This is a genomic window from Cryobacterium sp. M25, assembly GCF_002929635.1.
Taxonomy (GTDB): Bacteria; Actinomycetota; Actinomycetes; order Actinomycetales; family Microbacteriaceae; genus Cryobacterium; species Cryobacterium sandaracinum.
In genome coordinates this window covers 1-113012 of the sequence record NZ_PJJU01000053.1, presented here as the reverse complement: position 1 = coordinate 113012, position 113012 = coordinate 1, and the positions used below count along the sequence as shown (strand labels likewise).

The window sequence follows — 113012 nt, the reverse complement described above, 5'->3', positions numbered from 1 at the left end:
TGCGCTTCCTTCACATTGGGCACGATGAGCCCACGGGGGGTGGCCGCGGCGATGCCCAGGTTCACGTAGTGCTTGATCACGATTTCCTCGTCGGTGAAAACCGAGTTGACCGTGGGGTTGCGCCGCACGGCCCAGATCATGGCTTTGGCCATGATCAGCATCGGGGACACGCGCACGCCCGCGAAGTCGGTGGACGCCTTGAGCCGCTTGACGAACTCCATGGTGCGGGTGGCGTCCACGTCGACAAAGAGGCTCACGTGCGGTGCGGTGAAGGCGCTGGAGGCCATGGCCTGGGCGATGGCCTTGCGCACGCCTTTGACCGGGACGCGCTCCTCACGGTCGCTGGGCCATTCCGGCGTCTGGATGTTGCGGAACACGCTGGCCTGGGTGGCCTCCCGCAGCACGTCCTCGCGGGTGACGTCGCCGACCGGGCCGGTCGCCTCGACCAGGGACAAGTCCACACCGAGGTCCTTGGCCAGCTTGCGGATCGGCGGCTTGGCGACGACGGGGCCCGCGGATGCCGCGCGCGGCAGCTGCGGGAGCTGCGAAGTGGCCGGGCGCGTGGGGTGCACGGGCGGCGGCGCGATCGACTCGTGGGCGACGGGGGTGACCCCGTGGCGCTTGCGCCGGGTGGGCATGGTCGCCGCGGCGCCGCGCCCGACCAGGACCGCGCCCGGCGTCTCGGCCGGCTCGTCCGTGATGGTGGAGCCGGCATCCGCTGCCGCGCTGGCCAGCTCGCCCGCGCCGTTCGCGATCGCACTGCTCGACGCAGACGCGACGGCGACGGTCTCGGCCACGATGGTGATGATGACCGTTCCGACGTCGACGGTCGTGCCGGGTTTCACCAGGATCTCCCCGACCACGCCGACGTACGGCGACGGCAGCTCGACGAGCGACTTCGCGGTCTCGATCTCGACCAGCACCTGGTTGATCGACACGGTGTCGCCGGGCGCCACCTTCCACTCCACGATTTCGGCCTCGGTGAGACCCTCGCCGACGTCGGGCAGTGTGAATTTCGACACGCTCATCGAGTACGCTCCTTGCGATTGGTGAGGCGAGAAGCCCTGGTGCGACTCATATCAGTAGGAGAGGGCGCGGTCGACGGCCTCGAGCACGCGGTCCGGGCTGGGCAGGAAGTGCGTCTCGACGGCGGCCGGCGGGAACGGGGTGTCGAAACCGGAGACGCGCAGCACGGGAGCCTCGAGCAGGTAGAAGGCCTTCTCCGTGACGGTCGCGGCGATCTCCGATCCGACGCTGACGAAGCCGTGGGCCTCCTGGGCGACGACCAGATGCCCGGTCTTCTCGACCGACGCGAGGATGGGACCGTAGTCGATCGGCGAGATTGAACGCAGGTCGATGACCTCGACGCTGGTTCCCTCCGCCGCCGCGAGATCCGCCGCCTGCAGCAGGACGCTGACCATGGCGCCGTGGCCGACGACCGTCGCATCCGTGCCGCTGCGTACCACGCGGCTGGCGTGCAGGGGCGTGCCGCTCTCAGCAAGGTTCACCTCACCCTTGGGCCAGTAGCGGCTCTTGGGCTCGAAGAAGATGACCGGGTCGTCGGAGGCGATGGCCTCCTGCAACATCCAGTAGGCGTCGTGCGGGTTCGACGGGCTGACCACGCGCAGGCCCGGCGTGTGCGCGAAGTACGTCTCCGGGCTCTCCTGGTGGTGCTCGATCGACCCGATGTGGCCGCCGTAGGGGATGCGGATCACGACGGGCATGGAGACCTCACCCTCGTGCCGGTTGCGCATCCGCGCCAGCTGGCTGGTGATCTGGTCAAAGCCGGGGAAGACGAACCCGTCGAACTGGATCTCGCAGACCGGGCGGTAGCCGCGCAGGGCCAGGCCGATGGCCGTACCGATGATGCCGGACTCGGCCAGCGGGGTGTCGAGCACGCGCTTGTCGCCGAATTCGGCGATCAGACCCTCGGTGACGCGGAAGACCCCGCCCAGCGGGCCGATGTCCTCGCCCATCATCAGCACCCGGGGGTTGTCGCGCATGGCCTGGCGCAGGCCCGCGTTGAGGGCCTTCGTCATGGGCAGGTTCGCCGTTCCGGTTCCGGGAATAGCCCGCTTGGCGGCGGCCGGGTGTCCCGGGGTCGGCATCGCGGTGGTCGGTGTGGCGAGGCCGGTGGTGCTCGTCACGATCGTGTCGCTCACGCGTCGCCTCCTTCGAAGGATGCCTCGTAGTGGTCGAGCCAGGCCTTCTGTTCCTGGATCAGCGGGTGGGGTTCGGCGTAGACGTTGTCGAAGATGACGGCCTTCTCCGGGGAGTGGATGTCGAGGGCCCGGCGGCGCACATCCGCGGCGTAGTCGTCGGCCTCCTCGTCGACGGCGTCGAGGAACTCCTGCTCGACGCCCAGTCCCTGCAGGTAGCTGCGGAAGCGCACGATCGGGTCGCGGGCCACCCAGTATGCCAGCTGCTCCGGGTCGCGGTACTTGGTGGGGTCGTCGGCCGTGGTGTGGGCACCGACTCGGTAGGTCAGGGCCTCGATCAGGGCGGGGCCGTGGCCGGCGCGGGCGTCGTCGAGGTGCTTGGCCGTCACCGCGAAACTGGCGAGCACGTCGTTGCCGTCGATCTGGGTGCCGGGCATGCCGAAGCCGGCGGCACGCAGGTAGAGCGGAGTGCGGGACTGCCGGGTCACGGGAACCGAGATGGCCCAGTGGTTGTTCTGCAGGAAGAAGACCTGCGGGGTCTGGTAGCTGGCGGCGAAGACGAGCGCCTCGTTGGCGTCGCCCTGCGACGAAGCTCCATCGCCGTAGTACACGATGACGGCCTGGTCGGTCTCGGGATTGCCGGTCGCGGTCGCGCCGTCGAGCTGCATGCCCATCGCGTAGCCCGTGGCGTGCAGGGTCTGCGAGGCCAGCACCAGGGTGTACAGGTGGAAGTTGCCGTGGTCCTCGGGGGTCCAGCCGCCGAGGGTGACGCCGCGCAGCATCCGCAGGATATCGACGGGGTCGAGTCCGCGGATCATGCCGACGACGTGCTCGCGATAGGACGGGAACACGTGGTCCTGCGGCCGGGTTGCGTAGGCGGAGCCGACCTGGGCGGCCTCCTGGCCGTGGCTGGGCACCCAGAGGGCCAGCTGGCCCTGCCGCTGCAGGTTCGCAGCCTCGGTGTCGAACCGGCGCACCACCACCATGTCGCGGTAGAACCGCCGATGGTCGGCCTCGGTCAGTCGATCGAGGTAGGGCAGGAACTCGGCCGCGGAATCGCTCGGGGCGAAGACACCCTCCGGGGAGAGCATTCGCACCGTGGGAGAGGCACTCGGGGTCGCTGACACCGTACTAACCTAGCTTCCGGGCTGGGTGCCCCGTTGGTAGATCGTCAACAATGTCGGCGCAAATACCCAGGAGCTTCTCCACGGATTCTTCCTCACCGATCGAAATTCGGATGCCCTCGGGGAACGGGCGCACGATCAGGCCGACGGCCGACAGGACATCGGCGATGTCGGCGGTGTCCTCGGCGGTGGGCAGCCAGATGAAGTTTCCCTGAGGCACCGGAATGTTCCAGCCCTGCTCGCTCAGCAGGCGCCAGATCCGGTCGCGCCGCTCGGTCAGGGCACGCACCCGCCGCAGCAGCTGGTCGGCGGCGTCGAGAGAGGCGATCGCGGCCGCACCGGCAACACCTGTGACCGAGAGCGGGATCGCGGTGGACCTCGCCGCATCGAGCACGGCGACGGGACCGAGGGCGTAGCCGACGCGCAGGCCGGCCAGGCCGTAGGCCTTGGAGAAAGTGCGCAGCACGACCAGGTTCGGGAACCGGGACAGCAGTGGCAGGCCGGTGACCGCCTCGGGGTCGGTGACGAACTCGCAGTAGGCCTCATCGAGGATGACGAGGAGGTCCGGCGGGACGACGGCCATGAACGATTCGAACTCGTCGCCCGTGACGGCGGTCCCGGTCGGATTGTTCGGACTGCAGATGATGACGACGCGGGTATGGTCCGTGATGCGGGTGGCCATCTCGGGCAGGTCGTGGCCATGGTCGGCCCGGTTCGGAACCTGCACGCTCGTGGCACCGGCGACGGTGACCAGGCCGGGGTAGGCCTCGAAGGAGCGCCACGAGTAGAGCACCTCGTCACCCGGTCCCGCGGCGGCGAGGATGAGCTGGGCCAGGAGGGCCACGGAGCCGGCACCGATGTGCACCTCGTCGACGCTCAGGCCGAACTGCGTGGCCAGCCGTTCGCGCAGGGCCAGCGCCGAGGCATCCGGGTACCGGTTGTACGCGGTCTCGGCGTTCACGGCGGCGATGACGCCGGGCAGCGGATCGAAGGGGTTCTCGTTGCTCGAGAGTTTGAACGCACTGGCTGCGGCAGCTTGACCCTGCCGATAGGCCGGGAGGGCGACAATCTCGGGGCGCAGGCGGACCGAGGGCGGGTCTGATGGGCTCACTCGGCGATTCTACGCCGCGGCATATTCACGTGGCCGCATGGTTAGGCCCCGGGCTGGCCCATCCGTGCGACCAGTCACCGGCGATGCCATAGTGGAGTCATGGCCAGATTCCTGATCAAGCTGATCCTCAACTCCGTCGCCCTGTGGCTCACGACCCTGCTCGTCAGCGGGGTGCGGGTCGATCCGTTCGCCGAGGGCACGACCGCCCTGATCGCCACCTATCTGTTGGTCGCGCTGGTCTTCGGCCTCGTCAACAGTGTGATCGGCGGCTTCGTGCGGGTTGTCGCGTTCCCGGTCTACATCCTCACGCTCGGCCTGATTTCCTTGATCGTGAATGGTTTCCTGCTGATGATCGTGGCCTGGTTCTCGGGCCTGGTCGGCTTCGGGCTCGTGGTGGACGATTTCTGGTGGGGTGTGCTCGGCGCACTCGTGCTGGGCATCATCAGCTGGATTCTCGGCGTGCTGATCCGACCGGTCACCCCCCGCTCGTAGCGATCTCCAGCCGTCGGGTCAGCCGTCGGGTCAGCCGTCGGGTCAGCCGTCGGCCAGGCGGAAGCCCCGCCACCGGGAGGACTCGCCGGCTTCCGTGCCGAGGATCTTCCCGAGGGTCTCCCGGAACTCCTGCAATCGTGGTTCCTCGGAGCCGTCCATGAGCCGCCCGGTGTCCCGGTAGGCGGTGAGGGCGTGAGCCGGCAGCGGCCGGTCGACCGGCACCTCCGCCTCAGCGAACACCTCGCGGCGCACCACCAGGCGCTCATCGTCGCCGGTGGCCGTTCCCCCCAGGGCAGGGACAAGGTCGTCGGTGTGCTCGACCATGACGGCCTCCACGTCTGCGGGCAGGGCCACTTGGGCGGTGAGTCCCCCAAAGGTCGCCACCGCGACGGTGTTGAAGTCCCCGGACGCCGCTAGCTGCGCCGCGATCAACCCGCCCTGCGAGTGACCCACCGGAACCACCGGGTCGCCCGGCGCCACCCCGGCCTCCCGCATGGCATCGACGACCGCCCGATAGGAGCCGGAGCCCTGGTCGGCGAGGGCGACGAGGTTGGAGGTGAGGTCCCACGGTTGTTCCCCGGCGACCGGGCTCCACGCCGCGGTGCCGCCGATGTAGACCACCCAGGATGCGTCGTCCGGACCGCCATAACGCTCGATGCGCACCTGCGGGGCGTCCTCCGACACCGAGGGGATGCGGGCAGCCAGGTCCTCGAAGCCGGCCGGCGGAGCGACGGGCCGGCCGGGGAGAGCGGCGCCGGGCCGCACGGCACCCGCAGGCGGCGTGCCGAGGGGGCGGGTCCCACCGTCGAGCCGCTCCACCGACACGGGAGTCTCGCGCAGCAGGCCGAGGGGGCGGGCGAGCCCGACCAGGCCCGCCGCGGTCGTCGTGACACCGAGCAGGCCGAGGCCCTCGTCGCCGAGGGCCAGTGACACCGGGAACGGCACCCCGGCACGACCGGTGGCCGCGTCGTCGGCCGAGGAGACGATCACCCGCACCGCCTCGACCAGGACCGGGTTGGTCAGGGCCCGCGGATGCGCGTGGACCCAGGCGCCGATCTCGGCGGGCGCGTCTCCCGGACGCCGGCCGGTGAGCAGACCGCCGAGCACCAACCCCACCACGCCGACCGTGAGTCCGGGCACGGCCGCCAGGGCCAAAAGAGGTGCCAGCAGCCCGAGGGCGGAGCCCAGCCAGGCCCCGGAGAGGCTTGCTCCCCAGTCCCGCACGCGCTCGGCCCTGCCGTAGCCCTCCGCCGCCGCGATAAGAGCGTCGGCGAGGGTCTGGCTGCGCTCCGCGACTCGCTCCAGGGCGGAGCGGGCCGCGAACACGTTCATCCCGGCGTTGGGCAGGCTCATCACCGGACCGAGGGGCTGGTCGGAATCCAGTGCCTGGATGCGCGCCACCCGCACCAGCCAGTCCTCGGCGTCACCCTGAAGCAGCCGCAGCCGCGCCGCCTCGGCCAGCAGCGTGTCGGTGGCGACGAGCGTGCTCCCGCCGCCGGACACGATCAGGGTGTCGCCGGGGCCGCCAGGCTGCTCCCCCGTCATCGCACCGCCCGGGCTGGAGCCGGGCCGGGTGCCAGGGCCGGGACCGGCGCCCGGGCCTCGGCCAGAGCAGCCCCGCCCTGATCGATCGCAGCCACCACCTCGGTGAGGGCGGCGTCGAGGAGCCCGGCGGCTCGGCGGAGCTCGCCGGCGAGGTCGCTGCGCTGACGGTCGTAGCTCCGCTGGGCCTCTGAGCGCCACGAGCCGGTCAGGTCGCCGGCCGTGAGCCGGCCCGCCGCCATGTCGACGTCGTCGCGCAGCAGGCGCAGCAGCATCCGTCGCTGCCGAAGTTCGTCGAGGCGCGCCTCCAGCGCGTAATGAGTCACGATCGTGCAAGTCGAGCTGGTGCCGCCCGGAATCTCCATCTCCGCCCTTCTGCGCGCTGCGGATTCGCTGCCAGTGAGCGTGCCACCCCCGGCAGACGTGGTCGCTGCGAATCCGAGAGTTCACGGAACATGCCGCACGACGGCGGCTGGGGAGGGGGCCGGGTGCAACACAATGGGGAGATGGACATTGTGTCGATCACACCCGATGAGTCGACACCGTTCCGCATTATTTTCGTCTGCACCGGAAACATCTGCCGTTCGCCGATGGCCGAAGTCATGCTTCGCGACCTGATCACGCGCTCCGGCCTGGGTCGTTTGATCACCACCAGCTCCGCCGGCACCGGCGACTGGCATGTCGGCGAGCAGGCGGATCAGCGCACGATCGCCGCCCTGGCCACCCGCGGCTACGACGGCAGGCATCATCGGGCCCGCCAGTTCGACCCCGAGTGGTTTGCCGACCTCGACCTCGTCGTGGTGCTCGACCGCGCGCAGGAACGCATCCTGCGCAACTGGGCCACGACCGAGCGTGACCGCAGCAAGGTACGCCTGCTGCTCAGTTTCGATGCGGCCCAGGCTGCCCTGCTGGACGTTCCCGACCCCTACTATTCCGACGATGCTTTCTTTGACACGGTTCTTGGCATGATTGAAAGCGCAAATGAAGCGCTCTTCGCGCAACTTGCACCCGCAATCCGACAGGGAGTCCGATGAGTCCGTTACCGCCCCAGGTCCTCAGCCCACTCGATGGCCGCTACCGCGCCGCCGTCACCGAACTGGGCGAGTACCTATCCGAGGCAGGCCTCAATCGGGCCCGGGTGCAGGTCGAGGTGGAGTGGCTGATCACCCTCACCGACCGCAGCCTGTTCGGCTCCGTACCGCTGAACGCGGAGCAGAAGCTCGGCCTGCGCGCTCTGGTCACCGACTTCGGCCAGACCGAGATCGACGAGTTGGCCGTGCTGGAAGCCACCACCCGGCACGACGTGAAAGCCGTCGAGTACCTCGTGCGCCGCCGCCTGAGCACGCTGGGCCTCGACCACATCAGCGAGCTCACCCACTTCGCCGCCACCAGCGAGGACATAAACAACCTGTCCTACGCGCTGACCGTGAGCGACGCTGTGCGCGAGGTCTGGCTGCCCAAATTCCGCGCCGTCATCGGCGCCCTGCGCCTGCGCGCCCTCGAATACCGCGCCGACTCCATGCTGGCCCGCACACACGGCCAGCCGGCGACACCCACCACGGTGGGCAAGGAGCTCGCGGTCTTCGTCTACCGGCTCGAGCGCCTGGCCCAGCAGGTCGAGGACAGCGAGTACCTGGGCAAATTCAGCGGTGCCACCGGCACCTTCGCCGCCCACGTCGCGGCCGATCCCTCCGTCGACTGGCCGGCCGTGTCGCGCGGCTTCGTCGAGGGCCTCGGGCTCACCTGGAACCCGCTGACCACCCAGATCGAGCCCCACGACTGGCAGGCCGAGCTCTACTCGCGCGTCTCTCATACGAACCGGGTGCTGCACAACCTGGCGACGGATGTCTGGACCTACATCTCGCTCGGCTACTTCCGCCAGATCCCGCAGGTCGGGGCCACCGGCTCATCGACCATGCCGCACAAGATCAACCCCATCCGTTTCGAGAACGCGGAGGCCAACCTCGAGCTGTCCAGCGCGATCCTCGACTCGCTCGCGGCGACACTGGTGACCTCGCGGCTGCAGCGCGACCTGACCGACTCCACCACGCAGCGCAACATCGGCGTGGGCTTCGGGCACTCCCTGCTCGCCCTCGACAACATCCTGCGCGGCCTCGGCGAAATCGACATCGACCGCGCCATGCTCGCCCGCGACCTCGACGCCAACTGGGAGATCCTCGGCGAGGCGATCCAGACCGTGATCCGCGCCGAGGTGTCTTCGAGGCGCTCTACGATCGAGGACCCCTACGCCCTGCTCAAGGAACTCACCCGGGGCAAGCGGATCAACCGGGACGATCTGGTGGCCTTCGTCACCGAACTGGAGATCGGCGACGCCGCCAAGGCGCGGCTGCTCGAGCTGACCCCGGGCAGCTACGTGGGTCTCGCGGACCCGCTTCTCGACTACCTGACCTAGCGGCTGCGCGGGTGCTGCGCCGTTCCGCTGGTGGCGTGCCACTTGCGCAGCGGCGCACCCCACGCGCGGCGTCAGAATGCTCGTGGCGTCGGAGTACGCGCGGCGCCTCAGTTCAGAGGCCGCGGTCCTGCTCGTCGAGGTCGGACCTCTCGGCCGGGTTCGGCTTCATGCCGAGCACGAGCATCGCGATCACGACGAGCACGAGGATGAACGTGCCGCCGAAGCCGATCAACGCCAGCACCACGTCCCGAGTGCTCATCAGCACGACCAGGCCGAGGAACACGGCCATCGCGGCCGAGAAGCCGACGAGCTCGATCGGCTTGAGCTTCTCGGAACGGCTGGGTGTGCGCGGGGTGTTCTGGGTCACAGGGTGTCCGAATCGTTGGGTGAGGCCGTGAGGGCGAGGGCGGCATCCGTGCCGGACCACTTGAGGGAGAACCCGGCGATGGCGAGGTAGACGCCGAGCATCACGAGGTAGGCGCCGAACAGGCCGACCGACACCACTGCGTTGGGCGGCAGCAGCAGGAAGATCACGGCCAGCAGGGCGGTGACGGCGCCGACCAGCAGCCAGTCACGGTCGGCCGGGTCGCGCCGACGCGCACGGATGCCGCTGTACAGCTCGAGAAAACCGGTCACCACCGCCCAGACCGAGACCAGGAAGAGGAAGAAACCGAGCCCGCCCGCGTGGAAGAGCAGCGCGAGGAGGCCGGCGGCGACACCTACTGCGCCCTGCACCACAAAGAGGGACCGCTCCCGCGGATCGGCCAGCGTGCGCCGGCTGAGCAGACCCACCGTGAGGCCGCTGAGTAGCGCGAAGGCGCCGAACACGAGAAGGCCGAATTCCGCCGAATGATCGGCGTTGAAGGTAATCGCGGCCGCCGGCACAAGGGTGAGGGCGGCTCGCAGCACCGGCACCGGCCAGTACCGGCCGGTGGTGGAGTGTGGAGCCTGGGCGTTCGCCACGCGGCGACCTCTTTCATTGCGGGTTGAGACGGATACAGTCTACGCGGGCGGCCCTGGCCGCCCGCTGGGCCCCGGTGCGCAGATCGGTCAGAACAGGGTGTCGCCGATGTAGCCGTCCGTCGCGCATCCCGGCGGAATCGCGAACACCGCGGAACCGATCGGGGTGGTCCACTGGTTGAGCAGGTCTAGGGTGTCGAGGCGCTGCTGGATGGGCACGAACTGCGCGTCGACATCCGCCTGGAAACACGCGAACAGCAGTCCGGAGTTGGAGACGCCGGAACCCTGAGGCGCGTCGTCATAGTTGTAGCCGCGGCGGTGGATGCGCTGGGACCGGTCCTCCGACCGGGCGCGACGCAGGTGGGAGTACTCGGGGATGACCGGGAACCCGAGCGCGTTCGTCGCCGTGAAGTCGGGCTCGTCGCGCTCCTTCGTGCCCGTGAGCGGCGCCCCGACGGCGAGAGTGCGTCCGACCGCGGACTCGCGGCCCGAGCGGTCGAGCCCATCCCACGTGTCGAGGTTCATGCTGATCCGGCGTAGGACGAGGCTGGTTCCACCCACCAGCCAGCCGGGACCGGAGGCCGTGCCCCAGACCAGGGCATTGAAGTCGGCCGTTCCGGCGGCCGGGTTCGCGGTGCCGTCCACCTGGCCGAACAGGTTGCGCATGGTGGTGCCGGGCTTCTCCGAACCGGCCGCTCGGCGGAAGCCGGACTGAACCCACCGCACCGACGCGAAGGAGCGCAGGTCCTTCAGAAGCATCCGGGTGGCATGGGCGACCGTCATCGGGTCGTCGGCGGCGATCTGCAGCAGCAGGTCACCGTCGTTCCACTCCGGCTGGAGCCGGTCGATCGTGAACGCGGGCAGCGGCCTCAGCCAGCCGGGAGCCTCTCCCCCGGCGACGGCGACGAGGCCGGGCCCGAAGCCGAAGGTGACCGTCAGCCGGGCCGGCACGACGGCCAGCTCGGGTTCCGAATCGGCCAGGGCGCCCTCGCCCTGGGTGAGCCGGGCGGCATCGTCGGTCAGGATGCGCATCATCCGCCGCAGCGCGGCCCGGTCGATCTGCGCGAGCAGGTTGAGCGCCACGAACGTGACCCGGGCCTGCGGGTCGGTGTCCACCCCTGCCTGGTGCACCCCGAAGAAGGGAACGGCGTCGGTGCCGCGAAAGAGCGGTACCGATGGAGCGGCAGAGCCGCCGATCCCGGCCTTGGCCACGAGGTCGATGCCCATGGCTCCGGCCGCACCGATCCCGGCGGCGGCACCACCCAGAAGAAGGTGGCGCCGGCTGAGCCGGCGGCCCGACTGCACGGACGGTTCGGGCGGTCCACTCCGTTCATTCTCTGTGAGGGAACTCACTGGCTGTCGGTATCCATGTCCATTTCGGTGTCGCCCTCGTATGTTTCGTCGGCCCCGGTGTAGTCCTTCACCGGGGCCGAGAAGTCCAGGCTCGACCCGTCGGCGAGGTCGAGGGTGAAGGCGGCTGCATCGCCGGCGGCGAGCGGGACGGTGAGCCCCATCAGCATGATGTGGCGGCCGCCAGGGACGAGTTCGATGGAGCCGCCGGCCGGCACCACGAAGCCATCCGGATTCTCCTGCATGACCATGTCGCCGGCGTCGTTGGCCACGGTTTCGTGAAGTTCGATCATCGAGGCTGCGGATGTCTCGGCTGAGACGACCGTGATGTCGTCGGGTCCGGAGTTCTCGAGCAGGCCGAAGGCGCCGGTCATGCCGGACTCGCTCGCCTTGACCCAGGCATCCGTCATGGCCAGGGTGTCGGCCGAGGTGGGGCTGTCGGTCGTCGCCGCGGGTGCCTCGGTCGCGCCGGCGCAGCCCGAGAGGGCCAGAATCAGAGCGGCGGCGGCAACGACGAATCGGGTGGGAACGGTGTTGAGCTTCATGAGGGGTTCTCCTGGTGTGGTGCGTTGGGTGCTCGGGAAACGATGCGGTGTGTCAGGTGCTTCAGGTGCTTCAGGTGCTTCAGGTTTTTCACGGGTTGCCGCGGCGCCTGGCTCGCCAGGCAATGAACAGGGCGACGGCGGCCAGTCCACCGAGGGCACCGAGGAGACCCACCGCGACCACAGAGAGTCCCGTTCCGTCGGCGGTCTCTTCCGAGGCGGCGGATGTCGCGGCGCCGGACGGGTCCGGCGCCGCGGTCGCACCCGCAGTCGACTGTGACCGGGGCTGGGCCGCGGCGCCCACGGTGAAGGCGAAGGCGCCAGAGACCGGGTGACCGTCGGCGGACACGACCCGCCAGCGCACGTCGTAGGCACCGTCGGGCAGGTCGGCCGCCACCGGCTGGGTGGCCTGCGGCCCGTCGAGCCGCATATCGCCCTCTGCCCAGTTCTTCTCCTCGGTATCGACAACCATGACGATGGCGCCGACCTCGAGGATGTCGTCCGTGAACGTGATGGCGATCTCGGCGGGAGCGAGGTCGACGTTCTCACCGTCGGCCGGAACGGTCAACGCCACCTGGTCGTGCGCGTCGGCCGCCGGAGCCACCGGGCTGAATATGGACAGAGCGATCACGGCCAGGGTCAGGAAAACGGCTGCTGCCGGGCGTCGCGGTAGGGCAAAAATCATTGAAATCTCCGATTCGTGGAGGGAAGAGATGGGGCGGTGCGACGGCAGATTCACCGGGCACAGACGTGCCGGTGGCCGGGTGCGCAGACGCCGGCGACCTCACCGAGGTCGAACGGAATCGTTCGGGCCAGGTGTCAGCGGCTCTGCGGGTCAGCGGGTCGCGCGTAGGGTGCAGCGCATCGGGATCAGAGCGCACGGGTGAGAAGGTCAGAGCCTCACGGTGCCAGGGCGCGCAGGGGCGGACCGCGGCGGAGCACACTGGAGAGCAGTACGCCGAGATCGGCCGGAACGAAGACCCGGCGGAAAGCAGGGCGCACCGTCGCCGCATCCGTTCCGATCTGCGCCGGAGCGAGGCGTTCGATCAGGACCGCGATGAGACGGATCGTCGTCTCCTCGAGCAGCGCCCAGAACGTCTTCTCGCCGCGGTACAGGGCGGCGATGGTGACGAGGGCGGCCAGGGCGTGTGCCACCCACATCCAGCCACCAGGCAGGGCGCCGACCGCGTGCATCAGGTGGGGGGTCGCGTCGGCCAGGGTGACGGCTCCGTGATGGGAGGTGCTCGTCATCGTCGCGCTCGAGGCCCCGCCGAGGCCGAACAGAACGTGCAGCAGAAGCTGGCTGACCCCGACGGAGAGGGAGAGACGCAATAGCGACAAGCTTGTGCCGGCCAACAGTACGGACGCGATCCCCGCGAAGGCGAGGGCCAGACCCACGCTGAGCCAGCCGGGAGCGTTGCCGCCGCCGGCGATGTGCGAGAGGGCGGCGACGAAGACGGCGACGGATGCGGTCAGCCAGCCGCGACCGAATCGCGCCCACCTGCTCGTCATGGCTCTCCCTCGCACCGGAACCGCCCCGATCGGGGTCAGGGTCGGGTCCCTGACTGAACCCTACCGCCCTGACCTGTGCGCCGGGGCCGGGGCCGGGCGGGCACCGAACTCAGAGCGCGTTGACCGCGCCGAGCACCTTCGTCAGAGAGTCCTTGGCGTCGCCGAACAGCAGCGTCGTCTTCGGGTCGTAGAGCAGCTCGTTCTCGATGCCGGCGAAACCGGGACGCATCGACCGTTTGAGGAACACCACCTGCCGGGCATCACCGACGTCGAGGATCGGCATGCCGTAGATCGGCGAGCCGGGCGACGTCTTCGCGGCCGGGTTGACCACGTCGTTGGCGCCGACGACGAGGGCGACATCCGTGTTCTTGAATTCGGGGTTGACCTCGGCCATCTCCTTGAGCGCCTCATAGGGCACATTCGCCTCGGCGAGAAGCACGTTCATGTGCCCGGGCATGCGCCCGGCCACCGGGTGGATGGCGAAGACGACCTCGACGCCGCGCGCCTCGAGGGTGGTGGCGAGTTCGGCGATGGTGTGCTGGCCCTGCGCCACGGCGAGGCCGTAGCCGGGCACGATGACCACGCGCTGGGCGTAGTTGAGCAGCACGGCGACGTCTTCCGCATTGGAGCTGCGCACGGGCCGGTCGCTCTGGGCGGTCGACCCGGCGGTGGAACCGCCCTTGAACGCCCCGAACAGGATTCCGTTCACGCCGCGACCCATGGCGGATGCCATCGCCCGGGTCAGGATCGTGCCGCTGGCGCCCACGAGGGTGCCGGCCACCACAAGGAGCAGGTTGCCGAGAACGATGCCGGAGGCCGCGACGGCCAGACCGGTGAAGGCGTTGAGCAGGGAAATCACGATCGGCACGTCGGCCCCGCCGACGGGGAGCACGAGCAGCGCCCCGACGAGCAGTCCCAGCACGAGCAGGCCGATAGCCCAACCGGCCGCACCGGTGGCGACGACAAAGCCTCCGGCCACAAGGGCGGCCAGCACGATGCCGCCCATCACGATCGCGAGGCCCGGGAAGATGAGCGGCCTGGAGCTGATCAGGCCCTGCAGCTTGCCGACGGTGACCGCGGAGCCGGATAACGAGACGGCGCCGATGAGCATCGTGAAGACCACGGCCACCTTGCTCCACGGGCTGTCGGTGCTGCCGAGCTCCAGCATGGCGACCAGTGCCGCGGCACCGCCGCCGACGCCGTTGAACAGCGCGACGAGCTGGGGCATCTGCGTCATCTCCACGCGCCGCGAGATGGGAGCGGCGATCGCCGATCCCACCGCGATGGCGATGAGGATGGCCGGGATGTTCTCGATCCGGGCGGAGAGGAAGACGGTGATCACGGCCAGCAGCGCGCCGGCGGCCCCGATCAGGTTGCCGCGGCGGGCGGTCTTCGGCGAGGAGAGCCCGCGCAGGGCCAGGATGAAACAGACCGCGGCGATCAGGTAGAGCAGGCTGGTCCACTCGGGGCTGAGCAGGCTCATTTCGTCGCGTCCTTCGGATCGGTCTTCGGGCCGGCGCCGGCCGGTTTGCGGGGGGCGAACATTTTGAGCATCCGGTCGGTCACGACGAAGCCGCCGACGAGATTCGCGGTGGCCATCACCACGGCGAGCAGGGCGACCGCGAGCAGCCACGGCTCCAGGGTCTGCCCGGCGACGATGATGGCGCCGATCAGGATGATGCCGTGGATGGCGTTCGCCCCGCTCATCAGTGGGGTGTGCAGGGTGCTCGAGACCTTCGAGACGACCTCGAAGCCAACGAAGACCGCCAGCACGACGACGGTCAGCAGGGTGATTGGATCCATCAGTGTTCTCCTGTCACGGCGGCGGCCACGGCGGCGGCCACGGCGGCGGCCGTGGGTTCGTGCCGGATGGTGCCGTCATGCGTCAGGCACGCCCCGGCGACGACCTCGTCCGTGAAGTCGGGCGTCACCGTGCCGTCGACGGTCATCAAAGCGAGCAGGTTGGCCACGTTCTTTGCGAAAAGCCGCGAGGCGTCCGCCGGCATCGTGGAGGGGGCGTCCTTCATGCCCACGAGCGTGACGGAGCCGTCACCGGCCTGGGTGGGCACCAGGGTGTCCACACCGGCGAGAACACCCTCGACGTTCCCGCCGGTCTCGGCGGCCAGGTCGATCACGACCGAGCCTGGACGCATCGCGGCCACCATCTCGTGCGTGACGAGCAGCGGGGCCGCGCGACCGGGGATGGCCGCCGTGGTGATCATGACGTCGGCTGCGGCCACGTAGGGTGCGAGCAGTTCGCGCTGGCGCACGGCACGATCTACGCTCAGTTCCCGGGCGTAGCCACCCGTACCCTCGACGGCGTCCAGGTCGAGGTCGACGAAGGTGCCACCCATGGAGATGACCTCATCGGCCGAGGCCGGGCGCACGTCGTAGGCCGAGACCCGGGCACCAAGGCGCTTGGCCGTGGCGATTGCCTGCAGTCCGGCCACGCCGGCCCCGAGCACGAGCACTCGAGCCGGCGGAATCGTACCGGCCGCGGTCATGTAGAGCGGGAAGAAGCGGGGGAATCGGATGGCCGCCTCGAGCACCACGCGATAGCCGGAGACCAGCGATTGGCTAGTGAGCGCGTCCATCGACTGGGCGCGCGAGATGCGCGGAACCAGCTCGAGGGCAAAGGCCGTCGCGCCGGCCGCGGCCAGGGCGGCGACGGTGGCCAGCTCGGAGGCCGGCGACGCCAGACCGACCGTAATCGTGCCGGGGCGGAAAGCAGCCGCGAACTCCGGGGCGAGGGGGCGCACGTGGCAGTAGACATCGAGGTCGCCCGGGGTGAGGTGCGGCACAACGGCGGCACCGGCATCCGTGTAGGCGGCGTCGCCGTGACCGGAAGGGGCGCCCGCACCGGACTCAACCAGGACCTCGAGTCCAAGGGTTGTGAGCTGGGTCACTGTCTCGGGGGTCGCCGCGACGCGGCGCTCACCTTGCAGGCGTTCTCGTCCGATGCCGACTCTCACGCGCGTCTCCTTCGTGGCGAACGGCCACGAGCGAGAACGGACCGATCCGAACACTTGCGCGGCACTTTCGTCCCCGTTCGTAGCGTAGTGGGATTCGCGTGCCGCCCGGAGAATATGACCGCGCTGCGGCGGGTGTGTAGGTTCCTGACTCAGTTGTCATTGGCTACTGCCGAAATCACGGCGAATCCTGTACACCTGTCACCGCGCCAATCCCCGTCTACCCGTCACTATCCTCGACCGTGTCTCAACCTTGTCGTGCAGGTGGTCAAGGGGTGAGATCACCCGGCAATACCCTTATGGCATGTCAGCAGTTGAGGAAATTCCGAGCATCGTGGCTTCAATCACAGCCGCCGTCGCGATAGGCGTCTCAGTCAGTGGCGCCTTCATGCCGAACGTCGGTCTAGGTCGAATTTAACGACTCACGTCTGCGATTGAGAAGCTCTCTGGTACAGACTAAGTCGCCCTCAGCGAAGTGAGATCGCAGCTGATCAGAAACTATGTCAAAGCATCTTCTTCATGGACATTAACTGCTGACCGGATTCAAGTTGGCGTGCTAACGGCCGGTGGAACTCTGATGTTCGTTTCGCTGGGCGCAAGCTTCATCGCGGCTGCGTCAACTTCACCGGGATCGGAGGACCGGTCGAGCGCCTGGTGGATCCCTGACTATGTCATTGGCCTGGGCACGGTGGTTGTCAACTCAATCATCTTGTTGTGTCGGAGAGCTCGCGCCAAGAAGGATCCGGAAGGACACACAACTCGATCCATCGTGACCGTTCCACAGCCACCAGTCGGAACACCGGCTAATGCAACATCCACTGCAGCAGAAACTTGTAAGACGCTAGACCCGCTGCATCGTTAGCGCTTGGACGCTCCATGCCTGCTACGAAATGCCCCGTCTCTCGATGTCAAAATCGAGAGTGGGGCGTGTCACGACCAACACGTCGGCGGAAGGCGAGTCCACCCGTGAGTCCGAAGCACGAAGTTGAACTGGTATGAGCCTCGCGCCGCCTCTTGGACGCGTTTGGATGCCTTCCCGACGGAGTCTACGGAGGACAGCACTCGGGCTCATCCCGAGGATCGCTGCAATTTCCCGGGCGGACTCACCCTGGTCGACGTAGTGCCGCACGGGAAACTCCCGTGAAATGTCTTTCGGGCGACGACCACAAGAAGGTGGCTGGATTCCATGTTCCTTAAATTGCCGAGAAAGCGTGGTTCTTCCGAATCCGGCGTCCTGTGCAATCCGGGTAAGAGTGTTCCCGGCGGCGGTCTCTGCGACGAAAGCACTCACCGTGAAAACTTCCCTCGCTGCGAGGTTGCGGTGCCAATTCGAAGGGCGTTATTTCGGATCTCTGAAGCCGACGGCCGGTGGTTCGAGTTCAAGCCCAATACCGTTCATTTAAGCGGTTGAGTGGTGATTTCTGGCTCGTGGAGGGGTTGTGGCCAGTGCGCGTGGTGAAAGCGTTTGGCGGGCCATTTTGAGACCTTGCGTTTGATGACGCGAGGGTTCGAACGCCGTCGTCGCGCGGGGTTCAGCCGTCGGATCAGGGCGGTTACCGCATGGCGCCAGACCGGTGTGGCGTAGTCAGGGCGCGGAGGCAGGAAAAGCGCCCTGAGCCACGGAACGGCGGGCGATGCGGAGTGCGGCGATGAAGGAGACCCGGTCAGGGTCGCGGTGAGCATGCTGGGCGGCCTCGACCACGAGGGTGCGGATCGCGTAGTGGCAGCAGAGGTGGCCCCAGATTTCCTGCTTGACCAGGTCGGGGGATTTGAACCGCATCACCATGCGCGGCCCGCGTTGGTGAGTCTTCAGCTCGTCGGACACGGACTCGATCTCCCATCGTTCGGAGTACATGGTCGCGAGTTCTTCCGCGGAGGCCTCCGCCGGATCAAGGATCGTGGTCAGCAGCCGGTAGGCGTCAGGGTTGTCGCGTCCGTCGTCGATCGTGTAGTCCACGACCCGCACGGTCAGTGGTGGTGTCGATTGCCGCCCCGGGCCCGAGGTCGGGATGATCGTGGTCTTGGCCGAGCCGGTCCAGCTTTTGAACCAGGAGCGTGTCACCATGACGCAGCGCCTTCAGGCAGGCCGCCAGGTGTGGCCGTCCGTTCTTCTTGCCGGATGCCCGGTCCTCGTAGAGATCCCCTGCAGGGACGCCGGCGGCCAGGAGTGCGTCTCGTTGTAGATCAGTGCTCTGCGAACCATTAGCTTTTGACACGCGCATGCATCCGACGTGCATGCTCGACCCCTGTCATCTAAACGTTCGATTACGTGACATCACGTCCGTATCGCCCAGAAACCCAAAATTCTTCACATAATCCGTCACATATTTCGACGTGTTGCAAAGGATCAGCGCGCAAGCCAATCGACGAGAATTGGTCACGTCCCGCAGAGTGGTGGAGTTTCTCGACACCGTGCGGGTCAGCTGTTCTAGCTTAGGCGGCGGCGAGTTCGGGGAGTATCACCGCCTCGTCGATGACCTCGATGGGGTTGTTCATGGTGGCCAGCTCGAGCATGGATGCTTCGGAGAAGTAACGGCGTTCGCCGGCTTCCCACTCGTCATGCTGCTCGATCAGGACCGACCCGGCCAGGCGCAGCAGGGCCGCGGAATTAGGGAACACTCCGACGACGTCGGTGCGGCGTTTGATCTCCTTGTTGACCCGTTCCAGCGGGTTCGTGGACCAGATCTGGCGCCAGTGTCGCCGTGGGAACGCGGCGAACGCGAGGAGGTCGGGTTGTGCGTCGACGAGCATGGCAGCGACCTTGGGGTGCGAGCGGCCGAGCATGGTCGTGACTTCTCGGAACTGCTTCTCGATGTGTTCGCGGTCCGGTTGGGCGAAGATGGTGCGGATGATCGAGGCGACCATGTCCTGGGATCCTTTCGGGATCACTGCGAGGACGTTGCGCATAAAGTGAACCCGGCAGCGCTGCCAGCCGGCGCCCTGGAACACGGTCCCGATGGCCTTCTTCAGGCCGGTGTGCGCGTCAGACATAACCAGCTTGACCCCGTCGAGGCCGCGGGTCTTCAGCGACCGAAGGAAGCTGGTCCAAAAGCCCTCGTTCTCGCTGTCACCAACGTCGAAGCCGAGGACTTCCCGGCGCCCGTCGGCAGCCACGCCGACCGCGACGACAATGGCCTGGGACACGATCCGGTGCCCGACGCGGGCTTTGCAGTAGGTCGCGTCGAGGAACACGTACGGGAAGTCTTGGGCGGCGAGGGTGCGGTCGCGAAACTCGGCCACCTCAGCGTCCAGGCCCGCGCAGATCCGGGACACCTCCGACTTCGAGATCCCCGTGTCCGCTCCGAGGGCCTTGACCAGGTCGTCGACTTTGCGGGTCGAGACGCCGTGGACATAAGCCTCCATCACGACAGCGAACAACGCCTGGTCGACCCGACGGCGACGCTCCAGGAGCGCGGGGAAGAACGACCCGGCGCGCAGCTTCGGGATCTTCAGATCGAGGCCCCCGGCTGTGGTCGTCAGGGTGCGCGCTCGGGTGCCGTTGCGGTAAGTGGTGCGGTCGCCAGAGCGCTCGAACGGGGCTGCACCGATGAACGCGGTCGCCTCCGCATCGATCAATTCTTGACACAAGGTTTCGGTCGCGACGCGGATGCGGTCGGTGACATCGGTGAGTTTGAGTTCTCCCAGCAGGTCGAGCACGGCAGACTGGTCTAGAGCCATCGTGTGGTGTCCTTTGTAAGTTGCTTTAGTCGGTACTCACTGACCATCCCACGGTGGCTCTTAACGTTGACGAAGCAACGCTCAAGAGCGGGAAACCACACCACTCACGGGGACGTAACCACCCTGTCAGCGGATTCACTCACCACATCCAGGGAGTGCCTTCTCTACACTCGTCATTCGATCGTCCGGGACCGCACCATGACCACCGCCGAGACGAAGCCGCGTCCCCCCCGGGACGGTGCCGGCGACCATTTGCTACTCGAACAGGTAGCCGCCGGTGACGCACTCGCCTTCGGCTCCTTGTATGACGCCTCCGTCACCGAAACCTGTGCAATCTGCATGTACAAGTTTGCAGTGCCGTCGTCGGCCGACACAGCCATGGTCAGAATATGGATCTTCCTATGGAGCCACGCCGCCGCACTCAACGAACTGGCGGGTACAACAAAATCCATCGTGCTCTGTCCACTGCCTGAGCCGTCACCTCGCAGCGCCGCAGAAGCCTCCGTCAGCTGATTACCCGTAAGATCCGCTAGGTCAGCTCGTCCTCATAAGACCAACAAAACGCGCGGCAAAACGATACGCGCAATGTTGGTAGCGGCAACGAATTTACGAGCCACCCCTACCTACGCGCCAGCGTTGACGGGTCGGAGGCGCTCCCAGGCACACCAGTACAGTTCTGCCTGCGTGCCCAGTGCGCGATCAAGGCCGTCTAGCGTCATGAAACATAGTCAAATAAGCGTCCTCCGCCCTACTCCTTCTGATTAGGAACGCCAGTTATCGCAGGTTACGGTGCCAGACCAAGTTGTTGGAGCATGCCCTGTTCGTCGCTGCTACCCCAACGCTCGACAAGTTTCCCGTTCTCGAACCGGCTGATTTGCATGCCACGAACAGACATCGTTTTCCCGCTAGCCGGGTGGCCCATGAGAGGGCCCTGGTGGGTGCCGGTGAGAGTGTACGCGAATGCGACGTCGGTGTCGTTTGCGACGAGGCGCTCGACTTCAATGTGCAGGTCGGGGAAAGCGGCAATCATCTCGCCGAAGAACGCTTTGTAGCCTGCGTGTCCCGGGCCCTGGCCAGGGGCCGGGTCGTTGTCGACTGCGTCTTCGGCCACGAGGTCATTGAGAAGGTCGAGTTCTCCGCTGTTCACGGCGTCACCAAACTTCTGCTGTGCAGCAATATTCACTTCTTGACTCATGTGCTCGCTCTCTTCCTAAAAATTACCATGGGTGGGTTTGTATGTGCCACGAGGTGACCATACCGCCGTTGACGTTCAACGTTGAGAGTCGTGAACGAATTTGAGCATGAATCCGATGCCGATGAGGACGGCCTGCGTCGCAATTCCTGGCAGTGTCGTTGTCTCGACGACGGCCGAGAGCACAGCGGTGCGAACCGTCGCCTCGACGCCGTTGAAGGCGAAGTATCGGGCAAATCGGATACATCCGGATGCGGCAGGTCCTCGGAGGTCTCGGAAGTCGAATCGTTCTTGGAGGAGGAAATTGCCGACGATTGTGACGGCTGCAGAGATGATTGCAGCAGCGATGTACCACACGCCGAGAGCCTGCAGTCCTGCCATGATGAGCAGGTTCGTTACCGCGCCAGCTGCGCCGATGGTGACGAAGCCGGAAAGGTGACCGAATCGGAGTGCGGCAAGTTGCGTGACGAAGCGGACCCCTTGCTGGAAGTCGGCTCTGGATAGACCGGCTTGTCGTTCGTCGAAAACGAACGGTTCCTCCACCACGGTGACCGTATTCCGGGCCAGAATCTCGAGCAGTATTTTGACTCCTCGTGGCTGCAACGCTGCTATATCTATGGTGGCGCGGCGTACGGCGAACAAGCCTGTCATCGGGTCGGTGCAGTTCTGCAGCCTGACGGGGAGCATTGCGCGTGCCAGGAGGTTTGCTGCGGTGGAGACGATATGGCGGGATGCGCCTGCGAGCCCGCCGGATGAACCGTCGTCAAGGTTCCGGGAGGCGACAACCACATCTTCGTGTTCGCTAGCGGTTGCGGCTAGCAGAATCGGAATCATCTCGGGAGGGTGCCGCAGATCGCCGTCCATCACGATGCACCACTTCCCGCCACTGGCGGCAATGCCCTCGAGGACCGCGCCCGCTAAGCCGCCGGTGGGTGTACTTCGGTGGATGATGCGGACGGGGAGGCGGGCGGTGTTGCCGACGTGAACTATTACCTGCGGTGTGTCGTCCGAAGAGACGAAGATGATTTCCGCGTCGTAATTGGTTGTGGCGTCACTAATCCGTGCGGCGAGCTCGGCGATGCTCGGTGCCACATTGTAGGTGGGTATCACGATCGAAACGGCCATCAGCGGGTCATTCCTTTCCTGTCCGGGGCGAGGCGAGCGTTCTTGTTCGCCACTGGCGGGAGGCGAGGTAGAGCCGGTGGGCGGTGATGATTATCGCGAGCTACGCCAGTCCGACGTGGTCTTGCCCGCCCCGTTGTGCCCGAGCAACCCGAATATTTCTCCCATCGGCACCTCGAGAGCGAGGTCGGCTAACGCCGCCGGGAACCGAAGGACCGCAACAGGCCCCTGATAGTTATTGCCATCTTTGTCATAAAACTGACGCTATTGACACCACCGTGAGAAGAAAGTGAGAGAGCCAACGCTCACCGAGAGAGCCATCGACGCCCGTGTCAAGGGCGGGCTCCCCAGCGGTCGGCTCGACAAACGCCAAGCAGCACCGGGTGGGACACACTCGAGTCGGTACAACTGGTGGACCCCATCTCGGTTCACAGCAATAACCGCCAAGGCCGACGAGGAAGTGGGTGATAGTCGGTTGGAATGCGATTGGAGTTGGAATACTTTGCTGCGACGAACGCTAAGACGCTCGTGGTTTTCGTCACGGGGGGCGTGAATGATGACTGAATGGTGGCAGTTCGCGCTAGCGCCCTGGGAAGCCTCGCACTCTTCTGGCTCGCGCTCGTGCTTTTCCTCTGGATTGAATCCACGCGTCACCTAAGAGGTGCATCGCTCAAGGACTTGTTGCGGCTCGTGCCCGATACTTCGCATCTCCTTCGGCGGCTCGCGAGCGATCATTCAGTGTCCATGGGCGTGCGAATATGGCTCCACATTCTTCTCTTTCACCTTCTATTTCCCATTGATGTGATCCCTGACTTCATCCCGGTTCTGGGATATGCTGACGGCGCCCTTATTGTCGCGATCGCGCTGCAGTTCGCGACCCAACAAGCAGGTAGCGTCGCGATCAAACGCCACTGGCCTAATGCGCCGGAAGGACTAGCCGCGGTACTGCGACTAGCTGGCCTGCACCAATGGGAGGCACTGATCATCATGGGGTTTGAGGCGCCGAAGGTACGATGCATCCGCACCGATAGTTGCGCTGGACAGTTTGTTGGACATTACCTAGGTCCTCGTCCATGGTCGAACGATGACGACTTGCCAGTGAATATTGGGAGGAAGATCTATCAGTAGTAGCGGGCAAGACGACGGTGGGACCAACGAGAAAAAATTCCTATCGACGGGAGCGCGCGTCCGTGCTGGCTTCCACGGGGGCCGCTCCGTGTCCCTCGACGCTGTGCGCGTGTTCGCAATGCTCGCAATCGTGGCCGGCCACATCTGGGTAGACGGTCCAGCACGACCATTTCTTTACAGTTGGCATGTACCGATCTTTTTTTTGCTCTCCGGTTATCTCTGGAAGGTCGGTCGGTCGTTTAACCGGGAGGTTAGGAACCGGGTCAGGTCCCTCCTCATCCCTTACGCGGTCTGGCTCGTGCTGCTTGGAACGGTCACCTTAGGGACCGAAAGTGTGGAGGGCGGCTTCGATCCGATCAGGCTCGCGCACCTTCTCTGGGGCGGCCAGTTCGCGACCGGTGGGCCCTTTTGGGCGATGTGGTTTGTGACAGCGTTGTTCTTCGCCGCTGTCATCTACTGGCCTGTGTCACGGTTGCCGTTACCCGGGCAGTGGGCCATCGCCGCGATACTTTTCATCGCGGCGGCGTACATCCCGGGACATCCTGCACGATTCCTGCCGTTGAGCCTGGGGCTCGCCCTCGCGTGCATCGTCTTCATCGTTGCCGGGCGTTCGATGCGGCGGGCCCGGGGCATGGTGCGGCACCCGATTGTCACTGGTGTCGTGTTGCTTGCGGTTTCCTTTACCCTCATCGTTCTGGGATGGTCGCAGCCGCTTGATTTGAAGCGGCTCGATGTGGGTACCCCGGTCGTGAGCATAGTGGTGGCCGTCGCACTTTCCTTCGGCTTCATTCTCATTACAGAGGGTTTGCTGGGCGGCGATTCTGTTGGGGAGGATGCCAAACAAGGTGTCAGACGAAAGAGCCGAGTCGACGGCATTGGCCAGCTCTCGCGAGTGGTCACTCAACTTGCCCAGGCGTCATTAACGGTGCTCTTTATCCACCCTGCGGTGATCACAGGCCTCTACTCATTGGGTCTACCGAAACCCGTGGTCTACCTGCTCACGATCGGAATCGCTTGGCCGGTGGGACTGCTGTTGCTGCGCCTCCCCCACAGCCGCGCTATCACCGGCCTCAAGCCAGCACACTGACCAGAGGTGAATGGCGTAAACATGCGAGCTCGGAACGCTGCGCCGCGGACGCCGCAACGACTTTCAATCCGAGTGCCGAACTGAACGTAAAACCTCGAAGCCGAACCGTTCCATATCCTTGGAAGTGGAACGCCTCCTACGGCGGAGTTTAGAATTTCGACACGCCGTGGAAATTCGTTCCAAAAGTTAGGTTCGAAAAGGTGTTTCGTTTCTCTCGTACAAAACCGACTTCCGGTACGGTCGCTGTGGATATTAGCTACGCTCGCGTCTCGACTGCCAAGCAGCCCTCGACCGGCAGCTCGACGCGCTCGGCGCCGTCGGGATCCCCGCCGATCAGGTCTACGTCGACAAGAAATCAGGCTCGACGACAAACCGACCGGGGCTAACGGAGGCTCTCAAAGTCGCTCGATACGCGATGTAATCGTGGTGCACACCCTGGACCGTCTCGGCCGAACTGTTCGAGACACGCTAAACATGATCCACGACCTGCGCGAACGTGGCGTCGGGGTACGAAACCTAGCCGATCCGATTCGGGTCGACTCCGCCAATCCGGTTGATCCGATGTCGCAGCTAGCCGTAGTCATGCTCGCCTTATTTGGACAGATGGAGCGCATCTATTCGCTCGAACGTGCCGCCCATGCCCGTGCAGTTGCGATGAGCAAGGGCCGGCGCATCGGGCGCCCCAGCGTCGTGGATCCCACAAAATTCGCCTATGCTGATCACCTGCGCAACGCGGGGCACACAATCCCCGACATTGTTTCTAAGACCGGCATCACGAAATCGAGCCTGTACCGCATTCTGCCTCCACGACGGCCTGAGCCTGCTCCAGGTGCAGACGAGTAGAACGCAAGATCGACGAACCTGATGCAAAAGATTTGCCCATGATCCCGAATGAAATAGCCGACGCCTTTAGCAAAATCGGCGTTCCCGTGCTCGTCGCTCTCATCACGACTCTCGTCGTAGAGTACTTTGCTAAGCCCCGATTGGAGGCCAGAAAATCACGGCTCATCCGTGATCGCCAGCAGATCGATGAGGTCATCTTCGCATTTCAGAAGGCAGCGATGCTCGCTCCGGCATTGCTTCCCGACGAATACATAACTCATCACCCAAACACGAGCGCGGTGAAACGTCGCCAAATTGAAAGGCTCGCGCCAGCGGTCGACGCGCTTTTCGACGCGACAGCGCGGGTGCCCTCGTAATTCATAGCCAGACATTCCTGGCAGGTGGGAGCGGCGAGCTTCTTCGTGGCCTACTTTGCTGGCTTAGTTTGGTCAGAGCTGGAGTCTGAACGGCCCAACGGCGATCACCTCCGCGCAGCTGGAAGTGACATCAGCGAGTTCGACGCGTATTTCGCGGCACACGCGAGTTCTGTGGAGTTTGGAGATAAATGACCGCGCCCTGTGAAGCTCGATGTCGCATTACCGGGCTTCGAGTCGTCTTACATCTCATGTGTTTCGACACACTGAGGTTACGAGACACCCCACACATGAATCTGACTGCAATTGGCGAATTGGGCGGTGCCTAGTGTCTCAAGGCTTACCGGACGCAATCTCACCGCTGCCCTCATCACCTTGGTGAGCAGCAACGCTGCCGCGTCATGACCGCATCACCAGCCCTAACGGCGTGTGATTTCCGACCCCCGTTGTTGCTACCGCTCCGTGTCACCCGATGGGTAGGCTCGGCTCATGACCTCTGGAGCAGTAGTCAACGCGTCGTCGCTCGGCAATGCCGTGCGGTTCGTCGACGTGCCCACCTCGCTGCCAATGAAGATCGGGATCTGGGGCCTTGCAATCATCGCGATCGGGTTCATCGCCGTGGTCCTCAGCGACCTGTTGGTTAGCGCAGATGGCCAGTTCGCCGATCGAATGTCGTTCCAACAAACAGGCCGGATCGGGCTGGTGGGGCTTGGAGTGCTTGTCGCCCTGATTTTCTTGGGCACCGCCGTATTCCAGCGCGCCAAGTTGCGAGCGGCAAAGGCGGTTCGACCCGACGCCTTTGTCTTCATGACGCAGCGCACCCCGGCACTCATCGACGCCCTGAAGACGATTGGGACCGACCGACCGCGACTGCGCCAGCACTTCGTGGTCACGCTCGGACCGAAAGGAATCGAGCTTTGGGGCCGCGGACGAACCGATGTCCCTCGAATGGCCCTGCCCTGGAACGACATTGATTACGCCCATCCCGGCCGACACACGGTCGAAATAGGAAATATCAGCGTCGCGGTTCTGGCCCTCCGCATTTTTCAGACTGTCGATGGGCGCCGGCTAGATCTACCGTTTCCGATTTTCGGTCCGCAAGGCCTCAATCGCGCAGGAACTCATGATGCCAACAAGGTGCTCGATGCCTGCTCCCGCTATACGAGCATCGCCTGACCGACCGCAGCGACCTGAATCAGTCGCGGTTCCCGATAACAAATTCGGTAAACGAAAACATCAGCCAGTGCCCCGCTAGACGTTCCTTCGTGACACCCAACCTGGCAGGCCGAAATCGTTGAGTTTTCGACCCGAAGCCGCGGCGTTTCTGGTCTGCTGGAGACTAAGCGCTCGGATTGCCGATGCGTACCATCGGCAGGCTCCTAGAACGCGTCGGGTGCGACCGTCTTCGCGCCGACTTGCAGGGCCAGCGCCTCGAGTACGTGCGCCGGGGTCGTGGCGGCCTGGAGGGCGTCGCGGAAGGTGGGCTTTATCAGGGCGCGGGATAGCTGGGCGAGTACCTTCAGGTGCTCGGTTCCGGCCTCCGCCTCCGGGACGGCGATCATGAAGATCAGCGTGGCCTTGGAGCCGTCGGCTGAGTTCCAGTCGATGCCTTGCGTGCTGCGGGCGAAGGCGAGTACCGGGGCGGTTACACCGTCCGACTTTGCGTGGGGGATCGCGATGCCGTCGCCGATGCCCGTCGTGCCGTGCTTCTCGCGGGCGAGGGCGGCCTGGGTCACCAGGGTCTCGTCGGTGACGCGGCCGGTCTTGCTCATCAGGCCGGCGAGGGTGCTGATCATCGCATCCCGGTCGGTCTCGTCGACGTCGAGCACGATCGTGCGTTCGTCGATATAGTCGAGCACCGTCTTCTTCGCCGGGGGCATAGGCGACGATTCGGACTCGGACGCTACCGAGCCGACCGTGCCGGCATCCGCGTCCGATGGGCCCGTGGGCGCGGGGACAGGACCGGAAGCCCCGGCGGCGGTGCCCGTGGCCGCACCCGTCGCTGCAGCGTGGCGGGTCGACTTGCGCGCGGTAATGCCGAGCAGCAGCACCGAAACGAGGGCGGTGACGACGGCGCCGGTGATCAAGGCCGCGAAGTACATCGGCACCCCGGAGACCGCACCGAAGACGGCGACGATTGGGCCACCGTGCGGTACGGAGTTGGTGACCCCGAACAGGGCGGCAATGCCTCCGGCCATGGCGCCACCGATCATGTTCGCCGGGATGACCTGCAGCGGCTTGGCCGCGGCGAGCGGAATCGCGCCCTCGGTGATGCCGAAGAATCCCAAGAACAGTGCGGCGATGCCGGCTTCACGCTCTGGTTTGGAAAAGTAGCGGCCGCGGATCAGGGTGGCCAAGCCCATCCCGAGCGGCGGGACGGCGATCGCGGCGGCGACCATGCCCATCGGGGCTGAGTTCCCCTCCGCGATCAATGCTCCACCAAAGAGGAATGCGGTCTTGTTGATCGGGCCGCCCATGTCGAAGGCGACCATGGCGCCGAGAATCAGGCCAAGCACGATCGCGCTGCCACCCTGCAGGCCGGTGAGGAACGTGGTCATGCTGGAGAAGACCCAGCTGATCGGCTGGCCGAGGGCGAGCACGAAGGCGCCGCCGACGATCACGGTGGTGAGCACGGGGATCACGAGGATCGGCATGATCGGCTTGATAAAGCGGTGCACGGGGATTTTCTTGATGCCGAGGGCGACGAAGCCGACCAGGAAACCGGTGATGATGCCGCCAATAAAGCCGGCGCCTGATTCGGAATTGTAGAAGGCCCCGGTCGTGGCGATCCAGCCACAGATCATGCCCGGTGCGAGCCCGGGCCGGTCGGCGATGGCGTAGGCGATGAAGCCAGAGAGGATCGGCACCATCAGGGTGAAACCGAGTCCGCCGATCTGGTTGAGCGTCAGCCAGAAACTGCCCTCCGGGATGACGAGCCCATTCGGGGTCGCCTCGCCGCCGAAGGAGAGCGAGATGGCGATCAGGAGCCCGCCGACCACAACGAACGGGATCATGTACGACACGCCGTTCATCAGTGCGCGGTACAGGGTGCTTCCGAAGTCGGCCTTGCCGCTGCTCGAGGGCGTGGCGTCCCGGCTGGAACTGTCACCGACGGTGGACGGCTCGGCGGCGAGGGCGTCCCGGATCAGGGCGGCGGGGCGGTGAATGCCGTCGGCGACCCCGACGGAGACGATCCGCTTGCCCGCGAAGCGCGAGGCATCGATCTTGGTGTCGGCCGCGATCACGATTGCGTCCGAACGGTCGATGTCGTCCTGGCTGAAGGTGCCTTCGACGCCGACCGAGCCGTGCGTCTCGACCTTCATCTCGTAGCCCAACTCAGCCGCTGCGCTCTCGAGCTTCTCGGCCGCCATGTAGGTGTGCGCTATGCCGGTGGGGCAGGCGGTGATCCCGAGAATCAGGAGTCTCGGTGGCACCGTGCTCGCTTCGAAGAGAGGTTGGGACATGGCTAAATAGTCCTTCCGGGGCGAGGCCGACCGGAACTTCCGCGGACACCACAGCCCAAGTTCATAAGTTTAGCTAAGTTTATCACTGCCCCGAAAGTGGGTGCGTGCCTTAGCCCTTTGACCTGATGGAGCCCCTGAGGGCGAGTGCGTCCGTCGTAATCCGGGCCATCGACACGACGTCGCGCATCCATTGGCCCTGACCCCGCTGGCAGGCTTCACGCCGGGGGTCAGGGTGGAGTAGTCAGGCGATTATCGATCGCGTGCGGGCGTCTCCAACTCGGCCGGTTCCGGCGTTACCCGCAGGCCGCCTGGTGTGTTTGACAGACGCACCAATTCCTCGACCCAAGCACGGTTTAGGAGAGGTTCCTTATTGCCGAAAAAGTCGAATTGAAGCGGAATCGTTGGGTGGATCCAAATGGTGCTGTGACCGTGTCCTGATGCCGCCGAGTATTCCCACGAAAACGTGAAACTTTCCCCTCTGCGTACCTTGGACAAAATGACGATCTTGAGGTGAGCGAGCACCCGGTCGTCGAAGTCGACGGTGATCGACGGAGTCCCGTAGATAAATTTACCCATGAATGCTCCCAAGTCCGTTGTCGATTTCGTTAGCGACAAGGTTAAAGTCCTTGGCCGTCCGACCAGCGTCGCCTGTGGTTTCGACGGTGCCGGTAATACCGATCATCGGCATTTCAGGTAACGGGAAACGCGTCGCCTCATCTTCCTCCGTCATCCCTTCGACGTCGACATCGACGACGTCGAATTGACTGGTTGGGCTGAGAATTAGCGTGTGCACGGATGTCTCGTCGTTCTCGTCGAGCACGGTGACATCCACAGCCACACTATTGTCGCTATCGGCCACTGAGGTGACGTAGTCGAGAAGCGTTGTTGTGATGCTGTTGCTCGTGACAATGGAGCCGCCGATATATGTTATGCGCTTCATGCGGTGATGCTAGCTGATTGTTGTGCCCCGCGCACGCCGATGGTCCACCGGCGCAGGCCAGCGGGAGAAGGCTGGCCTCGCGAAAGGCTGCCCCGACGCCGACGGGCCCTGGCGATCCCCGCGAGTGAAGGTTGGAGCCGTGCGGCGCTCCAGTCCATCCGCAGGGCCGCTACTGACTGACGCGGTGGGCGAGTCACGCCAAGCTGTTTCGACTTTCGAGGATTGCTAGTTGTCATCACTGACAAGCGATGGACAACAAGATCAGGATTATGACATGTAGATCAGGAACCTACAGGGTGTCAGGCGCCCGGCACCATATCGGCGAAGCGGGAGTAGTGGCCGTGGAACGCGACCGTGACGGTGCGCGTGGGGCCGTTACGGTGCTTGGCGACGATCAGGTCCGCCTCGCCGGCGCGCGGATTGTCCTTCTCGTACGCGCTCTCGCGGTGCAGCAGGATGACCATGTCGGCGTCCTGCTCGAGCGAACCGGACTCGCGCAGGTCTGAGATGGCCGGCATCTTGTCCGCGCGCTGTTCGGGACCACGGTTGAGCTGGGAGAGGGCGATAACGGGAACCTGTAGCTCCTTGGCCATCAACTTGAGCGCGCGGGAGAACTCACTGACCTCCTGCTGGCGCGACTCGACTTTCTTGCCCGACGTCATCAGCTGCAGGTAGTCGATGATGACCATCTTGAGGCCGACCCGTTGCTTCAGCCGGCGGCACTTGGCCCGGATCTCGACCAGGGTCATGTTGGGGCTGTCGTCGATGTAGAGCGGGGCGTCGTTGATGCGACCGCGGGTGGCGGCAATGGTGGTCCAGTCGCGCGCGTCGACGGCGCCCTTGCGCATGCTCTGCAAGGGTACGGATGCTTCGGCCGCGAGCAGACGCATCGCGATTTCGCTGCGGCCCATTTCCAGGGAGAAGAAAATGCTGGGCATGTCGTGCTTGATGGAGGCTGCCCGGGCGAAGTCGAGGGCGAGCGTGGACTTACCCAGCGCCGGACGCGCCGCCACGATGATCAGCTGGCCGGGATGGAAGCCGTTGGTGAGCTCGTCCATATCGGCGAAGCCGGTGGGAACACCGGTCATCTGACCGTCTTTGAGCTTGGCAGCCTCGATCTCCTCGATCGCGGCTGTGACCGCGTCGGTCAGCGGCACATAGTCTTCGGTTTCGCTGCCACCCGTGACGGCATAGACCTCGGCCTGGGCGGTATTGACCAGATCCAGCACCTCGCCCTCACCGGAGTAACCCATCTGGGCGATGCGGGTGCCGACCTCGACGAGGCGCCGGAGGAGAGCGCGTTCGGCGACGATCGAAGAGTAGAAACCGGCGTTGGCCGCGGTCGGCACGAGGCTCGTGAGCGTGTGCAGGTAGTCCGCGCCGCCGGCCCGGGACAGCTCGCCGAGCTTGGTGAGCTCGTCGGTGACGGCGATAACGTCGGTCGGCTCGCCCTGCGCGTAGAGCGACAGAATCGCGTCGAAGATGATCTCGTGCTTGGGGATGTAAAAGTCTGCGGCGCGCACGGTCTCGACGACGTCGGCGACGGCATCCTTGCTCAGCATCATGCCGCCGAGCGCGCTCTGCTCGGCCAGGAGATCGTGCGGGAGCGTGCGCTCGGTATGCCGGGCTTCCAGTCCGCCGCGTGAGTCTGCCCCGCGCTTGTCCGCCAGACCCAAGTGAGAGATCGACACTCGTGCCTCCTTTACTCGTGGTGCAGTTCTATCAGGGCCCACCGACATCGCTGCCGGGCACTGTGCACACCTCGATTGCGGCCGCGTGCCCACCATACGGACCCGGCTCGGCAGAGAACAAACCGCCCTGTGGATAAGCCTGTGGACAATCTGGGCGAAACGCCGCGTGTCTTGTGCAAAAGCTGTGGAATCAACTGTGGACAACTTAAGTTTTTCATCGCATAAATACAGTTTGATCAGGCATTAATTCTATTCACAGTGTCGTGTTGAAAACCTGTCTAAAGTACGTGTTGAATCTTGTCGAGGTGTGAGAAAACCTGTGTACAGCGCCTCATGTTCTGGGACTAAAATCACCCCCGATTGGGTGTGTGGCATCGCTTAAACAGGTGTGGCAGTGGGTTCCTTTCGGAACCCACCGCCACACGGGTGTAAAGCTGTAGAGCTTACTTGGCAGCTACCACCAGCAGTGTGATGGTCGCACTCAGTTCGTCACGAAGACGAACCGTTGCCTGGTGTTCACCCGTCATCTTGATCGGGCTGAGCTCGATTTTGCGCCTGTCGAGGGCACCGAGACCCGCTGCGGCAACTGCATCCGCAACATCCGTGGTCTTGACGGAGCCGAAAAGGCGTCCGCCTTCGCCGGCCTTGACGACCAGCTTGACCTTGGCGTTCTCGAGTGCAGCCTTGAGAGCCTGCGCCTCTTCGAGAGTGGCGTGCTCGCGGGCTACGCGAGCGGCCTTGATCTGCTGAATCTGCTTCTCGCCACCGCGAGTCCAGGAAACAGCAAATCCCTGCGGGTAGAGGTAGTTGCGGGCGTACCCGTTCTTGACCTCGACGATGTCACCGGGTGCACCGAGGCCGGAGACCTCGTGCGTCAGAATGATTTTTGACATGAGGTGTCCTACCTGCCTGAACCGGCGTAGGGCAGCAGCGCCATTTCGCGAGCGTTCTTGACGGCGCGGGCGATAAGACGCTGCTCCTGAACGGAAACACCGGTGATACGACGGGCGCGGATCTTTCCACGCTCGGAGATGAACTTGCGGAGGGTGGGGACATCTTTGTAATCGATGACACCAACCCGGATCGACTTCGCGGGAGCGGCATTCTTGCCACCCTTAGCACCGCGGAGCGGCTTGCGGCGGTCGCCGCTCGACTTTCCAGCCATGATTTCCTTACTTTCTCAAAGAAGTGTTTTTCAGCCAACAGCCTGTAAGGCTCGGCTTAGAAGGGTGTCTCGTCGCTGAAGTTTCCCGGAGTGTTCCAGACATCTCCACCGGTGTTCGCGGCGGGGGCGCTGGCAGCCCAGGGCTCGTCGTTCGAGGCAACGGCAGGTGAGCCACCGCCTCGAGGAGAAGACGATGACTGCGCGCGAGTGAGCTGAGCGGTGGCGTATTTCAGCGAAGGACCGATTTCATCGATCTCGAGCTCCATGCTCGTTCGCTTCTCGCCTTCCTTCGTCTCATACGAACGCTGCTTGAGACGCCCGGAAGCGATGACACGGGTACCCTTAGTCAGTGAACCAGCTACGTGCTCGGCGAATTCACGCCAAACGCTCGCGCGCAGGAAGAGCGACTCGCCATCTTTCCACTCACTGGTCGCGCGATCGAAATTGCGCGGAGTGGATGCGATGGTGAAGTTGGCAACCGCCAGCCCGTTCTGCGTGTACCGCAGCTCCGGATCGCTGGTCAGGTTGCCCACCACGGTAATTACGGTCTCGCCGGCCACGGGCTACTTGTCGCTTGCCTTGTCGGCGGACGCGGCCGGCGCGGGAGCAACAGCTTCTGCCGTGGCAGGAGCGTCGACAACCGGGGCTTCGACCTCGGCCGGAGCAGCCTTGACCGCGGCGGCAGCAGCTGCCGATGCGGGCTTCACGGACGCGGCGACCTTGGCGGTCGGGGCGGCAGCAGCGGCTTCAGCCTTCGCAGCGATTACCTTCGGGTTGGCTGCCTTGCGGGCGGCCTTCTCGGCGGCGAGCTTGCTCGCGACGGCGACCTGGGCAATGCCTTCTTCTGCGCGAAGCACTTTGGTGCGCATGACGGCTTCCGACAGCTTCAGCTGGCGGTCGAGCTCGGCCGTGGCAGAAGCGTTGGCGGTGAAGTCGACAACGGCGTAGATGCCTTCGGACTTCTTGTTGATCTCGTAAGCGAGACGGCGGCGACCCCAAACGTCAACCTTGTCAATGGTTCCACCATCGTTGCGAACAACGTTGAGGAACTTGTCAAGGCTGGGAGCTACGGTGCGCTCATCGATCTCGGGATCGAGGATAACCATCAACTCGTACTGATGCATGACTAACCCACCTCCTTCGGACTAAACGGCTGCAGAATCTCTGCAACAGGAGGGTTGTGCATGTGTTGTAAGCGGAGGCCGGGAATCCGGCACACAGACAACCTGCCAAGGCTACCGGAAACGGCGGCCCTCCGCCACCGCCTCCGCCCGTTCACCCGTTTGGCGCCCTCGTCGCCGCCGAGTCCGTCACCGCTGTCGCGAGAATCGCCAACTGTGCCGACCATCGCCGTTCTATCGGAGATTCTGGGCACGAACGGCGACGGTCGCTTCACCTGTTGGGGTATTTCCCTGGTTCGGGACGCAGTCCGGCGGCGAGCAGGAGCCGTTTCAGGCTCTCCCGGCGCAGCGCTACCGCCCAGATCCAACGCGCCATTCCGTGCCCCGTCCCGCGAAGCCGGTCTTCGCGAAGCTTTTCTGACCACACGACTTCTTCACTGGTACGCCCGTTCATGAAGGCGTCCCGCGTGTACTTGACTTTGCCGTCAAATTCGCCGAGGAGGCGAAGTGTGCGGTTCTCCTGTTTCTGAACCCACCGGAAGTCCGTGATGTCTTCCTGCCCGTCCTCGTGCACGAAGGACACCTGCAATTCGGGGGGCGGGAATCCGCACAGGTGAATCTGTCCCCGGCTGAGGGACTCGCCCACCGAACCGGATCGACTGTCGCAGAAGACAATGGCGATCCGAGCGGCTCGTGCCCCACGGGTTGGTCCATCGGAGTCGAGTCGATCAAGCAGGATGTCGCGGTCGATCCCGAGCGCAGCCATGCCGTTCGGTACGATGCATTTAGGTTTCGTTCCGTAATCGAGCGTGGCGACTGCCGACAGGAATCCTGCCGTTCGTGCAACATCGATCAGCGTACGCAGCAGACCCGTGACCAGCATCCCTTCGATCTCCACGACGTCTTCGTCGGGCAATCGGTCGTGATGCCAGGTGACCCCGTTCTTCGAATGCACGCCGGTTTTACTGGCCGCCATGAGGTGGACCTCGTCGGGCCATCTGCCGACGATGGGCAGTCCCCACAAAACAGCAGCCGATGCATAAGAGTAGACGGGCTGGGACTTTCTGGTGGCCTCCACGGCGCGCATACGCAAGAAGTACCGATCACGATCGCTGATGGTGTCCCAACCGGTCGCGTCAACGGCAGCGCCACGTCGTAGGCGAACGGCTTGACCGGACCCGACCAGCCGTTGAACAGGACGCCCCTCGCTGCCGAGAAACCGAGCGTCACGGCCGAGATACAGTGGCCGCCAGTCATGCGGGGAGTGGGGATTCATAGCGCCATGCTGGTGGTGCGGCCTACTGGCACCGATCGCAAGGGCGGCTCCTGTGGCCAAGATCGGCGGCGGAGGTCCTGTGGAGGGATAGTCACACATCCGCTCGCGAAGTGCCACCGGGTCTCGACTCTCGCCGTTTGTGCCGAGAGTCGTCACCCGTGCGGCGACTCTCGGCACAAACGGCGAGCCTCGGCGAATAGACGGCCCCGGAAGGCGCCGGGAGGGCCTACTGTGCGCGCTCGGCCCACCAGGCGATCAGGCGGCGGGTGGCCTCGTCTTCGCCGAGCGGCCCGTCATCCAGCCGCTGCTCGAGCAGGTACCGGTAGGCCTCGCCGACGTCACGGCCCGGACCCACTCCGAGGACGGCCATGATCTGCTCACCGTCGAGATCGGGGCGCACCGCCGCCATCTCTTCCTGTTCGTTCAGCTCCTCGATGCGCTGTTCCAGGTCGTCGTAGGCGAAGCCGAGCCGGTCCGCCTTGCGGCGGTTACGGGTGGTGACGTCCGCACGGGTCAGGATGTGCAGTCGTTCGAGCTGGTCGCCGGCGTCCCGCACGTAGCGCCGCACCGCGGAGTCCGTCCAGGCACCCTCGGTGTAGCCGAAAAAACGCAGGTGCAGTTCGATCAGGCGTGCCACGGCGGCGGTCGTGTCGTTGTCGAAACGGAGGGCCCGTAGCCGCTTCTTCGCCAGCTTCGCGCCGACCAGGTCGTGGTGGTGGAAACTGACCACGCCGCCCGGCTCGAGCTTGCGGGTCGCGGGCTTGCCGATGTCGTGCAGCAGCGCCGCCAGGCGCACAATCAGGTCGGGGCCGTCGAAGCTGCCGCGGGACTTCTCGTAGCCGATGGCCTGGTCCAGCACCGTCAGGGTGTGCTGGTAGACATCCTTGTGGTGGTGGTGCTCGTCGACTTCGAGGCGCAGGGCGGGGATCTCCGGCAGCACCCGGCTGCAGAGCCCGGAGTCCACCAGCAGCTCGAGCCCGGCACGCGGGTTGTCCGCACACAGCAGCTTCGAGAGCTCGTCGCCGATGCGTTCGGCCGAGATATTACGGATGCGGTCCGCCATCGCTTCCATCGCTTCCGCGGTGTCGGCGTGGAGGGCGAATCCGAGCTGGGCGGCGAACCGGGCCGCCCGCATCATGCGCAGCGGGTCGTCGCCGAACGAGATCTCCGGGGAAATCGGCGTGCGCAGAACGCCGGCCAGGAGGTCGTCGATGCCGTTCGCGGGGTCGACCAGAGTCAGCCCCGGAAGGCGCAGAGCCAGTGCATTCACCGTGAAATCGCGGCGTAGCAGGTCGTCCTCCAGGCGGTGGCCGAAAACCACCTCGGGCTTGCGCGTCTGGCCGTCGTAGCTGTCCGACCGGTAGGTCGTGATCTCCACCTTTTCGCCGGCGATTTGGGCGCCGATCGTTCCGAAGGCGCGGCCGATATCCCAGTGGGCATCCGAGATTGGCTTCACGAGGTGCAGGATTTGGTCCGGCGTGGCATCCGTCGTGAAATCGAGGTCGTTTAACGGCCGGTCGAGGAAGGCGTCGCGGACCGGTCCGCCGACGAGGGCCAGTTCGTGTCCAGCCGTCTGGAACGCGGTCGCCAATCGGGAAACGGTCGGGGTAGCAGCCAGGTCGCCCAGCCGCTTGAGAGCTGTCGCAACGCTTTGCATGACCCCCATGCTAGTTGCTGGAGCTACGCCGGCTGCCCCGGTGCGGCGTTACCCCCGCGTCGAAGCCGTAGAATCCCCTACATGGTGGCCGAGTCTGTTCTCAAGCGTCGGCCCGCGCTCCCCGGAGCGATGCGCGGCCTCTGGTCACGCACGAAGAGGCCGATCGGCGCCGTTCTGATCGGCCTGCTGGCCGGGGTTCTGCCGGTCGCCTCCGCCGGTCTGCCCGCATCCGCAACCGCGTCTGAAATCACATCTGCATCTGCCCCAGCGGCCCCGACATCGAAGACCCCCACCGCCGTAACGGCCAATGCGGTGAACCTGAGCGTGGCGCCCGCGACACTGGCGCCCCTCCAGGCCGGCCAGGACCTCACGGTCACTGTCACCGTCGAGAACGCGACCCTTGACACCATCTCACCGGGCACCATCGACCTCTTCCTCGCGGAACGGGCACTGATCAACCGCAACGCCCTCAACAGCTGGCTGGATCCGGAGAAGAACAGCAAACCCGGCGATCTCATGTTGAGCGAGCCCACGATGGCGTCCATTCAGCCGGACAGCACCGAGATCTTCACCTTGACCGTGGCGGCCGGCTCCGTGGGCCTCACCAGCGGCAACGCATGGGGTGCCCGCGGCATTGCCGCCACCCTGAGTACAGATGACAGGGTGCGGGCAGAGGGCCGAGGCACCTTCGTCTGGTATTCCGACGAAGAGGTCACCCCCGTCAACATGTCGGTGATCATGCCGATCACCGTCCCCGCGCAGTCGACGGGCCTGATTACGTCAAAGGCACTGGAAACGTTTACGGCGCCGACCGGTGTTCTGAGCCGCCAGCTCGACGGCGTCGTCGGCCGCCCGGTCACCATTGCCATCGACCCGCTGATCATTGTTTCCATCCGAATCCTCGGTTCGGCGGCACCGCCCAGCGCAATCGCGTGGCTGAACCGGCTGGACGAGGCTCCGAACGATATATTCCCGCTCAGCTATGCTGATGCCGACCTTGCCCTGCAGGCTCAAGCCGGCGCCGGGCCGCTGCTGACGCCCACCACGTTCGACCAGGCGATCGACCCTGCCTTGTTCGCCGCGACGGACCAGCCCGCGACGCCGAACTCCGACCCTGCCCTCCCGCCTGGCACCGAGACACCGGCGCCGTCAACGGACCAGCCCGCACCCCCCAGCGATGGCACACCACCCACCACGGAAGAGTTGCTTGCTTGGGAATATAGCGCCACTGACATCGGCTGGCCGGCCGAGGGTGACGTTGCGAGTGCAGACCTGGACGTTTTCGCGGCCAGTGGCCTCAACACAACCATTTTGGGCGGATCGAACGCATCCGGGGCCGCCGGCGACTTCACCCCGAATGCATCCCTTGATCTCGGCACCGGCCACGGTTTGGGTCTGGTCGTCGATGATTCGTTGGCCGCCGCCCTGCGCACCGCCGCGGCCGCGACAACGGATGACGCGTGGCGCGAAGCCATGTCCCAGGTCAGCTCGCAGCTGGCGGTCGTCTCGGCCGAGCGCCCCGGAACCGCGCGCACCCTCCTGGCCACTTTCGACCGCGGGTGGCCGCCCAGCGCGGACCGACTCACCGAGACCATCGACGCGCTGGCCGGGTTGCGGTGGTACGCGCCGTCCACCCTGCCGGAGGTGCGGGCATCCGTCCCATCCGAAGAGGTCGAGTTTGACAGCCAGGCCGAGCCGGAGGATCGCGTGGCCCTGGCCGCCGAGCTCTTCGAGGCCGAGAAGACGGTCACCGACTTTTCCTCCGTACTGTCCGACCCGGCGATCGTCACAGGCACGCAGCGCCTGGACCTGATGGCTCTGCTATCCAATTCCTGGGCATCCCAGGAGGCCAGTTGGGCGGATGCCGTCGGCACCAGCCTCGCGAACTCCTCGGCGCTTGTGGGCTCCATCACGGTCGCGACCAAGGGCCCCATCAACGTGGTCGGCAGCCAGGTCGACATTCCGGTGACCCTGGACAACGCCCTGAGCCAGGCCGTGACGGTGATGGTGCAGGTCGTTCCCTCCAACGGGCGCCTCCTGGTCGGCGAGGCGGTGGAGTCCACCATCGAAGCCCAATCCGCCCGCACCGTGACCATCCCGGTGACGGCCGCAGTGGGAAACGGCGCCGTCACCCTGCGCGTGACCCTGCTCACTCCGGCGGGAACGGTCATCTCGCAGCCCGCCCTCATCCCGATCAACGTGCGCGCGGACTGGGAAGGCCTCGGATCCCTCCTGTTCGCCGCGTTCGTGGTGCTGTTCTTCGGGTTCGGGGTGTGGCGCAACATTCTGCGACGCCGACGGGAACGTGCCGAAACTGAGACTGCGGACGCCCCTGAGCCAGAGGCAGAACCGGCCACAGTCCCTGAAGCCGAAGCACCCCCAGAAGAAGATCCCGAATCCGGGGCCGCCGGCGCTGCGCCCGGCCCGCTGACCCCCGCCAGCGCGGCCGATGCCCCGACGGAGCCCCGTGCCTAAGACCGACAGCGTCGGCCGGGCGAGCGCGTTCCTCGCCTCCGGAACCATTGTTTCTCGCATCCTCGGCTTCGTGAAGCTGATTGTGCTGGCGGGGGTGATCGGCCAGGTCGGTCAGAGCACCAACGCCTTCGCCGTGGCGAATCAGCTTCCGAACACGGTCTACGTCATCGTGGCCGGTGGGGTGCTGACGGCCGTCCTGGTGCCGCAGATCGTGCGCGCCAGCCTGCACGCCGACGGTGGCACGGCGTACATCAACAAACTCCTCACGCTGGCCCTGGTCATCCTCGCCGCGACCACCATCGCAGCCACCGCGCTTGCTCCGCTGTTGACCCTGCTCTACGGGTCCAACATGAAGCCGGAATCGCTGGCCCTCGCCACGGCGTTCGCCTTCTGGTGCCTGCCACAAATCTTTTTCTACGGCCTGTATACGGTCCTCGGAGAGGTTCTGAACGCCCGCAAGTCCTTCGGCCCGTTCACCTGGGTTCCCGTGCTCAACAACGTCGTGGCCATCGCGGGCCTGCTCACCTTCTCGGCGCTCTACGGAGCCGACCCGAACGGGACCCGGCTGGCCACCGAGTTCACGCCCGCGATGATCGCCGTCCTCGCCGGGAGCGCCACGCTCGGCGTCGTGCTGCAGGCCGTCGTGCTGTTCTATTTCTGGCACCGCATCGGTCTGCGCTTCCGCCCCGACTTCCGCTTCCGCGGCGTCGGACTCGGCGTGGCCGGCCGGATGGCGAGCTGGACCTTCGGGATGCTCCTGCTGACCACCCTGGCCGGCGTCGTCGAAACCCGGGTGGTCACCCTCGCCGGCGACTCCGACGCCTCGGTGGCCGCACTCAACACGGCCTGGCTCATCTTCATGCTCCCGCATTCGGTGATCACCGTCTCAGTCACCACCGCCTACTTCACCCGGATGAGCGAGCACGCCTCGGTGGGCAAGCTGGCTCTGGTCAGAAGGGATGCCTCCTCCGCCATCCGCGGCACCACCCTGATCATCGTGCTCGCCTCCGCCGTCATCGCGGTCTGCGCCTACCCGTTCGCCCGGGTCTTCGTCGCCCCCTACGAACAGGTGCAGAGCATCGGCAACGTCATCGTCGCCTACGTGCTCGGCCTCGTTGCGTTCTGCGTCCTGTTCGTCGTACAACGCACCTTCTACGCGCTCGGCGACACCCGTACGCCGTTCTACTTCACCCTGTTCCAGGTGACGCTGGTCATCATCGGCGTCCTTGCCTGCTCGCTCCTGCCCAGCGCCTGGATCGCCGCGGGCGTCGCACTCACGGTCACCGTGTCCGGCATTGCGCAGGCCCTGCTGGCGGCAGGGCTGCTCCGTGGGCGCCTCGGCGGCATCGACGGGCGGCGCATCCTGCGCAGCCTCGTGGAGTACTTCGTCGCCGCCGTGCCCGCGATCACGGCCGGCGTTCTCCTCCTGCTCGTGCTTGGCGGCACCCAGGAGGCTGGATTCGCCCTGTCCGGGACGCTCCAGGCCGTTCTCACCATGATCGTCATCGGCCTCGCCATGTCAGGCGTCTACTTCGGCCTGCTGCTGCTCATGCGCACCGCTGAGCTGCGCGGCTTCATCGACCCGGTGATCGACCGCATCCGTCGTCGTTGACCGGTCCCCAGCCCGCGTGGAATAGCATCCGATTAGGATGTGTTATATCCGGAAGCGAGGCAATCGAGATCGCTGCCCCCATAATCTGAAGGAGTCTACGCGTGCGTCAGATCATCATCATCGGCTCCGGACCGGCCGGTTTCACGGCCGCGATCTATGCCGCCCGGGCGAACCTGAAGCCGCTTCTGATCGCCAGTTCGGTCGAGGCCGGCGGCGAACTGATGAACACAACCGAGGTGGAGAACTACCCGGGCTTCCCCGACGGCATCCAGGGACCGGAACTGATGTCCAAGATGCAGGAGCAGGCCGAGCGGTTCGGCACCGAGGTCGTCTATGACGACGTCAGCGAGCTCGAGCTTTCCGGCGACACCAAGACCATCACGCTGGGCAGCGGCGAGAAGCACGAAGCCCTCGCCGTGATTTATGCCACGGGTTCCGCCTACCGCAAGCTGGGCCTGGACGACGAAGAGCGCCTGTCCGGCCGCGGCGTGTCCTGGTGCGCCACCTGCGACGGCTTCTTCTTCAAGGAGAAGACGATCGCCGTGATCGGAGGCGGCGATTCCGCGATGGAAGAGGCCACCTTCCTCACCCGCTTCGCCAGCAAGGTCTACGTCGTGCACCGCAAGGACACCCTGCGGGCCTCCAAAATCATGCAGGAGCGTGCGTTCGCCAACCCCAAGATTGAATTCCTCTGGAATTCCCAGGTCGTCGGCATCACCGGCACGGATGCCGTCGACGGCTTGGTCCTGCGCAACACCGTCTCGGGTGATGAAACCTTGCTCCCCCTCGGCGGAATCTTCGTGGCCATCGGCAACGACCCGCGCACGCACCTCGTGCATACCAAGCTCGATTTGACCGCGGAGGGCACCATCGCCGTCGCCGGTCGCAGCTCGAAAACCAGCCAGACCGGTGTTTTCGCCGCCGGGGACGTGATCGACCCGACCTATCGCCAGGCGGTGACCGCAGCGGCATCCGGAACCGTCGCCGCACTCGACGCGGAGCACTATCTGGCCTCGCTTCCCGAGAACCTGCTGGCCAGCGCCGGCGAACCCGCACTCGCGTAACCCCTCACCGAAGTCACATAACCCTCAATCAAGGAGTAACCACATGTCTGCACGCGCCGTCACCGACGTCACCTTCGACCAGGAAGTCATCAACAACGAAAAAACCGTTCTGGTGGACTTCTGGGCGGAATGGTGTGGCCCGTGTCGCGCCGTCAGCCCGATCCTCGACCAGATTGCCAGCGAGAACGCTGACAAGCTCGACATCGTCAAGCTGAACGTCGACGACTTCCCGGCGCTGGCCGCCAAGTACCAGATCACCTCCATCCCGGCGATGAAGGTGTTCCAGAAGGGCGAGGTCGTCAAGACCGTCATCGGCGCCAAGCCGAAGGTCGCCCTTGAGAAGGATTTGGCCGCCTACCTGGCCTAACCGTCCCTGCCTCTACCGAGGCCCTGACCCGTCCGGCTCACGCCGGGCGGGTTTTTTGGGATTCGGGCCGGATGGTACCGACCGCATACGATTGAAGCCTCACCAGATCGGAAGTGACGTGACAGCGAAGCGCTCCCCCCAGACCGGCAACAACCTCGACCCGTGGTACCACCACTACGCCGAGCGAGCCGCGGGGTTGCGCGCCTCCGAGGTCAGGGCTCTCTTCGCGGTGGCCTCCCGCCCCGAGGTCGTCTCACTGGCCGGCGGCATGCCCTTCGTGGCCGCCCTACCGCCCGACCTGGTTATCAACGCCATGGACCGGGTCATGCGCCAGCAGGGCCCCGTCGCTCTCCAATACGGCTCTGGTCAGGGCGTTCCCGTTCTGAGGGAGCAGATACTCGAGGTGATGGGGCTTGAAGGCATCCGTGCGCACGCCGACGATGTCGTCGTGACAACGGGGTCGCAGCATGCCCTCGAATTGGTCAGTAAACTTTTTCTCGACCCGGGCGACGTGGTGCTCTCGGAGGGCCCCAGCTACGTCACGGCCATGGTCATCTTCAAGTCGTATCAGGCCGAGGTAGAACACGTGCCCATGGACGAGCACGGCCTGATCCCTGAAGCGCTCCGCCAGCACATTCAGCGCCTCAAGGCCGCCGGCAAGACCATCAAGTTCCTGTATACGATCCCGAACTTCCACAACCCGGCCGGAGTGACCCTCAGCTGGGCCCGTCGCCTCGAGATCCTCGAGATCGCCCGGGCGGACGACATCCTGGTGTTGGAAGACAACCCCTACGGACTGCTCTACTTCGACCAGCCGGCACCGGATGCGATGCGCTCGCTCGAAGAGGACGGAGTCATCTACCTAGGCACGTTTTCCAAGACCCTCGCCCCGGGCTTCCGGGTCGGTTGGGCGCTGGCCCCGCACGCCATCCGGGAGAAGCTGGTGCTTGCCAACGAGGCCGCGGTGCTCTCCCCCAGCTCGTTCAGCCAGCTGGTGATTTCCGAGTACCTGGCGACGTCCGATTGGAAGGGCCAGATCAACACCTTCCGCGGGGTCTACCACGAGCGCAAGAACGCACTGCTGGACGCCCTGGAAGAGTACCTGCCCGGCCTCACCTGGACCAATCCGAACGGAGGGTTCTACGTCTGGGTCACTCTTCCAGAGGGACTGGACTCCAAGGCCATGCTGCCGCGGGCGGTCAAGGAACTCGTGGCGTACACGCCCGGCACCGCCTTCTTCGCCGACGGCGACGGGCGGCGCAACATGCGCCTCTCGTTCTGCTACCCGACGCCGGATCACATCCGGGTCGGAATCCGTCGCCTCGCATCCGTCCTCCGTGATGAGCTCGACCTGCTCGAGACCTTCGCCGGCACCGGTTCCCTGAACCCGTTGCGCGCAGAAGGCCGCTTCAACTCCCCGCCCCCCGACATTTCGTAGTTCGTCTCCGTCGGTATCCACACCAGCCAAAGCAAGGAAAAACCCTGACCATGAGCGATTTTTTGCCACTTGACATCGTTGTTCTCGCGGGCGGTATCTCGCACGAGCGGGACATCTCACTACGCTCGGGTCGCCGGGTCGCGGATGCACTGACGAGCTTGGGCCACACCATCACCGTTCTGGACCCGCAGGCCGGCCTGCTCGCCGATCTGACCATCCGGAATCCCGATGTGATCTGGCCGGTCGTGCACGGCGCCACCGGTGAGGACGGTGCACTCCTGGCCCTGCTGGAGACCACCGGGATACCGCACGTGGGCTCGCTAGCTGGACCGGCCCGTCTGGCCTGGTCGAAGCCGATCGCCAAGGAGCTCGTGCGCCGGGCCGGCTACGCCACCCCCGACGCAATCGCCCTGTCCACCGAGACCTTCCGGGATCTCGGTGCCGCCAGCGTCCTCGAGCACCTCCTGACGGCCCTGCCCACGCCGCTCGTGGTGAAACCGGCCGAGGGTGGCTCGGCCCAGGGGGTCAACATCATCCACTCCCCCGCCGGACTGCCGCGTGCCATGGTCGACGCCTACACCTACGCCACCGTTGCCCTGGTGGAAGAGAAGGTCGAGGGTACCGAACTGGCGGTCACCGTCATCGACATCGGAGACGGCCCCGTTGCACTGCCCGCCGTGGAGATCGTGCCCATTGACGGCGTCTACAGCTTCGAGGCCCGCTACAACGCGGGTGAGACGCTGTTCTACACACCGGCCCGGATCCGCGCGGAGATTGCGGAACTGGTGGCACAAACCGCGGTCGCCATCCACGAACTGCTCGGTCTGCGCCACATCTCCCGCATCGACCTGATCGTGGACTCGGATGGCGTTCCCTGGTTCCTGGAAGCGAACGTGCTTCCGGGTCTGACCGAGACGTCCCTGGTGCCCCAGTGCATCGAGGCTTCCGGTCAGTCTCTCGGCGCCGTCTACGACGCCCTCGCCCGAGCCGCCATCGCCGGCTCGTAGTCCGCGCCGTGGGCCGTGTTTCACGTGAAACATGGTTCTGTCGCCACTCGAGCCCGTCGGTGGACGTGCTCATCGAGACCGCGCCGACCAGGCGCCCCCTCACGCTGGTGGAGGTTGTCGAGCACCCACCCCGCACCCACACCGCCCGCCCTGCCGGCATGGACGCCATGCCCCCCGTACCTGCCCGAATGCCCGGACGGGACCGACGTCGTTGGCAGCACCTGGAAGTTAGGTCGCAGACTCTTTCACTACACCGCCGGACATGCTGACGAGTAGACACGCACCCGACGCCCGGTGTCGCTCCTCTGCGTCGAGAAGCATTACTTGATCGACGATGCTCTCGCGAGGGACAGCCCCGGCCACACTCGGCACCATCCGCTCACCGACCGTGATCTGCGGGATCCCACGTTTCACGTGAAACGCCCACGACACATCCACTCGCTGACCTCAGTAGACGCCAAACCACCGAGTCTCCACGTACGAACCGGCCCGAGAACAACCACGGGCGAACAAGCTCGGACTGACTGGCCCTCTCCTCTACCCACCCCTTTGGCAGTGTGGCGCCTTCGCGGATTCGACGGCCGTGACGCGAGCTGGCGGAATGAGACCAGACCGCAGACGAACTGCCGTGCCTCCACGGAGTCGGCACGCCGCGCGCAAGGCAGGACATTCTCACCGTTCCTCCGCACCGTGTGCCCGGGATTAGGTGCAATCCAGACAGGCGACGGAGAGCATGCCGGCGCGGGTGGCGGATCGAACTCGCAACTGTGACAGATGCCATGCCGTGGGCGGATGCATCCGCTGACGATCCCCGATCTCACGAACACACACATTTCGGCGGTCGATCCTGTCGAGACCGGAATGGGCACCGGCACAGGTGCGCGGAGGTGTCGACGCTGCGGAACTGCTCCAGTGTCGAACTTTTAGGGACCAGATCCGAACCCGGAGTGTGTTTCACGTGAAACATGACCATGTCGGGACGGGGAGACAATATTCTTCGCCCACGCAGTGCCCTGGAACCCGTTCGCATGGCGACCCGCCCGGTCTGGACGTCGTATCCTTGGGTCCGCCTGTCGCGATTCTTGCACTCGACACGGTTGGATTTCGGCAATGTCGATCAGGGACGAAGGGATGCCGATACGGCCTCACCCAGGTCCTGGTGGGTTCGCGCCGCGCGCGGGGCAGGCAACTCCCCGTCGTGTTTCACAAACGGCGGGACCAAAATCCACGAGCCGTGGGGAACAAGTCATCAGTTGACGGGGGCCGCGGGTGGCTCCATTGACTGACCTCACCCGCGAAACACTCATGATTCACCAGGTTGGCCCGCGTCATGCTCGGTCACGCGGAAGGACCCGAGGGGCCCGGCACGTGACGAACTCGACCACCGAAACGGATCGACGGGGAACCAGTCTCGCCACGCTTGACCACCGGAACAGGACGGGGGCGACGGTGATCGAGCCTGTCGCAACCTGTGCACACTGGATCGCTCCATTCTCTGCAGGCCAGACTCTGACGGCGGATGCCGGCTGCTCACTCAAAATGAGCGTCGTGACTCAAACCGTGAATCCGGGGTGGGCTGGTCAGTGCGCTTCTCGAGTGCCCGATCTCTGATACGCAGAATTTAGGCCTCATAAGGGCCGTAATGCGGATTTCTGTTCTGCCACCTGAGCGCTTAGGTTGCTTCCTGATGACGTCTAATGTGTAGTTCATGACTGATTTGATCGCCCCGGAGACTCAGCTAGCGATGACCGGAGGTCGGTTTGACGAATCGCAGGCCCGTTTGAGTGGGAGGACCAGCGTATCTGGATGGACGTGCAGCCAAGGTGTCGGGTCTCGGGCCTCGGGTCTCGACAGGCTCCACCACCGGAAAGGGTGAGGGGACAGAGTCTGGACAGGCTCGAACACCGCGGCCCGGTTCGACGCACGGGTGAGGGCCGATGCTCATGTTTCACGTGAAACACTAACGGGGCGGGGCGGGTCTCGACTCACTCGACCACGGGGTGATCGATCACCGGCTGGTCAACCACCGGCTGGTCAACCACCGGCTGGTCAACCACCGGCTGGTCGACCACCGAGAGGTCGAGCAGCGGGGCGCTCGACACTGGGGTGGGGCTAGCTGGCTCCGAAACCGGGTTCGCCGAGAACGTCGAGAATGCGATTGAGATCACCGATCGTGGCAAAATCGACTGTGATCTGGCCTTTTCTTGCGCCTAAATGGATCTTTACGCGGGTGTCCAGTCGGTCACCGAGGCGTTCCGCGATCTCGTCGAGGTGTCCCTGACGACGTCCGCCCGTTGGCTTGACGGAATCGACACGTGGCTGCATCGCGGCCGCGGCCTCCGCTGCCCGCACGGAGAGATCCTCGTTGACGATTTTGTCGGCCAGCTTGACCATGCCCGCCGGATCCCCGACGGAGAGGATCGCTCGCGCGTGCCCGGCAGACAGAACACCGGCGGCAACGCGCATCTGCACGGCCTCGGGGAGCTTCAGCAAACGGATGGTGTTGGTGATCTGCGGCCGCGACCGACCGATCTTCTGTGCGAGCTCCTCCTGGGTGATGCCGAAATCGGCCAGTAGCTGCTGGTAGGCAGACGCCTCCTCGAGCGGGTTCAGCTGTGCGCGATGCAGGTTCTCCAGCAGCGCGTCACGCAACATGTCGACATCCGCCGTCTCACGGATGATCGCCGGAATGGTGGTCAGTCCGGCCACCTTCGTGGCGCGAAGCCGACGCTCCCCCATCACCAGTTCGTATTTGCCGGGCTGCTCCACGATGGAACGAACCACGATGGGCTGCAGCACGCCGACTTCCTGGATGCTGTGTACCAGCTCGGCCAGCTCGGACTCATCGAAGGTGCTCCGCGGCTGGACGTGGTTCGGCACGATATCGCTGGGATTGAGGTGCGCGAGCCGCGCACCCGGAACCGGGAGAAGTCCCTCGGTCTCGTTCGGGCGCACCGTATCGGCGTAGGGGAAGAACACATCGACTGGACGCGCCTGCGTCGGGTCGTCCTGAATGGGGATGAGTGCACCGATCCCCCGGCCAAGCCCAGTCCTTTTAGCCATTAAAGTGCGACTCCTGTCTTGGGGGCGCCCCGATGGGCGATCTCTGCTGCTGCTTCGAGGTATGAGAGTGATCCGGCAGAATTGAGGTCGTAACTGATAACGCTCTGACCGTAGCTCGGCGCCTCAGAGACACGCACGGAACGCGGTATAAGGGTGTTCAGAACCTGCTTGGGGAAGTGTTCACGCACATCCTGGGCCACGTGGTTCGCCAGGTTGGTGCGGCTGTCGTACATCGTGAGCAGAATCGTGGACACCCCGAGGTCCGGGTTCAAGTGCTTCTCGATCAATTCGATATTCTTGAGCAGCTGGCTGAGACCTTCGAGCGCGTAGTACTCACACTGAATCGGGATCAGCACCTCGCGGGCCGCGACAAACGCGTTGATCGTCAAGAGTCCCAGAGACGGGGGGCAGTCGATGAAAACGTAGTCGTAGGGGTCATCCATCGTTTTCAGGTGCGATTCGAGGGCACGGTTGAGACGCTGCTCACGGGCGACCAGGGAGACGAGCTCTATTTCTGCACCCGCGAGGTGGATAGTGGCCGGCACACAGAACAGCGAGCCGAACTCCGGGCTGGTCTGAACGACTGCAGCCATTTCCTCGTCGTTGACGATGACGTCGTAGACGCTGGGGGTTTCCGCGCGATGTTCGACGCCCAAGGCTGTGGACGCGTTGCCCTGGGGGTCCAAGTCGATCACCAGAACGCGCGCGCCCTGACGGGCCAGAGCGGCCGACAAGTTGACCGCGGTCGTGGTCTTGCCGACGCCACCCTTCTGGTTCGAGATGGTGATGACGCGCGTCTTCTCCGGCCTCGGCAGCGTCTCGGAGGCAATCCGCTGTCGGCGCCGCGTCAGGTCAGAAATCTCACGCGCAAGCGGGGTCGTATCGTCAAACACCGCGGCCGCCTTGCTTGATTGCTGGTCTTCACCAGGTTGTTTCACGTGAAACCTTCGCGTTCGACGATTAATGAGCCACCCCCGCAGGGACTCCGGTTGCGCCTCAGCACTGACAAGAGCAGACACTAGGGACTAATCCACTGTAGCCCTTATGACTCGAGTCACATCCTGCAGCACGCCCTCGCCGAGGGTGATCACCTCGACATTGCTGAGCCGGAACTTACGGATGGCCTTCGCCGCGGCTTCGACCTCCGCCGCGGCGCCCGTGCCCTTCATCAGCACCAGCTCACCGCCGGGATTTAAAAGGGGGGCCGTGAGAGGGATCAGGGTGCGGAAGGCACTGACCGCACGGGCGGTCACCTGGTCAAGCCGCCCGGGCAGCCGAACGTCTTCCGCCCGAGCCCGGAGTACGGTCGCATTAGTCAGGCCGAGCGCGGCCACTTGGCCGGTCAACCACGCGACCCGGCGCTCCATGGGCTCGATGAGTACGAACGTCACATCCGGCCGGGCGATCGCCAGCACCAAGCCGGGTAACCCGGCCCCGGAACCGACATCGCCGACGAGTCCGGGTCGGAGCAGCGGCGCGACGATCGCACAGTTGAGGATATGTCGACTCCACAGCCGTGGTACTTCCACCGGGCCGATCAGGCCGAGTTCCTCGCCCTGCGCAGCCAGGCTGGCCACGAAGGCGCGGGCACCCTCGATCTGGCCACCGAAGAGATCCGCGGCAACGGCTGGCTCCGCCTCGAGAGTGTGAGTCACAATATTTCGATGTACTACGCGGCGGAGATGACCGTGTGACGGTCCCGGCCCTCGCCCTTGGACTCAGAGACGAAACCCGCTTCCGACACCAGGTCATGCACGAGCTTGCGCTCGTAGGAGGACATCGGCGGCAGTGATGCCTCGGCGGCACCCGCTTGGATGCGTTCCACGGCGCGGGACACCAGTGAGGCTAACTCGGCCTGCCGGGCGTCGCGCGAGCCGCCGATATCCAGGATCAACCGCGAGAAAGCTCCGGTCTTGTTCTGCACGGCCAGTCGCGTCAATTCCTGCAAGGCATTGACGGTTTCCGGCTTAGATAGCAAACGCAGGTTCGCGACATCCGAGGAATTGACGGACAGGTATGCCCGCCCATTACGCGCGTCAATGTCGATGTCCCCGTCGAGGTCGCAGATATCGAGGAATTCCTCGATGTAGTCCGCGGCGATGTCCCCCTCCTGCTCGAGCTGGCCGAGCGTGGGGGAATCGTCCGCCGGTCCAGGTGCGGCGATCACGTCAGTGTTCTCAGTCACGTTGGGTCTCTTCTTATTTTTTAGGGCCGGATTGCTTTTTGGCACGATTCTTTGCGACCGGCTGCTGACGCTGAGGCTTCTTGGGCTCTTCGACCACAATCACGTCACCATCCGTGGCGATGAGTTTACCCTTTCGGGCCAGTCGCTCTTCGCGCGCCTTGGCGGCCTCACTGCCGGGCGTGGGCATATTCCGGATGACCAGGAACTGCTGGATCATTGTCCAGATGTTCGAGGTAAGCCAGTAGAACATGACGCCGAGGGGGAAGGCAACACCGGAGAAGGCAAAGACAAGGGGAAGCAGGTAGAGCATGATGCGCTGCTGCTTAAACATGGGGCTTGCCTTGGTTTCCGGCGACATATTCTTGGAGACGATCTGTAGCTGGGTGATGAACTGTGAGGCGGTCATCAGGACCACCATGATGGCCGCGATCCACATAACGACGGCATTGAAGTCCTGACCAGCGACCATTTTCGTCCACTGAGACGCGAACGAGTCATGCAGCGGCGCGTCGCCGAAGAGGGTGGCGTTTCCGAAGCTCTTCGCGAGATCGTCGTTGAGCGGTCCGACTCCAGCCTGACTGCGTTGCGCGTCATTCAATACGGAGAACAGGGCGAAGAAGATCGGCATCTGCAGCAACAAAGGCAGGCAGGAGCTCAGCGGGTTGGTGCCTGTGCGCTTGTAGAGCTCCATGGTCTCGCGGGACATGGCCTCGCGCGAAAACTGGTCTTTCTTGCCCTTGTACTTGTCCTGAATCTTCTTGAGTTGCGGCGCGACCTCCAGCATCTTGCGCTGGCTCTTGATCTGCCGCACGAAGATGGGAATCAGGGCGGCCCTGACGACGATCACGAGACCGACGATCGAGAGCACCCATGTGAGGCCGTCGTCGTAGTTCATCCCCATGACGGAGAAGAGGGAGTGGAATGCGACGAGTAGAGCCTCGACGACCCATTTCAGCGGCCAGAGAATCGTACCTAGGAGGTCCATCTTTGCGTCAGCCCTTTCCGTGGCTCGCTGCGATAACAAAACCAAACGACGTCACGATGACGCGACGCTTCCGCCTGAGGGGAACGTCATCGATCCCGCCTTCGGCCCACGGATGGCATCGGCCCAGCCGCAGCGCGGCTCGGGCTGATCCCACGACGAGTCCGTATTCCTGAACGGTGCCGAGTGCATACGCAGAACAGGAGGGGTAGTACCGGCAAACATCGCCGTAGAGCGGGGAAATCACAGCCCTGTACGCACGCAGTACGAGAACCCCCGCGTTGCGTGGGAGGAGTATGAGCGTAGTCAAGAACCTGTTCACCAGTCAGCGATCCGATCGGATCGCTGCCGGGGCCTTACCGGCAACGGATGTAACCGAGATGCGCTGAAACTTCACCAGCGCCACGGACAGTTCCGCATGCAGGGTCGACCACGGCGCATCCGCTGCCGACGGCAGAGCGCGGATGACAACATCCGTGCCGGGCCGCGTGGAGAACAGCACAGCGTAGCTCGCCGCCTTCAAACGACGTCGGACTCGATTGCGCCGCACGGCGTCACCCACGTTTTTCGCCACAATGAAACCGAACCGTGCCGGAGCCTCCTCCGGATTCCGGCGCAGATACGTCACTAGGTGCGGGCCGACGATGCGCGCACCCCGGCGCACGACCGACTTGTAGTCGTCACCGGCGGTGATGCGATTGGCCCCCGCGAGCACGAGAGTGCTTAAGCGGAGAGTTCGATGCGACCCTTGCGACGGCGAGCACCCAGAATCGCGCGGCCGGCACGGGTCTTCATGCGAAGGCGGAAGCCGTGCACCTTGGCGCGACGGCGATTGTTCGGCTGGAACGTTCTCTTGCTCATTGTTCTGTCTCCACGTGTTAAATCTCCGTAGGCCAAACTGAGCGGCCGGGAAAGAGTGAGGTAGCCCTCGGGCTGGGGTCAACTGATTAAAACTACGGCTTTGGCCGGTGATGGTCAAACTCGACCTCCCGAAAACATCGGTTGTACACACAATCGCACCCATTTCGAGCATCGACACGCGCACGAAATGCGAACGAATTTGGCCGGACTGGCGGTGATTGACTACCGTGAGGACAAGTTATCCACAGGTTTTCAACAAACCCTGTGAATTGGGGCTTATTTGCCCACAGGCGGTGGATAACCTTGTGGATGCTTTAGCTGGATTATGCGTTCAGAGACGAGCCCAGTCCTCGATCTCCGTCGTTGTAGAAGGCAACAATGAGAGAAAAGCGGAGAAACCATGGCCACCGAAGAACAGCCCATCACGGAGACCTGGCGGTCTGTCCTGACCAGCCTGGAATCCGACGACAGCATCACGCCCATGCTGTACGGCTTTCTCAACCTGGTCGAACCCAAGGGTATCGCCGCCGGCACGTTCTACCTTGAGGTCCCCAACGAGTTCACGGCCAGCATGCTCAATCAGCGCATGCGAGTGCCGCTCCTGACGGCGATGGGCCACCTGGATGAGGCGTCCGCGGTGTCCACCTTCTATGTGGTCGTCAATCCCGAGCTGGAAAAGGAATCCATCCGGCCGGTGCGCGAATCGAGTTCTCCCCCCGATGTGGAAACCCCAGCCGCACCGCAATCGGTGTTCGAGAGCAGCTCGCCCGAGCGGCCCCATGACACCCGGTTGAACTCGAAGTACAGCTTCGACAACTTCGTGATCGGCCAGTCCAACCGCTTCGCACACGCCGCGGCGGTCGCGGTAGCGGAGGCGCCTGCGAAGGCCTACAACCCTCTCTTCGTCTATGGGTCGTCCGGCCTCGGCAAAACCCACCTCCTGCACGCCATCGGCCACTACGCGATGAGCCTGTACCCCGGCATCCGGGTGCGTTATGTCAGCTCCGAGGAATTCACCAACGACTTCATCAACTCGATCGCCAACAACCGTGGTTCCGCATTCCAGTCGCGTTACCGCAACATCGACATCCTGATGATCGACGACATCCAATTTCTGCAAGGCAAGGCGGAAACGCAAGAAGCCTTCTTCCACACCTTCAACACCCTGCACGATCACAACAAGCAGGTGGTCATCACGAGTGACCTCCCGCCCAAGCACCTCACCGGTTTTGAGGACCGAATGCGGTCACGCTTCGAGTGGGGCCTGATCACGGATGTCCAGGCACCCGACCTGGAAACGCGAATCGCGATCCTACGCAAGAAGGCGCAGAGCGAGAAACTACAGGTCCCGCACGATATTCTCGAGTTTATGGCCTCGAAGGTCTCCTCGAACATCCGTGAACTCGAGGGAACCCTGATCCGGGTGACGGCCTTCGCGAGCCTCAACCGCACCCCGGTCGACATGGACCTGGTGCAGACGGTGTTGAAGGACCTGATCACCCTCGATGAGGACAACGTGATCGCGCCGGTCGATATCATCACCAACACCGCCGACTACTTCAAGCTCTCCGTGGATGACCTCTACGGGTCATCCCGGTCGCAGGCGATCGCCACGGCGCGCCAGATCGCGATGTACCTGTGCCGTGAGCTGACCAACCTCTCCTTGCCCAAGATCGGCCAATTATTCGGCAACCGAGACCACACCACGGTGATGTACGCGAATAAAAAGATCAGCGAACTGATGAAGGAACGCCGGTCGATCTACAACCAGGTGACCGAGCTCACGAACCGCATCAAGCAGAACCACCGTTACAAATAGCGGTATTTCTTCAGTTTTCACACCTGTGGATAACCCTGTGGAAATTGTTTACACAACTGGGCACAACCTGTAGAAACTCAGCGCGTGGTTGTGCAAACTCCCCTCCTTGCCAAACCGGCACGACACCGAAGTGTGCTGGGCACTCACAGGCTGCCAACAAGTTACAAGTTTGTAGTTCCCAGTCGCCTAGCGGCATCCCACAAGTTATCCACAGTTTCCACACCGGTTAAGAAGATTAACAATTAACTTCTCTTTCTCTCCATCCGACAACCTTGAGTGCTCGGCGGTTGCAAAAATTTGCTCCGTGAAACACGGCTACCATTGAGGCCGTATCCAGGTCTCTAACCGAACAGGAGTGACTTCGTGAGATTTCAGGCCAACCGGGACGTCTTCAGTGAAGCCGTCTCTTTCGCTGTCAAGCTCCTTCCCCAGCGGACGACGCTGCCGATTTTGAGCGGTGTGCTGATCGAGGCGACGGCAACCGGGCTGATCCTCTCCTCGTTCGACTACGAGGTCTCCGCGCAAACCGAGATCGCCGCGGACGTCGAAGAAGTCGGCAAAGTTCTCGTCTCGGGACGACTCCTCGCCGACATCGCCAGTCGGATGCCCAACGCACCGGTGCGGTTCTCGACCAACGAATCTCGGATCACGGTCAGTTGTGGCAGTGCGAGTTTCACGTTGCTCTCCATGCCGGTTGAGGAATACCCGAGCATCCCGCAGGTCAGCGCGCAGGCCGGTCTCGTGCCCGCCGAAGAGTTCTCGGCCGCTGTCGCCCAGGTGGCGGTGGCTGCCTCCCGTGACGATGTCACCCCCGTGATCACCGGCGTACAGCTGCAAGTCACGGAAAACAGCCTCAGCCTCGTGGCCACGGACCGGTACCGTGTTGCCGTGCGCGAGATCGACTGGGATAAAGGCAGCACCACGACCACCGACACCATCACGGCCCTGGTTCCCGCCCGCACTCTGCAGGAGGTCGGCAAGACGTTCGGTCACAGCGGCACGATTTCTATCGCGATCACCCACACCGACGACCGCGAGCTCATCGCGTTCACCGCCGATAAGAAAACCGTCACCTCCCTTCTGATCAAGGGAAACTATCCACCCGTGCGGCGCCTGTTCCCCGATAACGTGGACAACTACGCGGTCATGAACACGGCGGACCTGATCGAGGCGACCCGTCGAGTGCAGCTCGTCCTCGAGCGCGAAGCAGCCCTGAGGTTCACCTTCACCGCCGACGGTCTCACCCTCGAGGCGGTCGGATCGGAGCAGGCCCAGGCATCGGAGACGATCGACGCGATCCTGTCCGGCACGGACACGGTCGTTTCGTTGAAACCTCAGTTTTTGCTGGACGGCCTGGGCGCGGTGCACTCGGAATTTGTGCGAATCTCTTTCACGAAGACCGAGAATCCCAACAAGCCGGGCCCGGTTCTGATCACCAGCCAGACCTCCCGGGATCAGCCGGGCGCTGACAGCTACAAGTACCTGCTCCAGCCCAATCTGCTGTTGCGCTAGGACAATCTCGGAAGGAACAGCCATGCACATCGGCATCATCGGCCTGGGAAAAATGGGCGCGAACATGCGCAACCGTCTGCGGGCCAATGGCGTCGAGGTCACTGGTTTCGACCGCAACCCCGAGATCTCGGACGTTGCCGGCACCGCTGAGCTGATTGCCGCGCTGCCGGCTCCGCGGCTTGTTTGGGTAATGGTCCCGGCCGGTGCCGCGACGGATGCCGTGATCGCCGAATTGGCCACTGAGCTTAGCGCCGGCGACCTCGTCATCGACGGCGGAAACTCGCGCTTCACCGATGACTTCGCCCATGCCGCTCTTCTGGCGGCATCGGGCGTGCATTACGTCGACGCCGGGGTGTCCGGGGGCGTGTGGGGGCTGACCAATGGATTCGGGCTGATGGTCGGTGGCGCCGCCGAGCAGGTCGAGCGCGCCATGCCCGTTTTCGACGCTCTGCGTCCCGAGGGCCCACGCGACGAGAGTTTCGTGCATGCCGGCGCGGTCGGAGCCGGGCATTACGCGAAGATGGTGCACAACGGAATCGAGTATGCCCTCATGCAGTCATACGCCGAGGGCTATGAACTGCTAAAGAGCAGTGACCTGATCACCGACGTTCCCGGCGTGTTCAAGGCCTGGCAGCGCGGCACCGTGGTGCGGTCCTGGCTGCTTGAACTTCTCGTGCGAGCCCTGGACGACGACCCGGAACTTCAGAACATCGAGGGTTTCGTCGAGGACTCCGGTGAGGGCCGCTGGACCATCGAAGAGGCCATCAATAACGCCGTTCCCGTACCGACGATCAGCGCGGCCATCTTCGCGCGGTTCGTGTCCCGGCAGGACGACTCCCCCGCGATGAAGGCGGTCGCGGCCCTGCGCAATCAGTTCGGCGGCCACGCCGTCAAAACGGCCGACTGACCCGAGTGCGGGTCCAACATCTGTCTCTGACCGACTTTCGCAACTATGCGCAGGTCGAGGTGCCGTTCGCGCCGGGACCCAATCTGATCGTGGGCCGGAATGGGCAGGGAAAGACCAATCTCGTCGAGGCCCTGGGATTCCTCAGTACCCTCAGTTCGCATCGGGTCTCCAACACCTCCGCCATGATCAGGGCCGGTCGCGACGCCGGCATCATCCGGGCCAAGCTCGAGTTCAACGGCCGCGAGATCCTGACCGAGGTGCAGATCAACCGCTCGGGCCTGAACCGGGCCCAAGTCAACCGGTCGGTGATCAAGACTCGAGAACTCACACGTTTTTTCTCCAGCGTGCTCTTCGCCCCTGAAGACCTGGCGCTGGTTCGGGGTGACCCGTCCGGGCGCCGGCGATTCCTCGACCAATTGCTCGTGCTGCGCACCCCCCGGCTTAGCGGGGTTCTGGCCGACTACGACCGGGTGCTGCGCCAGCGGAATACGCTGCTGAAGTCGGCGCGGGCCTCGGGCGTGCGCACCACCCAGCTTGGAACACTCGAAATCTGGGACGATCGCCTCGTTGCTCTCGGCTCCGAGATCATCGACGAGCGGGCCGAACTCGTTCGCCTGCTCGGGCCACCTCTGGGTGCTGCGTACCGGGCGGTCGCGGGGGAAGACCATGGGCCGATGCTGGTTCCATCACTCAGCATCCTGGGTGCAGACGAGGATGCAGCGATGGAGGCGATGGCCTCGACGGGCTCGGTTCCCACCGGTTCGGTTTCGTCAGCCTCGGTTTCGACAGGATCGACCACCGGGGACTCGTTTCGCATGGCACTGGCCGCCCTTCGTCGCAAGGAGCTCGACCGGGGTATGACCCTGGTCGGACCGCATCGGGACGACCTGGTCTTCGCGCTCAATGCACTGCCCGCCAAGGGCTATGCCAGCCATGGTGAGTCGTGGTCGTTCGCCCTCGCCCTGAAACTCGCCTCGGCGGAGCTGCTGCGCCGGGACTCCACGACGGGCGACCCGGTCCTGATCCTCGACGACGTCTTCGCCGAACTGGATCTGAGCCGCCGGAGACGTCTGGCCGCCGCCGTCACCGGTTTCGAACAGGTTCTGATCACCGCGGCGGTGCTCGAAGACGTGCCGGAAGAACTCACCGAGCACACCATCCACATCCATGCCGGGGCGGTCGTCGATGGCTGAGCCGAGCGAGGCCTCCCGGGTCTATCTGCGCTTCAAGGACGTATTCGGTGACCCAAACGCCAAGCGCAGCCGCGCCCGACGGCGTCCTGGAGCCGAAATCGGCTCGAGCGTTCCGTTCGGCGCGGGCCGGGATCCTCGGGGACTGAGCGATACGATCAACTCGCTCACGCTGCAGCTGGGCTGGAATTCACCGCTGGCCCAATCGGAGCTGCTTGCCTCCTGGACCCTGCTGGCCGGCGAGGAGACGTCGAAACACTCGACCCCGGTCGGAATCGACGAGGGCGTTCTGACGGTGCAGTGCGAGTCGACGGCCTGGGCGACGCAGCTGCGCATGATGCGGGTGGAGATCATGACGCATATCGCCGTGAAGTATCCGGACGCAGGCATCGAGTCGATCCGTTTTCAAGGGCCTAACGCCCCCTCCTGGAAAAAGGGTCCCAGATCAATTCCAGGGCGCGGTCCACGCGATACCTATGGGTAACTGGCCAAAACAGGTCAACCCGGTGCATTAAACGCCGCAGATGCCCGATTTGGCCCGCAGTGCTTGGCGTCTTTGGTAGGCTAAAGGGTCGCCCGCGCGACGGTCAGGAGCCCCATTACAGATGTCAGTTGACCCACAGATCGAGCCGGAGCACGGATACGGCGCAGACGATATCCAAGTTCTCGAGGGACTTGAAGCCGTTCGTAAACGACCCGGAATGTATATCGGGTCCACCGGACCTCGCGGTCTGCACCACCTCGTCTACGAGATCGTGGACAACTCCGTCGACGAGGCCCTCGCCGGTTATTGCGACACCATCGACATTAAGATCCTGGCGGATGGCGCGGTTCGCGTCGCCGACAACGGCCGCGGAATCCCGGTCGACATTCACAAGGCGGAGGGCCGCTCGACCGTCGAGGTCGTGCTCACCGTGCTGCACGCCGGAGGCAAGTTCGGCGGCGGAGGGTACGCGGTGTCCGGCGGTCTGCACGGCGTGGGCAGCTCGGTTGTCAACGCGCTGTCCAGCCGCCTCGAGGTGGAGGTACGCCGCCAGGGTCACGTCTGGCGCCAGAGCTTCCACGACGGCGTGCCCAACGCTCCCCTCACCATGGACGAGCCGTCGGATGCAACCGGCACCACCATCACGTTCTGGCCAAGTTCGAAGACCTTTGAGACCACGGACTTCGACTTCGAGACCCTGCGAGCCCGCTTCCAGCAGATGGGCTTCCTGAATAAAGGACTCAGCCTCACGCTCACCGACGAGCGGCCGCAGAACCTTGACGACGAGGGCACGCCGGTCACCAAGACCTTCCTCTACGAGAACGGCCTTGTCGACTACGTCGAATACCTCAACCGGGCCAAGAAAGCTGACCTGGTCAACGACGAGATCATCTCGTTCGAGTGGGAAGATCACGAACGCAAGATGGCGCTTGAAGTGGCCATGCAGTGGACCACCGCCTACACCGAGAGCGTGCACACCTACGCGAACACGATCAACACCCACGAGGGAGGCACCCACGAGGAGGGCTTCCGCGCCGCGCTCACCACCCTCGTCAACAAATACGCCCGGGAAAAGGGCATCCTGAAGGAAAAAGACGACAACCTCACCGGTGACGACGTGCGCGAGGGCCTGACCGCCGTGGTCTCGATCAAGCTCGCCGAACCGCAGTTCGAGGGACAGACGAAGACCAAGCTGGGCAACACCGAGGCGAAGTCCTTCGTGCAGAAGGTCGCCAACGACCAGCTATCCGACTGGTTCAACCGCAACCCCAACCCGGCGCGGGAAATCATCCGCAAGGCGCTTCAAGCATCGAACGCACGGATGGCCGCCCGCAAAGCGCGAGAGACCGCCCGGCGCAAGGGACTCCTCGAGGGTGGCGGCATGCCCGGCAAGCTTAAGGACTGCCAGAGCAAGGACCCATCGCTTTCCGAGATCTTCATCGTGGAGGGTGACTCGGCCGGCGGATCCGCCGTGCAGGGCCGCAACCCCGAGTTCCAGGCGATTCTGCCCCTGCGGGGCAAGATCCTGAACGTGGAGAAGGCCCGGCTCGACCGTGCCCTCGGCAATGCCGAGGTTCAGGCCATGATCACGGCCTTCGGCGCCGGCATGGGCGAAGAGTTCAACCCCGACAAGGTGCGGTACCACAAGATCGTTTTGATGGCCGACGCCGATGTCGACGGCCAGCACATCACGACCCTGCTGCTCACATTGCTCTTCCGGTATATGCGGCCGCTTATCGATCTCGGATATGTCTACCTGGCCCAGCCGCCGTTGTACCGCCTCAAATGGGCGAACTCGGCACACGAGTACGTCTACTCCGACCGAGAGCGCGACGCGCTCCTCGAAGACGGAGCCGCGGCCGGCAAGCGCATTCCGAAGGACAACGGGATCCAGCGCTACAAGGGTCTGGGCGAGATGGACTACAAGGAGCTGTGGGAAACCACAATGGCACCCGAGTCCCGCACTCTGCTGCAGGTCACCCTCGACGATGCTGCCGCCGCCGACGAAATCTTCTCCACTTTGATGGGCGAGGACGTCGAGTCCCGCCGTAACTTCATCCAGAAAAACGCGAAGGACGTGCGTTTCCTTGACATCTGACCACTCCAACACCGGCGGCACCTCGGGCGAGGGCCCCGATGGGACCGACATGGACGCCGCGTCCCTGGCAGCAGACACCGCGGCCAAGGCTGCGCACCTCGTGCAGCACGGCAAGATCGATCAGGTCGACCTGCAGCTGGAAATGCAACGCTCCTACCTCGACTACGCGATGAGCGTCATCGTCGGGCGCGCGCTGCCCGACGTGCGCGACGGCATGAAGCCCGTGCACCGTCGCGTCATCTACGCCATGTTCGACGGCGGCTACCGTCCGGACAAGGCGTTCTCCAAGTGTGCCCGCGTGGTGGGCGACGTGATGGGGCAGTTTCACCCCCACGGTGACTCCTCGATCTACGACGCGCTCGTGCGCCTCGTACAGCCTTGGAGCCTTCGTTATCCGCTGGCCCTCGGGCAAGGCAACTTCGGCTCCCCCGGCAACGACGGCGCCGCAGCCCCACGGTACACCGAGACGAAGATGGCCCCGCTCGCACTTGAGATGGTGCGCGACATCGACGAGGACACCGTCGACTTCCAGGACAACTACGACGGCCGCACACTCGAGCCCACCGTGCTGCCCTCCCGCTTCCCGAACCTGCTTGTCAACGGCTCGGTCGGCATCGCCGTGGGTATGGCCACAAACATCCCGCCGCACAACCTGCGCGAGGTGGCGGCCGGCGCCCTGTGGTACCTGCAGAACCCCGACGCGACCCGCGATGAACTGCTCGAAGCGCTGATCCAGCGCATCAAGGGCCCCGACTTCCCCACCGGCGCTCAGATCCTCGGCATCAAGGGCATCCAGGATGCCTATCGCACCGGCCGTGGTTCCATCACCATGCGTGCCGTGGTGAGCATCGAGGAGCTCCAGGGTCGCACCTGCCTGGTGATCACCGAGCTGCCGTACCAGGTCAACCCGGACAACCTCGCGATCAAGATCGCCGATCTGGTCAAGGACGGCAAGATCGGCGGCATCGCCGACATCCGTGACGAGACCAGTGGCCGCACGGGTCAGCGCCTTGTGATCGTTCTCAAGCGCGACGCGGTGGCGAAGGTCGTGCTGAACAACCTCTACAAGCACACCCAGCTGCAGGAGAACTTCGGCGCGAACATGTTGGCCATCGTCGACGGGGTGCCGCGCACCCTGTCCCTCGACGGCTTCATTTCCGCGTGGGTCGCCCACCAGGTCGAGGTCATCGTGCGGCGCACCCAGTTCCGCCTGAAGAAAGCCGAAGCGGATGCGCACATCCTGCGCGGCTATCTCAAGGCCCTCGACGCCCTCGACGAGGTGATCGCCCTCATCCGTCGCTCCCCCACCGTCGACGACGCTCGTACCGGCCTGATGGAACTGCTGGACGTGGACAAGCTCCAGGCCGATGCGATCCTGACCATGCAGCTGCGACGTCTGGCTGCTCTGGAACGTCAGAAGATCATCGATCAGGCTGCCGAGTTGGAACTGCAGATCGTGGAGTTCCAGTCGATCTTGGCCAGCCCGGAGCGTCAGCGCACCATCATCAGCGATGAGCTCACCGAGATCACCGACAAGTTCGGCGACGACCGGCGCACCGAGATCATGTTCGGCTTCGACGGTGACATGTCGATCGAGGACCTCATCCCCGAAGAGGAGATGGTGGTCACGGTTACCCGCGGCGGCTACATCAAGCGCACGCGCAGTGACAATTACCGCAATCAGCACCGCGGCGGCAAGGGTGTCAAGGGAGCCCAGCTGCGGGCGGACGACGTGGTCGAGCACTTCTTCGTCACGACCACGCACCACTGGCTGCTGTTCTTCACGAACACCGGGCGCGTCTACCGGGCCAAGGCCTACGAAGCGCAGGAATCCGGCCGGGACGCGAAGGGCCAGCACGTCGCCAACCTGCTCGCGCTGCAGCCGGGTGAGGAGATCGCGCAGATCCTGGACATTCGCGACTACGGCGTGGCCCAGTACCTGACGCTTGCGACCCGCGACGGCCTGATTAAGAAGACCGAGCTGCGCGAATACGACACGAACCGCACGGGCGGCATCATCGCGATCAAGCTGCGCGAGGGCGACGAACTTGTCTCGGCCCTGCTGGTCGAAAACGACTCCGACCTGCTGCTCGTCTCCAAAAAAGGAATGTCGATCCGGTTCACGGCATCGGATGAGGCGTTGCGCCCGATGGGACGCAGCACCTCCGGCGTCATCGGAATGCACTTCCGCGGCGAGGACAGCCTGCTGGACGCATCCGTGGTCTCGGGCGACGGCTATGTGTTCGTCGTGACCGAGGGCGGCTACGCCAAGCGCACCGCAGCCGACCAGTACCGCCTCCAGAACCGAGGCGGCCTGGGCATCAAGGTGGCCAAGCTCAACGACGACCGTGGCGACCTGGTGGGTTCGTTGATCGTCGACGAAGAAGACGAGGTGCTCGTGGTACTTGCCAGCGGCAAGGTGGTACGCTCGGACGTCTCCGAGGTCCCGGCCAAGGGGCGGGACACGATGGGCGTTGTTTTCGCTAAGTTTGCGGATGAAGACAGAATCATCGCCATTGCGAAAAACACCGAGCGCAATCTGGTGGCCGAGATTCTTGCGGCCGAACCGGAAAACGCCTTGGGAGAGGAAGAACCTGTAAATGAGTAGTGTCGCCGAAAAGCTCGCCAAGAAATCCAGCCGCAAGCCGGCCGCGACCAAGCAGGTGCGGCTCAAGCTCGTCTACGTGGATTTCTGGTCGGCTGTCAAACTGTCTTTCCTGATCGCTCTGTGCCTGGGCATCGTCACGATCGTGGCCACGTTCCTGATCTTCACGATCCTGAACGGAACGGGCATCTTCGGCAAGGTCGATGACCTGTACACCGATATCGCCGGCGCCTCGTCCGATCTGGCCAGCATCCTGTCCATCGGGAACGTGATGGGCTTCGCCTTCGTCGTGGCCATCTTGAACACGGTCGTCATCACCGCGCTGGGAGCCGTATACGCGGTTCTGTACAACCTGAGCGTGAAGATCACCGGCGGCTTGCTCGTCGGATTCACCAACAACTAGTCGTCGGATGTTGCCGGTCGGGTCGCTTTGCGGCTCGATTGGGACAATCCCGTCGAATCGGGTAGTCTCAAACTCACCCATTAGGGGGATATAGCTCAGTTGGTTAGAGCGCTTCGCTGATAACGAAGAGGTCCCAGGTTCAAATCCCGGTATCCCCACGCAAGAAAAGTTTCGACACCGCGGCATGCAATCCCCGTGATCATGCGGGGCCATAGCTCAATTGGTAGAGCGCCTGCTTTGCAAGCAGGAGGTCCGGGGTTCGATTCCCCGTGGCTCCACAAAATAAGAACGCCCGGCCCCTTTTTTTGGGGCCGGGCGTTCTCCATTTATCGAACCTCAGTCACTTTCGCACAGCTTCACCCTGCGATTTGGTACGGTGAGGCGCATGTCAGCCAGCAACCGCCCAGCACCAGCAACCGCAATGCCGCCCTCCCTGCTTACGGCCGACAGGCTCGCGATCACGGCCCTCTGGATGGGCATTGTGGCCTTCGCCGGCGGCTGGCTCCCGATTCTCGGCCTGTTGCTCGCGAGCGAAGGGATTGTGCTCGGCATTATCGCGCTGCGGCGCTCGAATCGCCGGGAGCTGGCGCAGATCGGGCTGATCCTCGATCGTCGCTGCGCTGTTCAATGTGGTCATCGACGTGATTGTCGTCATGTCGCTTCTGACGCAGCTCGAAGAACTCGAGGGTGCCTCGACGATTCTTCTCGGCTGAGCCGGCAACCCGAAAGAAAAGGGGAGGGCCCGCATCCCCTGGATGCGGGCCCTCCCCTGGCGTTGCGGTGCTGCGGTCTAGTCTTCGACTGACGTGGCGGCGGCGGGATCATCTTCAGCGACCCACAGCTCGTCGTCGGCGCGGAAGGTCTGCCAGACGGCGTAGGCGACGCCTGCGGCGGCGGCCAGGGCAACACCGAGTGCGATGTAGGTGCCGGCGCCAGGACCCTTGTTCTCTAGCACGACAGGCTTCTGGAACCGCACGCGGTTCAGTGCCGCACGAACGCGGGCGTCGCGGGCGACGTCCCCGACGCTCATCACCGAGCCGATGGCCGTGCCGATTCCGCTGCCGATTCCGGGCAACACCCGGTCGATGACCTGGTGGCGAACACCTTCGGCGAGATCCTGAGTGGCCTGCACTCCAGGGCGCAAAAGGTGCTCATAGCTTTCACGCACGCGGGGAGCTACTTCTTCACGGGTGAGGATGCCGGCCTGGCGGCTGGCCTCCCGTGCAATGGCGTTGGCACGCTCCAGCACTTCCTGCTGGTTGTTCCATAATTCGTCTGCGCTCTTACGCAGCCGAGTAAGTTCCTTGCGGCGCTTGCGTGACAGGCTCATCTGGACCCTCCATCGATGTCATGTGGCGAACACTGTCCATCTTGCCACGCAATCGTCTGGGAGGGCTCTGGGTAGAGCCGGTGTCGATCGGAATCCACCAATCCGGCTGTGCAAGAATTGAGTTCATGTCTAAGCACACTGCCGTCGCAACGCTCAATACCACCCTCGGACCGATCAAGGTCAACCTCTTCGGCAATCACGCGCCGAAGACCGTCAAGAACTTCGTCGGTCTCGCAACCGGCGAGATCGAGTGGAAGCACCCCGCCACCGGTCAAACCTCCAACGCACCTCTCTACGACGGTACGGTCTTCCACCGCATCATCAAGGACTTCATGATCCAGGCCGGCGACCCGCTCGGCCAGGGCACCGGCGGACCGGGCTACCAGTTCGACGATGAAATCAACTCGGACCTCGACTTCACACAGCCGTACGTGCTCGCAATGGCGAACGCCGGTATCCAGGGCGGACGCGGAACCAACGGTTCGCAGTTCTTCATCACCGTCGTGCCGACGACCTGGCTGCAGGGCAAGCACACCATCTTCGGTGCCGTCGAAGACAAGGACTCCCGTGCGATCGTCGCCAAGCTCGCGACCGTGCCCACCGACGGCCGCGACCGTCCGCAGACCGAAGTCGTCATCGAGAGCGTTACCGTCGAGCAGGTCTAGGCTCCGCCTACGATGACAGGCCTGCCCGGAACCGCCGCTAACTTCTGCTACCGGCATCCGGGCAGGCAGAGTTACATCCTCTGCCAGCGCTGCGGCCGCACAATCTGCCCTGACTGCCAGACTCAGGGCGCCGTCGGCGTGATCTGCCCCGAGTGCATGAACGAACAGCGCAGGCATGCCCCGCGCACCAAGCCGGCCATCCTGACCCGGCTGAAGAGCACCTCGCACCCGGTGACCACAGTGATCATCGGCGTCACACTGGCGATATACCTGCTGCAGTTCATCCTGGGTGCTGGTTTCACCAGCCTCCTCTGGTACGCGGGCGTTTACTCCTCTCCCGGGAGCTTTGAGCCCTGGCGCATGCTGACGAGCGTGCTGGTGCACGGCTCCATCTTCCACGTACTGCTGAACATGTACACGCTCTGGATCTTCGGTCAGATCCTTGAGGGAATGCTCGGTCGTGGCCGTTTCCTCGCCCTGTACGTGCTGAGCGGCCTCGCCGGATCTCTGGGCGTCCTGTTCCTGTCCGACCCCCGGATTCCCGTTGTCGGCGCCTCCGGCGCCATCTTCGGCCTGATGGGCGCGTTCCTGATCATCCAGCGGCGCCTGGGCGGAAACGCGACCCAGCTTTTGATCCTGGTCGGCATCAACCTGGTGATCGGATTCCTACCGGGGCTGAATGTGGCCTGGCAGGCGCACGTGGGCGGTCTGATCGCTGGTGCGGTGGTCGGGCTGATCTTCGTGCAGACCCGCCGCATCAAGCAGCAGCGGCTGCAGACCGTGCTGATAACGGTTTTCGGGGCGTTTCTGGTGGTCGTCAGCGGTGCGATGTTCCTGACCTAGCTCGCCGCGTGAGCCCCGATTGCCCGGGGCAATGTGGGTTCGCGGAGGGTGGCGGAGAAGGTTGTTCCCGATGCCGACGCAGGCGCGCAGGGGACCGCGGCGCGGGCGGTACGTGCGGCCCGACCGCCGTGTCTGTCGAGCCCGAGGCCTGCAGCTACTCTGCCCAAACGAATTCGACGGAGATTCTTCTCTAAACAGCCCGTTTGGGCTGACGAACAGGTGTTTGACCCAGAATCTCCGTCGAATTGGTTCGACGCCGGGCACGGCGCTCCGCCGGGGATGAACGCGTGCCCGCAGTGCGGTCAGCCCGCGACCTTCCGGGAGCGACACAACCAAACGATGAGGACTCACTCCCCTAGGGAGTGGCTTCGGCCGCCTGATCACGCAGATAGCCGGCGAATCCTTCTGGAGTGCGCCCGGCGAGGCGACCGGAGGTAACAACGGGGATCAGTTCGGTGCGAATCTCGCTCACCCTGAGACTGCGCAGGGCGGAGACCAGCCGCACGTCCTCATGCCCGTCGACGCGCGCGAATTCTCCGGCGTGCAAATACCGGTCGGCGCGCACTCCGAGGTTCGCACCGTGCACATAGGTGTGGCCCTCGACCAGGCGGTGCTGGGCGTCCCACCGTTCCCTGCCTCCGTCGGACAACCCGTCGTCGGGAACCACGGTTCCCAGGACGAGATCGATGGAGTTGCGGGCGAATGCAAGCTGAACGGTCAGCCAGTTCGGCGGCACAGCGGAGTCGGCATCCGTCGTCGCGATCCACGTCGCCGAGGTGAACTGGTCAGAGGTCGGCACAAGGTGCCGCACCCCGGCGCGGCGGGCAACGCCGACGGCGCCACCGTTCGTCTGGATGCTCGCGCATATCGGCCACTCCGAGGCGACGTCGGCTGTACCATCGCTGCACCGGTCGAGCACTACCACGACGTCGATGACCGGCGGCGCCTGACCGGCCACCCCGCCGACCTCCCCGACGGCCACGGCCAACGCCGACAGGCATCTCGGCAGGAGCTCCTCCTCATTGCGGGCCGGTACCACGACGATGATTCTGTCGATCGCGCCGCGGCCGCTCACGGAACCAGGCCTTCGCGTTGTGCGACCGAGCGAGCCGGCGCGGCTTCGAACACCTCGAGCAGGAAGTCGCGTTCCCGATGCTCAACCGTGCGCTCGAACCCGGCCAGCCTGCCGAGCTCTGCGTGCACCTGGTCGCCGGTTAGTGGATATTCCGGCACCGGATGCCGCCAGTGGCAGGCCACGAGCACACCACCGGCAGCAAGGCTGTCGCGGCATCGCCCGAGAACCGCTCGCAATTCCTCCGCCGAGAAGTAGTACCCGACCTCGGAGAACACGATGAGATCGAAGGAGCCCTCCGGCCACTCGGTGGGCAGGGTGCGCCGTGCGAAAGTGACGTTGGGGCGTGACACCAGCCGGGCGCGGGCGACCTGGAGCGGCTGCTCGGCGATGTCGACCGCGGCGACAGTGTCGCAATGGTCGGCAAGACCAGCCGTCAGCATGCCGATCGAGCAGCCCAGTTCCAGCGCCGCTCGGAAGCGTTTCCGAGGCAGCGCCGACAGGGTCAGTGACCGCTTGCGCTCCTCGTACCAGCGAGTTTCGAAACTCCACGGGTCACGGTCCCCGGCGTAGAACTCCTCAAAGAAATCCCCGGTCAGACTCGCTCTATTCCCCGACTCTTTCTCAGTTTCGATCTCGATGAAGATCTCATACTCGCGTTCGAAGTGCGCACCGAAGGCCGCCTGGATGATCGCTTCGTCGCCAGGCAGCTCGGACAGCGGCTGCACCTGACTGATGTGCAGGGCCATTGCCCTAGATTTACGCCGACGGTCTTCGGGCGCCAGATCAAGGGTTCGCAGCACGCCGTCCGACCAGATCGGGTCCCCCGGGGTGGACCAGTGCCAGGCCCAAATCGGGTATTCGAAGAGGCTGACACCTCGGCCGCGGGCCGCGTGGCGGGCGGCCTCGGCCGCCGCCGCATGGTCAGGATGGCCGTCCAGGCTCCAAGGGGCGACCAACCAGGTTCCCGGCCCGCCGGCCCCGAGCTCGGCGGAAATCGCCCGGGACGCCTCCTCCGGGCGCTCGGCGAGGGATCCGTCGGGGAGCTCGACCAGGCGCACCAGGGCTGAGGGCGCCAGGGCGGTGACGGCAGCCGTCACCTCAACCCGGCGCAATTCCGCAAGCCGCCCGGGGTCGTGCGTACGGGACAGGGGATGGGAGGCCTCACCATTGGTGAGCACCACAACCGTCACCGGAACTCCGGCCCCCCCGGCCCGGGCGATCAGCCCGCCGGCACCGAGCGTTTCGTCGTCGGGATGCGACGCGACCACGACGAGTCGGCGCAATTCGTCGATGCGCAGTGCCTGCACGCCGGCCGCATCACCATGCACCGCCGTCCACACGGTTTCGGCCGTGCCGGCATCCGTGTGACTGAAGCTCACCACGGGGATACCCCGGCGTCCCGTAGTCGGCGACCGAGCGCCGCGTCGTCCCGTTCGGCGTGGTGCTGGCGAACGTAGAGCTGCAGATCGGCGATGCGCCCAGCGTGCCGAGCGTCGAAGGCGAGCGGCGCGGGGCCGAGCGCGTGGCCCGTGCGGGTGATCACCTCGTCGACCGTGCGCGCGACCTGGCCGCGCACCCGCTCTGCCAGGAGTGCGCCCTGGTCGCCGACGGCGTCCCCGGCGTCGATCGCCGCCGCGGCGGCAGCCAGGGAGGTCCCGGCGGCGGTCAGCGCGAGGTCGAGGGCGCCCAGGTGCGCGAGCGCGATCTGATCGGGCTCTCGCTCGAGTACGGACTCCCAGACCCGCCTGGCCAGACCCACGGCGCCACCCCACCAGCAGGCCGCGACGCCGATCCCACCCCAGGCGAAGCCCGGTCTGCGGAGGTACCAGCCGTCGTCGCCGACCGGCCGGGCCATAGTGCCTCGGAACTCGACCGGACCGCTCGGCACGGCGGGGAGCCCTCGGCTCACCCAGGCGTCCGTGCGGACGGTGATGCCGGGGTCGGCCAGGTCGACCACGAACAGCCGCCGGGTGGTGGCCGTGGTGTTCGCTGTGACCAGGGCGTGGCTGAGCGAGCCGGCGAGCGAGCACCAGGGTTTCGTGCCGTCGAGACGCCACCGTTCGCCGCCGACCGGTCTCGCCTCGAGACGAGACCCCGCGGCCTCGGCGGCGAAGACGCCCCAGCTCGGTTCCGGGCTGCCCCCCGCGACGAGCCCGGCCGGATCCAGGGCGGCCTGGTCGAGGATGGCGAGGGCGTCCAGGTGCGCCTCGGCTACCCGCGCGGCCGTGAGGTCCGCGGCGGCCAGGGAAGCCAGGGTTTCAAGCAGGCGCAGCGTCCGCCCTGACCCTGGTCGGGGAACGGAGCCGCCGAGCGCGCGGGAGAGCTCCAGGGCCCGCCCCGCGTCTCCGTTCACTGCGAAGGCAGCCGTTGCGGCGTCGCGCAGGCTGGACTCCGCCGTGCGTTTCCCGGGCACGGTCAGCCAGGTCGGTCCCGGACTTTCTATCCTCGTCAAACCGACCTCCTGGTTTGGTACCGACCACACCAGGCTCCGTGTCCAGGTGCGTGAAACAGGAGGCTTAGCTTCCGACTCAGGCCCTGCCGGCTGGCCTGGTCGGGGCCTTGGCCGGCGCCTTGCGCGGGGTGCGGTTCTCGGCGCTGACCATCCAGGCGTACTGTTCCAGCTTCTCGATAAAGCCGTGCAGGATGTCAGCGCTCGTCGGGTCTTCCTCGTCGACCGCGTCGTGAACGGCACGGATGTTGTCGACCGTCGCGTCGAGGCGGTCGGTGACCAGGCCGACGGTCTCCGAGGTGTCCACCTCTCCGGCGGGGAACTTGGGCAGGTGGGTGGTCGCCGTGACCGTCTCGCTTCGGCCGTCCGGCAGGGCGTCGAGCGCGCGCATCCGCTCGGCCAGCTGGTCGGAGAATAGTCGGGCATCGTCGATGATCTCGTCGAGCTGGAGGTGCAGGTCTCGGAAGTTCTTGCCCACGACGCTCCAGTGCGCCTGCTTGCCCTGCACGTGCAGCTCGATCAGGTCGACGAGAACGGACTGCAGGTTGGAGCCGAGTTCTGCTGATGCTTTCATGAGTTACGCCTCTTCTCACACAGCGGAAACACGTCTCGACCGCGTCTCGGCCGGTGCCCCCGCTTGGTTTCACACAGCACCCTAGCAGGTGCACAATGTGAGACACAGCGCCGGGGTTCAGCGAGCTGTTCGGCCGCGGTTGCCTCCCGGAAAAGTTATCCACAGGTTTGTCCACATGGGGATAATTACACCGTTGTCATTATCCCGTCGCGGGGGTGCGGGACGGGGTCTCGACAGGCGTTACCACCGGGCCGGATAAGGGCGGGATCAGCGCCAGCGGGTGGTCATCAGGAAGCCAACGAAGGCGATCCCGAAACCGACCAGAATGTTCCACGACCCGAAACCAGCGACGGGCAGTGTTCCCTGGCTCACGTAGAAGACGATGATCCAGGCCAGCCCGATGAGCATGAAACCGAACATCACCGGCTTGAACCACACGGCGTTCGGACCGGCCTCGCCGGAGCGGGCGACCTCGGTGCGGGCGGGCTTGCTGCGGGGATTCGAGCGTGACATGCCTGCGATTCTAGCGTCTTTGGCTGGATCGACCGGCAGGTGCCCGGCAGAGAGGACCCACCTCCCCGATTAGAATTGAGTCCATGTCCGAGCGAGCAGATCAGCCTCCCGCAGAGGCGACCCGCCACGCCCCCCGCCACAAGAGTCGCCCGCGACTCAGTGCCGTGGGGATCATCGGCGAGGTGCTCATCACGGCCGGCGTTCTCATGCTCGCATTCCTGGGCTGGCAACTCTGGTGGAATGACATGATTATGGCCGGCCAGCAGTCGAAGGCGGCGGCCGAGATCAGCCAGACCTGGATTGACGACGAGCGGTCCAGTCGCGATCAGGCCGCGGATACCCCGCAGACAACCGACCCGGGGGAGTCGGCCCCGGCCGACTTCGGTGACCCGGTCGTCCGTGAGGCTCCCCCCAGCGCCCAATCCTTCGCCGTGCTCTACGTGCCGCGATTCGGGGCGGACTATCACCGGTCCATCGCCGAGGGGATTGACAACAATGTGCTCAACAGCTCCCGGTCGGGGATCGGCCACTACCCCGACACCCAGATGCCCGGTGAGCTCGGCAACTTCGCCCTGGCGGCGCACCGCAGCGCCAACGGCGGTGGCATGCACCTGATCAACGAACTCCAGCTGGGCGACGCGATCTACGTTCAGACCGCTGACGGCTACTACACCTACCGGTTCCGCGACCTCGAGTACGTCGCCCCGACCGCGGTCGATGTGATCGCGCCGGTGCCGCACAATCCGGATGTGGCGCCCGTCGACCGGTTCATCACGCTCACGAGCTGCAATCCCCTGCTCTCCACGGCCGAGCGCATCATCGCGTACGGTGTTTTCGAGGCGTGGCAACCGACATCTGCCGGCCCGCCGGCCGAAGTCGCGACCGTTATCAATGCCCAGGCCCAGGGCTAGGAGGCTCGGATGTACGCTGCTCTCTGGCGGGTTCTGCCCGGACCGGTCTGGCTCCGGATCGTGCTGGTGTTCGTGCTGCTCACAGCCATGTTGTTCGTGCTTGCCACCTGGGCGTTCCCATGGGTGGATTCCATTGTCAACAATCAGGAAGTCACGGTAGGAAGCCCATGACCCGCATCCTCGTCATCGATAACTACGACAGTTTCGTCTACACGCTCAACGGCTACCTGATGGAGCTCGGAGCCGAAACGGTCGTGCTGCGCAACGATGCCTTCGAGCCGGAGGAGGCCGCGGCCCGCATCGCGGAATTTGACGGCGTGCTCATCTCACCCGGTCCCGGCAAGCCGTCCGACGCCGGCGTCTCCGTGCCGATCGTGCGCGCCGCCCTCGGTTCCGGCCAGCCCCTGTTCGGCGTCTGCCTGGGGCACCAGGCGATTGCCGAGGCCTTCGGGGCCACGGTCACCAACGCCGAAGAACTCATGCACGGCAAGACCAGTCTGATCACGCACGACGGCAGCGACTTCTACGCCGGCGTGCCGCAGCCGTTCACGGCGACGCGGTATCACTCGCTCGCCGTCGTCGACGGCACCGTGCCGAGCGACCTGATCGTCACCTCACGCACGCAGGGCGGCGTGATCATGGGGCTCCGGCACGTGAGCGCCCCTATTCTGGGTGTGCAGTTCCACCCCGAGTCGGTGCTGACCGAGGGCGGCTACCTGATGGTGGCCAACTGGCTGGCTCTGGCCGGACTGCCCGGCGCCCGGAAGACGGCCCAGGGGCTCACTCCCCTGCTGAAGCTCAGCTGAGGCGGTCAGCCGCCGGGCCGGGACTCAGTCGGCAGCTGGGCCGGTGCAGTAGACCAACGTAACCTCGGACTTCTGGGGCACGTCGCCCGGAGCCAGGGACTGCTGGGTCACCGGCGAGCCATCCTGCTGGGGACAGGTCTCATCGGGTGTGGGGATGGGGAACAACTGCACGTCGGCTGCGGCGAGCATATCGATCGCCGCGCTCAGGAGCTGACCCTCGAGGTCGGGGAGGGCTACGAGGCCGCTGGAGACGATGAAATCGACCGTGACACCGGTTTTTTCCGTCGTCGCGGCGACTGGGTCGGTTCGGAGCACCAGACCGGCGGCGATGGTCGGAGAGTTCTCCCGAGTGACCGACCCCGCGGTGAGGCCGAGGTCCGTCACCGCGGTCTGGGCGTCGGCGAGGGGCAGGTTGGTGACATCCGGAACGTCGACCGGCTGGGCGCCGGTGGAGACATAAACCTCGATCAGGTCGGTCGGCTGGGCGATCGTGCCTGCCGGAGGGTCTGTGCGGATCACCTGGTCCTTGGGCACCGTGGCGCTGGCCTCCTCGGCCCGGATCGCGGCCAGGTCCTGGTCCAGAAGTGAATTCTGGGCGTTCTCATAGCTGAATCCGGTGAGCGACGGCACCCGGCGCGAGTTGTCGGGCAGATCAACGCTTGGCGTGAGGCTGAAGGCCCAGATCATGACGGAGAGCACGATGACGACGACGCTGAGGATACCGGCCCAGATCCAGATCACGGGTGGGCGGCGCTGCGTGCGCACCATGGTTTCGTCTTCGGTGAGCTGTTTGAGCGCGAGCTCGGAGCCGGAAGCCGCCAGCGGGGCAGCAGCGAACAGCCCGCCGCTGGAGTCATCGGACGTGTGGTACTCCGGAATCTGCCCTGACCCGGCCAGCTCGACGTCGGTGCGGAACTCCACGGCACTCTGGTAGCGCGCGAAACGGTCCTTCGCCAGGGAATGCAGCACGACGGCGTCGAGTGCGGGGGACACCCGGGAGTTGATCGAGCTCGGTTCGACCGGGGCTTCGCTGACGTGCTGGTAGGCGACGGCCACGGCGGAGTCACCGCGGAATGGTGGGCGACCGGCGAGCATCTCGAACAGGACCACGCCCGTGGAGTAGAGGTCGGTGCGGGCATCCACCGATTCACCCTTGGCCTGCTCGGGGGAGAAATAGGAGGCGGTGCCCAGGATCGCCGTGGTCTGCGCCACGGTCGTCGAGGAGTCGGAGATGGCCCGGGCAATGCCGAAGTCCATCACCTTGACCTGACCGGTCTTGGTGATCATGATGTTGCCGGGCTTGATATCGCGGTGCACGACGCCCGCGCGATGAGAGTATTCGAGGGCTGTCAGAACGCCGACGATGATGCGAACGGCCTCGTCGGGCTGAACCGGGCCCTCGCGGATGATGTCCTTGAGCAGTCGACCGTCGACGTATTCCATCACGATGAACGGGATCTGCGATTCGTGGCCGCCGATCTCGGAGACTGACTCCTCGCCCGCGTCGAAGACGCGCACGATGGTGGGGTGAGCCATACGGGCGGCCGCCTGCGCCTCCTGGCGGAAGCGGGTGCGGAATGCCGGGTCGGCGGCAAGCGATGACTTGAGCAGCTTGATCGCGACCGTGCGGCCGAGCCGGGAATCGGTGCCGATGTGCACATCGGACATTCCACCTCGCCCGAGGAGCGCACCCACCCGGTAACGACCAGCGAGCAGACGGCCTTCATCAGTCAAAGCATTACTCCCAGCTCGCGCACACATTTCACCGTATTTTAGCCGTACCTTCCTGAGCCTCCGCTACGCCGCCGGGGTGACGGTGACAGGTGTGCTGGACTCTGAGTAGGCCGACGCGACCTGGCCGCAGATGTAGCGGAACTTGACCGTGAAGGTGCCGGCGTCGGGACCCGCGGTGATCTTCGTAGAGGTGGCGTCCGGGCTGATCGGGCCGGGGGAGACGGCGTCGCCGTCGGCCACGACTTCATAGCCGGAGAGCGTCTGGCCGCTTGGGCAGGACTGTGCAGCCCAGGTGACCGTGGCCTCTGCTCCGGCGGCGACCGAGGCGGGGGCGACGGTGGGCGCCGCGGTCGGGTCGTCGGGGGTGACGGCGGGGGCGTAGACCGTGACCGTGATCGTGGAACCCTTCGTCACCGGGCCGGTGGGGTTCACGTCGTAGACGGTGTCGGCGATCTGCTCCGGGGTGGTGGCCGCGTTGCCGGCTTGGACATCCGCTACGAATCCCAGCCCGGACAGCTTGTCGCGCGCCTCCGTGCTGGTCAGTCCCTGGTAGTCGGCCAGACTGACCTCGACGGTGTTGCTCGTTGGGGTCGGCGATGGCGCGGGGGTCGCCGAGGGGGTGGGCGTTTTGCTCGGGGACGGAGTCACCGATGCCGGTGCCGACGTGGTCGGCGTCTCCACCGGCGTCGTGTTGTCCTGTGTGAACAGGGCGATCAGGGTGCCGGTGAGTACGAGCGCGAGCAGGCCGATCAGGCCGATCAGCGGCCAGGTCCACGGGCTGCGCTTCTTCTCCTCGGGTTCCGCCGTCGCGGAGGCACGCGTCGCGGGCGCTCCGGTGGGCAGCACGGTCGTGGCCTGCATTCCGCCGGCTCCGGGCATCAACATGGTCGCGGAGGTGGGCGTGACGCCGTTCATGATGGCAGGCACGGATGCCGCAGCGGCCGCGATGTCGCCGCGACGGAGGGCCGCGGCGGCACGGGACAGGTGCGCGGCCGAGGCCGGACGGTCCGCGGGGTTCTTGGCCAGGCAGGAGATCACCAGGTTGCGCACCGGCTCCGACACCGTGTCGGGCAGGTCGGGGGCGGTCTCATTGATCTGCGCCATGGCGATCGCGACCTGGGACTCGCCCGTGAACGGCCGGCGGCCGGCGAGGCTTTCGTAAGCGACGATGCCGAGCGAGTAGATGTCGGTGGTCGGCGAGGCGGAGCGGCCGCTGGCCTGCTCGGGTGAGAGGTACTGCACGGTGCCCATGACCTGGCCGGTCGCGGTGAGCGGCACCTGGTCGGCGATGCGGGCAATGCCGAAGTCGGTGATCTTGACGCGGCCCTCGGGCGTGATCAACAGGTTGCCCGGCTTGATGTCGCGGTGCACGAGTCCGGCGGCGTGCGCGGCGTGAAGCGCGGCGGCCGTCTGGGAGACAATGTCCAGCACCTTGTCCGCGGGGAGGACATGCTCGCGCTCGAGGATGGTGGACAGTGCTTCACCGGGTACGAGTTCCATCACGAGGAAGGCGCTGCCGTCTTCTTCGCCGTAGTCGAACACGTTGGCGATGCCTTCGTGGTTGACGAGCGCGGCGTGACGGGCCTCGGCGCGGAACCGCTCGAGGAACCCAGGGTCACCGAGGTACTCGTCCTTGAGAATCTTGATGGCGACCGTGCGACCGATTACGAGGTCGATCGACTTCCAAACCTCACCCATCCCGCCAATGGCGATCCGGGACTGCAGCTCGTATCGTCCCCCGAAGGTGAGCCCTGATGTGGGTCTCATTTGTTCAGCACCGCCTCTAGTACTTCCTTTGCAATAGGTGCGGCAAGCAGATTGCCGAACCCTGTCTGGCCAAGTCCCCCGCCATTTTCAACGAGAACGGTGATCGCATATTTCGGATCCTCCGCAGGAGCGAATCCGGTGAACCACAGGGTGTAAGGCTCGTCCTCGGCGTTCTCCGCCGTGCCCGTTTTACCTGCCACCTTGACCCCGTCTATTCTTGCATTGCTGGCGGCGCCATCCTGGACTCCGTTGACCATCATTTGGTTCAGTGTTGCCGCCGTTTCGGCGCTCATCACCCGTTTCATTGCTTCCGGCTCGAAGACCTGAATCGGACTCAGGTCCGGTGCGGTCACCTTGTCGACGAGGTTGGGCGTCATCAGCTGGCCGCCGTTGGCGATCGCGGCTGAAACCATCGCCATCTGCAGGGCCGTCGCACGGACATCCGTCTGGCCGAAGGCCGAGAGTGCGGTCTGGGCGTCGTCGAGAACCGTGGGGTACACGCTCTGAGACACGTCGAGGGGGATCGAATAGTCGCTGTTGAAGCCGAACTTCTCGGCCGTGTCGCGAATGGCCTTGTTGCCCAGCTGCAGACCTAGTTCGGCCAGCGGAATGTTGCAGGAGAGACGCAGGGCGGTGGCGAGGGTGACGGTGTCCCCTCCGCCGCAGGTGCCGCCGCCGGAGTTGATGACGACAGCCGACGAGCCGGGCAGCTGGTACGTGGGCGGGTTCGGGAAGGTGCTCTCCGGGGTGAACTTGCCCGATTCCAGGGCGGCCGTCATCACGACCAGCTTGAATACCGAGCCGGGTGGGTTGAGGGTCTTGGTGGCGCGGCTGAGCAGCGGGTTACCGTCGTCGTTCAGCAGCGACTGATAGTTGTCGGTGACCTGCTGGTTGTCGTGCACGGTGAGCAGGTTCGGGTCGTAGCTGGGCTTGGAGACCAGGGCGAGGATGCGACCGGTCGCCGGCTCGGAGACGACGACGGAGCCGGTGAGGTCGCCGAGGGCATCCCAGGCGGCCTGCTGCGCGACCGGGTCGATCGTGACCTCCACAGAAGCCCCCTTGGGGTTCTGGCCGGTGATCAGGGCGTTCATCTTGTCGAAGAACTGGGCGTCGGACGTTCCGCTGAGTTCGCCGTTAAGGGCATGCTCCAGCCCGGTGGGCGCACCGTTGAGCGGAATGAACCCGGTGATCGGGGCGTAGAGCGGCCCGTTGCTGTAGGTGCGCTGAAACTTGTATTCATCGTCGGCGGGCATCGACTGGGCGATCGGCTCGCCCGCGACGAGGATCGGACCGCGTTCGACGGAGTAGCTGTCGTAGAGCGTGCGGGTGTTGCGGGCATCCGCGGACAGGCTGTCTGCTTGGAAGACCTGCACGATTGTCGTGGAGACGAGCAGGGCAACGAACATGAGCAGGACCACGATGCTCACTCGTTTGAGTTCACGATTCATCAGACCACCAGCCTGGGTTGGTTGCGCACCGTGTCGGACAGGCGCAGGAGCAGGGCCACGATGATCCAGTTCGCGACGAGGGAGGACCCGCCGGCGGCGAGGAAGGGTGTGGTCAGACCGGTGAGGGGAATCACACGGGTGACGCCGCCGATCACGATGAAGCACTGCAGGGCGATGACGAAGGAGAGACCCACGCCGAGCAGCTTGCCGAAGTCGTCATTGCCGGCGAAGCCGATGCGGAAGCCGCGCGCGACGAGGAGCAGGTAGAGCGCGAGGATCGCAAAGATGCCGGCCAGGCCGAGTTCCTCGCCGAGGCTGGCGATGATGTAGTCGCTCTGGGGGACGGGGGTGATCTCTGGACGCCCCTGGCCCAGACCCGTGCCGATGAGCCCGCCTTTGGCGAGACCGAAGAGCCCCTGCACCAGCTGGTAGCTGCCGCCGTCGGCCCCGTAGACATCCGGGTTGAGGGCGTCGAGCCAGTTCTGGAACCGGCCGTTGACGTAGTCCAGGGTCTGGCTGGCGATGAGGGCACCGCCGAGGAAGAGGGACATGCCCAGCAGCACCCAGCTGAGGCGGCCGGTGGCCAGGTAGAGCATGACCAGGAATAGACCGAAGTAGAGCAGGGCGGTTCCGAGGTCGCGCTGGAAGATGATCACGGACATGGACAGCGCCCAGACGACAAGGATCGGGCCGAGGTCGCGCAGGCGCGGGAAACGCATGCCAAGAAATTTCTTGCCCACCATGGAGAGGCTGTCGCGGTTGCGCACGAGGTAGCCGGCGAAGAAGACGGCCAGGGCGATCTTCGCGATCTCGCCCGGCTGGAAGGTGGCGAAGGATCCGACGCCGATCCAGACGCGCGCCCCGCTGACCTCGCGGCCGAGGCCGGGAACGAGCGGGAGCAGCAACAGTGCCACACCGACGAACCCGGCGATGTAGGTGTAGCGGAACAGCACCCGGTGGTTGCGGATGATCAGGATGACCGCGATCGCGCAACCGATGGCCAGGGCGCTCCACACGGTCTGGCGTACGGAGGCGCTGGCCCAGCCGGACTCTTCGTTGGCCAGGTCGATGCGGTAGATCATGGCGATGCCGAGGCCGTTGAGCAGGGTGGCGATGGGCAGGATGAACGGGTCGGCCTCGCGGGCCACGACGCGCAGCACCACGTGCATGGCCAGAACCAGCACCGACAGGCCGGCGCCGAGCAGCACCAGTGTCGTGTCGATTCGGCCGAGCGCGCCGAGCTGCACGAGCACAACGGTGGCCGCGTTGATGCCGCAGGCGATGAGCAGCAGGACCAACTCGAGGTTGCGCAGCTTCTGGGGCAGGTGCAGTCGGCGCACGCGACCCGTGCGGGGCGGGCGCGCGGGCGCATCCGTCGTCGTGGACCGGTTACTGGACGCTGGCATCTTGGAGCCGTTCGACGATGAGCAACGCATCCGCGAGGGAGGTTGCGCTGATGGTTTTTTCGACCTGCTGCCGGTCGTAGACCCGCAGTTCGGACAGCTCCAGGTCGGTGTCCTCGAAGACGGAGGACAGGGAGAGGGGGCCGAGGTCCTGCTGCACGCCCTGGAAGATGGCGACCGTGCTGCCTTCCACCCCCACGTAGTAACGGGACTGGGTCCACCGGTAGCCGAGGAAGCCGGCACCGACGATGGCCAGGGTCAGCAGGATGATGCCGACCAGCCAGGTGATCTTGCGGCGGCGGGCCCGGCGATTGTCTTCCTCGATCAGCTCCGAGAGATAGTCCTGGGAGTCAGGCTCGAAGTGCGTTTCACGCACGGGGTGCAGGCGCAAGCTCGACATGCGCAGCGCCCGGCCGCGGGTGGGCTCCTCGCCGAAGGCCAGGGGAGCGGATGCCGACCCGACCACGGTGGGCATGTCGATGCGTTCGGCGGGTGAGCCGATGTCGACGACGACGATGGTGACGTTGTCAGGGGCTCCGCCGTCGAGGCTTTCCTTGACCAGACGATCGGCCACGCCCTGGGCGTCAAGTGGGCTGAGCAGGGCCGCGGCGATGCCCGAATTAGAGACCACGCCGCTGAGCCCGTCGGAGCAGATCAGCCAGCGGTCACCGGGGAAGGTCGCAAGGATGGAGGTGTCGATCTCCGGCGCCGATTCGACGTCGCCCAGCACGCGCATGAGCACCGAGCGGCGCGGATGCACCATGGCTTCCGCCTCGGTGATGCGGCCGCTGTCGACGAGCCGCTGCACGAAGGTGTGGTCGATGGTGATCTGGGAGAGTTCGCCCTCGCGGAGCAGGTAGATGCGCGAGTCACCGATGTGCGCGATCGCCACCTCGTCTTCCAGCACGATCAGCGCGCTGACGGTGGTGCCCATGCCGGTGAGCTCGGCGTGCTCGAACACGGTCTCGGCGAGCTGCGAATTCGCGGCGATCAGCGCCGCTTGCAGGGCGAACTCGGCGTCTTGCGGGGACTGGAAGTCCCGGTCAGCATCCATGATGCGTTTGGTGGCGATCGCCGAAGCGACGTCGCCGCCGGCGTGCCCGCCCATGCCGTCGGCAACCAGGAAGAGATGGCGCCCGGAATAACCGGAGTCCTGGTTGTTGGACCGAATCTTTCCAACGTGGGACGTGGCCGCGCTGTGACTGACTGTCGCCATGCAGCTACCGCCGAAGCTCGAAGCTGGTTGCGCCGATCTTGACGGTGGTGTTCAGGGGGACCGGGGTCGGCACGGCCAAACGGTTGCCGTCCAGGAAGGTGCCGTTGGTCGAATCGAGATCCTGGATCATCCACTTGTCATGCCAGAGCATCAGACGCGCGTGGTGGGTGGACGTGTAGTCGTCACGGATGACGAGGCTCGAGTCGCCCGACCGCCCGATCGTGATCGAGTCGCCGGTGAGCGGGAACTCGGTGCCGGACTTCGGGCCGGAGGTGATCACGAGGCGGGTCGCGTTCTGGCTGGTGGCCTTGTCGTCCACGGCGGTGAACGCCGGGCTCGGCCGAGCCGTGAACTGCTCCGTCGGCGCGGAGGCTGCGGCGGCGGGAGGCTGGGTGGCGCTCGGCACGGGCGTGGCGCTCGGGAACGCGGCGGGCGCGCCGGCCGAGCCAGCGACATCCGCCTGCATCTTGCGGGCGCGCTGGCCGAACAGGTCGCTGCGCAGGGCATAGACGATGCCGAAGATGAAGAGCCAGAGCACCAGCAGGAAGCCGAGGCGCAGCACCAGCAGGGTGAGCTCGCTGACGCTCATGCGGTGGGTCCCCAGAATCCGTCCATGTCGTGACGTTCGCGGCCGCCGTCGCGGCGACGCTCGGTCACCGGCTCGGAAGAGGATGCCTGCGCGATGACCCGGAAGACGATGCGGGTGCGGCCGATGGTGACGACGGAATCGGGCTCGAGGATGGCCTGCGTTACCGGTGAACCGTTGAGCTGGGAGCCGTTTGTCGAGCCGAGGTCGCGCACCTGGGCACGGGAGCCGTCCCAGAGGATCTCGACATGCCGGCGAGAGGTGCCGGAGTCGTCGATGGTGATGTCGGCGTCGCTCCCGCGGCCGATGACGGTGTGCGACTGCGTCAGGGGGTAGCGCTTGCCGTTGACCTCGACCACGGGGATCCAGGCGACGCTGCCCTTGATCGTGCTGGAGTCGATCTGGACCATGCCCTCACTGAGGCCGCGATCCGCGGACAGGGTGATCGAGATGCCGCCGGCGAACTGGTAACGCTGCTCGCGGCCGTGCAGCTGCACGAGTTCGGTGAGTTCGTCGAGGAGGGTCTGGCCAAGGGCGGACATGCGCTGGAAGTCGGCATGGCTCATTCGCACCGTGAAGCGATTGGGCGCGAGAATGCGATCGCGGGACACGACCGCTGCTTTTGTGTCGAGTTCGCGACGCAGTGCTGAGGTGATTTCAACCGGCTGCAGCCCCGACCTGAAGGTCTTGGCGAACGCACCGTTGACGGCGCGTTCGAGACCCTTTTCAAAACTATCCAGAATGCCCACAGGTCTCCCGATCCGATCCTTTCGGCTATGAGCATGTTACTTGTCCCAAGTGTTAACTCACCCGCCGGGCAATACCCGGTAAGGGTTGTCATCCTACGGGAGCCAGTCCGGGTCGTTATGTCGGGCGCATATCGGGCGCGTGTTCAGGATGTTCGCCACGCCGCGCAGACCTGTGTTCGCGCGGCCTGCCTGTCTCGAATGGCGTTGTGCCCTCGGAAAGTGCTAATCTGCCTAAGTTCGCGCGAGTGGCGGAATTGGCAGACGCGCTGGCTTCAGGTGCCAGTGTTCGAAAGGACGTGGGGGTTCAAGTCCCCCCTCGCGCACAGTGGGTGTTTCAGGAAATCCAGGCGAAGAGGTCGGTTGAGCAGAAATGCTCAGCCGGCCTCCTGCTTTTAACGAGTCCGAGCGATTTCAGGAGCGGTTTCGCCGTTCGCCGCTCGGTAATTCGCGGGTTAAACGCCAATCAGCCTGCTGGTAGGCAGGCTGAAGCGTTCGGCGCGCGGGGTGACGTTCGGAATTGGCGGAGGTTCCCGCTACTGCGGCGGCGCCAGGGAGGGAAGTGCGCTGTGTTTATTCAGCGGTGTTCCGGTGGCTTCTTTGCGTCGGCGTTCTCGGGAGAGACTCTCGCCGCTGTCACGTTCCGCGGTCTTCACGAAGAAGTCGAATATCTTCCGCAAGTTCGATGACACGGCGGCGATGGTCGCCGCGAGGTAATTGAAGGCGAACTTCTGGAGGTGCTTCACAGCCAACCGGGGGTCCTGATTCCGTTCGGCTGGGGCTCCGGCATCCATCGGGATGGTGACGGTCGCTGGTGTGACGGGGCTGGTAACGCGCTTGCCGCTGGCACGGTCGATTGCCATGTAGGTGCCGGGAGTGGGAGTGAACACTCATCGCCGGGCCGGAGGCAGGGGCTCGATATCCTAGGAACACTGAGATTTTTAAGAAAAGACGAATAGCCCCTGTCTGCGAAAATGGGGTTGCCTATGGCCAGCATTAAGGAATCGAAGATGGCGGCACTGAGAGAACTAACGAAGACCAATCTGGATAAGCAGGGATTCGGAGGCCTCGATGATGACGCCAAGTCTTGTTACGCATGGCCCCTACGATTCACACCGGCAGTGGGCACTGTCTTGATCGTTCTCGGATTGATTTTGCAGTCGCCTATCATTCTTGGATTGGGTGCAATCGTTCCTCTCACAGGGGCACTATTCCCCCGTGGCATGATTCTCGATCTGGTCTATAACTTGGTCGTTCGCCATATGTTTCGCGCTCCGGCGCTTCCCCCCACGCCGAGTCCACGACGGTTTTCCTACCTGCTGTCCACCGTGCTACTTGCAGGTGCGGCCTTGTCCCTCTATTTCGGATTATCAGCGCTGGGAATCGTGCTGGGAGGAATGGTCGCTCTCGGCGGTACAATTCTCACCACGACCCATTGGTGTCTCGGATCGTGGTTGTACAGACAAATTTTTCCCCACGCAGCAGCAAGGTGAAAAGGTCGGGTCCACGCCGCAGAACCACAGCTCGGTCGGATTGCCTCATCAGGAACTGTCAACGGCGTTATGGGAAACTATCCGTTCGTGAGGCACCCGGCCGTCTCGTGACAACTCATGGTCGAACTAGCCAGCAACCGAGCTCGCCGCATCAGCGGTCGCTTTCTCTTCGGCAAGAACTTGGCGATCGCGGCCGCACGGGGCTTTCACGCCACGCCCACTGTCGCCCACGGCGACAATCGCCGTTAGCTCGCGCTCCGGAGGTTCGTGCTGATCCCAGCGCGACGAGCTCAGCACAAGAGCCACCCGTGAAATGATAAACGTTGACGCCGACGTGGATATGTCCCGTGGCATCACAAACGGCAGCCCCGACTGTGTGTACCCCGCCTTCAACGTCCGCGTTGGCATCAATTGCCTCTTCCGCTCTCGCAATGAGTTCCAGGTCGTCACCGGTGAGTTGGCGCACATCCATTCCAGCATTCGCTGTTGGGACGTCCGTCGCCGACGTATGTGCTGGATCTATATCTACCGGGTGCCCGATAGCCGGACGTTCACCGATCAAGGGTGACCGGCACGAACCGGGCGCGGCCAGGATTACGAGAAGCGCTGGCTGCATGCCGGGCCGGGGACACGCTTGTGGTCACCAAGCTCGACCGCCTTGCCCGGTCACTGCGCGACGCGAAAGACATCGTCGATGACCAGAAACTGCACCACACCGCACACAAGTGTAGGCGGTTCAGGAAGGCGTTCCAGCTTTCGTGGCGCTCGCGGGCGCTACAGCGCGGTGGAGCCAGCGGAGGCGTGTCCCTCGATTCCACGAATTTTCAGAAGATTTTCGTCGAACGCCAGAGGATCGGCAAGATCATGCAGAAGAATCGCGAGGAACTACGCAACCAGCACACGGGGTCAGGCCGAAGTTTTGAGTTTTGCAATCAACCCACAGCGAACACGATGGGTTGATTGCCGCCCACCCAGTCGGACAGAAAGGCCGCCGAGAGATTGGGGGCCTTTTGTCGTTCCGGTGGTTTCAGCCCCGGTGGTCGAGCCCGTCGAGACCCGGTGACCCGTCCCGCCCTACAGGTTCGCCCGCTTGCTCGGCAGAGCGATCAGTGTCTGCTTCGGGTCAACCTCCACCGGTGGCCGCAGCCAATGCTGAGTTCCGGTGCGGCTGATCGTCCAATGCTGGTTGTGCAGCAGCAGATGGTGCGGATGACAGAGGAGTACCCCGTCGGCGAGGTCGGTGTAGCCGTTGCCTTTCAACCACTCGTTGATGTGGTGGGCTTCGCTCCAGGCCGGTGATCTGTCGCAGTCGATCCAGAGGCATCCGCCGTCACGCACGGCCATCGCGGCGCGCTGTTTCTCCGTGAAGAGTCGTTCGTCGCGGCCGACGTTGATGATCTGGCCGTTGTCGTCGAATTTGATGCCGCGGGTGCCGGTGTCGCAGAGCAGCCGGTCGATGGTTTCCTGGGAGATGGGGAGAGGGTTGCCCTCGATCTGCCCGTGAGCGGCGGGTTCGGCCGGCCCGTGTTCGTTGACCTGCTCGGCCTGGCCTGCCTGGCCCGTCTTGAGCGCCTTTTCGGTCACGATCACGCGCACCGAGGGGCGGCGCCCGCCGAAGACCCGGCCCGGGTCGGCCTCGCCGGCGATCTTCAGCAGCTGCACCAGGGAGTCAGCGGCGATCTGTTCGGTCGTGCGGGGGTCGTCTTGCATCTTCTTGGCCCAGGCCGCCCGCTGCGCGTCCACGAATCGAACCCCGCCGCGGCGCGGGCCCGTGATCGAGTCGAACGTGGAGAGCATGAACTCGCCGTCTTCGGGGGCAAACAGCCCGCTGAGTCGTACGTTGCCGTTGCCCAGCCGGTAGACCCGCAGGTAGCGGTCGTCGTAGGCCTGCTTCTCCCGGGCGGCGATGCCGGCCTCGTCAAGCTGGTCGCGCATCCGTCTCGCCCGTTTGAAGACCTGATCGGCATTCAGTGACGACGCCTCCGCCAGGAGCGCCTCCAGCGCCACCGCGAGCTTCTCGGCGGTGACCGAGGCGTCGATCTGGCCGAGCCCCGCGCGGATCGACTCGGCCGCGTCGACGGAGAGGGTGCCGGCGGTGACGGCCCGGGCGATCGGCGCCTGCCACGGCACCTTCGCCTCGAACTCGGCGACCTCGGCGGCATCCCTGTCGGGCGAGGAGAGCGCCGCCTCGACCTGCTTCTCGGCTGCTTCGGCATCAGCCATCATGGTGCCGACGGCGACCATTTTGTAGGCGTTGCCCTTCGAGGAGCCGGTCCACTTCTGGATGAGGGCCTCCGGCGAGAGAAACCCCTGCTGCGCCGCCAACCCGGAGTGGCCCAACTCCGGCCGGGACCGGCGGGCGATGGTGCCGGCCATCCACGCGGCGCGGGTGTCGAGCAGGCGGCGAGCCGCCGCGATCTGCTTCTGACCGGACAACACTGCGGCATCAGCCAGCGCCTCATAGTCGGCGCTCGAGGAGCCCAGCAGGGCGACGGCATCGGCCGCTTGCCTGAGGTCATCCGCGAGATCGATCATGATACGAGGATACCTCAAAGCGAACACAGAGTCGAGAGTCTGTCACTATTTGTCGACTCGATTCAGTGTTTATTTCGAAGATTTGTTCACAAGTTCAGAGAGCGGCTCACCGGGTCTCGACCAGCCCGACCACCGTGGATTCGACTGACGGGTTGGGGTGGGCGATCCGAGGGGGACATCCGTCGTCTACGCTCGGGCTATGTCCAGACCGGCGCGACCTGCTCCCCGTGACCTCGTGGTGGGGTGGCCCGACGTGCCGTCGGCGGGCGCCGTCGGCGAGGTGGCCCGTCAGTTCGCGGTGAACGTGCAGGCCGCAATCGGCGAGCGGAGCGTGCGCGCCGCGGCGCGCGATGCCGGGCTCGACCACACGACACTGCTCTCGGTGCTGCACGGGCGGTCCTGGCCGGACCTGGCGACCGTGGCCCGTCTGGAGAACGGTTTGGGTGTCGACCTGTGGCCGGGGCGCGTGGGCCCGCCGTAGGGCCGCCGATTGAGACCTGCGCCGCGAGGCGGGCAGGCCGGCCCGGCAGACGTCGAAGATACGTCTATCCGCAGCCTTGTGGATAACCCTGTGGACAGCAGCGTGAAATGTGGCTGTTGCCCGCATAATTACTGGAATGCCCGATGTGGATAACTTCGCGTGAGACCTGTGGACGACTGCCATAATCGCCGTTTATTGCTGTCGGGAATGACGAGATGCCCAGCTCCGAATACCTCGAATACAGGTTCGAATTTCGGGTGCTCAGCGAATCTCGGTGAGGTAGGTCGTGTAGCCGGCGCTGCGCATTGCGGTGATGATCGGTTCGGTGCCGCCGGGTTCGGCGATAGCGATCATGGCGCCGCCGCCCCCGCCACCGGTCAGCTTCGCTCCGAGGGCGCCGGCGCGGCGGGCGATCGCCACGAGTGACTCGATCTCCGGGCTCGACACCTGTAGCGCGTTGAGCAGTCCCTGATTGATGTTCATCAGTTCGCCGAGCTCGGCGATGTCGCCGCGGCGGAGCGCGTCTACCCCGGCCAACACCAGCCCGTCGATCTGGCTGAAGATAGCGTCGTAGCGCGCGGGGTTGCGCTGCCAGGCGCTGCGCACGAGGCCCACGGTCTGCTTCGTCAGCGACTCCACCCCGGACAGCCCGATGACGATGGGGATCGGGTGGGGAGTGAAGATGTCGCGGATCGTGTGGCCGCCCGGGGCATCCGATCTCTGGAAAAGAACCGACCGGCCGAAGGTGGCGACGGTGTTGTCGATGCCCGACGGGGTGCCATGCACGATCTGTTCGCACTCGAAGGCGAGGCTCGAGACCTCGGCGTCGCTGATCGTGAGCTGGAAGCTGTCGGCGACGGCGCGGATCAATGCCACCGCGAACGCGGCGGAGGCACCCAGGCCGCTGGCGCGCGGCAGGTGAGAGAACACGTCGACCCGAAGGCCGGCGTCGGACACGCCGAGCCGGGTGACGATCAGCGCCGCCACCCGGTGCGAGAGGTCTGCTCGGATCGGTTCGCGCACCGAGCCGTCGACGTCCCAGTCGGCGATGACCGGTTTGCGGAGCGACGTCTGGCGGGTAACCTGCGCGCGCACCGACAGACCGATCGGCGCGGCGATCGCGTGGTAGCCGTAGACGACGGAATGCTCGCCCATCAGGATGATTTTGCCGTAGCCGAGGTGGGCATCCGGGCCGGGGGCGCCGGGGGTGAGGGCAGCAGCGCACGTGGCGGAAGCGCTGGGCGTAAGGGTGGCCGTGGGTGCGGGGTGAGCCGCGGGCAAGGCGACGACGGCGGCGGTGCCGTACCCGGCAACCGGCGCGGCCGGCTCAATGGCCCGGTCGCCGTCGCTGCTCTCTTCGAGGGCCTGCATGATCTGGCGCGCCTTCCACACCTTGATCTCGCCGTCGGTAATGAGCCTCTCGACGACCTCCTCGAACCGGGGTCCACTGGCGCCGGCGGCAGCCGCCACGGCCCGCGCGTGCAGGCGCATGTGGCCGTGCTGGATGCCGTTGGTCGACAGGGCCTTGAGGGCGGCCAGATTTTGGGCCAGCCCCACGGCGGCCATCACCTCGGCCAGCTCGGCCGCTGAAGACACCCCGAGGATCGTGTGGGCGAGCCGTACGGCCGGGTTCGACTCCACCTGGCCGCCGACCGTGCCGACCTTCAACGGGATGGTCAGTTCGCCCACGAGATCGCCGGCGTCGTTCACGCTCCAGGTGGTGAGCGGGCCGTAGCCGTCGCCGCGGCCGGCGTAGGCGTGGGCCGCCGCCTCGATCGCCCGCCAGTCGTTGCCGGTGGCGAGGGCGACGGCGTCGATGCCGTTCATGATGCCCTTGTTGTGCGTGGTGGCCCGGTAGGGATCCATGGCCGCGAACTCGTTTGCGAGCACGATACCGTCGCGCACGCGTTCGCCGGGGAAGTCGGCGGTCTCGAGCAGCGCGTGCGGGATCACGGCACGGGCGCGCACCAGGGCCCGGTCGGTGAGGTTGGAGAGGATGCGCAGGAACACGCGGCCGCCGCTGATCTCCTCGACCAGTGGGGCGAGCCGTTCGCACATCGAGTTGACGACATTGGCGCCCATCGCATCGCGGGTGTCGACCAGCAGGTGCACGACGAGCAGTTCGCCGTTCTGCGCCGTCGCACCGCGCAGGAAGACCTCGATGCCGCGGGCGCCGCCGCCGCGCGCCACCATTTTCGGATGCCCGCTGTCGGCCAGCGCCACGAGCTCGTCGCCGCGCGCGAGCAGGTCAGCCCGGGCGCGCTCGGGGTCGATAAGGTCGACGACCTGGATCTGGCCGATCAGCAGCGGCTCGTCGGTGACGCTCGTGAACCCGCCGGCCTGGCGCACCAGCCGGGCCGCGGAGCTGACCGCGGCGACGATGGAGGGCTCTTCGACCACCATCGGCACCAGGTGGTCCCGGCCGTTGATCTGGAAGTTCAGGCCGAGTCCCATCGGCATTGAGAAGACGCCGATCACGTTCTCGATCAACCGGTCGGCGGCCGCCACGTCGAGGGCGGACGTTCCGTCTGCGAGGTGCGCGGCGGCATCCGTCGACAGGACACCACGTTGCCGGAGGAGCGCGATGCGTTCACTGACCGACAACTGGTAGAAGCGGGGGATGCGGGACCGGCTCATGACGCGGTGCCTCCCTGTAGGCCGGCGGCGAAGAAGCCGAGCGGGACGATGGCGGCCCCGGCCCGGGCGAGTGCCCTGGCGAGTCGCTCGGTGGGTTCTCCAGCGTAGCTAAAGGCCAGACCGACGTCTCCGCCGCCGGCCCCGCTGGTCTTGAAGATGCCGCCCTCGCGCCGGGCGAGGGCGTGCAGTTCACGGTGTCGCTCGCTCACGATGCCGGCCTGGGCATGCGCGTCGAGTTGGGTGAGCGCCGCGAAGTAGTCGGAGGCGAGGCGCAGGAAATCGGCCGGGCTGGCCAGCGCCGCCTCGGCCTGTTCGGCGAGGTGTTTCAGCCGGTCGAGGTCGGCCCGGTGCCGGGCAGGGTTCTCGGCGGCGTAGTCGGCCACGCGGCCCACCAGGCGGGTGGTCAGCGCACCCTCGCCGGTGACGACGGCCGAGATGCAGAGCTCCTCCGGCCAGCGCAGAGGCACCACTGCGGCACCCGGGGCATAGCGGATCAACCCGCCGTGCACGCTCGCGGCCACGTCTCCGCCGCTGCCGGCGCCGTTCTGCGCGCTGCGGTGGGCGGCGTGGGCCAGGCGGAACAGCTCGTTCCGGTCGAGCGTCAGGCCCAGGGCGCGGGCCAGGGCGTCGGTCAGGCCGGCGGCGGTGGCGGCGCTGGAACCGAGGCCGAGCTTGTGGCCGCCCCGGGACAGCGCGCTGCTGTCAATGGTGATGGCGAGCGGGGTCTGACTCTGCGGCAGCACCCGCGCCCGCAGCGCAGCGGCCTGCACGGCGACGCGCACCTGGTCGAAGACGCGGAGGTGGTCGCGCTGCTGGTCGGTGAGCCCGGCCGGGAGGGCGCCATCCGTGCCCAACACCAGGTTCCGGATGCCCAAATTGGACGCGCTGACCTGCCAGGAGCCCGTGGGTGACTCGTCGACCGTCACCTCTACGCGTCGGTCGACGGAGGTGAGCAGGGCCGGCGCGCCCTCGAGCACGGCGTACTCGCCCAGCAGGAAGAGCTTGCCGGGCGCGGACGCCCGGATCGTCGGCTTCGGCGGAGGCGTCGGCAGAGTCGTCGCCATGGTCATTCCAGCCGGCAGGCGGCCGGGCCGAGCGCGCTGATGCGCGCCTCGAGCACCCCGGGCACGAGCACCATCGCTCGCTGAACCGCGGCGGCGTCGCCGGGCAGGCAGAGCACCTTGACTTGCGGCCCGGCGTCGATGGTGAAATAGGCCGGCACGCCCTGGGCGCGAAGACCCGCCACGGCGTGCATCGCGGCGACGGTCGCGGCGTTCCAATAGATCAGTGCGGGTCGGGTCGTGAGCATCAGGGCGTGCAGTTTGAGGCAGTTGTACTCGGAGAGCTGCCCGAGCCGGGCGAAATCGCGGTCACGGATGGCGGAGCGCATCTCGTTGAGGTCGTCGTCGGCCGAGTCAAGCCAGGCCTGGTAGAACGGCGAGGAGGCCTTGCTCTCGTTCATGCCGATAGTGGAATTTATCGATTTCTCTCCGTGCTCGGTGATCGCCACGACGACCGCCAGCGGCCAGCCCGCCCGGTCGAGCAGCTCTTCCGCGTAGGCGTCCGATCCGTCGGCGGCGGTGCCGGCGTGCATCTCGGCGAAGCCGCCGAAGATCGAGCGGGCGGCCGAGCCCGAGCCGTGCCGGGCTAGGATCGACAGTTCGCGGTCGGCCAGGGTGAGGCCGGCGGCGCCGGACGCGGCAACCGCGAGGGCGGCGAAGCCGGATGCCGACGAGGCGAGGCCGGCCCCGGTCGGAAAGTTGTTCGTCGACGTCACGATGGCGTTCAGTCCGGCGACGGACAGGCCCATGCTGGCGGCATGCCCACGCACCAGGTCGAGAACGTGACTGATGCGCGTGGCCTCGATGCGGCATCCGGCCAGCCACAGTTCATCGGCGACCAGACCGGGCGTGAAGGTGACGCGGGTGTCGGTGTAGAGCGCGTCGAGCGTGACCGAGATGGAGCCGACCGCGGGCGTGTTCAGGGCGGCGTCGCGCTTGCCCCAGTATTTGACGAGGGCGATGTTGCTGTGCGCGCGGGCCACGGCGGTGGCGCCACCATCGATGGGTTGGTCCACAGTGGTGCTCCGATCGGGTTCACTCGATTTTAGTCGCTTCCCGGGGGGCCGCACCGCCGTGATCGGGTCGGTTCCGCCTGACGATCTGCTCCTGGTCACCACTTTCACCAACCGATCCGTTGATAATGGAGTGGTGCGTTTGAGACCCGGTGTGGGTGAACAACCACGCCAAACCTGAAGAGGGAACTGTTGACGCCTGGAATTAGTGGATTCTCCCTGTTCGTGCCGCCCTACCGGGTGCAGCTCGAAGCCTGGTGCGACTGGAACGACCAGCCGTGGGGGAAGGTCCGGAACGTCGTTGGACGCAGCTTCCGCATGCGCGGCCCGGGCCAGAGTGTCTACACGCTCGCGGCGAACGCGGTGTGGCGTTTGATCCGCGACTACGACATCGACCCCGGTCAGGTCGGCCTCCTGGCCCTCGGCACCGAATCCAGCAGCGACAACTCGGCCGGTGCGGTCATCGTCAAGGGCATGGTCAACGACGCCCTCACCGCCCATGGCATGCCGCTGCTCGCGCGCGACTGCGAGGTGCCCGAGTTCAAGCAGGCCTGCCTCGCCGGCGTCTACGGCATCAAGGCCGCCCTGCGCTACCTGGCGACGGATGGCGTGGGCCGCCAGGCCATCGTCGTCTCCGCCGACATCGCCGAATACGCTCGCGGCGGCAGCGGCGAGCCCACCCAAGGTGCAGGCGCCGTCGCTGTGCTCCTGGAAAGCGAGGCCCGACTGCTGGAAGTAAATCTGGCCGGGTCCGGCAGCGACTCCGACTACCGGGTGGCGGACTTCCGCAAGCCGTTCGCGCGCTTCCGCGGGCAGCCGCCCCGCGACGACGGGCAGATGCAGGACCTGCCCGTGTTCAATGGCCGGTACTCGACCAGCTGCTACATCGACGCCACCCACCACGCGATGGCGGCCATGCTGGGAAAGCGCCCCGGCAATTCCCTCGATTACTTCAACGAGGTCGACCGGGTGTTCATGCACCGCCCGTACCACCAGATGCCGGCGACCGGCTGGGTGATGGCCTACCTGTTCACGCTCGCGGCCGACAAGGAATCGGGCCGCGACCAGCTGCGCGCGCACTGCGCGGATGCCGGGATCGACGCCGACCTCCTGCTCGCCGAGATGTGCGCACCCTCGCCGTTCCACGGAAACGGGGCCGACATCGGCGAGATCATCGGTGACGTCTTCCCGCTGTCCCGCCGCCTGCGCCAGCACCTGCGAAGCACCGAAGTCTGGAACACCCTGGTCAGCGAGAAGCTCGGCCTCGGCTCGGACGCCATGCGCGACCTGGGCAACCTCTACACGGCCGCCCTGCCGGCGTGGCTCGCATCCGGTCTGCAGCACGCACTGACGGAGGGCCTCGAGCTCGCCGGCCAGGAGTGGTTGGCGCTCGGCTACGGCAGCGGCGACGCCGCCGAGGCTCTCCCGATGCGGGTCGCCGAGGGTTGGCAGGCCGCCGCCGCACGCATCAACTTCGAGACCGCCCTGCACGGCCCGGTCGACCTGACCGAGGCGCAGTACATCGCGCTGCACGAGGGGCGCCCCGGTGACCTCGTGCCGGCCCCGGCCGAGGACCAGTTCGTCGTCGACCACCTCGGCACCGCGAACGGCCCCGACTTCTACGACCAGGGCATCGAGTATTACCGCTACGTGCCCCTTACCGCCTGACGTTCTCGTCGCCTGACGCGCGATTCAATCCCTTGAGCGCGTGAACCAATTCGACGGAGATTTTGCTCCAGAACCCGGTTTTTCGCACCGATCGGGGTGATCCCGGCAAAATCTCCGTCGAATTGGTGAGGTCGGCACCGTGAGCACGGGCGGCCCAGAAAGCCGAGCTGGCTGAGCGCCAGGCCGCTTTCCGGGAGTCGCTGAGGTCGTGCCGAAATCAACCCTGCACCTAGAGCGCAGATCCGAGTAAAGTCGGGCCATGAAACCCCGAATCCGACTCCTGTCCAGCGTCCTCGCCGCCATCCTCGCCGCCTCGGGCGTGCTTGCCGCCGGTGCTCTACCGGCATCCGCCGCACCCACGGCCCCGGCCAACAAATACGTCGCCTTGGGCGACTCCTACGCGGCTGGGCAAGGCGGCGGTGGCTACGTGGACAGCTGCCTGCAGAGCCCGAGCGGCTACCCCGCCCTTCTGGACGCGGTGAAGGGCACAAACCTGCTGCGCAACGTCAGTTGCAGCCTGGCCACCACCGGGACTGTGACCACCACGCAGCTGTCGTCCCTGAACCGGGGGACCACCCTGGTGACACTTACCGTGGGCGGCAACGATCTGAATGTGGCCGGCGTGGCGGCGGCGTGCGCGTCCGCGGATCCGGTCGCGTGCGGGAACGCCATCTCCACCGCCGGCGCCCTGATCTATTCCGGCGAGCTTACAGCCCGTCTGGCCGACACCTACGCACGCGTCGCGGCGGCCGCCCCGAATGCCCACGTGGTCGTCACCGGCTACCCGCTGCTCTTTGCCCCCTCGGCTGACCCGCTGATCGCCCAGCTCAACGGGGCAACCATGCTGCTAAACCAGACCATCCAGGGCGTCGTAGCCCAGGCCCAGGCAATCCGACCGAACTCCAGCTTCGAATACGTCGACGTGTCCGCGGCTTTCGCGGGCCACGGCATCGGAGACGTCGACTCGTGGGTCTACTTCGCCGGTCCGGATGCCTTCCACCCGACCCCCGCCGGCTACCAGGCCTACGCGGCGGCCATCCAGGCGGCGCTGTAACTCGGTAGCAGTCCCGGTTCCCGGCTCCCCGGGCACTGGCCTGCCGACGCCGCGAACGAATTCGACGGAGATTTTGACGAAAATCGACCTATTTCATGTGAAATGCGGTCACTATCGCGAAATCTCCGTCGAATTGGTTAGGGCCAGGGCGACGGACGAGGGGCCGGGGCCGGGGCCAGGGCTTGAAACGAGGGAGGGCCCCCGACGATGTGCCGGGGCCCTCCCCGCGGAAGCGAACTAGTCGTTCGGCTCCAGGAACTCGGTGGCGTGCGCGATCGTCGGGATCGAGGACGTGATGACGGTGCCGTCGGCCCGTCGCCCGCCCTCGACCAAGGTCCGAGAGGGTGCCCCCGGGTCGCGCGGGCCCTGGTGGGTCAGCGCGACCGTGATGGGCAGGCCCATCCGCACGATGACGGAAACACCGCGCACGGACAGCATGACGTCGACGCCCTCCTCGATCGTGAGGTTGACCTCGCTCTGACGCACGTCCACGCGCAGCCGGGTTCCCCGGAGCGTGACGCGGAAGGTCAGCGCCTCCCAGGTCTCAGGCAGTCGCGGGTCGAGGGTGATCTTGCCGCCGTGGTCGCGCATGCCGCCGAAGCCGTAGACGAGCGCGCTCCAGACACCGCCGGCGGATGCCACGTGAACGCCGTCCGCCGCGTTGTGGTGCAGATCGGCGAGGTCGACGAACAGGCCCGAGGTGAAGTATTTGAGCGCCAGCTCGTGGTAGCCGACCTCGGCCGCGATGATCGACTGCACGACGTCGGACAGCGTCGAGTCACCCGTGGTGATCGGGTCGTAGTAGTCGAAGTCGGCACGTTTCTGCTCCGGCGTGAACTGGTCACCCTGCAGCAGGAGGGCGAGCACGACATCCGCCTGCTTGAGCACCTGGAAGCGGTAGATCACGAGGGGGTGGTAGTGCAGCAGCAGCGGGCGGTTGGCGGGCGGCGTCTGCGAGAGGTCCCAACGTTCCTTCTCCAGGAACTGCGCGTCCTGCGGGTGGATGCCCAGGGTCTTGTCAAAGGGGATGTGCATTGCTTCCGCGGCGAACGACCACTCGATGATCTCGGCCTCGCCGAGTCCGAGGCGGGCGACCATGAAGTCGTAGGAGGCGATGTCGACCTCGCGCAGTCTGCGCACACTGGTGACCGCGTCCCGCAGGTTCGAGCGGGCCATGATGTTCGTGTAGAGGTTGTCGTTGACGACAGTCGTGTACTCGTCGGGCCCGGTGACGCCGTGGATGTGGAAGACGTCGTTGCCGTTGCCGCGCCAGAAGCCGAGATCGGCCCACATGCGCGCCGTCTCCACCAGGATGTCGATGGCCTCGCGGGAGAGGAAGTCCTCATCGCCGGTGGCCGACACGTACTGGGTCAGCGCATAGGAGATGTCAGCGTCGATGTGATACTGCGCGGTGCCGGCGGCGTAGTACGCGGACGACTCCAGGCCGTTGATCGTGCGCCACGGGAACAGCGCGCCCAGCTGGTTCAGTTCGGTGGCGCGCACCCTGGCGTGCTCGAGCATCGCGTGCCGGAACCGCAGCGCGTTGCGCGCGGCGTTCGGCGACGTGTAGGTCAGGAAGGGGAGCACGTACACTTCCGTGTCCCAGAAATAGTGGCCGCCGTAGCCGGATCCGGACACGCCCTTCGCGGACACGCCCTGGCCGTCGGCTCGCATGGACGCCTGCGCGAGCTGGAAGAAGTTCCAGCGGGTGGCCTGCTGGAGGGCAGGCTGGCCGGCGAGTTCGACATCCGTGCGCGCCCAGAAAGCGGTGAGCCAGTCGCGCTGCTCGGCGACGTACTGCTCGGTTCCGGCTGCGACGGCGCGGTCGAGCGTGCGGTCGCACCGGTCGGCGAGCTCGTGCGTGGGCACGCCGGTGGAGGTGTGGTAGCTGAGGGTCTTGGTCAGTCGGATGGACTGGCCCTGCTTGGCCTTGATGCGGTAGACGTGCTTGGCGAGGTCGTCGCCGATGTGCGAGGCCTCGTCGTACTCATTGAGCGTCTCAAGCTGGTGGTCGGCGGCGCAGGCGATGGTCATGCCCGAGTTCGTGCAGCGGAAGCCGAGGATGTAGCGGCCCTCGGATGCCCGTTTGAAGCGGGGGCGCAGCACCCGGTCGGTGAACGACTCGGCCCTACGCGGGTCGAAGTCCTTGCCGTTGGTGGGCTTCGGGGCGTCGTACTCGCCGATGCCGTCCTGGCGGTTGAGGATCTGGCTGGAGATCACGACCGACGCGTCGGCGTCCAGCATGGTGACCTCGTACTCGAGGATCGCGAGGTGGCGTTCCGTGAACGACACCAGGCGGCGCGACTGGATCAGCACGCGCTTGCCCGAGGGCGTGCGCCATTCGAGGGATCGGGAGAGGATGCCGCCGGCGAAGTCGAGGCGGCGCTCATAGCTGAGCAGATCCGCGAGGGTCAGGACGAGCGGCTCGTCGTCGACGTAAATGCGAATGATCTTGGCATCCGGCGCGTTGACGATCGTCTGCCCGACGCGCGCGAAGCCGAAGGCCTCTTCCGCGTGCCGGATCTGCCAGGTCTCGTGGAACCCGTTGATGAACGTGCCGTGGGCGTGGCCGTCCCGGCCCTCGTCCACGTTGCCGCGCAGGCCGAGGTACCCGTTGCCGGTGGCGAACAGCGTCTCGGTGCGTCCCATGTCGTCACCGGAGAAGTCCTTCTCGACCAGGGCCCACTCGTCGATCGGAAATCGGTTGCGGTCGAGCGGGTCGTTCGTGTCGGTGATCCGGTTCATTCTCCGGCCTCCGTTTCGACGTTGGGGAGCAGCTCGTGCAGGTCGGGGACGACGACGTCGGCCCCGGCGTGGAGCAGGGTCTGCGTGCCCACGCCGCGGTCCACTCCGAGCACGAGGCCGAAGTTGCCGGCGCGGCCGGCCTGGATGCCCGAGTGCGCGTCTTCGACGACGACGCACTGGGCCGCATCGAGGCCGAGCAGTTCCGCGCCGAGCTCATAGGTGTCGGGGGCCGGCTTGCCGGCCAGGCCACGCTCGGCCGAGAGCAGGCCATCGACGACGATTTCGAAGCGTCCGCGAATGCCGGCTGCCGCGAGGGTCTTCTCCCCGTTGCGCGAGCTGGTGACGACGGCCACGGCGAGGCCGGCGGCCACGACGTAGTCGAGGAACTCGATCGATCCCGGGTAGGGCGTGACGCCACTTTCGGCGAGGGTCTCGTTGAAGGCCTCGTTCTTGCGGTTGCCGAGGCCGCAGACGGTGTTGCGCTCCGGGGCGTCCGTCGGGTCGCCGTCGGGCAGCTGGATGCCCCGGGAGGCGAGCAGCGACCGCACGCCGTCATAGCGGGGCTTGCCATCGATGTACTGGAAGTAGTCGGCGTCGCTGTAGGCGGGGCTCACTCCCTGGTCCTCGAGAAAGCGGGTGAACAGGCGCGACCAGGCGGCCATGTGAACATCGGCGGTGGGCGTGAGCACCCCGTCGAGGTCGAAGAGTACACCGCGCATGGACAGGAGCCGGGCGCGCGTTTCCGCGCGCGACAGGGGGAATCGCGTAGAAGTCATAACTGATGCCTTGCTTGGTAGGTCCTGAGACAGTGGGAGGTCTGATCGAAGCGGTCAAATGATCACGATCTCGATCGGGGGATCGACGTGATGTGCGCCAACGCGGCGAGGAATGCGATTGACGACGCTGCGGACCAGGGCTAGGACTGCATACGCCTGAATACTCCCCCCGATCCTATGCCCCCGAAGGCGTTGCGCCGATTTCTCCGGTTGCGCGGCCCTGATCCCCCGGTCTCCGGCGCGCCCGGAAAATCGGCCGATACAATTGACAGGATGAACCGCGAACGGAGCGCGCTCTCGGTCGCACCCGCGTCCGCGAATCGGTCGCGCTCCGTGCGGCTGGCGGGCCGGCGTTTCCGACAGCTCTTCTCGGTCACGGTCGCGGTGCTCGTCCTGCTGGTGGCGGGCCTCGCGATGGCCAACTTCAGCCAGGGTCCCCGCCTGGCCTCCGCCGAGATCAACCTCGACGCCGCCGTCACGCGTGGCAATGCGCGCCTGCTGCTCACCGCGAACCAGCCGCTGGCCGAGGTCCAAGCCGGCCAGGTGACGGTGTCCCCGGCTACAGAGGTCTCCGCTCGTGTCGCCGACCGCGCCCTGACGGTGGAGTTCGCCGGCATCCTGCGCTACAACACCGTCTATACGGTGACGGTGACGGATGTCGCGAGCATCACCCAGGACGCCACCGCCACCCTGGAATACGAGTTCACGACCCCGGACGCCGACATCTATGCGCTGCAGCGCGACAGCCGGGTGGACGACGCCGGCGCGAAGCGGCCCGACACCGTGCGCCGCACGACCCTGCAGGGCCGGGGCGACGGAGACATCGTGTTCAGCGCCCCGCGCATACAGCAGTATGTCGCCCTGGAGAACCACCTCGCCGCCGTCACGCTCGCCGAAGACGACACGGCCACCCTCGAGGTGGTCTCGTTCGGGGGCGGGGACAACGTGCAGGTGCCCGTGCCGGGCGCGGGCGTGATCGAGAACCTGGCGGCCTCCCCGTCGAAAACCCTGATCGCGTACACCTTCACCAGCGCCCCGGAGACGGCGGGGCGCCGCTACGACCGCACCCCCTTCGTCTACGACCTGACCGAGTACTCGGGCCTCCCGGCCGAGGTCACCGGGGTGGACGGCCTGCCGATGACGGTGATGGACCTGCGCTTCGTGCCGGACAGCACCTCTCTCGTCGTGCAGAACGCCGGGCAGACCCTGTTCCTGATCGACATGCTCGGCGACGCCGTGCTGACCCCGTTGGGCGAGCACGACGAGATGCGCGGATTCGTTCCCGGCACCCGCGCGCTCGTCGTCGCCGACCCCGACCAAGGCTCGACGATCGACCTCGCCGACGGGGCCGTGACCACACTCGACCTCGCGCCCAGCCTGCTCGAAGCGAGCGCCTACCCCGGCAAGCTCGTGCTCCTCACCGAGCAGGGGCGCTACGCCCGCCTATTTCTGCAGGAGACCGGCGACAGCAACCAGCTGGCTTCCCTGATCGCCGTCACCGACGCCGCCGACTCGAGCGTCGCGTTCACTCCCGCGTCGGACGCGTCGCGCGTGCGGGACTTCTGCGTCTCGCCGAACGGCCAGTACCTCGCGGTGGAGACGATCCCGGCGGCCGGCCTCGGCGACGACTACCCGACCCTGCCCGCGTTCTCGGGCATGACGACCACCCTGGTAGACCTCGACCGCGGCACCAGCAGCCGTAGCGTGTCCGGTTTTCTCCCTGATTGGTGCGGCTAACCGACGGATGCCCCCGCCAACCTCCTGCCGATGGCTTCCTGTCCCGAGCGCGACCGAGTCGAAACAGGACAAGATATACCCATGAGTCAGGCCATCGCCGCGCGGCCCTTCACCGCGCGCCGGAGGCCCGGCCGCGGCCCCTGCCGACACCGTGGCGGACACCTTCCGCGACTTCGTCACCCTGTCGATCAGCGTGGTGGTCGAGTCACTGCCGTTCGTCTTCCTCGGCATCGTGCTGTCGATCGTGGTGCAGACCTGGCTGCCGGAGGGGTTCCTGCTGCGGCGCCTGCCGAAGAACCCAGTCGCCCGGCGGGTCGTACTCTCGCTGCTGGGCATGCTGCTGCCGGTTTGCGAGTGCGGCAATGTGCCTCTGGCGCGCGGCCTGATCGCCAAGGGGCTGACGGTCGGCGAATCGATGACGTTACTCTTCGCGGCCCCGATCCTCAACCCGGTGACCTCGGTTGGGACAGTGGCATCCTGGTCTGGCGCATCGCCGGCGGATTCCTGATCGCCAACCTGATCTGCTACATCTACAGCCGGCACCTGAAACCCGAGTCCCTGCTCGCTCCCCGGTTTCAGGATGCCTGTGCACTCGGCGACCACCATGACGCGGCCGACGGGAAGATCAAGCGCAGCGCCGGTCTGTTCACGAAGGAGACCAGCGCGATGTTGCCGGCGCTCTTTATCGGCGCCGGACCGGCCGGGCTGATCCAGACCGCCGTCTCCCGCGAGGTGCTCGTGACGCTCGGCAGCCACCCGGCCTGGTCCGTGCTGGCGCTGATGGCCCTGGCCTTCGTGGTTTCGATCTGCTTCAACGTCGACGCCTTCTTCATCCTCTCGTTCGGTGCGACGTTCATGCCCGGCGCCATCGTGGCCTTCCTGGTCTTCGGCCCGATGATCGACATCAAGATGCTGGCCCTGCTGCGCACGCCCTTCACGGCTAAGACCCTGATGCAACTCACCCTGATTGTGGCTCTCTGTTCCGCGGTTCTCGGATTGGCGATCAACTATGTCGTTTAGACGGCTCCTGCGGCGCTGGCAGGGCGCGCTCCTCAGCATCGTGGGCATTGTGGCCACGGTCTGGCTGGGGGTCAGCGGGCAGCTCGGGCTCTACATCCACCCCGGTACTTCGTGTTCACCATGGTGATGGCCGTGATCGCCGCCGCGCTGGTGGTGGCCGCATTCGCTCTCCTGCCCGCAGCCGAAGACGAGCACGAGCACGAGCTGCCTGAGGGCGACGGAGGACGCTGGGCGTGGCTCTGGTCGGCCGGCAGCATCCTGATCATCGTCGCGGCCACCGGGGGCCTCCTGGTGTTGCCGCCGGGGACCCTGACCACGGCCACGGTCGCCAAGCGCGACCTGAATGGCTCGACCTCGCTCATCACGCAGAAAGAGGCGAGCGACCTCGTCGGCGGCGACTACTCGACCTTCACCGTGCGGGACTGGTCCTCGTTGGTGCGCCAAGGCGGCGGCGAGGACTTCTTCGCCGACAAGACCGCGACCGTGACCGGGTTCGTCACGCCCGACACGAGCGACCCCGAGAATGTGTTCTTCGTGGCCCGCTTCGTCGTGTCCTGCTGCGCGGTCGACGCGCAGCCGGTCGGCATCCCCGTCTACTACTCCGGCTGGCAGGACGAATTCCCGACCGACAGCTGGGTTGCCATCGAGAGCGGTTTCGACACCAACCCGAGCATCCGCAGCGAGGAGGCCATCGCCCTGGTTCCGAGCGAGATCACGCCCACGGACCAGCCCGCCCAGCCGTACGTCTACTGACGCCGGCAAGCTGATCGGGCCGCTCTGACGCCCGGTGCCCGCTGCATCCGTCGCTACGCAAACTCGGAGAAATTGCCGAAACGCCGGCTGGGCGGCCTGATCTCGCGGCGTGTCGTGAAAATCTCCGAGTTTGGGCACCGACGACGGATGTCCGGAGTGCGCCGAGCTGCGTGGCACGTTCCCGGGTGATTCGGGCGCCGCCCGCGGGGCTCGGCGAGCTCGACCTCCGATCAGGCGGCCGAGGCCTCCTTGGGGTCGGTGGCGGCGTCATCCGTGCCGAAGTGGTTGCTGCCCGCGGTCACGCCGGCGAGCCGCAGCCAGGTGTCGACCACGGTGTCGGGGTTCAGCGACACGGAGTCGATGCCCTCGGCGACGAGCCACTCGGCAAAGTCCGGGTGGTCGCTGGGGCCTTGACCGCAGATGCCCACATACTTGCCGCGGGCCTTGCAGGCCGCGATCGCCATGCTGAGCAGCTTCTTCACGGCCGGGTCGCGCTCGTCGAAGCCGCCGGCGACGATCGCCGAGTCGCGGTCGAGGCCGAGCGCCAGCTGCGTCATGTCGTTGGAGCCGATGGAGAACCCGTCGAAGTAGTCCAGGAACTCGTCGGCGAGCAGCGCATTGGCCGGCAGCTCGCACATCATGACGATCTCGAGGCCGTTCTCCCCACGGCGCAGCCCGTTCTCGGCAAGCAGTTCAATAACGCCCGCGGCCTCGTCCAGGGTGCGCACGAAGGGGATCATCAGCTTGACGTTGGTCAGCCCCATCTCGTTTCGCACGAATGAGAGCGCCTCGCATTCGAGGTCGAAGCAGTCCCGGAACGAGGGCTCGAGGTAGCGGGACGCCCCGCGGAACCCGAGCATCGGGTTCTCTTCGTGCGGCTCGTAGGCCGGTCCGCCGATGAGGTTGGCGTACTCGTTGGACTTGAAATCGCTCATCCGCACGATTACGGTCTCCGGCGCGAAGGCGGCCGCGATCGTGGACACGCCCTCGGCCAGGCGCTTGATGTAGTAGTCGCGCGGGTTGCCGTAGGCGGCGATGCGGGTGTTGATCTCGCGGGCCACGTCGGCGGGCTGGTCGGCCAGGTTGAGCAAGGCCTTGGGGTGGATGCCGATCTGACGGTTGATGATGAATTCGAGCCGGGCGAGACCCACGCCGTGGTTGGGCAGCTGGGCGAACGTGAACGCCTGCTCCGGGGTGCCGACATTCATCATGACCTTCACCGGGGCCGGCGGCAGGGTGGTGAGCGCGGTCTCCTCGATGCCGAAGTCGAGCAGCCCTTCGTAGATCAGGCCCGCCTCACCCTCGGCGCAGGACACCGTGACTGCGAGGCCGTCGGAGAGGATGTCGGTGGCGGTCCCGGTGCCGACAACCGCGGGAATGCCGAGTTCGCGGGCGATGATCGCGGCATGGCAGGTGCGGCCGCCGCGGTTGGTCACGATGGCGCTGGCGCGCTTCATGATCGGTTCCCAGTCGGGGTCGGTCATGTCCGCGACGAGCACGTCGCCGGTGGCAAAGCTCGCCATCTGGTCGATGGACGAGAGGATGCGCACGCTTCCGGCGCCGATCCGCTGGCCGATGGCGCGGCCCTCGACCAGGACCTTACCGGTCTCGTTCATCTTGAACCGGCTCTGGGACACCGCGGTCGCTCGCGACTGCACCGTCTCCGGGCGGGCCTGCAGGATGTAGATGCCGCCGTCGATGCCGTCTTTGCCCCACTCGATGTCCATCGGGCGTCCGTAGTGCGCCTCGATCGAGAGGGCGTGGCGGGCCAGCTCCTCCACGTCGGCATCGGTGATGCTGAACAGGTTGCGCAGGTCGACGTCCACGGGAACGAAGTCGATCGTGCGGCCGATTTCACGGTTCTTCGTGAAGGTCATCTGCAGCGCCTTCTCGCCGAGGGTGCGCTTGAGGATGGCGGGACGGCCGGCCTCGAGTGCCGGCTTGTAGACGTAGAACTCGTCGGGGTTGACGGCGCCCTGCACGACGGCCTCGCCCAGACCGTAGGAGGAGGTGATGAAGACCGCGTCGCGGAAGCCGGATTCGGTGTCCATCGTGAACATGACCCCGGAGGAGCCGATGTCCGAGCGCACCATGCGCTGGATCCCGGCCGACAGCGCCACCTCGGCGTGCTCGAAATTGTGGTGCACCCGGTAGGCGATCGCCCGGTCGTTGTAGAGGGAGGCGAAGACATCTTTGATGGCCGGCAGGATGTTCTCGATTCCGCGCACATTCAGGAACGTCTCCTGCTGACCGGCGAAGGACGCATCCGGAAGGTCCTCGGCGGTGGCGCTGGAACGCACCGCCCAGGAAATGTCGTCGGAGCCGCCGTGCTTCAGGACCAGGGCCGCGTAGGCGGCCCGGATCTGGGACTCGAACTCGGGCAGGAAGGGCGTGTCACGCATCAGGCCGCGGATTTCCTTGCCGGCCGATGCCAGCGCGGTGACGTCGTCGATGTCGAGGCCCCGCAGGCGCTCGATGATCCGCTGGTCCAAACCGGAATCGGACAGGAACCGGCGGTAGGAGTCCGCGGTGGTGGCGAATCCGTCGGGCACCTTGACGCCGGCCGACGTCAGATTCTGCACCATTTCGCCCAGGGAAGCGTTCTTGCCGCCCACCCGGTCCAGGTCCGTGAGTCCGATTTCGGAAAACCAGAGGATGTCTGTCGTCATGTGTTCTGCTCCCTTGCAGTGTGCGACCAGAGGTGAGGCCACGAGGTGAGGAGGCTCACCTCATGGATAAGCGCCCTGTTCCCATAGTGACAGGTCTATCCGGCCTGAGCGCAATTTGTTTACTTGATTGACATGTTCACTTGTCTGCGTTTTGAATGTGAGTCAGCGTTTGAGGTTCATTTGCTGCAGAATCATGGCCGACATCTCCTCCACGGACATGCTCGCCGAGTTGAGGAACGGGATTCCGTGGGAGGCATAGAGTCGCTCCGCACTGCGCAGCTCGAACCCGCACTGCCGCAGAGACGCGTAGGGCGAACCTTCCCGGCGCTGGGTGCGCACCTGGCTCAGGCGCAGGGGATTGGTGGTGAGCCCGAAGCACTTGTCCACGAACGGTCGCAGTGGCTTGGGGAGACCCTCCCGCTCGAAGTCCTCGTCGACGAGGGGAAAGTTCGCCGCGAAGATGCCGTGCTGCAGCGCCAGGTACATCGTGGTGGGGGTCTTGCCGCAGCGCGACGGGGCCACCAGGATCAGCTGCGCCTTCTCGAGCGCTCGCAGGCTCTGGCCGTCATCGTGCTCCATCGCGTATTCGACGGCCGTCATGCGGGACTGATAGCGGGCGGCGTTGCCGAGGCCGTGGGCGCGCCCTGGTTCGTTGCTGGCCTGCGTCGCCAGGGTCTCCTCGAGCTCGCCGAGATAGGTTCCGAGCAGGTCGATCAGGGTGGCCGTGCAGGTGCCGAGGGTGCGGCGGATGTCGCTGGTCACGGCCGTGGAGAATACGATCGGCTTCTGGCCGCGCTCCACCAGAGCGTCGATCAGGTCGACCACGGCCTGGGCCTGGTCCACATTCAGGATGAACGGGATCGTCGTGCGGTCGAACTCCACGGTGGGGAACTGGGACAGGAGGGTGCTCCCGAGCGTTTCCGCCGTGATTCCGGTGCTATCCGAGAGAAAGAAAACCGGGCATGGATCGTCAGTGGCCATACCTCATTGTGTACCTCCCGGCAGGCTCGGCGCGGATCGGTGCGCGCGTACTGAGCGCCGCAGTCGATTCCGCGAGTTGCCGTCGTCGCATCGTGCGCAGCAGACTTGAGTCTGGGGTTGCGACTGATTCGTCCGCCCGGTAGCTAAGGAACCCACCATGACTGAACCGAATGATGCACGCGTCGGCCTCTACATCGACTTCGACAACATCGTCGTCTCTCGCTATCAGCAACTACACGGACGAAATGCCTTCCAGCGCGATGGCATCCGTAATTTCGACAGATCGAGCGCGGATGCCGAGCCCGAGGTTGCCGCGAAGCTGAACGCCGCGACGGTCGACTTCAACGCGATCATTGATTTCGCCGCGTCGTTCGGCACGCTGGTTGTCAATCGCGCGTACGCCGACTGGTCCGTGCCCGTGAATGCGAGCTACCAACGCCAGCTCATGTCCCGAGCGGTTGACCTCACCCAGCTATTCACCACGACAACGCGGGGAACGAAGAACGGGGCGGACATCCGTCTTGCCGTCGACGTGGTCGAAGACCTCTTCCGGCTGCCCGACCTCACCCACGTCATCATCGTCGCCGGTGACTCGGATTACATCGCCCTCGCCCAGAAGTCGAAACGTCTCGGTCGCTTCGTGGTGGGCATTGGAGTGGCCGGGTCGACCAGCACCTCCCTCGCGGCTGCGTGCGACGAATTCGAAGACTATGACTCTCTCCCCGGCATAGCGAAGGTCGCCGCCGCCGCGCCCGCCCCCGTGGCGCTCGTGCAGAAGCCCCCGTCGGGCAGGAAGGCCGCAGAACCCGCGACCGTGCCACCCAAGACGGTGCCCGTCAAAGCCCGCACCCTGACGACGATCCCGATGTTCTCGCACACCATCAGTTCGCAATTCGACGAGCCGGAGCCGGAACCGGCCGAGGACATCGACCCTCAGACAATCGCGTCGGAGCTCCTCGTGCGTGCCCTGCAGATCGGGCACGCAAAGGGCGACGACGACGAGTGGCTGAACACCGGCACGGTAAAGAACCAGATGCGCCGGATGGATCCCTCGTTCAACGAAAAACCGCTCGGCTTCCGTTCCTTCACCGACTTCCTCTCCTCGCGCAGCGAGGTGGCCGAGCTGCAGGAAGATGGCCCGCATCGGCTCATCCGTCTGCGCCCGGAGGCCAACGCCGGACGCTGAGTCGGTCCGTGCGGTCCGGCGCCGAGCAGGAGCAACGCGTGGTGTGTCAGAACCAGGTTCCGTCGAACACAGACAGCGGTGTGATCTGAGCCCGTGAGCGTTTCGACCGAGACGAAGGCTGCTTTCAAGACGACCGAATTCATCGCCTGAATGCTGATTCTCGTCGCGCGTTCATCGCTTCCGCCATGGTCGATAACGGGGACGACGGGCAGGGTTTCGGGGCCAGCTCCGCCTGTCTGTCCGCCACGCTCCTCACCATCGGTTACATGATTAGCCGCGGCCTGGCCAAATCGGGAAGCCGTGAGAACTACGACCGTGACGAGCGCGACAACCGCCGCTAACTGACTCGGTGCACGGACCGGATCTGCCCTTGACGCGGCGTCCGTACAGGAGGCCCCCTACGCTTCGCGCAAGGGGCCTTCTGCTCCGTGCAGGGCGCTGGAGCGTCCCGAACAACACCCGCCGTGGCTTCGGGGCCAGGGATATCGCCGATGTCGGCGACGGTGAAGAAGAGGAGGCACGTCGTTTTCCCGTTCCGCAGCTGCCGGATGTGGGCATCAAGGGAACTGTGGAAAAAAACGGGGACGCAGAGGCAACAGCGAAGGACTTCGATGCCATGATGGGCGACATCGACGTGGGACTCGGACAATAATCATGGGCGAATTTGGCTACGGAAATCCCTCTGTCATTGTCGAGTTCGATGATCGGGGTCTCGCAGCTCAAGATCGTCATCCTCGCCAAGGTGCGTCGAGGGGAGAGCTTCTCTTTCTCCTGGGAGTACACGGCGGCGGCTGGCAGCGGCCACAGCTCCATCTGGATCCACCCCACCATCCCGTTGCAGTTCAACTTTCAAGGCAGCAAAGAACCTCTCCTGAACCGGGCATGGGTGGAGGAACTCGTCCGCATCTCGAACACACCCGCCGGTCTGCGCGTCACCCCAGAGCCGCCCCAACCGGGGGAAGTGCGACTCTGATTCTCAGAGCGGTCGCGAGAGCCGATCGGCCGTGATTTGTTCAAGGGAGTTCGCTGACCGCCACGAAAAAGCCCCGGCTTCACCGCGCCTGGGGGGAGGCGAGGAATCTGCCGGGGCCGATTCGTTTGGAGTGGGGGAACTCCATTGACCACGGTACGGCGGATGGGCTGAATTTCGGCTGGACGAGCCCCCATGTCGGAACAAAACCGGCCGGTCGCCGCGGAACCGGGCATCGACCGCGTGTTCGCCGACGCAGGCCGACGGGGGCATCGCCGTCGGAGCCGGGACGGGGGTCGCGATCGCCTCCGATGGGTCATCCTCGCCAGCGACGACCCGCGCCCGGAAAACAGCGCTCTTTCGGTGGTCTCCCGGCGGGCATAAAATCTCGGCATGTCTGCTGACCCGGATGACTATCGTCAGGCCCTGGAGCGAGCGAAAGCCCATGCCCTGGACTGGCTCTCCTCCCTGCCCACCCGGCCCGTGGGGCCACGCGTCGACGCCGACACCCTCGCCGCGGGCTTCGCAGCGCCGCTGCCGCTGCAGCCGACGGACCCGGCGGAGGTGATCGACGAGCTGGCCCGGCTGGCCGAACCGGGGCTGATGGCGATGACGTCCGGCCGCTTTTTCGGCTGGGTGATCGGCGGCACGTTGCCGGCAGCCCTGGCAGCCGACTGGCTGGTCAGCGCGTGGGACCAGAACGCCGGCATGCGCTTCGCGACCCCGGCCACGGCCGCCGCCGAGGAGGCCGCCGGCGGCTGGATCCTCGATCTGCTGGGTCTGCCGGACGGCGCCGATGTGGGCTTCACCACCGGGGCCACCATGGCGAACTTCGTGGGTTTGGCGGCCGGACGCGATCATGTGCTCGGCGGCGCCGGCTGGGACGTCGCGATCGCCGGTCTGGCCGGGGCGCCCCGCGTCGCCGTCTACGTGGGCGATGAGCGCCACGCGGTGATTGACCTGGCCCTGCGCTACCTGGGACTCGGCGCCCCCATTGTCGTCCCGGCCGACGACCAGGGCCGCATGCTCCCCGAGGCCCTGGCGGCCGCGCTCAACCAGGGCACTGGCCCCGCGATCGTCTGCCTTCAGGCCGGCAATGTGCACTCCGGCGCCTTCGACCCGGTCGGTGAACTCACCGACCTCGCCCACCAGCATGGTGCCTGGGTGCACGTCGACGGCGCCTTCGGCCTCTGGGCCGCAGTGAGCCCGCGCTACCGCGAGCAGCTGGCAGGCCTCGACACCGCCGATTCCTGGGCCACCGACGCGCACAAGACACTCCAAGTGCCCTACGACTGTGGCATGGCCATCGTGGCCAGGCCCGCCGAGCTGCGGTCCACCTTCGGGGTGCACACGAGCTACCTGTTCGCCGACGAGACCGGTCCGGGTGACCCCTACGAAAAGGTGCCCGAGCTGTCGCGCCGGGCGCGCGGCGTTCCGGTCTGGGCGGCTCTGCGCTCCCTGGGCCGATCGGGCACCGTGATGCTGGTGGAGCGGCTTGCCGATCACGCCCGGGCCATCGCCGACGGACTGGGTCGCATCACCGGCGCCGAGGTGCTCAACGACGTGGTCTTCACCCAGGTCTGCGTCAGCTTCGGCGACGACGAGCACACCCGACGGGTGACGGAAGAACTACTCAAGGAGGGAACCGCCTGGATGTCGGGTTCGCGTTGGCAGGACCGGGATGTGCTGCGGGTCTCCGTGAGCAACTGGTCGACGGATGCGGACGACGTCGCCGCATCCGTGGCTGCCGTCGAACGGGCCTGCGCGGTGGTCGCGCGCAACCGTCCGACGGAATATGTGAAGGCGTGAATACGGCCGTGGTCCGGGCTGATTCCAGGGCTGGCCCGGGCCCGGTCCGGGCGGCGATTCGTGCTCCGATCGGCGGCCGCCACCGACGGCCCGCGAGAGGCCGCTGGAGACGACGGTCGTAGGATCGAAGTAACAAGGATTGCCACAGGTTGCCGGTTGCCCCGGATTCACCGGCAACTGGAGGTATGTCGAATGCTCGCTCAACCACGGGTCGTCATCGTCGGCGGCGGAATCAGCGGATTGGCGACAGCACACTACCTGCACCGCCGGCTTGGCGACGGGGTGCGTCTCACTCTGGTTGAGGGTGGGGCGCGGTTGGGAGGCAAGATCTCCACTGAACAATTCGGCGGGCACCTCGTTGACGTCGGACCTGACGCGCTGATGGTGCGGGCACCCGTGGTGGCAGCCCTCATCGAGGACCTCGGGGTCAGCGACCTCGTCGTGGCCCCCGCGGGGTCCGGCGCACGCATCTGGTCGCGCGGTAAGCTGCGACGGCTCCCAGCCGGCACCCTCTTCGGCATCCCCGATCGGCTGCTGCCCCTGATGAAATCCCGACTGCTGTCGCCGCTCGGCCTGGCCCGTGCGGCCCTGGACCTCGTGAAGGCGGCCCCGGCGGGATTGCCAGACGACCCCACAATCGCCGAAATCGTTCGCCCGAGGATGGGCGGGCAGGTGTTCGACCGCCTCGTCGATCCGCTGCTCGGCGGTGTGCATGCCGGCAGGGCCGACGAGCTCAGTGCTCGGAGCACCGCGCCTGACATCGACGCTCTCGCCCGCGGCAATCGCAGCCTCTACCTCGGACTGCGGCGCCGACGCCGGAATGCCCCACCCAAGCCCGCCGGAGCAGGAGGCGCGGTCCTCGTCACCCTCCGTGGGGGACTCGCCCGGTTGATCGACGCACTGGCCGTCCACGTCGTGGGCGACGATGTGCGCCTCGGTACGGCGGTCGTCTCCGTGTCGCGCGGCACCGCCGGCTATGAGGTGAAACTGAGCGATGGCACGGTGCTCGAGGCCGACGCGGTGGTGCTCGCCACTCCCGCGTTCGCTGCGGCGGACATGGTGCGCAAGGAAGCCCCCGACCTGGCCGCCGCGCTGGCGGGTATTCCCTACGTCGATGTTGCCACGATCTGCCTGGCCTATCCGCGCTCCGCCGTCGCCCACAACCTCGTCGGCACGGGCTTCCTGGTGCCGCCGGAGGAAGGCAAACTCATTGTCGGCTGCACCTGGTCCAGCGCCAAGTGGCCGCACCTCGCCGATGACACAACCATGATCATCCGCTGCATGGTGGGCAGGCGCCGCGACCAGCGCTGGATGGACCTCGATGAGGACACCCTGGTCAGCCAGGTGCACGCCGAACTCGTCGAGGCCATGGGTCTGACCGGGCGACCGACCGAGCAGCACATCGAGCGCTGGCTGCAGGCGATGCCGCAGTACATCGTCGGCCATCAGGGCCGGCTCGCCGCCGCGGAGGTGGCTCTGGGTCGGCTGCCGGGGCTCTACCTGACCGGTTCCGCCTACCGGGGGGTCGGGCTGGCCAGCTGCGTGGCCGATGCCGAGCGCACCGCCGACAAGCTCGCGCAGCTTCTGACCGATGCGCGTCCCGCGAGCGAGGTGCCCGCATGAGCGGGCTCAGCATCCCCCTCGGCGAGACCGCTGTGTTGCCGACCCTGCCGACCGCCCGCCGTGGAAAGGGCCCGGACTACGCGCAGCGCCCGATGCTGGTGTTCTGGGAAACCACCCGCGCCTGCCCGCTTGCCTGCAAACACTGCCGGGCCAGCGCCACGATGCAAGCCCTACCGGGCGAGCTGACCACGTCAGCGGGCAAAGAGCTGATCGACCAGGTGGCCGGATTCGGCCGGCCGTACCCGATCCTGGTGCTCACCGGCGGCGACTGCCTGATGCGCCCTGACCTGTTCGAACTCGTCGACTACGCCACCGGCCTTGGACTGCCGACGGCGCTGTCCCCGTCGGTCACGCCGACTCTTACTCCGCAGATGATCGAACGGATCGTGGCGAGCGGGGTCAAGGCGGTGTCGATCAGCCTTGACGGCGCAGTCGCCGCGACCCATGAGGGCGTGCGCGGGATCCCGGGCCACTTCGACGACACCGTGGCGGCGATCCGGGCTCTCGCCGCGGCGGGGTTGACCGTCCAGGTCAACACGACCGTCATGCGCGCCAATGTCGACGAGCTCGCGGATGTCGCGGCCCTGATCAAGAACGCCGGCGCCGCTATCTGGGAGGTCTTCTTCCTCGTCCAGGTCGGCCGCGGCGTCTCGACCGAGGCTGTCAGTTCAGCGGAGCACGAAGACATCTGCCACTTCCTCTTCGACGCCTCCCAGCACGGCTTCATCGTGCGCACGGTCGAGGCACCCTTTTTCCGGCGAATCGTCGCCCGCCGACGCGCCGGTGACCCTGCACCGACGAGCGCACCGTACAACTCCCTGTTCGCGAGGCTGGAAGCCCTGATGGGGCCGCCCGCGGGCCTGCCGCGGGCGCAGACCGCGTCGACCCGCGACGGCAAGGGCATCGTCTTCGTGGCCTACGACGGCGAGGTCTACCCGGCCGGGTTCCTGCCACTCGGCCTCGGGAACGTGTGCACGACCCCGCTGGCCGAGATCTACCGGGACAACCCGCTACTCAAACAGATCCGGGCCACGGAGTTCACCGGCCGCTGCGGCAGCTGTGAGTACGCGGACCTGTGCGGGGGCTCCCGAGCCCGCGCGTTCGCGTCGAGCGGCGATCCGCTGGGGGAAGACCCGGCCTGCCCGTTCCAGCCCGGCGCGGCCGGCGCCCACGTCGGTGCCTGAGTCCCAGCCAGTGGATGGCCTCGTGCCCGCGCCTGCCGCGGAGCCAGCCGGGTACGACGCCGTGGTCCTCCTCGGCTTCGGAGGCCCCGAGGGCCAGGACGACGTCATCCCGTTCCTCCGGAACGTCACCCGGGGCCGCGGAATTCCGGACGCACGCCTCGAAACCGTGGCCGCCCACTACCGCGCCTCGGGTGGTGTGAGCCCGGTCAATGCCCAAAACCGGGCGCTCCGTGACGCGCTCCAGACCGAACTGGCCGCCCGAGGCACCTTCGTACCGGTGTACTGGGGGAACCGCAATTGGGCTCCGTACCTGCGAGACGCCGTGACTGCGGCCGTCGACGCCGGCCACACCCGATTGCTCGCGCTCACGACGAGCGCGTACAGCTCCTACTCGAGCTGCCGGCAGTACCGGGAAGACCTGGCCGAGGCGCGGTGCGCCACCGGGCTCGGCGACGCCGTGCGCATCGACGCGGTTCGCCCCTACTTCGACCATCCCGGCTTCGTCGCCCCGTTCGTGCTCGGCGTCCGCTCCGCCCTCGCCGACTTCGCGCGGCAGGGCCTGGCCCCGGACGACGTTCACGTGCTCTTCACAACCCACTCCATCCCGATGGCGGATGCCGAGCAGAGCGGCCCACGCGAGCGATCCTTCGGTGCCGGCGGGGCCTACGATGCGCAGCACCGGGCCGTCGCGGAGGTGGTGATGGCCGCCGTTTCAGCGGCGGCGGACGACGACACAGTGGCCGACGCCACCCCGGCCTGGTCTCTGGCATTCCAGTCGCGGTCGGGTCCGCCCGAAATGCCTTGGCTCGAACCTGACGTCAACGACGTCATCGTCGTGCTCGCCGCGGCCGGCACGCGGGCCGTCGTCGTGGTGCCGATCGGATTCATCTCCGACCACATGGAGGTCTCCTGGGACCTCGACACGGAGGCGGCGGCCACTGCCGCCGCGCACGACCTGGGGTTTACCCGGGTGTCGACCCCCGGCCTGCACCGGGAGTTCGTGGCGGGGCTCGTCGACCTGGTGCTTGAGCGACTGACGCCGGCAACAACCCCGGAACGCTGCGCGCTCACCGCGCTCGGACCATGGACGGATGCGTGCCCGGTGGGATGCTGCGAAAAGGGGCCGGCCCGGAGGCCGGGGACGGAACCCTCATCCCCAGCAGGAAATCCCGCGGCCCAGGGAGGTCCTTCATCGGGGGAAGCGCACCGCTGACGCCCGCGCAACTGGCCGAACGGATGGCCATCCGCGGGTGACCCCGGCCTCCCACCGATTGGGTACGCTCGGCGATAGGGCTCAAGAAGGCTAACGAAGGACCAACCGTGACCCACCCGTATCCGTTGTATGTGGCCATCCGGGCGCAGTGCTTCTGCTGCCAGTCGCTGCAGCCGTTCACGTTCACCTCGGCGACCGACCAGGTGGTCTGCGCATCCTGCCTGCACCACCTGGGGGCGGAAAAGGCCACCCGCCGGGACGCGGAGCACATCAAGCTGTGGGTCGGGCAATACGCCGACCAGCAGGAGAACCACCGGCAGTTCGCCGAGAAGTCGGCGGGGGCGGATGCCGAGCAGCAGGCGGTGATCGACGGGCTCACAGCCCAGGTGGTGGAGCTGCGCGGCGTCGTGGCCGGCGAGTCCGACCGAACGAAGAGCGCCGGGGTGCGCGCGCTCCTCGAGAGTGACCTGGTGCGGCGCGCCGAGCGGAAGACCGAGCTCGCGCACCGTCAGCTCGACTGGGCTATGGCCGTGCTCTGGCGGATCGGGCAGCTGCACCACGCCGTGGAGGGCATGCCGCTGGCCTGCGTCTGCGGGCGCGCCGCCGCGGCTTGCGCGGAAGGTCGGGCGATCGATCCGCAGCGGCAGGCCGTGCTCGACTGGGAGCGGAAGAACCTCGTGCTGCTGCGCGCCGGCTCCCGGCACGCCCTGCCCGACGACCACCCCGAGGTGCGGGCCGCGAAACGACAGCCGTGAGAGGTGCGGGCCGCCAACCCCTCAAACGTGTCGGTGCACCGGCGAGCGGACGGCGGGGGCCTACGCTGGAAAAATGGAACCCCTCAACACCCTGCACATTGTCTCCGGCGTCTTCATCGTCGGGCCCATGGCCATCCTCCCCATGACCGCCATGCGCTCCATGCGTGCCGGGGAAGCCGGCCAGGTGGCCTCACTGGCGAAGTCCACCAATCTCTTCACTCTGCTGTCGCTGCTGGTGGTCTTCCTCGGTTTCGGCGCGGTGGGCTTCAGGGACAACGCCTCCCTTGCGTCGACCTGGATCTGGCTGTCGATCGTGCTCTACGCGGTGGCCCTCGTACTCAGCCTGTTCCTGGTGGTTCCGGCCATGAAGTCGGTCTCGGAGCTCCTCGCCGAGCAGTCCGCCAGCGGTACCCGGGTCGCCGGCGCCAAGGTCGCCGGTTACTCGCGCGTGGCCATGGGCTCGGGCATCGTCTCGCTGCTCCTGGTGGTCGTGGTCGTGCTGATGGTGGTCAAGCCGGTCTAGCCGTTTACAGTCTCGCCGGGCTAGTTGTTGTTCCCACTGACGTTGTGAGCACGGTTGATGGGTGATTTGCCGCCGATGCCGGTATGGGGTCTGTGGT

Annotated in this window: 106 protein-coding genes, 3 tRNA genes and 4 pseudogenes (1 of these 113 running past the window's edge); 51 read left to right on the top strand and 62 right to left on the bottom strand. The window is 65.7% G+C overall.

Translation table 11 applies throughout. The features are described from left to right. The 4 genes from CXY81_RS09930 to CXY81_RS09915 form a co-directional block, all read right to left on the bottom strand. Positions 1–1028, bottom strand: partial view of a dihydrolipoamide acetyltransferase family protein gene (locus CXY81_RS09930; protein WP_104099758.1) — the 5' portion only. Its footprint begins 349 nt before the window's first position; 1028 of the gene's 1377 nt are visible here — the first part of the coding sequence; the start codon lies at positions 1026–1028; the stop codon falls past the left edge of the window. Between the two features lie 51 nt (positions 1029–1079). After that, a complete protein-coding gene (locus CXY81_RS09925; protein ID WP_233194121.1) occupies positions 1080–2039 on the bottom strand; it encodes an alpha-ketoacid dehydrogenase subunit beta in 960 nt (319 codons plus the stop codon). A gap of 119 nt (positions 2040–2158) precedes the next feature. Further along, positions 2159–3250, bottom strand: a complete 1092-nt coding sequence (locus CXY81_RS09920; protein ID WP_104169832.1) for a thiamine pyrophosphate-dependent dehydrogenase E1 component subunit alpha — start codon at positions 3248–3250, stop codon at positions 2159–2161. A gap of 40 nt (positions 3251–3290) precedes the next feature. Further along, a complete protein-coding gene (locus tag CXY81_RS09915) occupies positions 3291–4394 on the bottom strand; it encodes a histidinol-phosphate transaminase (RefSeq protein ID WP_104194745.1) in 1104 nt (367 codons plus the stop codon). Between the two features lie 99 nt (positions 4395–4493). On the opposite strand from CXY81_RS09915, the gene CXY81_RS09910 reads away from it, so the two are divergent. Further along, on the top strand, positions 4494–4886 hold the full coding sequence (locus tag CXY81_RS09910) for a phage holin family protein (RefSeq protein WP_104099761.1): 393 nt from the start codon (positions 4494–4496) through the stop codon (positions 4884–4886). A gap of 42 nt (positions 4887–4928) precedes the next feature. On the opposite strand, the gene CXY81_RS09905 is transcribed toward CXY81_RS09910, so the two are convergent. Both CXY81_RS09905 and CXY81_RS09900 read right to left on the bottom strand, forming a co-directional pair. Beyond that, a complete protein-coding gene (locus CXY81_RS09905) occupies positions 4929–6431 on the bottom strand; it encodes a hypothetical protein (protein ID WP_104169834.1) in 1503 nt (500 codons plus the stop codon). Next, complete coding sequence (locus tag CXY81_RS09900; protein ID WP_158252045.1) at positions 6428–6754, bottom strand: hypothetical protein; 327 nt, start codon at positions 6752–6754, stop codon at positions 6428–6430. The genes CXY81_RS09905 and CXY81_RS09900 overlap by 4 nt, the downstream gene beginning before the upstream one ends. Before the next feature lie 180 nt (positions 6755–6934). On the opposite strand from CXY81_RS09900, the gene CXY81_RS09895 reads away from it, so the two are divergent. Together CXY81_RS09895 and purB are read left to right on the top strand one after the other, a co-directional pair. Beyond that, entirely contained in the window at positions 6935–7462 is a 528-nt protein-coding gene (locus tag CXY81_RS09895) for a low molecular weight protein-tyrosine-phosphatase (protein ID WP_104099783.1), read from the top strand. Further along, positions 7459–8841, top strand: coding sequence for an adenylosuccinate lyase (gene purB, locus CXY81_RS09890; protein WP_104169836.1), 1383 nt, complete (start codon positions 7459–7461; stop codon positions 8839–8841). Before CXY81_RS09895 ends, purB begins: the two co-directional genes overlap by 4 nt. 112 nt (positions 8842–8953) lie before the next feature. Here the strand turns inward: purB and CXY81_RS09885 are convergent, their stop codons facing one another. The 12 genes and pseudogenes from CXY81_RS09885 to CXY81_RS09825 all read right to left on the bottom strand — a co-directional run bounded on the left by CXY81_RS09885 (position 8954) and on the right by CXY81_RS09825 (position 19852). Next, a complete protein-coding gene (locus CXY81_RS09885; RefSeq protein WP_104169837.1) occupies positions 8954–9208 on the bottom strand; it encodes a hypothetical protein in 255 nt (84 codons plus the stop codon). After that, positions 9205–9804: an HdeD family acid-resistance protein gene (locus CXY81_RS09880; RefSeq protein WP_104194744.1), complete on the bottom strand. Its 600-nt coding sequence runs from the start codon at positions 9802–9804 to the stop codon at positions 9205–9207. The genes CXY81_RS09885 and CXY81_RS09880 overlap by 4 nt, the downstream gene beginning before the upstream one ends. 87 nt (positions 9805–9891) lie before the next feature. Next, a complete protein-coding gene (locus CXY81_RS09875) occupies positions 9892–11154 on the bottom strand; it encodes a Dyp-type peroxidase (RefSeq protein ID WP_233194113.1) in 1263 nt (420 codons plus the stop codon). After that, positions 11151–11696 (bottom strand): copper chaperone PCu(A)C, encoded by a 546-nt coding sequence (locus CXY81_RS09870; protein WP_104194743.1) that lies wholly within the window; start codon positions 11694–11696, stop codon positions 11151–11153. The genes CXY81_RS09875 and CXY81_RS09870 overlap by 4 nt, the downstream gene beginning before the upstream one ends. An 88-nt stretch (positions 11697–11784) precedes the next feature. Beyond that, the gene (locus CXY81_RS09865) at positions 11785–12378 is read right to left on the bottom strand and encodes a copper resistance protein CopC (RefSeq protein WP_104169840.1); all 594 of its coding nucleotides are present in this window, start codon (positions 12376–12378) and stop codon (positions 11785–11787) included. A 215-nt stretch (positions 12379–12593) separates the two neighbouring features. Beyond that, on the bottom strand, positions 12594–13205 hold the full coding sequence (locus CXY81_RS09860; RefSeq protein ID WP_104194742.1) for a hypothetical protein: 612 nt from the start codon (positions 13203–13205) through the stop codon (positions 12594–12596). A gap of 109 nt (positions 13206–13314) precedes the next feature. Next, complete coding sequence (locus tag CXY81_RS09855; protein WP_104194741.1) at positions 13315–14688, bottom strand: NAD(P)(+) transhydrogenase (Re/Si-specific) subunit beta; 1374 nt, start codon at positions 14686–14688, stop codon at positions 13315–13317. Next, on the bottom strand, positions 14685–15008 hold the full coding sequence (locus tag CXY81_RS09850; RefSeq protein WP_104099771.1) for an NAD(P) transhydrogenase subunit alpha: 324 nt from the start codon (positions 15006–15008) through the stop codon (positions 14685–14687). The genes CXY81_RS09855 and CXY81_RS09850 overlap by 4 nt, the downstream gene beginning before the upstream one ends. After that, positions 15008–16177, bottom strand: coding sequence for an NAD(P) transhydrogenase subunit alpha (locus CXY81_RS09845; RefSeq protein WP_104194764.1), 1170 nt, complete (start codon positions 16175–16177; stop codon positions 15008–15010). The genes CXY81_RS09850 and CXY81_RS09845 overlap by 1 nt, the downstream gene beginning before the upstream one ends. A gap of 1582 nt (positions 16178–17759) precedes the next feature. Then, a pseudogene (locus CXY81_RS09835) lies at positions 17760–18149 on the bottom strand (transposase); the annotation flags it as partial. Then, positions 18145–18411, bottom strand: a pseudogene (locus tag CXY81_RS09830) (recombinase family protein); the annotation flags it as partial. The pseudogenes CXY81_RS09830 and CXY81_RS09835, both read right to left, overlap by 5 nt. Positions 18412–18607: 196 nt before the next feature. Then, a complete protein-coding gene (locus CXY81_RS09825) occupies positions 18608–19852 on the bottom strand; it encodes an IS256 family transposase (RefSeq protein ID WP_104194739.1) in 1245 nt (414 codons plus the stop codon). Positions 19853–20050: 198 nt separating this feature from the next. Between CXY81_RS09825 and CXY81_RS16125 the strand changes: the two genes are divergently transcribed. Continuing rightward, positions 20051–20365 carry a hypothetical protein gene (locus CXY81_RS16125; RefSeq protein ID WP_146067673.1) on the top strand — a complete coding sequence of 105 codons (315 nt, stop codon included), beginning with the start codon at positions 20051–20053 and terminating at the stop codon, positions 20363–20365. Positions 20366–20636: 271 nt separating this feature from the next. Here CXY81_RS16125 and CXY81_RS09820 read toward each other — a convergent pair whose 3' ends face one another. The 3 genes from CXY81_RS09820 to CXY81_RS17525 form a co-directional block, all read right to left on the bottom strand. Further along, the gene (locus CXY81_RS09820) at positions 20637–21047 is read right to left on the bottom strand and encodes an ester cyclase (RefSeq protein ID WP_104170894.1); all 411 of its coding nucleotides are present in this window, start codon (positions 21045–21047) and stop codon (positions 20637–20639) included. Positions 21048–21122: 75 nt separating this feature from the next. Continuing rightward, a complete protein-coding gene (locus tag CXY81_RS09815) occupies positions 21123–22169 on the bottom strand; it encodes a glycosyltransferase (protein ID WP_104194738.1) in 1047 nt (348 codons plus the stop codon). A gap of 90 nt (positions 22170–22259) precedes the next feature. Beyond that, positions 22260–22334, bottom strand: coding sequence for a hypothetical protein (locus CXY81_RS17525; protein ID WP_369828374.1), 75 nt, complete (start codon positions 22332–22334; stop codon positions 22260–22262). 396 nt (positions 22335–22730) lie between these two features. Between CXY81_RS17525 and CXY81_RS09805 the strand changes: the two genes are divergently transcribed. From CXY81_RS09805 to CXY81_RS09785, 6 genes and pseudogenes are all read left to right on the top strand, one after another. Next, positions 22731–23294: a YkvA family protein gene (locus CXY81_RS09805; protein ID WP_104194737.1), complete on the top strand. Its 564-nt coding sequence runs from the start codon at positions 22731–22733 to the stop codon at positions 23292–23294. Positions 23295–23382: 88 nt separating this feature from the next. Beyond that, on the top strand, positions 23383–24381 hold the full coding sequence (locus CXY81_RS09800) for an acyltransferase family protein (protein ID WP_104194736.1): 999 nt from the start codon (positions 23383–23385) through the stop codon (positions 24379–24381). A gap of 322 nt (positions 24382–24703) precedes the next feature. After that, positions 24704–24990: pseudogene (locus CXY81_RS17035) on the top strand (recombinase family protein); the annotation flags it as partial. Continuing rightward, positions 24964–25224 (top strand): helix-turn-helix domain-containing protein, encoded by a 261-nt coding sequence (locus CXY81_RS17030; RefSeq protein WP_369828373.1) that lies wholly within the window; start codon positions 24964–24966, stop codon positions 25222–25224. The pseudogene CXY81_RS17035 and the gene CXY81_RS17030, both read left to right, overlap by 27 nt. Before the next feature lie 38 nt (positions 25225–25262). After that, positions 25263–25580 carry a hypothetical protein gene (locus CXY81_RS09790; RefSeq protein ID WP_104170897.1) on the top strand — a complete coding sequence of 106 codons (318 nt, stop codon included), beginning with the start codon at positions 25263–25265 and terminating at the stop codon, positions 25578–25580. Positions 25581–26066: 486 nt separating this feature from the next. Further along, complete coding sequence (locus CXY81_RS09785) at positions 26067–26753, top strand: hypothetical protein (RefSeq protein ID WP_104170898.1); 687 nt, start codon at positions 26067–26069, stop codon at positions 26751–26753. A gap of 203 nt (positions 26754–26956) precedes the next feature. Here the strand turns inward: CXY81_RS09785 and CXY81_RS09780 are convergent, their stop codons facing one another. The 10 genes and pseudogenes from CXY81_RS09780 to CXY81_RS09735 form a co-directional block, all read right to left on the bottom strand. Beyond that, entirely contained in the window at positions 26957–29041 is a 2085-nt protein-coding gene (locus CXY81_RS09780) for a fructose-specific PTS transporter subunit EIIC (RefSeq protein WP_104194734.1), read from the bottom strand. 249 nt (positions 29042–29290) lie between these two features. Further along, entirely contained in the window at positions 29291–29617 is a 327-nt protein-coding gene (locus tag CXY81_RS09775; RefSeq protein WP_104170901.1) for an ATP-dependent DNA ligase, read from the bottom strand. Continuing rightward, positions 29610–29981, bottom strand: a complete 372-nt coding sequence (locus tag CXY81_RS09770; RefSeq protein ID WP_104170902.1) for a hypothetical protein — start codon at positions 29979–29981, stop codon at positions 29610–29612. The genes CXY81_RS09775 and CXY81_RS09770 overlap by 8 nt, the downstream gene beginning before the upstream one ends. Before the next feature lie 299 nt (positions 29982–30280). After that, entirely contained in the window at positions 30281–31672 is a 1392-nt protein-coding gene (gene dnaB, locus CXY81_RS09765) for a replicative DNA helicase (protein WP_104100664.1), read from the bottom strand. A 443-nt stretch (positions 31673–32115) separates the two neighbouring features. Beyond that, positions 32116–32565 carry a 50S ribosomal protein L9 gene (rplI, locus tag CXY81_RS09760; RefSeq protein WP_104100663.1) on the bottom strand — a complete coding sequence of 150 codons (450 nt, stop codon included), beginning with the start codon at positions 32563–32565 and terminating at the stop codon, positions 32116–32118. Positions 32566–32573: 8 nt separating this feature from the next. Continuing rightward, positions 32574–32837 carry a 30S ribosomal protein S18 gene (gene rpsR / locus CXY81_RS09755; protein WP_035835236.1) on the bottom strand — a complete coding sequence of 88 codons (264 nt, stop codon included), beginning with the start codon at positions 32835–32837 and terminating at the stop codon, positions 32574–32576. 56 nt (positions 32838–32893) lie between these two features. Further along, a complete protein-coding gene (locus CXY81_RS09750; RefSeq protein WP_104100662.1) occupies positions 32894–33397 on the bottom strand; it encodes a single-stranded DNA-binding protein in 504 nt (167 codons plus the stop codon). Between the two features lie 195 nt (positions 33398–33592). Further along, positions 33593–33961, bottom strand: a pseudogene (gene rpsF / locus CXY81_RS09745) (30S ribosomal protein S6); the annotation flags it as partial. A gap of 268 nt (positions 33962–34229) precedes the next feature. Next, entirely contained in the window at positions 34230–35234 is a 1005-nt protein-coding gene (locus CXY81_RS09740; protein WP_146067672.1) for a hypothetical protein, read from the bottom strand. 226 nt (positions 35235–35460) lie between these two features. After that, the gene (locus CXY81_RS09735) at positions 35461–36891 is read right to left on the bottom strand and encodes a CCA tRNA nucleotidyltransferase (protein WP_104194763.1); all 1431 of its coding nucleotides are present in this window, start codon (positions 36889–36891) and stop codon (positions 35461–35463) included. An 81-nt stretch (positions 36892–36972) separates the two neighbouring features. Here CXY81_RS09735 and CXY81_RS09730 point away from each other — a divergent pair, with 81 nt between their 5' ends. The 6 genes from CXY81_RS09730 (at position 36973) to CXY81_RS09705 (ending at position 44854) form a co-directional block, all read left to right on the top strand. Then, positions 36973–39366 carry a DUF6049 family protein gene (locus CXY81_RS09730; RefSeq protein WP_104194731.1) on the top strand — a complete coding sequence of 798 codons (2394 nt, stop codon included), beginning with the start codon at positions 36973–36975 and terminating at the stop codon, positions 39364–39366. Beyond that, complete coding sequence (gene murJ / locus CXY81_RS09725; RefSeq protein WP_369828372.1) at positions 39359–40978, top strand: murein biosynthesis integral membrane protein MurJ; 1620 nt, start codon at positions 39359–39361, stop codon at positions 40976–40978. The genes CXY81_RS09730 and murJ overlap by 8 nt, the downstream gene beginning before the upstream one ends. 101 nt (positions 40979–41079) lie before the next feature. Then, a complete protein-coding gene (gene trxB, locus CXY81_RS09720) occupies positions 41080–42042 on the top strand; it encodes a thioredoxin-disulfide reductase (protein WP_104194729.1) in 963 nt (320 codons plus the stop codon). Between the two features lie 43 nt (positions 42043–42085). After that, a complete protein-coding gene (trxA, locus tag CXY81_RS09715) occupies positions 42086–42409 on the top strand; it encodes a thioredoxin (RefSeq protein ID WP_104100656.1) in 324 nt (107 codons plus the stop codon). Between the two features lie 118 nt (positions 42410–42527). Further along, positions 42528–43847 (top strand): PLP-dependent aminotransferase family protein, encoded by a 1320-nt coding sequence (locus CXY81_RS09710; RefSeq protein ID WP_104194728.1) that lies wholly within the window; start codon positions 42528–42530, stop codon positions 43845–43847. A 50-nt stretch (positions 43848–43897) separates the two neighbouring features. Further along, positions 43898–44854: an ATP-grasp domain-containing protein gene (locus tag CXY81_RS09705; RefSeq protein ID WP_104194727.1), complete on the top strand. Its 957-nt coding sequence runs from the start codon at positions 43898–43900 to the stop codon at positions 44852–44854. Between the two features lie 2112 nt (positions 44855–46966). On the opposite strand, the gene CXY81_RS09690 is transcribed toward CXY81_RS09705, so the two are convergent. The 8 genes from CXY81_RS09690 to rpmH form a co-directional block, all read right to left on the bottom strand. Further along, positions 46967–47917 (bottom strand): ParB/RepB/Spo0J family partition protein, encoded by a 951-nt coding sequence (locus CXY81_RS09690; RefSeq protein ID WP_104194724.1) that lies wholly within the window; start codon positions 47915–47917, stop codon positions 46967–46969. After that, complete coding sequence (locus tag CXY81_RS09685; protein ID WP_104170911.1) at positions 47917–48810, bottom strand: ParA family protein; 894 nt, start codon at positions 48808–48810, stop codon at positions 47917–47919. The genes CXY81_RS09690 and CXY81_RS09685 overlap by 1 nt, the downstream gene beginning before the upstream one ends. A gap of 132 nt (positions 48811–48942) precedes the next feature. After that, a complete protein-coding gene (gene rsmG / locus CXY81_RS09680) occupies positions 48943–49575 on the bottom strand; it encodes a 16S rRNA (guanine(527)-N(7))-methyltransferase RsmG (RefSeq protein ID WP_104194723.1) in 633 nt (210 codons plus the stop codon). 11 nt (positions 49576–49586) lie between these two features. Then, on the bottom strand, positions 49587–50102 hold the full coding sequence (locus tag CXY81_RS09675; protein ID WP_104100650.1) for a R3H domain-containing nucleic acid-binding protein: 516 nt from the start codon (positions 50100–50102) through the stop codon (positions 49587–49589). Between the two features lie 13 nt (positions 50103–50115). Next, a complete protein-coding gene (gene yidC, locus CXY81_RS09670) occupies positions 50116–51087 on the bottom strand; it encodes a membrane protein insertase YidC (RefSeq protein ID WP_104100649.1) in 972 nt (323 codons plus the stop codon). Positions 51088–51094: 7 nt separating this feature from the next. Next, positions 51095–51406, bottom strand: a complete 312-nt coding sequence (gene yidD / locus CXY81_RS09665) for a membrane protein insertion efficiency factor YidD (protein WP_104170913.1) — start codon at positions 51404–51406, stop codon at positions 51095–51097. 3 nt (positions 51407–51409) lie between these two features. Beyond that, on the bottom strand, positions 51410–51799 hold the full coding sequence (gene rnpA, locus CXY81_RS09660) for a ribonuclease P protein component (protein ID WP_104194722.1): 390 nt from the start codon (positions 51797–51799) through the stop codon (positions 51410–51412). An 8-nt stretch (positions 51800–51807) separates the two neighbouring features. Next, entirely contained in the window at positions 51808–51945 is a 138-nt protein-coding gene (gene rpmH / locus CXY81_RS09655; protein WP_104100646.1) for a 50S ribosomal protein L34, read from the bottom strand. A 400-nt stretch (positions 51946–52345) separates the two neighbouring features. Here rpmH and dnaA point away from each other — a divergent pair, with 400 nt between their 5' ends. The 10 genes from dnaA to CXY81_RS09605 all read left to right on the top strand — a co-directional run bounded on the left by dnaA (position 52346) and on the right by CXY81_RS09605 (position 63241). Then, positions 52346–53764 (top strand): chromosomal replication initiator protein DnaA, encoded by a 1419-nt coding sequence (gene dnaA / locus CXY81_RS09650; protein WP_104170915.1) that lies wholly within the window; start codon positions 52346–52348, stop codon positions 53762–53764. A gap of 363 nt (positions 53765–54127) precedes the next feature. Beyond that, positions 54128–55276 carry a DNA polymerase III subunit beta gene (gene dnaN, locus CXY81_RS09645; protein WP_104170916.1) on the top strand — a complete coding sequence of 383 codons (1149 nt, stop codon included), beginning with the start codon at positions 54128–54130 and terminating at the stop codon, positions 55274–55276. A 22-nt stretch (positions 55277–55298) separates the two neighbouring features. After that, positions 55299–56183, top strand: a complete 885-nt coding sequence (gene gnd / locus CXY81_RS09640) for a phosphogluconate dehydrogenase (NAD(+)-dependent, decarboxylating) (protein ID WP_104194721.1) — start codon at positions 55299–55301, stop codon at positions 56181–56183. 5 nt (positions 56184–56188) lie between these two features. After that, positions 56189–57376: a DNA replication/repair protein RecF gene (gene recF, locus CXY81_RS09635; protein WP_104194720.1), complete on the top strand. Its 1188-nt coding sequence runs from the start codon at positions 56189–56191 to the stop codon at positions 57374–57376. Continuing rightward, positions 57369–57857 carry a DUF721 domain-containing protein gene (locus CXY81_RS09630; RefSeq protein WP_233194112.1) on the top strand — a complete coding sequence of 163 codons (489 nt, stop codon included), beginning with the start codon at positions 57369–57371 and terminating at the stop codon, positions 57855–57857. The genes recF and CXY81_RS09630 overlap by 8 nt, the downstream gene beginning before the upstream one ends. A gap of 121 nt (positions 57858–57978) precedes the next feature. Then, on the top strand, positions 57979–59955 hold the full coding sequence (gyrB, locus tag CXY81_RS09625; RefSeq protein ID WP_104170920.1) for a DNA topoisomerase (ATP-hydrolyzing) subunit B: 1977 nt from the start codon (positions 57979–57981) through the stop codon (positions 59953–59955). Between the two features lie 49 nt (positions 59956–60004). Continuing rightward, entirely contained in the window at positions 60005–62563 is a 2559-nt protein-coding gene (gyrA, locus tag CXY81_RS09620; protein WP_104194719.1) for a DNA gyrase subunit A, read from the top strand. Beyond that, the gene (locus tag CXY81_RS09615; protein WP_104100639.1) at positions 62556–62963 is read left to right on the top strand and encodes a DUF3566 domain-containing protein; all 408 of its coding nucleotides are present in this window, start codon (positions 62556–62558) and stop codon (positions 62961–62963) included. The genes gyrA and CXY81_RS09615 overlap by 8 nt, the downstream gene beginning before the upstream one ends. 84 nt (positions 62964–63047) lie before the next feature. Continuing rightward, positions 63048–63121, top strand: a tRNA-Ile gene (locus CXY81_RS09610). Between the two features lie 47 nt (positions 63122–63168). Further along, positions 63169–63241, top strand: a tRNA-Ala gene (locus CXY81_RS09605). A 110-nt stretch (positions 63242–63351) separates the two neighbouring features. Here CXY81_RS09605 and CXY81_RS16120 read toward each other — a convergent pair. Both CXY81_RS16120 and CXY81_RS09595 read right to left on the bottom strand, forming a co-directional pair. Continuing rightward, positions 63352–63618, bottom strand: coding sequence for a hypothetical protein (locus tag CXY81_RS16120; RefSeq protein WP_146067671.1), 267 nt, complete (start codon positions 63616–63618; stop codon positions 63352–63354). A 135-nt stretch (positions 63619–63753) separates the two neighbouring features. Further along, complete coding sequence (locus CXY81_RS09595) at positions 63754–64293, bottom strand: hypothetical protein (RefSeq protein ID WP_104100637.1); 540 nt, start codon at positions 64291–64293, stop codon at positions 63754–63756. A gap of 125 nt (positions 64294–64418) precedes the next feature. Here CXY81_RS09595 and CXY81_RS09590 point away from each other — a divergent pair, with 125 nt between their 5' ends. Both CXY81_RS09590 and CXY81_RS09585 read left to right on the top strand, forming a co-directional pair. Further along, positions 64419–64958, top strand: coding sequence for a peptidylprolyl isomerase (locus CXY81_RS09590; protein WP_104194717.1), 540 nt, complete (start codon positions 64419–64421; stop codon positions 64956–64958). Between the two features lie 12 nt (positions 64959–64970). Beyond that, positions 64971–65801: a rhomboid family intramembrane serine protease gene (locus CXY81_RS09585; RefSeq protein ID WP_104194716.1), complete on the top strand. Its 831-nt coding sequence runs from the start codon at positions 64971–64973 to the stop codon at positions 65799–65801. A gap of 355 nt (positions 65802–66156) precedes the next feature. Here the strand turns inward: CXY81_RS09585 and CXY81_RS09580 are convergent, their stop codons facing one another. From CXY81_RS09580 to CXY81_RS09560, 5 genes are all read right to left on the bottom strand, one after another. Then, positions 66157–66876 carry a glycosyltransferase family A protein gene (locus CXY81_RS09580; protein WP_104194715.1) on the bottom strand — a complete coding sequence of 240 codons (720 nt, stop codon included), beginning with the start codon at positions 66874–66876 and terminating at the stop codon, positions 66157–66159. Continuing rightward, positions 66873–68255 carry a bifunctional PIG-L family deacetylase/class I SAM-dependent methyltransferase gene (locus CXY81_RS09575; RefSeq protein ID WP_233194111.1) on the bottom strand — a complete coding sequence of 461 codons (1383 nt, stop codon included), beginning with the start codon at positions 68253–68255 and terminating at the stop codon, positions 66873–66875. Before CXY81_RS09575 ends, CXY81_RS09580 begins: the two co-directional genes overlap by 4 nt. After that, positions 68252–69328, bottom strand: a complete 1077-nt coding sequence (locus CXY81_RS09570; protein WP_146067670.1) for an acyl-CoA dehydrogenase family protein — start codon at positions 69326–69328, stop codon at positions 68252–68254. Before CXY81_RS09570 ends, CXY81_RS09575 begins: the two co-directional genes overlap by 4 nt. A 76-nt stretch (positions 69329–69404) precedes the next feature. Beyond that, the gene (locus CXY81_RS09565) at positions 69405–69899 is read right to left on the bottom strand and encodes a Dps family protein (protein WP_104170928.1); all 495 of its coding nucleotides are present in this window, start codon (positions 69897–69899) and stop codon (positions 69405–69407) included. 267 nt (positions 69900–70166) lie between these two features. Continuing rightward, positions 70167–70412, bottom strand: coding sequence for a cell division protein CrgA (locus tag CXY81_RS09560; protein WP_104100630.1), 246 nt, complete (start codon positions 70410–70412; stop codon positions 70167–70169). An 83-nt stretch (positions 70413–70495) separates the two neighbouring features. Here CXY81_RS09560 and CXY81_RS09555 point away from each other — a divergent pair, with 83 nt between their 5' ends. Genes CXY81_RS09555 through CXY81_RS09550 form a run of 3 tightly spaced genes read left to right on the top strand, consistent with a single transcriptional unit; the run spans position 70496 to position 72129 of the window. Further along, entirely contained in the window at positions 70496–71323 is an 828-nt protein-coding gene (locus CXY81_RS09555; RefSeq protein ID WP_104194713.1) for a class E sortase, read from the top strand. A gap of 9 nt (positions 71324–71332) precedes the next feature. Continuing rightward, positions 71333–71494: a DUF4175 domain-containing protein gene (locus CXY81_RS16685; protein ID WP_146067669.1), complete on the top strand. Its 162-nt coding sequence runs from the start codon at positions 71333–71335 to the stop codon at positions 71492–71494. Then, a complete protein-coding gene (locus tag CXY81_RS09550) occupies positions 71491–72129 on the top strand; it encodes an aminodeoxychorismate/anthranilate synthase component II (RefSeq protein ID WP_104170930.1) in 639 nt (212 codons plus the stop codon). The genes CXY81_RS16685 and CXY81_RS09550 overlap by 4 nt, the downstream gene beginning before the upstream one ends. A 24-nt stretch (positions 72130–72153) precedes the next feature. Here the strand turns inward: CXY81_RS09550 and pknB are convergent, their stop codons facing one another. The 7 genes from pknB to CXY81_RS09515 all read right to left on the bottom strand — a co-directional run bounded on the left by pknB (position 72154) and on the right by CXY81_RS09515 (position 81032). Further along, positions 72154–73863, bottom strand: coding sequence for a Stk1 family PASTA domain-containing Ser/Thr kinase (gene pknB / locus CXY81_RS09545; protein ID WP_233194110.1), 1710 nt, complete (start codon positions 73861–73863; stop codon positions 72154–72156). A 63-nt stretch (positions 73864–73926) separates the two neighbouring features. Next, the gene (locus tag CXY81_RS09540; RefSeq protein WP_104170932.1) at positions 73927–75630 is read right to left on the bottom strand and encodes a protein kinase; all 1704 of its coding nucleotides are present in this window, start codon (positions 75628–75630) and stop codon (positions 73927–73929) included. Next, a complete protein-coding gene (locus tag CXY81_RS09535) occupies positions 75627–77078 on the bottom strand; it encodes a penicillin-binding protein 2 (RefSeq protein WP_104170933.1) in 1452 nt (483 codons plus the stop codon). Before CXY81_RS09535 ends, CXY81_RS09540 begins: the two co-directional genes overlap by 4 nt. Next, positions 77078–78484 carry an FtsW/RodA/SpoVE family cell cycle protein gene (locus tag CXY81_RS09530; RefSeq protein WP_104100624.1) on the bottom strand — a complete coding sequence of 469 codons (1407 nt, stop codon included), beginning with the start codon at positions 78482–78484 and terminating at the stop codon, positions 77078–77080. Before CXY81_RS09530 ends, CXY81_RS09535 begins: the two co-directional genes overlap by 1 nt. Continuing rightward, positions 78468–79697 carry a PP2C family serine/threonine-protein phosphatase gene (locus CXY81_RS09525; protein WP_104170934.1) on the bottom strand — a complete coding sequence of 410 codons (1230 nt, stop codon included), beginning with the start codon at positions 79695–79697 and terminating at the stop codon, positions 78468–78470. The genes CXY81_RS09530 and CXY81_RS09525 overlap by 17 nt, the downstream gene beginning before the upstream one ends. Positions 79698–79701: 4 nt before the next feature. Continuing rightward, on the bottom strand, positions 79702–80286 hold the full coding sequence (locus CXY81_RS09520; RefSeq protein WP_104194712.1) for an FHA domain-containing protein: 585 nt from the start codon (positions 80284–80286) through the stop codon (positions 79702–79704). Next, the gene (locus CXY81_RS09515) at positions 80283–81032 is read right to left on the bottom strand and encodes a DUF3662 and FHA domain-containing protein (protein WP_104194711.1); all 750 of its coding nucleotides are present in this window, start codon (positions 81030–81032) and stop codon (positions 80283–80285) included. The genes CXY81_RS09520 and CXY81_RS09515 overlap by 4 nt, the downstream gene beginning before the upstream one ends. Before the next feature lie 239 nt (positions 81033–81271). On the opposite strand from CXY81_RS09515, the gene CXY81_RS09510 reads away from it, so the two are divergent. Beyond that, a tRNA-Leu gene (locus CXY81_RS09510) sits at positions 81272–81355 on the top strand. Between the two features lie 210 nt (positions 81356–81565). On the opposite strand, the gene CXY81_RS09505 is transcribed toward CXY81_RS09510, so the two are convergent. After that, positions 81566–81919, bottom strand: a complete 354-nt coding sequence (locus tag CXY81_RS09505) for a hypothetical protein (RefSeq protein ID WP_104194710.1) — start codon at positions 81917–81919, stop codon at positions 81566–81568. Between the two features lie 96 nt (positions 81920–82015). On the opposite strand from CXY81_RS09505, the gene CXY81_RS09500 reads away from it, so the two are divergent. Next, positions 82016–82522: a DUF4395 domain-containing protein gene (locus CXY81_RS09500; protein WP_158252044.1), complete on the top strand. Its 507-nt coding sequence runs from the start codon at positions 82016–82018 to the stop codon at positions 82520–82522. A gap of 564 nt (positions 82523–83086) precedes the next feature. Continuing rightward, positions 83087–83482 (top strand): recombinase family protein, encoded by a 396-nt coding sequence (locus CXY81_RS17520; protein WP_369828371.1) that lies wholly within the window; start codon positions 83087–83089, stop codon positions 83480–83482. A gap of 114 nt (positions 83483–83596) precedes the next feature. On the opposite strand, the gene CXY81_RS09485 is transcribed toward CXY81_RS17520, so the two are convergent. Continuing rightward, on the bottom strand, positions 83597–85057 hold the full coding sequence (locus CXY81_RS09485) for a DUF222 domain-containing protein (protein ID WP_104194708.1): 1461 nt from the start codon (positions 85055–85057) through the stop codon (positions 83597–83599). Between the two features lie 199 nt (positions 85058–85256). On the opposite strand from CXY81_RS09485, the gene CXY81_RS09480 reads away from it, so the two are divergent. Then, on the top strand, positions 85257–85538 hold the full coding sequence (locus CXY81_RS09480) for a helix-turn-helix transcriptional regulator (protein ID WP_134342752.1): 282 nt from the start codon (positions 85257–85259) through the stop codon (positions 85536–85538). A 261-nt stretch (positions 85539–85799) separates the two neighbouring features. On the opposite strand, the gene CXY81_RS09475 is transcribed toward CXY81_RS09480, so the two are convergent. From CXY81_RS09475 to mvaD, 3 genes are read right to left on the bottom strand one after another with little or no spacing between them, the layout of a single operon-like run. Then, positions 85800–88175 carry a hydroxymethylglutaryl-CoA reductase, degradative gene (locus tag CXY81_RS09475; RefSeq protein ID WP_104194707.1) on the bottom strand — a complete coding sequence of 792 codons (2376 nt, stop codon included), beginning with the start codon at positions 88173–88175 and terminating at the stop codon, positions 85800–85802. Next, entirely contained in the window at positions 88172–89239 is a 1068-nt protein-coding gene (locus tag CXY81_RS09470; RefSeq protein WP_104170943.1) for a mevalonate kinase, read from the bottom strand. The genes CXY81_RS09475 and CXY81_RS09470 overlap by 4 nt, the downstream gene beginning before the upstream one ends. A 2-nt stretch (positions 89240–89241) precedes the next feature. Continuing rightward, positions 89242–90252, bottom strand: a complete 1011-nt coding sequence (gene mvaD / locus CXY81_RS09465) for a diphosphomevalonate decarboxylase (RefSeq protein ID WP_233194109.1) — start codon at positions 90250–90252, stop codon at positions 89242–89244. A gap of 189 nt (positions 90253–90441) precedes the next feature. Here mvaD and CXY81_RS09460 point away from each other — a divergent pair, with 189 nt between their 5' ends. Continuing rightward, positions 90442–91917: a hydroxymethylglutaryl-CoA synthase family protein gene (locus CXY81_RS09460; protein ID WP_104194705.1), complete on the top strand. Its 1476-nt coding sequence runs from the start codon at positions 90442–90444 to the stop codon at positions 91915–91917. Positions 91918–92176: 259 nt separating this feature from the next. After that, positions 92177–92971 carry a GDSL-type esterase/lipase family protein gene (locus CXY81_RS09455; RefSeq protein ID WP_104194704.1) on the top strand — a complete coding sequence of 265 codons (795 nt, stop codon included), beginning with the start codon at positions 92177–92179 and terminating at the stop codon, positions 92969–92971. A gap of 237 nt (positions 92972–93208) precedes the next feature. Here the strand turns inward: CXY81_RS09455 and CXY81_RS09450 are convergent, their stop codons facing one another. Continuing rightward, positions 93209–95716: a glycoside hydrolase family 65 protein gene (locus CXY81_RS09450; protein ID WP_104170946.1), complete on the bottom strand. Its 2508-nt coding sequence runs from the start codon at positions 95714–95716 to the stop codon at positions 93209–93211. Beyond that, positions 95713–96492, bottom strand: a complete 780-nt coding sequence (locus tag CXY81_RS09445) for an HAD family phosphatase (RefSeq protein ID WP_166786534.1) — start codon at positions 96490–96492, stop codon at positions 95713–95715. The genes CXY81_RS09450 and CXY81_RS09445 overlap by 4 nt, the downstream gene beginning before the upstream one ends. Before the next feature lie 273 nt (positions 96493–96765). Between CXY81_RS09445 and CXY81_RS09440 the strand changes: the two genes are divergently transcribed. The 5 genes from CXY81_RS09440 to CXY81_RS09430 all read left to right on the top strand — a co-directional run bounded on the left by CXY81_RS09440 (position 96766) and on the right by CXY81_RS09430 (position 100002). Further along, the gene (locus tag CXY81_RS09440; protein WP_104194703.1) at positions 96766–98229 is read left to right on the top strand and encodes a hypothetical protein; all 1464 of its coding nucleotides are present in this window, start codon (positions 96766–96768) and stop codon (positions 98227–98229) included. A 151-nt stretch (positions 98230–98380) separates the two neighbouring features. Next, positions 98381–98737: a permease gene (locus CXY81_RS17245; protein WP_255408690.1), complete on the top strand. Its 357-nt coding sequence runs from the start codon at positions 98381–98383 to the stop codon at positions 98735–98737. Further along, positions 98641–99249 carry a permease gene (locus CXY81_RS09435; RefSeq protein WP_255408691.1) on the top strand — a complete coding sequence of 203 codons (609 nt, stop codon included), beginning with the start codon at positions 98641–98643 and terminating at the stop codon, positions 99247–99249. Before CXY81_RS17245 ends, CXY81_RS09435 begins: the two co-directional genes overlap by 97 nt. Next, complete coding sequence (locus tag CXY81_RS16420; RefSeq protein WP_158252043.1) at positions 99239–99376, top strand: hypothetical protein; 138 nt, start codon at positions 99239–99241, stop codon at positions 99374–99376. Before CXY81_RS09435 ends, CXY81_RS16420 begins: the two co-directional genes overlap by 11 nt. After that, complete coding sequence (locus tag CXY81_RS09430; RefSeq protein ID WP_233194117.1) at positions 99370–100002, top strand: TIGR03943 family protein; 633 nt, start codon at positions 99370–99372, stop codon at positions 100000–100002. Before CXY81_RS16420 ends, CXY81_RS09430 begins: the two co-directional genes overlap by 7 nt. Positions 100003–100232: 230 nt before the next feature. On the opposite strand, the gene ppsA is transcribed toward CXY81_RS09430, so the two are convergent. Beyond that, positions 100233–102671 (bottom strand): phosphoenolpyruvate synthase, encoded by a 2439-nt coding sequence (gene ppsA, locus CXY81_RS09425; RefSeq protein ID WP_104194701.1) that lies wholly within the window; start codon positions 102669–102671, stop codon positions 100233–100235. 162 nt (positions 102672–102833) lie between these two features. Continuing rightward, positions 102834–103652 carry a pyruvate, water dikinase regulatory protein gene (locus tag CXY81_RS09420; protein WP_104194700.1) on the bottom strand — a complete coding sequence of 273 codons (819 nt, stop codon included), beginning with the start codon at positions 103650–103652 and terminating at the stop codon, positions 102834–102836. A gap of 157 nt (positions 103653–103809) precedes the next feature. Between CXY81_RS09420 and CXY81_RS09415 the strand changes: the two genes are divergently transcribed. The 9 genes from CXY81_RS09415 (at position 103810) to CXY81_RS09380 (ending at position 112915) form a co-directional block, all read left to right on the top strand. Next, complete coding sequence (locus tag CXY81_RS09415; protein ID WP_104194699.1) at positions 103810–104838, top strand: NYN domain-containing protein; 1029 nt, start codon at positions 103810–103812, stop codon at positions 104836–104838. Positions 104839–105023: 185 nt separating this feature from the next. Next, positions 105024–105179, top strand: coding sequence for a hypothetical protein (locus CXY81_RS16415; RefSeq protein WP_158252042.1), 156 nt, complete (start codon positions 105024–105026; stop codon positions 105177–105179). Positions 105180–105538: 359 nt separating this feature from the next. After that, the gene (locus CXY81_RS09410; protein ID WP_233194108.1) at positions 105539–105811 is read left to right on the top strand and encodes an ATP-dependent DNA ligase; all 273 of its coding nucleotides are present in this window, start codon (positions 105539–105541) and stop codon (positions 105809–105811) included. 390 nt (positions 105812–106201) lie between these two features. Then, the gene (locus CXY81_RS09405) at positions 106202–107617 is read left to right on the top strand and encodes an aminotransferase class V-fold PLP-dependent enzyme (RefSeq protein WP_104194698.1); all 1416 of its coding nucleotides are present in this window, start codon (positions 106202–106204) and stop codon (positions 107615–107617) included. A 192-nt stretch (positions 107618–107809) separates the two neighbouring features. Beyond that, the gene (gene hemG, locus CXY81_RS09400) at positions 107810–109240 is read left to right on the top strand and encodes a protoporphyrinogen oxidase (RefSeq protein ID WP_104100599.1); all 1431 of its coding nucleotides are present in this window, start codon (positions 107810–107812) and stop codon (positions 109238–109240) included. Next, entirely contained in the window at positions 109237–110424 is a 1188-nt protein-coding gene (locus CXY81_RS09395) for a TIGR04053 family radical SAM/SPASM domain-containing protein (RefSeq protein WP_104194697.1), read from the top strand. The genes hemG and CXY81_RS09395 overlap by 4 nt, the downstream gene beginning before the upstream one ends. Next, on the top strand, positions 110357–111637 hold the full coding sequence (locus tag CXY81_RS09390; protein WP_104194761.1) for a ferrochelatase: 1281 nt from the start codon (positions 110357–110359) through the stop codon (positions 111635–111637). The genes CXY81_RS09395 and CXY81_RS09390 overlap by 68 nt, the downstream gene beginning before the upstream one ends. Before the next feature lie 107 nt (positions 111638–111744). Further along, positions 111745–112392, top strand: coding sequence for a hypothetical protein (locus tag CXY81_RS09385; RefSeq protein WP_146067668.1), 648 nt, complete (start codon positions 111745–111747; stop codon positions 112390–112392). A 73-nt stretch (positions 112393–112465) separates the two neighbouring features. Continuing rightward, positions 112466–112915: a DUF2269 family protein gene (locus tag CXY81_RS09380; protein WP_104194695.1), complete on the top strand. Its 450-nt coding sequence runs from the start codon at positions 112466–112468 to the stop codon at positions 112913–112915. The last annotated feature ends 97 nt before the right edge of the window (positions 112916–113012 follow it).

Excerpts from the sequence above, each read along its gene's own strand:
- hemG (WP_104100599.1), top strand. The coding sequence starts at position 107,810 with ATGCTCGCTCAACCACGGGTCGTCATCGTCGGCGGCGGAATCAGCGGA.
- CXY81_RS09825 (WP_104194739.1), bottom strand. The coding sequence starts at position 19,852 with ATGGCTCTAGACCAGTCTGCCGTGCTCGACCTGCTGGGAGAACTCAAA.
- CXY81_RS09535 (WP_104170933.1), bottom strand. The coding sequence starts at position 77,078 with ATGAATCGTGAACTCAAACGAGTGAGCATCGTGGTCCTGCTCATGTTC.
- CXY81_RS09560 (WP_104100630.1), bottom strand. The coding sequence starts at position 70,412 with ATGTCACGCTCGAATCCCCGCAGCAAGCCCGCCCGCACCGAGGTCGCC.
- gyrB (WP_104170920.1), top strand. The coding sequence starts at position 57,979 with ATGTCAGTTGACCCACAGATCGAGCCGGAGCACGGATACGGCGCAGAC.
- CXY81_RS09865 (WP_104169840.1), bottom strand. The coding sequence starts at position 12,378 with ATGATTTTTGCCCTACCGCGACGCCCGGCAGCAGCCGTTTTCCTGACC.
- gyrA (WP_104194719.1), top strand. The coding sequence starts at position 60,005 with ATGGACGCCGCGTCCCTGGCAGCAGACACCGCGGCCAAGGCTGCGCAC.
- CXY81_RS09455 (WP_104194704.1), top strand. The coding sequence starts at position 92,177 with ATGAAACCCCGAATCCGACTCCTGTCCAGCGTCCTCGCCGCCATCCTC.
- CXY81_RS09630 (WP_233194112.1), top strand. The coding sequence starts at position 57,369 with ATGGCTGAGCCGAGCGAGGCCTCCCGGGTCTATCTGCGCTTCAAGGAC.
- CXY81_RS09525 (WP_104170934.1), bottom strand. The coding sequence starts at position 79,697 with ATGGCGACAGTCAGTCACAGCGCGGCCACGTCCCACGTTGGAAAGATT.
- CXY81_RS16420 (WP_158252043.1), top strand. The coding sequence starts at position 99,239 with ATGTCGTTTAGACGGCTCCTGCGGCGCTGGCAGGGCGCGCTCCTCAGC.
- CXY81_RS09530 (WP_104100624.1), bottom strand. The coding sequence starts at position 78,484 with ATGCCAGCGTCCAGTAACCGGTCCACGACGACGGATGCGCCCGCGCGC.
- CXY81_RS16685 (WP_146067669.1), top strand. The coding sequence starts at position 71,333 with ATGTACGCTGCTCTCTGGCGGGTTCTGCCCGGACCGGTCTGGCTCCGG.
- CXY81_RS09860 (WP_104194742.1), bottom strand. The coding sequence starts at position 13,205 with ATGACGAGCAGGTGGGCGCGATTCGGTCGCGGCTGGCTGACCGCATCC.
- CXY81_RS09520 (WP_104194712.1), bottom strand. The coding sequence starts at position 80,286 with ATGAGCGTCAGCGAGCTCACCCTGCTGGTGCTGCGCCTCGGCTTCCTG.
- CXY81_RS09440 (WP_104194703.1), top strand. The coding sequence starts at position 96,766 with ATGAACCGCGAACGGAGCGCGCTCTCGGTCGCACCCGCGTCCGCGAAT.
- CXY81_RS09590 (WP_104194717.1), top strand. The coding sequence starts at position 64,419 with ATGTCTAAGCACACTGCCGTCGCAACGCTCAATACCACCCTCGGACCG.
- CXY81_RS09910 (WP_104099761.1), top strand. The coding sequence starts at position 4,494 with ATGGCCAGATTCCTGATCAAGCTGATCCTCAACTCCGTCGCCCTGTGG.
- ppsA (WP_104194701.1), bottom strand. The coding sequence starts at position 102,671 with ATGACGACAGACATCCTCTGGTTTTCCGAAATCGGACTCACGGACCTG.
- CXY81_RS09805 (WP_104194737.1), top strand. The coding sequence starts at position 22,731 with ATGGTGGCAGTTCGCGCTAGCGCCCTGGGAAGCCTCGCACTCTTCTGG.
- CXY81_RS09475 (WP_104194707.1), bottom strand. The coding sequence starts at position 88,175 with ATGAGCCGGTCCCGCATCCCCCGCTTCTACCAGTTGTCGGTCAGTGAA.
- CXY81_RS09555 (WP_104194713.1), top strand. The coding sequence starts at position 70,496 with ATGTCCGAGCGAGCAGATCAGCCTCCCGCAGAGGCGACCCGCCACGCC.
- CXY81_RS09850 (WP_104099771.1), bottom strand. The coding sequence starts at position 15,008 with ATGGATCCAATCACCCTGCTGACCGTCGTCGTGCTGGCGGTCTTCGTT.
- CXY81_RS17030 (WP_369828373.1), top strand. The coding sequence starts at position 24,964 with ATGCTCGCCTTATTTGGACAGATGGAGCGCATCTATTCGCTCGAACGT.
- CXY81_RS09450 (WP_104170946.1), bottom strand. The coding sequence starts at position 95,716 with ATGAACCGGATCACCGACACGAACGACCCGCTCGACCGCAACCGATTT.
- CXY81_RS09820 (WP_104170894.1), bottom strand. The coding sequence starts at position 21,047 with ATGAGTCAAGAAGTGAATATTGCTGCACAGCAGAAGTTTGGTGACGCC.
- CXY81_RS09380 (WP_104194695.1), top strand. The coding sequence starts at position 112,466 with ATGGAACCCCTCAACACCCTGCACATTGTCTCCGGCGTCTTCATCGTC.
- CXY81_RS09415 (WP_104194699.1), top strand. The coding sequence starts at position 103,810 with ATGACTGAACCGAATGATGCACGCGTCGGCCTCTACATCGACTTCGAC.
- CXY81_RS09895 (WP_104099783.1), top strand. The coding sequence starts at position 6,935 with ATGGACATTGTGTCGATCACACCCGATGAGTCGACACCGTTCCGCATT.
- CXY81_RS09540 (WP_104170932.1), bottom strand. The coding sequence starts at position 75,630 with ATGAGACCCACATCAGGGCTCACCTTCGGGGGACGATACGAGCTGCAG.
- rpmH (WP_104100646.1), bottom strand. The coding sequence starts at position 51,945 with ATGAGCAAGAGAACGTTCCAGCCGAACAATCGCCGTCGCGCCAAGGTG.
- yidC (WP_104100649.1), bottom strand. The coding sequence starts at position 51,087 with ATGGACCTCCTAGGTACGATTCTCTGGCCGCTGAAATGGGTCGTCGAG.
- CXY81_RS09770 (WP_104170902.1), bottom strand. The coding sequence starts at position 29,981 with ATGAAGCGCATAACATATATCGGCGGCTCCATTGTCACGAGCAACAGC.
- CXY81_RS16125 (WP_146067673.1), top strand. The coding sequence starts at position 20,051 with ATGACCACCGCCGAGACGAAGCCGCGTCCCCCCCGGGACGGTGCCGGC.
- CXY81_RS09705 (WP_104194727.1), top strand. The coding sequence starts at position 43,898 with ATGAGCGATTTTTTGCCACTTGACATCGTTGTTCTCGCGGGCGGTATC.
- CXY81_RS16415 (WP_158252042.1), top strand. The coding sequence starts at position 105,024 with ATGGTCGATAACGGGGACGACGGGCAGGGTTTCGGGGCCAGCTCCGCC.
- gnd (WP_104194721.1), top strand. The coding sequence starts at position 55,299 with ATGCACATCGGCATCATCGGCCTGGGAAAAATGGGCGCGAACATGCGC.
- rplI (WP_104100663.1), bottom strand. The coding sequence starts at position 32,565 with ATGTCAAAAATCATTCTGACGCACGAGGTCTCCGGCCTCGGTGCACCC.
- CXY81_RS09480 (WP_134342752.1), top strand. The coding sequence starts at position 85,257 with ATGTCCAGACCGGCGCGACCTGCTCCCCGTGACCTCGTGGTGGGGTGG.
- CXY81_RS16120 (WP_146067671.1), bottom strand. The coding sequence starts at position 63,618 with ATGACGACAATCACGTCGATGACCACATTGAACAGCGCAGCGACGATC.
- CXY81_RS09430 (WP_233194117.1), top strand. The coding sequence starts at position 99,370 with ATGGTGATGGCCGTGATCGCCGCCGCGCTGGTGGTGGCCGCATTCGCT.
- CXY81_RS09500 (WP_158252044.1), top strand. The coding sequence starts at position 82,016 with ATGGCCAGCATTAAGGAATCGAAGATGGCGGCACTGAGAGAACTAACG.
- CXY81_RS09740 (WP_146067672.1), bottom strand. The coding sequence starts at position 35,234 with ATGAATCCCCACTCCCCGCATGACTGGCGGCCACTGTATCTCGGCCGT.
- CXY81_RS09925 (WP_233194121.1), bottom strand. The coding sequence starts at position 2,039 with ATGACGAAGGCCCTCAACGCGGGCCTGCGCCAGGCCATGCGCGACAAC.
- CXY81_RS09855 (WP_104194741.1), bottom strand. The coding sequence starts at position 14,688 with ATGAGCCTGCTCAGCCCCGAGTGGACCAGCCTGCTCTACCTGATCGCC.
- CXY81_RS09920 (WP_104169832.1), bottom strand. The coding sequence starts at position 3,250 with ATGCTCTCCCCGGAGGGTGTCTTCGCCCCGAGCGATTCCGCGGCCGAG.
- CXY81_RS09445 (WP_166786534.1), bottom strand. The coding sequence starts at position 96,492 with ATGACTTCTACGCGATTCCCCCTGTCGCGCGCGGAAACGCGCGCCCGG.
- CXY81_RS09565 (WP_104170928.1), bottom strand. The coding sequence starts at position 69,899 with ATGAAAGCATCAGCAGAACTCGGCTCCAACCTGCAGTCCGTTCTCGTC.
- CXY81_RS09485 (WP_104194708.1), bottom strand. The coding sequence starts at position 85,057 with ATGATCGATCTCGCGGATGACCTCAGGCAAGCGGCCGATGCCGTCGCC.
- CXY81_RS09780 (WP_104194734.1), bottom strand. The coding sequence starts at position 29,041 with ATGTCCCAACCTCTCTTCGAAGCGAGCACGGTGCCACCGAGACTCCTG.
- trxA (WP_104100656.1), top strand. The coding sequence starts at position 42,086 with ATGTCTGCACGCGCCGTCACCGACGTCACCTTCGACCAGGAAGTCATC.
- CXY81_RS09550 (WP_104170930.1), top strand. The coding sequence starts at position 71,491 with ATGACCCGCATCCTCGTCATCGATAACTACGACAGTTTCGTCTACACG.
- CXY81_RS09735 (WP_104194763.1), bottom strand. The coding sequence starts at position 36,891 with ATGCAAAGCGTTGCGACAGCTCTCAAGCGGCTGGGCGACCTGGCTGCT.
- CXY81_RS09420 (WP_104194700.1), bottom strand. The coding sequence starts at position 103,652 with ATGGCCACTGACGATCCATGCCCGGTTTTCTTTCTCTCGGATAGCACC.
- purB (WP_104169836.1), top strand. The coding sequence starts at position 7,459 with ATGAGTCCGTTACCGCCCCAGGTCCTCAGCCCACTCGATGGCCGCTAC.
- CXY81_RS09905 (WP_104169834.1), bottom strand. The coding sequence starts at position 6,431 with ATGACGGGGGAGCAGCCTGGCGGCCCCGGCGACACCCTGATCGTGTCC.
- dnaA (WP_104170915.1), top strand. The coding sequence starts at position 52,346 with ATGGCCACCGAAGAACAGCCCATCACGGAGACCTGGCGGTCTGTCCTG.
- CXY81_RS09870 (WP_104194743.1), bottom strand. The coding sequence starts at position 11,696 with ATGAAGCTCAACACCGTTCCCACCCGATTCGTCGTTGCCGCCGCCGCT.
- CXY81_RS09405 (WP_104194698.1), top strand. The coding sequence starts at position 106,202 with ATGTCTGCTGACCCGGATGACTATCGTCAGGCCCTGGAGCGAGCGAAA.
- CXY81_RS09815 (WP_104194738.1), bottom strand. The coding sequence starts at position 22,169 with ATGGCCGTTTCGATCGTGATACCCACCTACAATGTGGCACCGAGCATC.
- CXY81_RS09395 (WP_104194697.1), top strand. The coding sequence starts at position 109,237 with ATGAGCGGGCTCAGCATCCCCCTCGGCGAGACCGCTGTGTTGCCGACC.
- CXY81_RS09595 (WP_104100637.1), bottom strand. The coding sequence starts at position 64,293 with ATGAGCCTGTCACGCAAGCGCCGCAAGGAACTTACTCGGCTGCGTAAG.
- rpsR (WP_035835236.1), bottom strand. The coding sequence starts at position 32,837 with ATGGCTGGAAAGTCGAGCGGCGACCGCCGCAAGCCGCTCCGCGGTGCT.
- CXY81_RS09410 (WP_233194108.1), top strand. The coding sequence starts at position 105,539 with ATGATCGGGGTCTCGCAGCTCAAGATCGTCATCCTCGCCAAGGTGCGT.
- CXY81_RS09470 (WP_104170943.1), bottom strand. The coding sequence starts at position 89,239 with ATGGCGACGACTCTGCCGACGCCTCCGCCGAAGCCGACGATCCGGGCG.
- CXY81_RS09790 (WP_104170897.1), top strand. The coding sequence starts at position 25,263 with ATGATCCCGAATGAAATAGCCGACGCCTTTAGCAAAATCGGCGTTCCC.
- CXY81_RS09615 (WP_104100639.1), top strand. The coding sequence starts at position 62,556 with ATGAGTAGTGTCGCCGAAAAGCTCGCCAAGAAATCCAGCCGCAAGCCG.
- CXY81_RS09730 (WP_104194731.1), top strand. The coding sequence starts at position 36,973 with ATGGTGGCCGAGTCTGTTCTCAAGCGTCGGCCCGCGCTCCCCGGAGCG.
- CXY81_RS09775 (WP_104170901.1), bottom strand. The coding sequence starts at position 29,617 with ATGGGTAAATTTATCTACGGGACTCCGTCGATCACCGTCGACTTCGAC.
- CXY81_RS09585 (WP_104194716.1), top strand. The coding sequence starts at position 64,971 with ATGACAGGCCTGCCCGGAACCGCCGCTAACTTCTGCTACCGGCATCCG.
- CXY81_RS09785 (WP_104170898.1), top strand. The coding sequence starts at position 26,067 with ATGACCTCTGGAGCAGTAGTCAACGCGTCGTCGCTCGGCAATGCCGTG.
- CXY81_RS09690 (WP_104194724.1), bottom strand. The coding sequence starts at position 47,917 with ATGGCTAAAAGGACTGGGCTTGGCCGGGGGATCGGTGCACTCATCCCC.